94 protein-coding genes, 4 tRNA genes and 1 pseudogene (1 of these 99 running past the window's edge) are annotated in these 115,343 nt (G+C 61.7%); 50 read left to right on the forward strand and 49 right to left on the reverse strand.

Annotation, left to right across the window (positions count from 1 at the left end):
- Window positions 1–103 precede the first annotated feature (103 nt).
- Complete coding sequence (exaA, locus tag AB1462_RS12470) at window positions 104–1,996, reverse strand: quinoprotein ethanol dehydrogenase (RefSeq protein ID WP_090405995.1); 1,893 nt, start codon at window positions 1,994–1,996, stop codon at window positions 104–106.
- A gap of 254 nt (window positions 1,997–2,250) precedes the next feature.
- On the opposite strand from exaA, the gene pedF reads away from it, so the two are divergent.
- The 10 genes from pedF to AB1462_RS12520 all read left to right on the forward strand — a co-directional run bounded on the left by pedF (window position 2,251) and on the right by AB1462_RS12520 (window position 13,571).
- Window positions 2,251–2,712 (forward strand): cytochrome c-550 PedF, encoded by a 462-nt coding sequence (gene pedF / locus AB1462_RS12475; RefSeq protein WP_090405992.1) that lies wholly within the window; start codon window positions 2,251–2,253, stop codon window positions 2,710–2,712.
- Window positions 2,713–2,715: 3 nt separating this feature from the next.
- Window positions 2,716–3,591: an ABC transporter substrate-binding protein gene (locus tag AB1462_RS12480; protein ID WP_090405989.1), complete on the forward strand. Its 876-nt coding sequence runs from the start codon at window positions 2,716–2,718 to the stop codon at window positions 3,589–3,591.
- Between the two features lie 9 nt (window positions 3,592–3,600).
- Window positions 3,601–4,350, forward strand: a complete 750-nt coding sequence (locus AB1462_RS12485) for a quinoprotein dehydrogenase-associated SoxYZ-like carrier (RefSeq protein WP_367246780.1) — start codon at window positions 3,601–3,603, stop codon at window positions 4,348–4,350.
- A 16-nt stretch (window positions 4,351–4,366) separates the two neighbouring features.
- Window positions 4,367–5,299, forward strand: coding sequence for a quinoprotein relay system zinc metallohydrolase 1 (locus AB1462_RS12490; RefSeq protein WP_367246781.1), 933 nt, complete (start codon window positions 4,367–4,369; stop codon window positions 5,297–5,299).
- A 115-nt stretch (window positions 5,300–5,414) separates the two neighbouring features.
- On the forward strand, window positions 5,415–7,190 hold the full coding sequence (locus tag AB1462_RS12495) for a PQQ-dependent methanol/ethanol family dehydrogenase (protein ID WP_090405980.1): 1,776 nt from the start codon (window positions 5,415–5,417) through the stop codon (window positions 7,188–7,190).
- Between the two features lie 121 nt (window positions 7,191–7,311).
- Window positions 7,312–8,832 (forward strand): aldehyde dehydrogenase family protein, encoded by a 1,521-nt coding sequence (locus tag AB1462_RS12500; RefSeq protein WP_259193243.1) that lies wholly within the window; start codon window positions 7,312–7,314, stop codon window positions 8,830–8,832.
- 464 nt (window positions 8,833–9,296) lie between these two features.
- On the forward strand, window positions 9,297–9,368 hold the full coding sequence (pqqA, locus tag AB1462_RS12505; RefSeq protein ID WP_010209364.1) for a pyrroloquinoline quinone precursor peptide PqqA: 72 nt from the start codon (window positions 9,297–9,299) through the stop codon (window positions 9,366–9,368).
- A gap of 127 nt (window positions 9,369–9,495) precedes the next feature.
- On the forward strand, window positions 9,496–10,659 hold the full coding sequence (gene ercA, locus AB1462_RS12510; RefSeq protein WP_090405974.1) for an alcohol dehydrogenase-like regulatory protein ErcA: 1,164 nt from the start codon (window positions 9,496–9,498) through the stop codon (window positions 10,657–10,659).
- Complete coding sequence (locus AB1462_RS12515) at window positions 10,643–12,013, forward strand: hybrid sensor histidine kinase/response regulator (RefSeq protein WP_367246782.1); 1,371 nt, start codon at window positions 10,643–10,645, stop codon at window positions 12,011–12,013. Before ercA ends, AB1462_RS12515 begins: the two co-directional genes overlap by 17 nt.
- 79 nt (window positions 12,014–12,092) lie before the next feature.
- Window positions 12,093–13,571, forward strand: coding sequence for a DASS family sodium-coupled anion symporter (locus tag AB1462_RS12520; RefSeq protein WP_367246783.1), 1,479 nt, complete (start codon window positions 12,093–12,095; stop codon window positions 13,569–13,571).
- 266 nt (window positions 13,572–13,837) lie between these two features.
- On the opposite strand, the gene AB1462_RS12525 is transcribed toward AB1462_RS12520, so the two are convergent.
- Both AB1462_RS12525 and AB1462_RS12530 read right to left on the reverse strand, forming a co-directional pair.
- Complete coding sequence (locus AB1462_RS12525; RefSeq protein WP_259193246.1) at window positions 13,838–14,836, reverse strand: NADP-dependent oxidoreductase; 999 nt, start codon at window positions 14,834–14,836, stop codon at window positions 13,838–13,840.
- 29 nt (window positions 14,837–14,865) lie between these two features.
- Window positions 14,866–15,654 carry an SDR family NAD(P)-dependent oxidoreductase gene (locus AB1462_RS12530; RefSeq protein WP_367246784.1) on the reverse strand — a complete coding sequence of 263 codons (789 nt, stop codon included), beginning with the start codon at window positions 15,652–15,654 and terminating at the stop codon, window positions 14,866–14,868.
- A gap of 178 nt (window positions 15,655–15,832) precedes the next feature.
- On the opposite strand from AB1462_RS12530, the gene AB1462_RS12535 reads away from it, so the two are divergent.
- From AB1462_RS12535 to AB1462_RS12545, 3 genes are all read left to right on the forward strand, one after another.
- Window positions 15,833–16,420, forward strand: a complete 588-nt coding sequence (locus AB1462_RS12535; RefSeq protein ID WP_367246785.1) for a TetR/AcrR family transcriptional regulator — start codon at window positions 15,833–15,835, stop codon at window positions 16,418–16,420.
- A 116-nt stretch (window positions 16,421–16,536) separates the two neighbouring features.
- Window positions 16,537–18,180, forward strand: a complete 1,644-nt coding sequence (locus AB1462_RS12540) for an MFS transporter (protein ID WP_259193251.1) — start codon at window positions 16,537–16,539, stop codon at window positions 18,178–18,180.
- Window positions 18,177–19,325, forward strand: coding sequence for an HlyD family secretion protein (locus AB1462_RS12545; RefSeq protein WP_090405955.1), 1,149 nt, complete (start codon window positions 18,177–18,179; stop codon window positions 19,323–19,325). The genes AB1462_RS12540 and AB1462_RS12545 overlap by 4 nt, the downstream gene beginning before the upstream one ends.
- A 461-nt stretch (window positions 19,326–19,786) precedes the next feature.
- Here AB1462_RS12545 and AB1462_RS12550 read toward each other — a convergent pair whose 3' ends face one another.
- The 9 genes from AB1462_RS12550 to copC all read right to left on the reverse strand — a co-directional run bounded on the left by AB1462_RS12550 (window position 19,787) and on the right by copC (window position 28,209).
- Window positions 19,787–20,674, reverse strand: a complete 888-nt coding sequence (locus tag AB1462_RS12550) for an aldose 1-epimerase (protein ID WP_090409896.1) — start codon at window positions 20,672–20,674, stop codon at window positions 19,787–19,789.
- 2 nt (window positions 20,675–20,676) lie between these two features.
- Entirely contained in the window at window positions 20,677–21,957 is a 1,281-nt protein-coding gene (locus AB1462_RS12555) for a TRAP transporter large permease (protein WP_090402564.1), read from the reverse strand.
- A gap of 1 nt (window position 21,958) precedes the next feature.
- Complete coding sequence (locus AB1462_RS12560) at window positions 21,959–22,486, reverse strand: TRAP transporter small permease (RefSeq protein WP_090402566.1); 528 nt, start codon at window positions 22,484–22,486, stop codon at window positions 21,959–21,961.
- A gap of 67 nt (window positions 22,487–22,553) precedes the next feature.
- Complete coding sequence (locus tag AB1462_RS12565; protein WP_367246786.1) at window positions 22,554–23,516, reverse strand: TRAP transporter substrate-binding protein; 963 nt, start codon at window positions 23,514–23,516, stop codon at window positions 22,554–22,556.
- 51 nt (window positions 23,517–23,567) lie between these two features.
- Window positions 23,568–24,443: an SMP-30/gluconolactonase/LRE family protein gene (locus tag AB1462_RS12570; RefSeq protein ID WP_259193253.1), complete on the reverse strand. Its 876-nt coding sequence runs from the start codon at window positions 24,441–24,443 to the stop codon at window positions 23,568–23,570.
- 30 nt (window positions 24,444–24,473) lie between these two features.
- Window positions 24,474–25,292, reverse strand: a complete 819-nt coding sequence (locus AB1462_RS12575) for an NAD(P)-dependent oxidoreductase (RefSeq protein ID WP_259193254.1) — start codon at window positions 25,290–25,292, stop codon at window positions 24,474–24,476.
- A gap of 252 nt (window positions 25,293–25,544) precedes the next feature.
- Window positions 25,545–26,807, reverse strand: a complete 1,263-nt coding sequence (locus tag AB1462_RS12580) for an OprD family porin (RefSeq protein ID WP_367246787.1) — start codon at window positions 26,805–26,807, stop codon at window positions 25,545–25,547.
- Window positions 26,808–26,982: 175 nt separating this feature from the next.
- Window positions 26,983–27,840: a copper homeostasis membrane protein CopD gene (gene copD, locus AB1462_RS12585; RefSeq protein ID WP_259193256.1), complete on the reverse strand. Its 858-nt coding sequence runs from the start codon at window positions 27,838–27,840 to the stop codon at window positions 26,983–26,985.
- 3 nt (window positions 27,841–27,843) lie between these two features.
- Window positions 27,844–28,209 (reverse strand): copper homeostasis periplasmic binding protein CopC, encoded by a 366-nt coding sequence (gene copC / locus AB1462_RS12590; RefSeq protein WP_090402578.1) that lies wholly within the window; start codon window positions 28,207–28,209, stop codon window positions 27,844–27,846.
- Window positions 28,210–28,324: 115 nt separating this feature from the next.
- On the opposite strand from copC, the gene AB1462_RS12595 reads away from it, so the two are divergent.
- Window positions 28,325–28,945, forward strand: coding sequence for a TetR/AcrR family transcriptional regulator (locus AB1462_RS12595; RefSeq protein ID WP_027606227.1), 621 nt, complete (start codon window positions 28,325–28,327; stop codon window positions 28,943–28,945).
- 95 nt (window positions 28,946–29,040) lie between these two features.
- Here AB1462_RS12595 and preA read toward each other — a convergent pair whose 3' ends face one another.
- From preA to hydA, 3 genes are all read right to left on the reverse strand, one after another.
- Entirely contained in the window at window positions 29,041–30,315 is a 1,275-nt protein-coding gene (gene preA / locus AB1462_RS12600; RefSeq protein ID WP_090402580.1) for an NAD-dependent dihydropyrimidine dehydrogenase subunit PreA, read from the reverse strand.
- Complete coding sequence (locus AB1462_RS12605; protein WP_090402582.1) at window positions 30,315–31,682, reverse strand: NAD(P)-dependent oxidoreductase; 1,368 nt, start codon at window positions 31,680–31,682, stop codon at window positions 30,315–30,317. Before AB1462_RS12605 ends, preA begins: the two co-directional genes overlap by 1 nt.
- Window positions 31,683–31,837: 155 nt before the next feature.
- A complete protein-coding gene (gene hydA / locus AB1462_RS12610) occupies window positions 31,838–33,277 on the reverse strand; it encodes a dihydropyrimidinase (protein WP_367246788.1) in 1,440 nt (479 codons plus the stop codon).
- Window positions 33,278–33,868: 591 nt separating this feature from the next.
- On the opposite strand from hydA, the gene AB1462_RS12615 reads away from it, so the two are divergent.
- Together AB1462_RS12615 and AB1462_RS12620 are read left to right on the forward strand one after the other, a co-directional pair.
- Entirely contained in the window at window positions 33,869–35,356 is a 1,488-nt protein-coding gene (locus AB1462_RS12615) for an NCS1 family nucleobase:cation symporter-1 (RefSeq protein ID WP_090402586.1), read from the forward strand.
- Window positions 35,357–35,522: 166 nt separating this feature from the next.
- Entirely contained in the window at window positions 35,523–36,806 is a 1,284-nt protein-coding gene (locus tag AB1462_RS12620) for a Zn-dependent hydrolase (protein WP_090402588.1), read from the forward strand.
- Window positions 36,807–36,915: 109 nt separating this feature from the next.
- Here AB1462_RS12620 and AB1462_RS12625 read toward each other — a convergent pair whose 3' ends face one another.
- Complete coding sequence (locus AB1462_RS12625) at window positions 36,916–37,374, reverse strand: transposase (RefSeq protein ID WP_367246789.1); 459 nt, start codon at window positions 37,372–37,374, stop codon at window positions 36,916–36,918.
- 370 nt (window positions 37,375–37,744) lie between these two features.
- On the opposite strand from AB1462_RS12625, the gene AB1462_RS12630 reads away from it, so the two are divergent.
- Complete coding sequence (locus AB1462_RS12630) at window positions 37,745–38,233, forward strand: hypothetical protein (RefSeq protein ID WP_367246790.1); 489 nt, start codon at window positions 37,745–37,747, stop codon at window positions 38,231–38,233.
- Window positions 38,234–38,432: 199 nt separating this feature from the next.
- Here the strand turns inward: AB1462_RS12630 and AB1462_RS12635 are convergent, their stop codons facing one another.
- From AB1462_RS12635 to AB1462_RS12645, 3 genes are read right to left on the reverse strand one after another with little or no spacing between them, the layout of a single operon-like run.
- Window positions 38,433–39,851 (reverse strand): efflux transporter outer membrane subunit, encoded by a 1,419-nt coding sequence (locus tag AB1462_RS12635; RefSeq protein ID WP_367246791.1) that lies wholly within the window; start codon window positions 39,849–39,851, stop codon window positions 38,433–38,435.
- On the reverse strand, window positions 39,835–41,001 hold the full coding sequence (locus tag AB1462_RS12640; RefSeq protein ID WP_090402594.1) for an efflux RND transporter periplasmic adaptor subunit: 1,167 nt from the start codon (window positions 40,999–41,001) through the stop codon (window positions 39,835–39,837). The genes AB1462_RS12635 and AB1462_RS12640 overlap by 17 nt, the downstream gene beginning before the upstream one ends.
- Window positions 40,991–44,212, reverse strand: a complete 3,222-nt coding sequence (locus AB1462_RS12645; RefSeq protein ID WP_090402596.1) for an efflux RND transporter permease subunit — start codon at window positions 44,210–44,212, stop codon at window positions 40,991–40,993. The genes AB1462_RS12640 and AB1462_RS12645 overlap by 11 nt, the downstream gene beginning before the upstream one ends.
- A gap of 207 nt (window positions 44,213–44,419) precedes the next feature.
- Between AB1462_RS12645 and AB1462_RS12650 the strand changes: the two genes are divergently transcribed.
- Complete coding sequence (locus tag AB1462_RS12650) at window positions 44,420–44,830, forward strand: hypothetical protein (RefSeq protein ID WP_065927021.1); 411 nt, start codon at window positions 44,420–44,422, stop codon at window positions 44,828–44,830.
- Here AB1462_RS12650 and AB1462_RS12655 read toward each other — a convergent pair.
- Window positions 44,827–44,988, reverse strand: coding sequence for a hypothetical protein (locus AB1462_RS12655; RefSeq protein ID WP_167361105.1), 162 nt, complete (start codon window positions 44,986–44,988; stop codon window positions 44,827–44,829). The genes AB1462_RS12650 and AB1462_RS12655 overlap by 4 nt on opposite strands.
- 211 nt (window positions 44,989–45,199) lie before the next feature.
- Between AB1462_RS12655 and AB1462_RS12660 the strand changes: the two genes are divergently transcribed.
- Window positions 45,200–45,862 (forward strand): C39 family peptidase, encoded by a 663-nt coding sequence (locus AB1462_RS12660; protein WP_367246792.1) that lies wholly within the window; start codon window positions 45,200–45,202, stop codon window positions 45,860–45,862.
- Between the two features lie 39 nt (window positions 45,863–45,901).
- On the opposite strand, the gene AB1462_RS12665 is transcribed toward AB1462_RS12660, so the two are convergent.
- The 5 genes from AB1462_RS12665 to AB1462_RS12685 form a co-directional block, all read right to left on the reverse strand.
- The gene (locus AB1462_RS12665; RefSeq protein WP_259193269.1) at window positions 45,902–46,603 is read right to left on the reverse strand and encodes a VIT family protein; all 702 of its coding nucleotides are present in this window, start codon (window positions 46,601–46,603) and stop codon (window positions 45,902–45,904) included.
- Between the two features lie 13 nt (window positions 46,604–46,616).
- Window positions 46,617–47,606 (reverse strand): FAD:protein FMN transferase, encoded by a 990-nt coding sequence (locus tag AB1462_RS12670; protein ID WP_367246864.1) that lies wholly within the window; start codon window positions 47,604–47,606, stop codon window positions 46,617–46,619.
- Window positions 47,596–49,776, reverse strand: a complete 2,181-nt coding sequence (locus AB1462_RS12675; RefSeq protein WP_367246793.1) for a PepSY domain-containing protein — start codon at window positions 49,774–49,776, stop codon at window positions 47,596–47,598. The genes AB1462_RS12670 and AB1462_RS12675 overlap by 11 nt, the downstream gene beginning before the upstream one ends.
- Window positions 49,777–49,801: 25 nt before the next feature.
- Window positions 49,802–50,272 carry a DUF2271 domain-containing protein gene (locus tag AB1462_RS12680; RefSeq protein ID WP_259193271.1) on the reverse strand — a complete coding sequence of 157 codons (471 nt, stop codon included), beginning with the start codon at window positions 50,270–50,272 and terminating at the stop codon, window positions 49,802–49,804.
- A gap of 84 nt (window positions 50,273–50,356) precedes the next feature.
- Window positions 50,357–50,680 carry a PepSY domain-containing protein gene (locus tag AB1462_RS12685; protein ID WP_090402612.1) on the reverse strand — a complete coding sequence of 108 codons (324 nt, stop codon included), beginning with the start codon at window positions 50,678–50,680 and terminating at the stop codon, window positions 50,357–50,359.
- Window positions 50,681–50,811: 131 nt separating this feature from the next.
- On the opposite strand from AB1462_RS12685, the gene AB1462_RS12690 reads away from it, so the two are divergent.
- Both AB1462_RS12690 and AB1462_RS12695 read left to right on the forward strand, forming a co-directional pair.
- The gene (locus AB1462_RS12690) at window positions 50,812–51,471 is read left to right on the forward strand and encodes a response regulator transcription factor (RefSeq protein WP_090402614.1); all 660 of its coding nucleotides are present in this window, start codon (window positions 50,812–50,814) and stop codon (window positions 51,469–51,471) included.
- On the forward strand, window positions 51,468–52,808 hold the full coding sequence (locus tag AB1462_RS12695) for a sensor histidine kinase (RefSeq protein WP_367246794.1): 1,341 nt from the start codon (window positions 51,468–51,470) through the stop codon (window positions 52,806–52,808). Before AB1462_RS12690 ends, AB1462_RS12695 begins: the two co-directional genes overlap by 4 nt.
- Before the next feature lie 158 nt (window positions 52,809–52,966).
- Here the strand turns inward: AB1462_RS12695 and pbpG are convergent, their stop codons facing one another.
- Window positions 52,967–53,890: a D-alanyl-D-alanine endopeptidase gene (gene pbpG / locus AB1462_RS12700; protein WP_367246795.1), complete on the reverse strand. Its 924-nt coding sequence runs from the start codon at window positions 53,888–53,890 to the stop codon at window positions 52,967–52,969.
- A 208-nt stretch (window positions 53,891–54,098) separates the two neighbouring features.
- A complete protein-coding gene (gene folD, locus AB1462_RS12705; protein ID WP_090402619.1) occupies window positions 54,099–54,953 on the reverse strand; it encodes a bifunctional methylenetetrahydrofolate dehydrogenase/methenyltetrahydrofolate cyclohydrolase FolD in 855 nt (284 codons plus the stop codon).
- A gap of 275 nt (window positions 54,954–55,228) precedes the next feature.
- Here folD and AB1462_RS12710 point away from each other — a divergent pair.
- From AB1462_RS12710 to AB1462_RS12760, 11 genes are all read left to right on the forward strand, one after another.
- A tRNA-Arg gene (locus AB1462_RS12710) sits at window positions 55,229–55,305 on the forward strand.
- A gap of 32 nt (window positions 55,306–55,337) precedes the next feature.
- A tRNA-His gene (locus AB1462_RS12715) sits at window positions 55,338–55,413 on the forward strand.
- A 57-nt stretch (window positions 55,414–55,470) separates the two neighbouring features.
- Window positions 55,471–55,555 (forward strand) — tRNA-Leu (locus AB1462_RS12720).
- A 77-nt stretch (window positions 55,556–55,632) separates the two neighbouring features.
- A tRNA-His gene (locus AB1462_RS12725) sits at window positions 55,633–55,708 on the forward strand.
- A 399-nt stretch (window positions 55,709–56,107) separates the two neighbouring features.
- Window positions 56,108–57,418, forward strand: coding sequence for a trigger factor (gene tig, locus AB1462_RS12730; RefSeq protein WP_090402622.1), 1,311 nt, complete (start codon window positions 56,108–56,110; stop codon window positions 57,416–57,418).
- A 91-nt stretch (window positions 57,419–57,509) separates the two neighbouring features.
- Window positions 57,510–58,145: an ATP-dependent Clp endopeptidase proteolytic subunit ClpP gene (gene clpP, locus AB1462_RS12735; RefSeq protein ID WP_003174822.1), complete on the forward strand. Its 636-nt coding sequence runs from the start codon at window positions 57,510–57,512 to the stop codon at window positions 58,143–58,145.
- A 112-nt stretch (window positions 58,146–58,257) separates the two neighbouring features.
- On the forward strand, window positions 58,258–59,541 hold the full coding sequence (gene clpX / locus AB1462_RS12740; protein WP_003238279.1) for an ATP-dependent Clp protease ATP-binding subunit ClpX: 1,284 nt from the start codon (window positions 58,258–58,260) through the stop codon (window positions 59,539–59,541).
- Window positions 59,542–59,703: 162 nt separating this feature from the next.
- Window positions 59,704–62,100, forward strand: a complete 2,397-nt coding sequence (gene lon / locus AB1462_RS12745; protein WP_090402624.1) for an endopeptidase La — start codon at window positions 59,704–59,706, stop codon at window positions 62,098–62,100.
- Between the two features lie 119 nt (window positions 62,101–62,219).
- On the forward strand, window positions 62,220–62,522 hold the full coding sequence (locus AB1462_RS12750) for an HU family DNA-binding protein (protein WP_259193354.1): 303 nt from the start codon (window positions 62,220–62,222) through the stop codon (window positions 62,520–62,522).
- A 233-nt stretch (window positions 62,523–62,755) separates the two neighbouring features.
- Window positions 62,756–64,630 carry a SurA N-terminal domain-containing protein gene (locus tag AB1462_RS12755; protein ID WP_090402628.1) on the forward strand — a complete coding sequence of 625 codons (1,875 nt, stop codon included), beginning with the start codon at window positions 62,756–62,758 and terminating at the stop codon, window positions 64,628–64,630.
- Window positions 64,631–64,729: 99 nt separating this feature from the next.
- Window positions 64,730–65,254: a GNAT family N-acetyltransferase gene (locus AB1462_RS12760; protein WP_259193273.1), complete on the forward strand. Its 525-nt coding sequence runs from the start codon at window positions 64,730–64,732 to the stop codon at window positions 65,252–65,254.
- On the opposite strand, the gene AB1462_RS12765 is transcribed toward AB1462_RS12760, so the two are convergent.
- The gene (locus tag AB1462_RS12765) at window positions 65,201–66,406 is read right to left on the reverse strand and encodes an MFS transporter (RefSeq protein WP_367246796.1); all 1,206 of its coding nucleotides are present in this window, start codon (window positions 66,404–66,406) and stop codon (window positions 65,201–65,203) included. The genes AB1462_RS12760 and AB1462_RS12765 overlap by 54 nt on opposite strands.
- Window positions 66,407–66,525: 119 nt before the next feature.
- Between AB1462_RS12765 and AB1462_RS12770 the strand changes: the two genes are divergently transcribed.
- A complete protein-coding gene (locus tag AB1462_RS12770) occupies window positions 66,526–67,422 on the forward strand; it encodes a LysR family transcriptional regulator (RefSeq protein WP_259193275.1) in 897 nt (298 codons plus the stop codon).
- Window positions 67,423–67,511: 89 nt separating this feature from the next.
- A complete protein-coding gene (locus AB1462_RS12775) occupies window positions 67,512–68,288 on the forward strand; it encodes a DUF2242 domain-containing protein (protein WP_259193276.1) in 777 nt (258 codons plus the stop codon).
- Between the two features lie 108 nt (window positions 68,289–68,396).
- Here AB1462_RS12775 and AB1462_RS12780 read toward each other — a convergent pair.
- From AB1462_RS12780 to AB1462_RS12790, 3 genes and pseudogenes are all read right to left on the reverse strand, one after another.
- Window positions 68,397–68,594, reverse strand: a pseudogene (locus AB1462_RS12780) (hypothetical protein); the annotation flags it as partial.
- A 333-nt stretch (window positions 68,595–68,927) separates the two neighbouring features.
- On the reverse strand, window positions 68,928–69,962 hold the full coding sequence (locus tag AB1462_RS12785) for an AraC family transcriptional regulator (protein ID WP_315337986.1): 1,035 nt from the start codon (window positions 69,960–69,962) through the stop codon (window positions 68,928–68,930).
- A gap of 4 nt (window positions 69,963–69,966) precedes the next feature.
- Complete coding sequence (locus AB1462_RS12790) at window positions 69,967–71,097, reverse strand: carbon-nitrogen hydrolase family protein (protein WP_259193279.1); 1,131 nt, start codon at window positions 71,095–71,097, stop codon at window positions 69,967–69,969.
- A 211-nt stretch (window positions 71,098–71,308) separates the two neighbouring features.
- On the opposite strand from AB1462_RS12790, the gene AB1462_RS12795 reads away from it, so the two are divergent.
- Window positions 71,309–73,348 carry an FAD-dependent oxidoreductase gene (locus AB1462_RS12795; protein WP_367246797.1) on the forward strand — a complete coding sequence of 680 codons (2,040 nt, stop codon included), beginning with the start codon at window positions 71,309–71,311 and terminating at the stop codon, window positions 73,346–73,348.
- Window positions 73,349–73,405: 57 nt separating this feature from the next.
- Complete coding sequence (locus AB1462_RS12800) at window positions 73,406–74,296, forward strand: 1-aminocyclopropane-1-carboxylate deaminase/D-cysteine desulfhydrase (RefSeq protein WP_367246798.1); 891 nt, start codon at window positions 73,406–73,408, stop codon at window positions 74,294–74,296.
- Here AB1462_RS12800 and AB1462_RS12805 read toward each other — a convergent pair.
- From AB1462_RS12805 to AB1462_RS12815, 3 genes are all read right to left on the reverse strand, one after another.
- Window positions 74,286–74,843, reverse strand: coding sequence for a cytochrome b (locus AB1462_RS12805; protein ID WP_259193282.1), 558 nt, complete (start codon window positions 74,841–74,843; stop codon window positions 74,286–74,288). The two genes, AB1462_RS12800 and AB1462_RS12805, sit on opposite strands and share 11 nt — an antisense overlap.
- A 113-nt stretch (window positions 74,844–74,956) precedes the next feature.
- The gene (gene phnX / locus AB1462_RS12810) at window positions 74,957–75,784 is read right to left on the reverse strand and encodes a phosphonoacetaldehyde hydrolase (protein WP_367246799.1); all 828 of its coding nucleotides are present in this window, start codon (window positions 75,782–75,784) and stop codon (window positions 74,957–74,959) included.
- A gap of 27 nt (window positions 75,785–75,811) precedes the next feature.
- On the reverse strand, window positions 75,812–76,921 hold the full coding sequence (locus AB1462_RS12815) for a 2-aminoethylphosphonate--pyruvate transaminase (protein WP_315338017.1): 1,110 nt from the start codon (window positions 76,919–76,921) through the stop codon (window positions 75,812–75,814).
- A 112-nt stretch (window positions 76,922–77,033) separates the two neighbouring features.
- Between AB1462_RS12815 and AB1462_RS12820 the strand changes: the two genes are divergently transcribed.
- Both AB1462_RS12820 and AB1462_RS12825 read left to right on the forward strand, forming a co-directional pair.
- On the forward strand, window positions 77,034–77,891 hold the full coding sequence (locus tag AB1462_RS12820; RefSeq protein ID WP_090402658.1) for a LysR substrate-binding domain-containing protein: 858 nt from the start codon (window positions 77,034–77,036) through the stop codon (window positions 77,889–77,891).
- Window positions 77,892–77,991: 100 nt separating this feature from the next.
- Complete coding sequence (locus AB1462_RS12825; protein ID WP_090402660.1) at window positions 77,992–78,699, forward strand: YebC/PmpR family DNA-binding transcriptional regulator; 708 nt, start codon at window positions 77,992–77,994, stop codon at window positions 78,697–78,699.
- 76 nt (window positions 78,700–78,775) lie between these two features.
- Here the strand turns inward: AB1462_RS12825 and AB1462_RS12830 are convergent, their stop codons facing one another.
- The 4 genes from AB1462_RS12830 to AB1462_RS12845 form a co-directional block, all read right to left on the reverse strand.
- Window positions 78,776–80,080 (reverse strand): protein kinase, encoded by a 1,305-nt coding sequence (locus tag AB1462_RS12830; protein WP_367246800.1) that lies wholly within the window; start codon window positions 80,078–80,080, stop codon window positions 78,776–78,778.
- A 40-nt stretch (window positions 80,081–80,120) separates the two neighbouring features.
- On the reverse strand, window positions 80,121–81,215 hold the full coding sequence (zapE, locus tag AB1462_RS12835) for a cell division protein ZapE (RefSeq protein WP_367246801.1): 1,095 nt from the start codon (window positions 81,213–81,215) through the stop codon (window positions 80,121–80,123).
- Between the two features lie 62 nt (window positions 81,216–81,277).
- Window positions 81,278–82,015 (reverse strand): anti-sigma factor, encoded by a 738-nt coding sequence (locus tag AB1462_RS12840; protein WP_259193288.1) that lies wholly within the window; start codon window positions 82,013–82,015, stop codon window positions 81,278–81,280.
- Entirely contained in the window at window positions 82,012–82,518 is a 507-nt protein-coding gene (locus AB1462_RS12845) for an RNA polymerase sigma factor (protein WP_367246802.1), read from the reverse strand. The genes AB1462_RS12840 and AB1462_RS12845 overlap by 4 nt, the downstream gene beginning before the upstream one ends.
- 169 nt (window positions 82,519–82,687) lie before the next feature.
- Here AB1462_RS12845 and AB1462_RS12850 point away from each other — a divergent pair, with 169 nt between their 5' ends.
- Window positions 82,688–83,770 carry a catalase family peroxidase gene (locus AB1462_RS12850; RefSeq protein WP_367246803.1) on the forward strand — a complete coding sequence of 361 codons (1,083 nt, stop codon included), beginning with the start codon at window positions 82,688–82,690 and terminating at the stop codon, window positions 83,768–83,770.
- On the forward strand, window positions 83,767–84,306 hold the full coding sequence (locus tag AB1462_RS12855; protein ID WP_090402670.1) for a cytochrome b: 540 nt from the start codon (window positions 83,767–83,769) through the stop codon (window positions 84,304–84,306). The genes AB1462_RS12850 and AB1462_RS12855 overlap by 4 nt, the downstream gene beginning before the upstream one ends.
- A gap of 22 nt (window positions 84,307–84,328) precedes the next feature.
- On the opposite strand, the gene AB1462_RS12860 is transcribed toward AB1462_RS12855, so the two are convergent.
- Both AB1462_RS12860 and AB1462_RS12865 read right to left on the reverse strand, forming a co-directional pair.
- The gene (locus AB1462_RS12860; protein ID WP_259193290.1) at window positions 84,329–85,480 is read right to left on the reverse strand and encodes a M14-type cytosolic carboxypeptidase; all 1,152 of its coding nucleotides are present in this window, start codon (window positions 85,478–85,480) and stop codon (window positions 84,329–84,331) included.
- 463 nt (window positions 85,481–85,943) lie between these two features.
- Window positions 85,944–86,294 (reverse strand): DUF3077 domain-containing protein, encoded by a 351-nt coding sequence (locus AB1462_RS12865; protein ID WP_090402674.1) that lies wholly within the window; start codon window positions 86,292–86,294, stop codon window positions 85,944–85,946.
- Window positions 86,295–86,425: 131 nt separating this feature from the next.
- On the opposite strand from AB1462_RS12865, the gene AB1462_RS12870 reads away from it, so the two are divergent.
- The gene (locus AB1462_RS12870) at window positions 86,426–87,061 is read left to right on the forward strand and encodes a LexA family transcriptional regulator (protein WP_090402676.1); all 636 of its coding nucleotides are present in this window, start codon (window positions 86,426–86,428) and stop codon (window positions 87,059–87,061) included.
- Here AB1462_RS12870 and AB1462_RS12875 read toward each other — a convergent pair.
- From AB1462_RS12875 to AB1462_RS12890, 4 genes are all read right to left on the reverse strand, one after another.
- Window positions 87,058–88,983 carry a biotin carboxylase N-terminal domain-containing protein gene (locus tag AB1462_RS12875; protein ID WP_367246804.1) on the reverse strand — a complete coding sequence of 642 codons (1,926 nt, stop codon included), beginning with the start codon at window positions 88,981–88,983 and terminating at the stop codon, window positions 87,058–87,060. The genes AB1462_RS12870 and AB1462_RS12875 overlap by 4 nt on opposite strands.
- On the reverse strand, window positions 88,980–89,786 hold the full coding sequence (locus AB1462_RS12880) for a gamma-carboxygeranoyl-CoA hydratase (RefSeq protein WP_367246805.1): 807 nt from the start codon (window positions 89,784–89,786) through the stop codon (window positions 88,980–88,982). The genes AB1462_RS12875 and AB1462_RS12880 overlap by 4 nt, the downstream gene beginning before the upstream one ends.
- Before the next feature lie 15 nt (window positions 89,787–89,801).
- The gene (locus tag AB1462_RS12885) at window positions 89,802–91,406 is read right to left on the reverse strand and encodes a carboxyl transferase domain-containing protein (protein WP_259193293.1); all 1,605 of its coding nucleotides are present in this window, start codon (window positions 91,404–91,406) and stop codon (window positions 89,802–89,804) included.
- Window positions 91,407–91,511: 105 nt separating this feature from the next.
- Window positions 91,512–92,675: an isovaleryl-CoA dehydrogenase gene (locus tag AB1462_RS12890; RefSeq protein ID WP_090402686.1), complete on the reverse strand. Its 1,164-nt coding sequence runs from the start codon at window positions 92,673–92,675 to the stop codon at window positions 91,512–91,514.
- Window positions 92,676–92,825: 150 nt separating this feature from the next.
- On the opposite strand from AB1462_RS12890, the gene AB1462_RS12895 reads away from it, so the two are divergent.
- Together AB1462_RS12895 and AB1462_RS12900 are read left to right on the forward strand one after the other, a co-directional pair.
- Window positions 92,826–94,460: an AMP-binding protein gene (locus AB1462_RS12895; protein ID WP_367246806.1), complete on the forward strand. Its 1,635-nt coding sequence runs from the start codon at window positions 92,826–92,828 to the stop codon at window positions 94,458–94,460.
- Between the two features lie 80 nt (window positions 94,461–94,540).
- Entirely contained in the window at window positions 94,541–99,724 is a 5,184-nt protein-coding gene (locus AB1462_RS12900; protein WP_367246807.1) for an NEL-type E3 ubiquitin ligase domain-containing protein, read from the forward strand.
- 548 nt (window positions 99,725–100,272) lie between these two features.
- Here AB1462_RS12900 and AB1462_RS12905 read toward each other — a convergent pair.
- The 3 genes from AB1462_RS12905 to AB1462_RS12915 form a co-directional block, all read right to left on the reverse strand.
- The gene (locus AB1462_RS12905; protein WP_367246808.1) at window positions 100,273–101,172 is read right to left on the reverse strand and encodes a hydroxymethylglutaryl-CoA lyase; all 900 of its coding nucleotides are present in this window, start codon (window positions 101,170–101,172) and stop codon (window positions 100,273–100,275) included.
- 16 nt (window positions 101,173–101,188) lie between these two features.
- Entirely contained in the window at window positions 101,189–101,581 is a 393-nt protein-coding gene (locus tag AB1462_RS12910; protein ID WP_090402693.1) for a MerR family DNA-binding transcriptional regulator, read from the reverse strand.
- A gap of 115 nt (window positions 101,582–101,696) precedes the next feature.
- On the reverse strand, window positions 101,697–102,632 hold the full coding sequence (locus AB1462_RS12915; protein WP_027606275.1) for a LysR family transcriptional regulator: 936 nt from the start codon (window positions 102,630–102,632) through the stop codon (window positions 101,697–101,699).
- Between the two features lie 166 nt (window positions 102,633–102,798).
- Between AB1462_RS12915 and AB1462_RS12920 the strand changes: the two genes are divergently transcribed.
- On the forward strand, window positions 102,799–104,028 hold the full coding sequence (locus tag AB1462_RS12920) for an acyl-CoA dehydrogenase (RefSeq protein WP_259193298.1): 1,230 nt from the start codon (window positions 102,799–102,801) through the stop codon (window positions 104,026–104,028).
- Window positions 104,029–104,150: 122 nt separating this feature from the next.
- Here the strand turns inward: AB1462_RS12920 and AB1462_RS12925 are convergent, their stop codons facing one another.
- On the reverse strand, window positions 104,151–105,485 hold the full coding sequence (locus tag AB1462_RS12925; protein ID WP_367246809.1) for a substrate-binding domain-containing protein: 1,335 nt from the start codon (window positions 105,483–105,485) through the stop codon (window positions 104,151–104,153).
- Window positions 105,486–105,608: 123 nt separating this feature from the next.
- On the reverse strand, window positions 105,609–106,421 hold the full coding sequence (gene xthA / locus AB1462_RS12930; protein WP_367246810.1) for an exodeoxyribonuclease III: 813 nt from the start codon (window positions 106,419–106,421) through the stop codon (window positions 105,609–105,611).
- Between the two features lie 168 nt (window positions 106,422–106,589).
- On the opposite strand from xthA, the gene AB1462_RS12935 reads away from it, so the two are divergent.
- From AB1462_RS12935 to AB1462_RS12960, 6 genes are all read left to right on the forward strand, one after another.
- The gene (locus AB1462_RS12935) at window positions 106,590–107,234 is read left to right on the forward strand and encodes an N-acetyltransferase (RefSeq protein WP_090402699.1); all 645 of its coding nucleotides are present in this window, start codon (window positions 106,590–106,592) and stop codon (window positions 107,232–107,234) included.
- A gap of 64 nt (window positions 107,235–107,298) precedes the next feature.
- Window positions 107,299–109,026: an autotransporter assembly complex family protein gene (locus AB1462_RS12940; protein ID WP_259193300.1), complete on the forward strand. Its 1,728-nt coding sequence runs from the start codon at window positions 107,299–107,301 to the stop codon at window positions 109,024–109,026.
- Window positions 109,026–112,697, forward strand: a complete 3,672-nt coding sequence (locus tag AB1462_RS12945) for a translocation/assembly module TamB domain-containing protein (RefSeq protein ID WP_367246811.1) — start codon at window positions 109,026–109,028, stop codon at window positions 112,695–112,697. Before AB1462_RS12940 ends, AB1462_RS12945 begins: the two co-directional genes overlap by 1 nt.
- Before the next feature lie 204 nt (window positions 112,698–112,901).
- Window positions 112,902–113,375 carry a MarR family winged helix-turn-helix transcriptional regulator gene (locus tag AB1462_RS12950; RefSeq protein WP_090402705.1) on the forward strand — a complete coding sequence of 158 codons (474 nt, stop codon included), beginning with the start codon at window positions 112,902–112,904 and terminating at the stop codon, window positions 113,373–113,375.
- Complete coding sequence (locus AB1462_RS12955) at window positions 113,372–114,823, forward strand: efflux transporter outer membrane subunit (protein ID WP_367246812.1); 1,452 nt, start codon at window positions 113,372–113,374, stop codon at window positions 114,821–114,823. Before AB1462_RS12950 ends, AB1462_RS12955 begins: the two co-directional genes overlap by 4 nt.
- 15 nt (window positions 114,824–114,838) lie before the next feature.
- Window positions 114,839–115,343: the beginning of an HlyD family efflux transporter periplasmic adaptor subunit gene (locus AB1462_RS12960; RefSeq protein ID WP_367246813.1), read on the forward strand. It continues 695 nt past the right edge of the window; the window shows 505 of its 1,200 coding nt (coding positions 1–505); the start codon lies at window positions 114,839–114,841; its stop codon lies off the right edge, out of view.

Here is a 115,343-nt window from a genome sequence, read left to right on the forward strand (position 1 = left end):
GAGCGCAAGCGAGGCTGCGTCAGGCGCGCTGCCGATTCAAGCCCGAGTCGCGGCCGACGCAGCCTCGCTTGCGCTCGACAGCTGCTACGGGAGGGGATAGGGGTTATTTTTGCGCGGTCTTGTTATCCCAACTCGGGATCTTGAACACCCAGAACGACCCGCCTTGCGCCACCGGCTTGGTCAGCTCGGCCATGTCGCCGCCCCACAAAGGCACCGCGCCGCCATAGCCGACGGTCACGCCGACATACTGTTCGCCATCCTGCTCCCAGGTGATCGGCGGCGAGACGATGCCGCTGCCGGTCTGGAACTTCCACAGCTCCTTGCCGGTTTTCGCGTCGAAGGCCTTGAAGAAGCCGTCGCCGGTGCCGGTAAACACCAGGTTGCCCTTGGTTGCCAGCACGCCGGCCCACAGCGGCAACGCTTCCTTGTGCTCCCACACTACCTTGCCGGTGGTTGGGTTCATCGCGCGCAGGGTGCCGACGTGGTCGTCATACATGCGCTTGATGCGAAAGCCCATGCCCAGGTACGCCGAGCCCTTCTTGTAGTTGACCTCTTCGGTCCAGTATTCCTCTTTCCACTGGTTGCCCGGGATGTAGAACAGGCCGGTGTCCTGGCTGTAGGCCATGGGGTTCCAGTTCTTGCCACCCAGGAACGGCGGCGAGACTTCCACCGGTTTGCCTTTGGTTTCACCCGGCAATGGCTTGGCCGGACGCTGGCCTTCGTTCTCCACCGGACGCCCGGTCTTCAGGTCGATATGGCTGGCCCAGGTGATGTTGTCGACGAAGGGGAAGGCGTTCTGCAGCTTGCCGTTGTTGCGGTCCACCACATAAAAAAAGCCGTTGCGGTCGGCGTGACCGGTGGCCTTGACCACCTTGCCGTCCTTGTCCTTGTAATCGAACAGCACCAGCTCGTTGTTGCCGGAGAAGTCCCAGGCGTCGTTCGGGGTGTGCTGGTAGAACCACTTCACTTCGCCGGTGCTCGGGTCGACGCCGACCTGGCCGGAGGTGTAGAGGCTGTCGAAGTCGTGGGGGTTGCCGTCCTTGGCGGTGCGCGCCCAGGTGTTCCAAGGGCCAGGGTTGCCGGCGCCGACGATGATGGTGTTGGTCTCGGCATCGAAGCTCGCGCTCTGCCAAGGGGCGCCGCCGCCGTGGCTCCAGGCCTCGACCTTGCCGGTTTCGGTGGTCGGGTCATCCGGCCACGAAGGCGCCTTGACGTCGCCGGTGGGGCTACTGTCCTTGCCGTTGAGGCGGCCCATATGGCCTTCCACGAACGGGCGCATCCACACTTCTTCACCGGTGTCGGGGTCGCGGGCAAACAGCTGGCCGACCACGCCGAATTCATCGCCGGAGCTGCCGTGGATCAGCAGCACCTTGCCGCTGACCTTATCTTTGATCAGCACCGGTGCGCCGGTCATGGTGTAGCCGGCGGCGTGGTCGCCGAACTTCTTGTTCCACACCACTTTGCCGGTGTTTTTGTCGAGGGCGATCAGGCGTGCGTCGAGGGTGCCAAAGTAGATCTTGTCGCCGAAGATCGCCGCGCCGCGGTTGACCACGTCGCAGCACGGACGAATGTTGTCGGGCAGGCGGTGGTTGTAGGTCCACAGGCGCTTGCCGGTCTTGGCGTCGAGGGCGAATACGCGGGAATAGGAACCGGTGACATAGACCACGCCGTCGCTGACGATCGCCTGGGATTCCTGGCCGCGTTGTTTCTCATCGCCGAACGAGTAGGACCAGGCCGGGGTGAGCTTGAACACATTCTTGTCGTTGACCTGGGCCAGCGGGCTCCAGCGCTGGGCGTTGGTGCCCATGCCGTATTGCAGCACGTCCTGGGTGGTTAGGTGGTCGTTGGCGATGTCTTCCCAGGTGACGTTGCGCGTCGGCTTGGCGGGTTCGGCGGCCGCGAACGTTACGGCACTGAGGGACAGGCCGCCGACCAGCAGGAAGGCTTGCACGGCAAGGCTTAACGGTGAACGGGCGGGTAGCGATCTTATTGTCATGGTTGCAGTTCCCAGTGGAGGTTTTGGCCTGCACAGGGTGGAACGCCGTGGGCCTGGCGGATACGGAAAAAGTCCCGCTGTGGCCGGGAAGGCTTCCCGAGGCGCCACTGTTTTAGGCGTGCCCCACAAGCCCTACTACCAAGGGAGGATAAGCCGACCACCAAAGCAGCATACGGCCCATGCCCCGTGGTTTCTAAGATGGTTGCCATAGCCTCTGCAATGAGGTTTTGCGTGCAATCCTGAGGGCAAAAATAATGACAACAAAACACAATGCCTTGCTCGTCGCCGGGCTGTTGGTCGGTGTGATCGCCGGGGGCTCCGCCTGGGCCCATGGCAACGTGGTCCCGCAAGCGGTGGAAACCAAGGGCCTGACCTCGATCAAGGACGCCGGCGTGGCGGTCAACGAAGACGGCTGGGCGGCGGTCAATCCGTACCGCACCTCGCCTGAACACGACCGGGCCGTGGAAATTGGTTCGTCCGCCTATAACCAGAACTGCGCCGCCTGCCACGGCCTGGAAGCCAAGTCCGGCGGCATCGCCCCCGACCTGCGCATGCTCGACGTGGGCGAAGCCGGTGATGAGTGGTTCGTCGAGCGTGTGCGCCATGGCGCGGTGCGTGACGGCCGTGTGTACATGCCGAAAATGGCCGACTACCTGAGCCAGGAAGCCTTGTGGGCCGTGCGCACCTACCTGGACACCGTGCACGTCGAGGAGTAAGCCATGCGCCTGTTCGCTTATGTGCTTGGCCTGGCCCTGCTGTGTTGCCAGCCGGCACAGGCGCAGGTGCGCAGCTATGACCAGATGATCGCCGCCGGCGAAATCAACGTAGCGGTGTACAAAGACTTTGCCCCCTACAGTTTCGAAGACGGCGCCACCCCGCGCGGGGTCGACGTGGAACTGGCCCAGGCCCTGGCCATGGCGCTGGGGGTACGGCTCAAGTTGATCTGGGCGCCGGCCGGCGAGAAGCTCGACGACGACCTGCGCGACTACATCTGGCGCGGCAGCCCGTTGCATAACCAGCAACTGGCCGACCTGATGATGCGTGCGCCCTACGACCGTGATTACGCGCAAAAGCGCAACGACCAGGGCGAACTGGAAAACGGCCAGGTGGTGATGTTCGGGCCGTACCAGAACGAACAATGGCAGGTGGCTTATGACCGTCGGCGTCTGGACACGGTTGCCAGCGTGGCGGTGTTCGAGCAGCACCCGATTGGCGTCGAAGTCGACAGCGTGCCGTCGTTTTACCTCACCTCGGTGTTCAACGGCATGCTCGCCGGCAAGACCCGTCACTACCCCGGCGTACCCCAGGCCTTTGTGGCGATGAAAGCCGGTGAGGTTGATGCGGTGATGGCGCTGCGCGGCGAGGTCGACTGGCAGGTGCATGAAGCCCACGACCCGCAACTGGCCCTGGCCGAAAACGCCTACCCGAACATGGGCAAGCAACGCTGGGAGATCGGCATGGCGGTGCACGAGAGCAACCGTCAGTTGGCCTATGCCGTGGAAGAGGCGCTGGAAGGCCTGATCCGCGACGGCGCGGTGCAAGCCATCTATGCCCATTACGGCCTGCAGTACGAAGTGCCCGAGATGTATCAATAGGAGCAGGCGATGAACTGGCGACTGAGTTGCATCCTGGCTTGCTGGCTGCCGCTGGCGGCTCACGCCGTGGAGGTCGACCCGGTGCCGTCGGTGATGTGGGCGTTCTATCACAAGCAGTTCCTGGCCGAGGCGCCGTTCGTGTTTGACGACCGGGTCAAGCTGCTCGCGCCGCCGTTCGCCGAAGATGCGCGCCAGGTGCCGCTGGAAATTGACGCGCGCGCTTTCAACGGCCATGTGGTGAAAATCCTCGCCTGGGCCGAGCTCAACCCCTTGCCGAAAATCGTCGACTTCCAACCCAAGGCCGGCGTGCTGCCGTGGCTGTCGCTGCGGATTCGTATCGAGCAGGCCACGCCGTTGCGTGCGGCGGTGCTCACCGATGACGGCATGTGGCATGTGGGCTCGACCCTGATCGACGCAGCCGGCGGTGGCTGCACCGCGCCCAGCGTGGTACGCACCCAGCCGGGCTGGGAAGAGCACATCGGCGAAGTGCTCGGCGGGCGTTACCCGCTTGGCGAGTTCAGCCGCGTACGTGTGCAGGTGGCGCACCCGATGGATAACGGCATGGTCAGCGGCATCCCCGAGTTTTTTATCAACCATGCGCAACTGCGCGGCCAGGACGGCCGGGTGCTGGCTGATCTTGAGTTGTTCCCGGCGGTCAGCGAGAACCCCAACCTGGCCTTCGACATCGACGCGCCGGGGCCCACCCGCCTGGTGCTGCGTGACAACAGCGGCAATGAGTTCGACGCGGCTATCCCCTGACCAGAAGGAGCGCGGCATGCGCTGGATTCTATTGTTATGCCTGGGCCTGAGCCTGCCCGCCCTGGCGGACCTCGACTACGCCCTCAAGCCCCGGTGGATCGCCGATGACACCTGGCTGCTTGAAGGCAGCACCGACAATTTTGCCAAGGCCAATGGCGGCAATATCGTCAACACCGCCTTCATCGTCACCGAGGCCGGCGTGGTGGTAATCGACACCGGACCGTCACGGCGCTACGGCGAAGCCATGCGCGAGGCCATCGCCCGTGTCACCCCCAAGCCGGTGATCCAGGTGCTGATTACCCATCACCACCCCGACCATGCGCTGGGCAACCAGGCCTTCAAGGACGTGCCCATCGGCGCCCTGGCCGAGACCACGCGGCTGCTGCACGAGCAGGGCGACGGCATGGCGGAAAACCTCTATCGCATGGTCGGCGACTGGATGCGCGGCACCGAAGTGGTATTGCCCACCCAGGTGCTGGAACCCGGTGTACTGAGCGTCGGCCGCCACGACTTGCGCCTGCTCGCGCTCACCGGGCATACCGGCGCCGACCTGGCGATCTTCGACCAGAGCACCGGCGTGCTGTTCGCCGGCGACCTGGTGTTTTACCAGCGCGCGCTCACCACCCCCAACAGCCCGGGGCTGGCGGTGTGGCTGGCTGACCTCGGTACCCTGCAAGCCTTGCCCTGGACCCTGATCGTGCCCGGCCACGGCCCGGTGGCCAGCGACGCGCAACCCCTCACGCAGATGCGCGACTACCTGACCTGGCTCGATCAACTTTTGCGTGACGGCGCCAGCCATGGCATCGACATGGCCGAGATGATCCGCAGCCCCATACCGGAGCGCTTCGCCGCGATCAGCCTGAGCCGCTATGAACTGATCCGCAGCGTCAGCCACCTGTACCCGCGTTACGAGCGCGAACAGATGCAACGGGTGGACACCCGCTACTAAGGAACTAGCAAACTCGATACTGCGGTCAATTGTGACAACGGCCCCTGCGTCCAAGAATCGGCACCAGACCGGGAAAATTTCCCGGGTATAACAAAAAACCGCAGAGGTAGCCGTCATGACCCAACCCGCACGTCGCCAACCCTTCGCCTTGAGTGTGTTGCTCGGTGCCATCCTGTTATCCGGCCAGGCCATGGCCTCGGTCACCGATGAGGACATCCTCCAGGACCCGAAAAACCCCGCGCAGATCGTCACCAACGGCCTGGGCGTGCAGGGCCAGCGCTACAGCCCCCTCGACACCCTGAACGTCGACAACGTCAAGGAACTGCGCCCGGTCTGGGCGTTTTCCTTTGGTGGTGAGAAACAGCGTGGGCAACAGGCTCAGCCGATGATCAAGGACGGGGTGATGTACCTCACCGGTTCCTATTCGCGGGTGTTCGCGGTGGATGCGCGCACCGGCAAGAAGCTCTGGCAGTACGATGCGCGTCTGCCCGATGACATCCGCCCGTGCTGTGACGTGATCAACCGTGGCGTGGCGCTGTACGGCGACCTGGTGTTCTTCGGCACCCTCGACGCCAAGCTGGTGGCGCTGAACAAAGACACCGGCAAAGTGGTGTGGAGCAAAAAAGTCGCCGACCACAAGGACGGCTACTCGATCAGCGCCGCGCCCCTGGTGATCAACGGCAAGCTGATCACTGGCGTGGCCGGTGGCGAGTTCGGCGTGGTGGGCAAGATCGAAGCCTACGACCCGAAAAATGGCGAGCTGCTGTGGAGTCGCCCGACCGTCGAAGGCCATATGGGCTATGTCTACAAGGACGGCAAAGCCGTGGAAAACGGCATCTCCGGCGGCGAGGCGGGCAAGACCTGGCCGGGGGATTTGTGGAAAACCGGCGGCGCCGCACCGTGGCTGGGCGGCTACTACGACCCGGAAACCAACCTGCTGCTGTTCGGCACCGGCAACCCGGCGCCGTGGAACTCGCACTTGCGCCCTGGCGACAACCTCTACTCGTCCTCGCGCCTGGCGCTGAACCCGGACGACGGCACCATCAAGTGGCACTTCCAGAGCACGCCCCACGACGGTTGGGACTATGACGGCGTCAACGAGCTGATCTCCTTCAACTACACCGAAGGCGGCAAGGAGATCAAAGCCGCGGCCACCGCTGACCGCAACGGCTTCTTCTACGTGCTCGACCGCACCAACGGCAAGTTCATCCGTGGCTTCCCGTTTGTCGACAAGATCACCTGGGCCACCGGCCTGGATAAGGACGGTCGGCCGATCTACAACGAAGCCAGCCGCCCAGGCGCGCCGGGCAGCGAAACCAAGGGTACCTCAGTGTTTGTCGCGCCGGCCTTCCTCGGTGCGAAGAACTGGATGCCGATGGCCTATAACCGCGACACCGGGCTGTTCTATGTGCCGTCCAACGAGTGGGGCATGGACATCTGGAACGAAGGCATCGCCTACAAGAAGGGCGCGGCGTTCCTGGGGGCGGGCTTCACCATCAAGCCGCTGAACGAAGACTACATCGGCGTGCTGCGCGCCATCGACCCGAAGACCGGCAAGGAAGTCTGGCGCCACAAGAACTTTGCGCCGCTGTGGGGCGGGGTGCTGACCACCAAGGGCAACCTGGTGTTCACCGGTACGCCGGAAGGCTTCCTGCAAGCGTTTAACGCCAAGACTGGCGAGAAGGTCTGGGAATTCCAGACTGGCTCCGGCGTGCTCGGCTCGCCTGTGACCTGGGAAATGGACGGCGAACAGTACGTCTCGGTGCTCTCCGGCTGGGGCGGCGCAGTGCCGTTGTGGGGCGGTGAAGTGGCCAAGCGCATCAAGGACTTCAACCAGGGCGGCATGCTCTGGACCTTCAAGCTGCCCAAAGAGCTGGTCGCCAAGCACTGAATCTACGACCAAATGACAAGTCCCCCCCTGCCAACGGCGCATTCGCCCGGCAACGGGGGCTCTTTACTATCGGGTCATCGCCTGTTGACCGACAGGCCCGGACCCAGACAGAGGCTTTAACATGATCTACGCACAACCTGGCACCCCTGGCGCCATCGTCAGCTTCAAGCAGCGCTACGGCAATTACATCGGCGGTGAGTTCGTCGCGCCGCTCAGCGGTGAGTACTTCACCAACACCTCGCCGGTGACCGGTGAAGTGATCGCTGAATTCCCGCGCTCCAACGCCGCCGACATCGACAAAGCCCTTGACGCCGCCCATGCCGCCGCCGACGCCTGGGGCAAGACCTCGCCCCAGGATCGTTCGCTGGTGCTGCTGAAAATCGCCGACCGTATCGAGCAGAATCTCGAAGTGCTGGCCGTTGCTGAAACCTGGGACAACGGTAAGGCCGTGCGCGAAACCCTCAACGCCGACGTGCCCCTGGCCGCCGACCACTTCCGCTACTTCGCCGGCTGCATCCGCGCCCAGGAAGGCGGTGCCGCCGAGATCAACGAACACACCGCGGCCTATCACTTCCATGAGCCATTGGGCGTGGTCGGGCAAATTATTCCGTGGAACTTTCCGCTGCTGATGGCCGCCTGGAAACTCGCCCCGGCACTGGCCGCCGGCAACTGCATCGTGCTCAAGCCGGCCGAGCAGACGCCGCTGTCGATCATGGTGTTTGCCGAGCTGATCAATGACCTGCTGCCACCGGGCGTGCTCAACATCGTGCAGGGCTTTGGCCGCGAAGCCGGGGAGGCGCTGGCCACCAGCAAGCGCATCGCCAAGATCGCCTTTACCGGCTCGACCCCAATCGGCGCGCACATCATGCATGCGGCGGCCGAAAACCTGATTCCGTCCACCGTTGAGCTGGGCGGCAAGTCGCCGAACATCTTCTTCGAAGACATCATGCAGGCCGAGCCGCAATTCATCGAAAAAGCCGCCGAAGGCTTGGTGCTGGCGTTCTTCAACCAGGGCGAAGTGTGCACCTGCCCGTCGCGGGCGCTGGTGCAGGAGTCGATCTACGACGACTTCATGAAAGTGGTGATGAAGAAGATCGTCAAGATCAAGCGCGGCAACCCGTTGGACACCGAGACCATGGTCGGTGCCCAGGCGTCCGAACAGCAATACGACAAGATCCTCTCCTACCTCAAGATCGCCCAGGAGGAGGGCGCCGAGCTGCTCACCGGCGGCGCGGCCGAGCGCCTGGAGGGCGACCTGTCCAGCGGTTACTACATCCAGCCGACCCTGCTCAAGGGCCACAACAAGATGCGCGTGTTCCAGGAAGAAATCTTCGGGCCGGTGGTGGGTATCACCACCTTCAAGGACGAAGCCGAAGCCCTGGCGATTGCCAACGACAGCGAATTCGGCCTCGGCGCCGGGCTGTGGACCCGCGACATCAACCGCGCCTACCGCATGGGCCGGGCGATCAAGGCCGGCCGCGTGTGGACCAACTGTTATCACCTGTACCCGGCGCATGCGGCGTTTGGCGGCTACAAGAAGTCGGGCGTGGGGCGTGAGAACCACAAGATGATGCTCGATCACTACCAGCAGACCAAGAATTTGCTGGTGAGCTACGACATCAATCCACTGGGTTTCTTCTGATTCCAACTTGAAATGCAATCAAGTGTGGGAGGGGCGGTGCGACGATTCGACTTGCCCCCGATAGCGGTGGGTCGGTTACAGATGCATCAACTGACACTCCCTCATCGGGGCATGGGTATCTACACAACTTGAGCGAGCCTTCTGCGTAGATACCGTCTTATCCAACACCGCGCAAATCCGTAGCAGCTGCCGAGCGCAAGCGAGGCTGCGTCGGCCGCGCCTCGAGCCTGAATCGGCAGCGCGCCTGACGCAGCCTCGCCAAGGCTCGACAGCTGCGCACTATTCTATTGAAGTTGTGTAGATACTCATGCTCATCGGGGGCAAGCCCCTCCCACATTTTGCTCCCTGTACATTCGCGACTAATGCAGTGCGGCATTTACTTCGAAAGTAGCATTCGCCCCCCCATCCCCCCATGCATTAATGCCCTTACCGGAATCTTCCGGCACAACAAGAGGACTCTCCCCATGTGGACCAAACCCGCCTTCACCGACCTGCGTATCGGCTTCGAAGTGACCATGTACTTCGCCAGCCGCTGATCCATCTCCGGCCAGCCTCGCGCTGGCCGGTGCCGTATTGGGAATGACCCTTTGGTCTGATTGCATTCGCCCCCGAATGGGTTAGTGTGAAGCGCATCTCCCAAAAATAATAACAACAGGCTTTCCAATGAGCCCAAATCTGAGCCTCCTGCGTAAATTCGTCTCGCCTGAAATCATCTTCGGTGCCGGCTGCCGGCATAACGTCGGTAACTATGCCAAGACCTTCGGCGCGCGCAAGGTGCTGGTGGTCAGCGACCCCGGTGTGATCGCCGCCGGTTGGGTCGCCGATGTGGAAGCCAGCCTGCAGGCCATCGGCATCGACTACTGCCTGTACAGCGCCGTGTCGCCCAACCCGCGTGTCGAGGAAGTGATGCTCGGTGCCGAGGTGTACCGGGAAAACCATTGCGACGTGATCGTGGCCATCGGTGGCGGCAGCCCCATGGACTGCGGCAAGGCCATCGGCATTGTGGTCGCCCATGGGCGCTGCATCCTCGAGTTCGAAGGCGTGGACACCATCCGCGTGCCGAGCCCGCCGTTGATCCTGATCCCCACCACCGCCGGCACCTCGGCGGATGTCTCGCAGTTCGTGATCATTTCCAACCAGCAGGAACGCATGAAGTTTTCCATCGTCAGCAAGGCGGTGGTGCCGGATGTGTCTCTCATCGACCCGGAAACCACGGCGAGCATGGATCCGTTCCTGTCCGCTTGCACCGGTATCGACGCACTGGTGCATGCCATCGAGGCGTTCGTGTCCACCGGCCACGGCCCGCTCACCGACCCCCATGCGCTGGAAGCCATGCGCCTGATCAACGGCAACCTGGTGCAGATGATCGCCAACCCCGGTGACATTGCCCTGCGCGAGAAGATCATGCTCGGCAGCATGCAGGCGGGGTTGGCGTTTTCCAATGCGATCCTCGGCGCGGTGCATGCCATGTCCCACAGCCTCGGCGGGTTTCTCGACCTGCCCCATGGCTTGTGCAACGCGGTGCTGGTGGAACACGTGGTGGCGTTCAACTACAACTCGGCGCCGGAGCGCTTCAAGGTGATTGCCGAGACGTTCGGCATCGATTGCCGGGGCCTCAGCCATCGGCAGATTCGCGGGCGGCTGGTGGAGCATCTGATTGCGCTGAAACACGCCATCGGTTTTCACGAAACCCTCGGTTTGCATGGGGTGCGCGTGGCGGATATTCCGTTCCTGTCCCAACATGCGATGCACGACCCGTGCATCCTCACCAACCCGCGCGAGTCGAGCCAGCGTGACGTCGAGGTGGTGTATGGCGAAGCGCTCTGAAGATCAGCAACAGGCACTGGCCGGGCTGCTGGGGCTGGGCAATCACTCGGCGCGCAAGAGCCACTACCCGGAACTCACCGCGCGCCTTGACGAACTGGAGGCCGAGCGCAACCGCTACATTCGCCTCAACGATGAGCTGGAGCAGCGTGTGGCGGCGCGCACCGATGAACTGCTGGAAGCCAACCGCAATCTGCAACAGCAGATCGCCCAACGTGAGCAGGTCGAGCAGGAGCTGCGCGATGCGCGCGACGCCGCCGAGGCTGCCAATCGCAGCAAGGACAAATACCTCGCCGCCGCCAGCCATGACCTGCTGCAACCGCTGAACGCGGCGCGGTTGCTGATCTCGACCCTGCGCGAACGTAACTTGCCCAGCGTCGAACAGGTGCTGGTGGAGCGCACCCACCAGGCCCTGGAAGGCGCCGAGGATTTGCTCACCGACCTGCTGGATATTTCGCGGCTCGACCAGGCGGCGGTCAAGCCCGATGTGGCGCTGTATCGCCTGGATGAGCTGTTTGCGCCGCTGGTCTCGGAGTTCCAGTCGGTGGCGCTGGCGGCCGGGCTGAACCTGCGCGCGCGGACCGGCCATTATGCGATTCGCACCGACTTGCGACTGGTGACGCGCATCCTGCGCAACTTCCTCAGCAACGCCTGCCGCTACACCGACGAGGGCTGCATCCTGCTCGGCGCGCGCCGCCGTGGCGATCGCCTGCGCCTGGAGGTGTGGGACACCGGGCGCGGCATCGCAGCCGACCGGCTCGACGCGATCTTCCTCGAGTTCAACCAGCTCGACGTCGGCCGTGCCTCAGACCGTAAAGGCGTGGGGCTGGGCCTGGCGATTGTCGAGCGTATCGCCGAAATCCTCGGCTACCCGGTGGCGGTCCGTTCGTGGCCGGGGCGTGGCTCGATGTTCAGTATCGAGGTGCCCATCAGCGAAGAGATGCCCCAGGCGATCAGCCAACTGCCGGTGCTGCCGACCACGGGCAACCCGCTGCCGGGGCGGCGCCTGCTGGTGATCGATAATGAGGTGAGCATCCTCGACAGCATGCGCGCGCTGCTGGCGCAGTGGGGCTGTGAGGTGATCACTGCCACCGACCAGGCCGGGGCGTTGCTGGCGTTGCAGGGCCGGGCGCCGGAGTTGATCCTTGCCGACTACCACCTCGACCACGGTGTGGTGGGCTGTGCGGTGGTCAAGCACCTGCGCGAGCATTTCGCGCAGAACATCCCTGCCGTGATCATCACCGCCGACCGCACCGACCAGTGCCGCCGCGCATTAAGGCGGCTGGATGCGCCGTTGTTGAACAAACCGCTCAAGCCCGGCAAGTTGCGGGCGGTATTGAGCCAGTTATTGACCTAGGGTCTTGATACCCGTCAACACCCGTTGCGGCGCTTTGCCCCATGCTGCCCTCCTGATTCAGAGCCTGACGGAGCCCGCCATGAACGCCCCCGCAACAACCGCAACATCCTTCAAGTTGCCCCTGGGCCTGGTGATCGGTGTATTGGTGATGGTCGGCGTGCTGCTGTTGCCGCTGCCCGCCGAGCTGCCGGTGGCCGGGCAGCGCATGCTGGCGATCCTCGCGTTTGCCGTGGTGGTGTGGATCACCGAGGCGGTGTCCTATGAAGCCAGCGCGATCATGATCACCTCGCTCATGGCGTTTTTGCTCGGCACGGCACCGTCGCTGCAAGACCCCACGCACCTGATCGGCTCCAGCCCGGCCATCAGCATGGCGCTCACCGGCTTTTCCAACCCGGCACTGGCCCTGGTGGCGGGTGCGTTGTTCATCGCGGCGGCCATGACCCACACCGGCCTGGACCGGCGCATCGCCCTGGTGACCCTGACCCGCGTCGGCACCAGCACCCGCGGCATTCTGCTGGGGGCGATTGCGGTGACCATCCTGCTCAGCCTGGTGGTGCCCAGCGCCACCGCGCGCAGCGCCTGTGTGGTGCCGATCATGATGGGCGTGGTTGCCGCGTTTGGCGTGGACAAGCGCTCCAACATTGCCGCCGGCCTGATGATCGTGGTGGCCCAGGGCACCAGCATCTGGAACGTCGGCATCCAGACCGCCGCCGCGCAAAACCTGCTGACCGTGGGTTTTATGGACAAGATGCTCGGCCAGCGCGTGTCGTGGATCGACTGGCTGATCGCCGGCGCGCCGTGGGCGGTGATCATGTCGGCGGTGTTGCTGTTCCTGGTGATCAAGCTGCTGCCGCCGGAAACCGACAGCATCCCCGGTGGCAAGGAGGCCGTGGCCCAGTCCCTGGTGGACATCGGCCCGATGACCGGCCCGCAGAAACGCTTGCTGACGGTGTCGGTGCTGCTGCTGTTGGCATGGGCGACGGAAGGGCGCCTGCACCCGTTCGACACTACCTCGACCACCTACGCCGGGCTGGTGTTCCTGCTGCTGCCGGGGATTGGGGTGATGACCTGGAAGGATGTGCAGTCGCGCATTCCATGGGGCACGGTGATTGTATTTGGCGTGGGCATCAGCCTCGGTACCGCGCTGCTGACCACCCAGGCCGGGCAATGGCTGGGCTCCCAGGTGGTGGCGCACACCGGCCTTGATCAGGTCGGGCCGCTGGGGGTGTTTGCGATCCTGGGGGCGTTTTTGATTGTGATCCACCTGGGCTTTGCCAGCGCCACGGCGTTGACCTCGGCGCTGTTGCCGATCCTGATTGCGGTGTTGCAGACCTTGCCGGGTGAGTTCAACCGGTTGGGGATGACCATGCTGCTGGGGTTTGTGATGAGCTACGGGTTTATCCTGCCGATCAATGCGCCGCAGAACATGGTGTGCCTGGGGACCGGGACGTTTACGGCGCGGCAGTTTGCCAAGGTGGGGCTCCTGGTGACGTTGATCGGGTATGGGCTGATGTTGGTGTTTGCGGCGACTTATTGGAGTTGGCTCGGTTGGATCTGATTTGAAACGCGCTTCTGGATGCACATGAGATCCAATGTGGGAGGCCGCTGAATCTCCGATTCAGCGCTGTCGTTCAGCAAACTGGAACCCCTGTGGCGAGCGGGCTTGTCCCGCGTTGGGGTGCGAAGCGCCCCCAATGAAGGATGAATGCGGTGTACCCGATATTGCACAGTGGCTGGTTCTGGGGCTGCTGCGCACCCCGACGCGGGACAAGCCCGCTCGCCACAAGTCTGCATCGCCATCAGCTGAGCGTTGGGTGGGCTTAGTCATAGGATCTTGATCACCACCTTCCCCTTGGCTCTGCCCCGTTCGACGTAGCTCAATGCCTCAGCCGTTGAGTCGAAAGGGAAGGTTCGGTCGATCACCGGTGTGATGATTCCGGACTCTACCAACGCAGTGATTTTCTGCAATTGCGCACCGCTCGCACGCATGAACACGAACGCATAGTCGATGCCTTGCTTGCGGGCTTTTCTGCGTATGCCGCTGCTTAACAGGCGCATGATCCAACCCAGTCCCCAGAACAGTTTTTGCTCGCGTGCGAACTCAGCGGTCGGTGGCCCTGAGATGGAGATGAGCTGGCCTCCCGGCTTGAGAATGCGCAGGGATTTTTCCAGTTCGGCAGGGCCGAGGCTGTTCAATACGACGTCGTAGTCGCGCAACACGGTTTCGACGTTTTGCTGCGTGTAGTCGATGACGACGTCTGCGCCCAACGCCTTGACCCACTCCACGTTGCGGGTGCTGGTCGTGGTGGCAACGAAAGCGCCCAGGTGTTTTGCAAGCTGGATGGCAATGCTGCCGACGCCACCGGAGCCTGCGTGGATAAAGACTTTTTGTCCTTTCTTCAAGCGGGCTGTTTCAACCAGCACCTGCCAGGCTGTCAGTGCAACCAGGGGCAGGGCAGCGGCTTGTTCCATGCTGGTGTTTTTGGGTTTCAGAGCGAGGGCACTTTCCTCTATCGCGATCAGCTCGGCAAAGCCGCCGATGCGCGCCTGGGGCGGGCGCGCATAGACCTCGTCACCCGGCTTGAAGGTGCGCACGCCTGACCCCACGCGAACGACGACGCCGGCCAGGTCGTTACCCATGATCAGCGGGAATGTGTACGGCAGGATCAGTTTGAACTCACCTTTGCTGATCTTCGAATCCAGCAGGTTGACGCTGCTGGCATGCACCTTGACCAAGACGTCGTTGATGCCCGGTTCCGGCTCCGGGACCTCGCCAAGACGTCCAGGATTCTTGCCGTAACGGTCGATCAGGAAGGCTTTCATCGTTCAGTTCTCATGGTTTAGCGTAACTATCACGCCTTGGCTTGATAGCGCTCGGCGACGACCGATTGGCGAATTTCTGCAAGCAAACCTTGGCGGGCAGCCTGCAAGGCATCCCAACGGGCACCCTCTTGTAACGGTGGAATGGTCACCGGCTCGCGACGATCAAAACCGACCAGCGCCGCATCGACCAGCTCGTCCACGCTCATGATTTCGCTCAGCGTATTGATGTCGATGCCCGCGCGATCCCAGATTTCCGTGCGGGTTGCCGCTGGAAGAACGGCTTGCACGTAGACGCCTTTGGGCGAGAGCTCAAGGCTCAGTCCTTGGGATAGAAACAGCACAAACGCTTTGGTCGCACCGTAGACGCTCATGCCGAATTCCGGTGCCAGCCCCACCACCGAGCCAATGTTGATAATCGCGCCGTTACCGGCGTGTGCCAGGCGTGGAGCGATGGCGCTGGCAAGTCGCACCAGGGCGGTGGTGTTGAGCGCGACCAGGTTGGTAACGCTGTCGATGGATTGCTCGATGAAGCTGCCGGAGAGGGCGGCGCCCGCATTGTTTACCAGGATGCCGATACTGGCGTCATCACGCAGGCGAGCTTCGACGGTGGTCAGATCGCTGGTTTGAGTCAGGTCGGCCTGGATCACGTCAATGGATACCGCGTGTTTTTCACGCAGCCGGGAGGCCAGTGCGTCCAGCCGGTTTTTGTCGCGGGCCACCAGTACCAGGTTGTGCCCACGTTGGGCAAAACGCTCGGCGTAGGTCGCGCCAATGCCTGTTGAGGCGCCGGTAATCAGTACGGTTTCAGGGCTGCTCATAAATAGATGCTCTTGATTGTTCAGGATGATCATAGACGGCGATCTGCGCCGCACAGCCGCAGAGATATGCGCTGGTGGTTTTATGATGTCGATCATAATCAAAGGTGTCAATAGTTTTGATTGTGATCGACATCAGAGTATAGTCGGGGCCATTGTTCAGGAGTCCCAGGGGCGCGAAATGAAGATCACCAAGACGCAATCACTCGCTAACCGAGCTCATATTGTGGAGACGGCGTCAGAGCTGTTTCGTGAGCGTGGCTATGACGGTGTGGGTGTCGCAGAGCTCATGGCTACCGCGGGTTTTACCCAGGGAGGCTTCTACAAACACTTCGGCTCCAAAGCCGACTTGATGGCCGAAGCGGCCGAAAATAGCCTGGCAAAATCCCTGTCAAGTACGTGCGATCTGGACGTGCCGGGCTTTGTGAACCTGTACGTGTCCAGGGATCACAGGGACGGCAGGGGAGAGGGATGCACCATGGCAGCCCTGTGTGGTGACGCCGCCCGTCAGTCGGATGATCTGAAGGCGACCTTTGCCAGTGGCGTTGAAAACACCCTTGCAGCACTCGAGGACAAGTACACGGCGGGTGTGGATGTCACCAGGCAAGAGGCCCGCGCGAAAATGATCGACCTGCTGGCCCATGCAATCGGTGCGGTCATGCTGTCACGGGCGTGTCCGGATGACTCGGCCCTGGCGGATGAAATCCTGCAGACGTGCCGCGCTGAGATAATCGCATCCCTGCCATTGAGTGAAGAACACAGCGCATGAGTGGCAGGAGGGGCGCTAACTGATGCGCCCAAGATGGCAAGATGAACCCCGCTCAGGTTTACTACTCTGAGTAATGGTTTTACCGACGTCCCTCGTCGGGTCATCTAGGTCATCGAATGGATAAATACACTCCCCACACCTGGGAACCCCACGAGCGCCCGAGCCTGCCCGGTTCGCCGTCGACGCCGTGGCACCCCACCCACAAGCGCTGGCTGTACGCGCTGGTGGGCGTGCTGGTGGCAATCACCGGTGGCCTGGGCAACGCGCTGGTCATCGCCAATCTGCAATACCTGCAAGGCGCCCTCGGTGCGACCACCGCCGAAATGGCCTGGCTGCCCGCCGCCTATGTGATGACCAACGTGTGCATGAACCTGCTGCTGGTGAAGTTTCGCCAGCAATTCGGCCTGCGGGCGTTTACCGAGGTGTTCCTGGTGCTCTACGCGCTGGTGACCTTCGGCCACTTGTTCGTCAACGACCTCAACTCGGCCATCGCCGTACGGGCGGCCCACGGCATGGTCGGCGCGGCGCTGAGTTCGTTGGGCTTGTACTACATGATCCAGGCGTTCCCGGCCAAGTGGCGGTTGAAATCCCTGGTGCTGGGGTTGGGCACGGCGCAATTGGCCCTGCCGCTGGCGCGACTGTTCTCCGAAGACCTGCTGCAAATTGCCGAGTGGCGTGGTTTGTACCTGTTCGAACTGGGCATGGCGCTGATCTGCCTGGGCTGTGTGTTCCTGCTCAAGCTGCCACCCGGCGACCGCTTCAAGACCTTTGAAAAACTCGATTTCCTCACGTTCGCCATCCTCGCCAGCGGCGTGGCCCTGCTGTGCGCGGTCCTGTCCCTGGGGCGTATCGACTGGTGGCTGGAAGCGCCGTGGATCGGCGTGGCCTCGGCCTGTTCCCTGGTGCTGATCATGGCTGGCCTGGCCATCGAACATAATCGCGCCAACCCGCTGTTGATGACCCGCTGGCTGGGCAGCGGCACCATGATTCGCCTCGCGCTGGCGGTGATCCTGATTCGCATGGTGCTGTCGGAGCAGTCCACCGGCGCGGTCGGGTTCATGCAGATGTTGAACATGAGCTACCAGCAGATGCATACGCTGTATGTGGTGATGCTGGCCGGCGCGATCAGTGGGCTGGTGGTCAGTGCACTGACGATCAACCCGGCGCACCTGCTGATGCCGCTGGTGATTTCCCTGGCGCTGATGGCCACCGGTTCGGTGATGGACAGTTTCTCCAGCAACCTCACGCGCCCGCAGAACCTGTACATCAGCCAGTTCCTGCTAGGCTTCGGCGGTACGTTCTTTCTGGGGCCGACCATGGTGCTGGGCACCAAAAACGTGCTGGCCAACCCGCGTAACCTGGTGAGCTTTTCGGTGATGTTCGGGATTTGCCAGAACCTCGGCGGCCTGATCGGCGCGGCCTTGCTCGGCACCTTCCAGATCGTGCGCGAGAAGTATCACTCCAGCATGATCGTCGAGCACCTGACCTTGCTCGACCCGCGTGTGGCCGCGCGGGTGCAGAGCGGCGGGTCGGCCTATGGCGGTATCGTCGCCGACCCGGAACTGCGTAACCTCATGGGCATCCGCAGCCTGGCCACGGCGGCGACCCGTGAGGCCAATGTCATGGCCTACAACGATGTGTTCATGCTGATCGCGATTATCGCGATCCTGACCATGATCTGGATTTTTATCCGCAGTCTGTGGCTGATGAGCACCACTAAAGCAGCCACTCCCGTTCAACCCAGCGGCGCCACTTCATGACCGAACCGACCACCACCACGACCACCAACGCCATCGCCGCCACCCCGGAAGGCACCACGCCGCCCGGCGCCACGGTCACCGAGCCGCGCTCATTGCGCGTGCGCATCCTCTCGTCCCTGGGCTTTGCCGCGATTGCCATCGTTGGGGTGCTGATCGTGCTGTATGCCTGGCAATTGCCGCCGTTCAGCAGCGCGGTGGAAACCACCGAGAACGCCCTGGTGCGCGGCCAGGTCACCATCATCGGCCCGCAGCTCAGCGGTTATGTGTTCGAGGTGCCGGTGCAGGACTTCCAGTACGTCAAGGCCGGCGACCTGCTGGTGCGCCTGGATGACCGCATCTACAAGCAGCGCCTCGACCAGGCGCTGGCGCAACTGGCGGTGCAAAAGGCCTCGCTGGCCAATGTGGTGCAACAACGCAACAGCGCCGAAGCGACGATCAAGCTGCGTCAGGCCGCACTGGTGGACAGCCAGGCCCAGGCGCGCAAAAGCACCGCCGACCTGCGTCGCAACGAAGAGCTGATCAGCGACGGCTCGGTGTCCAGGCGCGAGCTGGACGTGACCCGTGCCGCCAATGCCCAGACCATAGCCGCCGTCGCACAAGCCCAGGCCAGCCTGGAAATTGCGCGGCAGGATTTGCAAACGGTGATCGTCAATCGCGGTTCCCTGGAAGCGGCGGTGGCGAGTGCCGAGGCGGCGGTGGAGTTGGCGCGTATCGACCTGTCCAACACGCGCATCACCGCCCCGCGTGACGGGCAGTTGGGGCAGATTGGCGTGCGGCTGGGAGCCTACGTCAACTCCGGCGCGCAGTTGATGGCGCTGGTACCGCACCAGCTGTGGGTGATCGCCAACATGAAAGAAACCCAGATGGACAATGTGCAGATCGGCCAGCCGGTGACCTTCACCGTGGATGCGCTCAACCACCGCAAGTTTCACGGCACGGTGCAGCATATTTCCCCGGCGACGGGGTCGGAGTTCAGCCTGTTGCAGGCCGACAACGCGACGGGCAACTTTGTGAAGATTGCCCAACGCGTGCCGGTGCGGATCACCGTGGACCCGGATCAGGCCGAGAGCGAGCGGTTGCGGCCGGGGTTGTCGGTTGTCGTGAGTATCGATACGGCTGGGCGGCTGAAAAACTCTCCACCCTGACATCACTGACACAACACAAATCAAAACTGTGGGAGGGGCGGTGCGACGATTCGACTTGCCCCCGATAGCTATAGGTATCTACACAACTTTGTAGCAGCCAACGGTAACCACGATGCGAAGCGAGCCGCTCTTGATCTTGCTTTGGATCTTGCTTTAGATCTTGATCTTGATCTCAGGCGCCCCGTTAAACCACGCTGGCCGGAATTCGATAGTGATTTGGGGGGTAAACCGGCAGGGATGCCGGTTTAGCCGCCCCGCGCCATGGATGGCGCGTGGCGGCGGCCCCCCAAATCACTGTCGGATTACGGGCACACCGAGCCTAGGCGAGGTGCCGAGTGGTGGGGCAAGAGCCCTTTGCTTACTTTGGGGCTTTTCCAAAGTGAGCCGCCGTAAGGGCGGAACCCATAGCCGCCGTTACCGCAGCAACGGATATGTACTCGGCCTGACATCCTGGTCGGCTGTCAGGCCGCCATCGGGGGCAAGCCCCCTCCCACATGTTGAATGTATTTCAGGTTGAAATTGAGTTGGACCGACTGATTGTGTTCCAGCAGTTTCAGGCCCGGCCGTCCCGCCAGGTGATGAGCATTCACCGGATGACTCACCGGCTCGATGCAAAAGAACCCCAGCCCCGGCGGACAGTACAGCAGGAAGTAATCGGCCCCGCTGGCCTGGCATTCCAGCGCATAGCCCAGGTCCGGCTGTTCGATCCGGCAATACCCGTCCCACTGGCAAAAACCGTTGTCCACCAAGCCTTCGGGCAGGGTCTTCAATCCCCGGAAATCCCACTCCCCCGGCACCGGCGCCAACCCTGTCGGCAGCTTGGAGGCGTCACTCATCCACACCTGCGCGGCCTTGGCCTGCAACCGGGTACCCGGTCGGCGCGGGAAGTAGGGATGCAGCCCCAGCCCATGCCACGCTGCTTTCTCACTCAGGTGGGTGACGCGCAACTCGATACTCAGCATCCCTTCGCCCAAGCGAATACGCTGCTCGGCGCGATAGGCAAACGGCGCGTCACACAGCACCTCCAGCAGTACCTCATCCGACGTCTGGCTGACCACCTGCCACGCCTGTTGCCAGGCCGAACCATGAATCGGCAGCGGATCGGTCAGGCTGTTGGGCGTGAGTGCCAGCCAACCCTCGGGGTTGTCGAAACCGCCACGGGCAATGCGGTTGGACCAGGGCACCAACGGATAGCACCCCAGCTTGCCGGGCAAACCGGTATGGATCGCCTGCTCATCGTTATGGCGCAGCAACGGCTGCCCGGTGGCGCGCACCGTCCAGTTGACGATGCTGCCGCCCACGGCCGGATTCACGGTGAGGTGAGTCAGGTGGTCTTCAAGTTCAATCATCATCACAACACCACGCTGGGCAGCCACAACGACAGCGCCGGAATGTAAGTCACTGCGATCAGCACGAGGAACAGCACCGCATAGAACGGCAGCAGCGCCTTCACGGTCTTCTCGATACTCACCTTGCCCACCGCCGCGCCCACAAACAGCACCGCACCCACCGGCGGCGTAATCAAGCCAATGCCGAGGTTGACCAGCATGATCATGCCGAAGTGCACCGGGTCGACGCCGATACCGAGCACCACCGGCAGCAAAATCGGCGTGAGGATCAGGATCAGCGGCGCCATGTCCATCACCGTGCCGAGCAACAGCAGCATGACGTTGATGCACATCAGGATCACGTAGCGGTTGTCCGACAGGGTCAGGAACAGCGTGGTGATCTTCGCCGGGATCTGCATCAGGGTCATGATGTAGCCGAAGCTGGCGGCGAAGGCGATCAGGATCATCACGATGGAAATGGTGCGCACCGTGCGGTGCATCAGCTTGGGCAGCTCGTTCCATTTGTAGTCGCGGTAGATGAACATGGTCACGAAGAACGCCCACAGCACGGCAATCGCGGCGGACTCGGTGGCAGTGAAGATGCCCGAGAGAATGCCGCCGAGAATGATCACCATGGCCATCAGGCCCCACAACGCGTCGGCGCAGATTTTCAGGGCCTGTTTCAAGGGGATGACTTCGCCCTTGGGGTAGTTGCGCTTTTTCGCGAAGATCAGGCACAGCACCATCAGGCACGCGCTCATCAACAACCCAGGCACCACGCCGGCCATGAACAGCGAGGCGATGGACACCGTGCCGCCCGCCGCCAGGGAGTAGAGCACCGAGTTATGGCTGGGCGGGGTCAACAGTGCCTGCACCGAACCGCTGACGGTGACTGCGGTGGCAAATTCCCGTGGGTAGCCACGGCGCTCCATTTCCGGGATCAGCACCGAGCCGACCGAGGCGGTGTCGGCCACCGACGAGCCGGAGATGGCGCCGAAAAACGTCGAGGCCATGATGTTCACCAGCGACAGGCCGCCGCGCACAAAGCCCACCAGCACTCCGGCAAATGCCACCAAGCGCCGCGACATGCCGCCCTCGGCCATGATCGCCCCCGCCAGCACGAAGAACGGAATCGCCATCAGCGAAAACTTGTTCACCCCGCCCGCGACCTGAATCATCAGGGCCTGGAACGGGATATCGATCCACCACGCGCCAATCAGCGCCGACAAACCCAGGGCGTAGGCCACCGGCATGCCGATCAGGATCAGGGCGATAAAGCTGCCCAGCAGAATCAATGCGTCCATATCAGGCAGCCCCTTCGCTTTCTTCCACCAGGTCAAAGCGCACCACGCGCCGGTTGCTCTGGTCACCGAGCAGGAGTTTTTCCACCACGAAGATCAGGGTCAGCAGCCCGCCAATCGGGATCGGCATATAGGTGATGCCCACGCGCAGGGTCGGGATGGCGCTCATGAACTGGTTCCAGGTGGACAGGCACAGCTTGGTGCCCCAGATGGCCATGAACAGGCAGATGGTGCCCATCAGCAGTTGCGAAAGGATGCCGACGATGCGGCGCTGGGCGGGCGGCAGGCGGTCCGTGACCATGGCCACCGACATATGTGCACCGGCGCGGTAGCTGGCGGCGGCGCCGATAAAGGTGAACACCAGCATCAGCAGGATGGCGGTGGGTTCCGGCCAACTGGAGCCGGTGCCGAGGATATAGCGGGCGAAGATGCCCCAGGGGATGATCAGTGCGACGCCGAGAACCGAGAGGCCGGCGACCCAGATGCAGGTCATGTAGATGCGGTCGTTGATGCGCAGCAGTAGATTCTTCATGGCGTTCACCGTAACCGGGCGCGTCGGTGCAGACCGCGCCGGGCCTTTTTGCGAGAGGCAGTAGAGGTTATTGAACGGCGTCGATCCGCGTGATGATGTCGGCGTAAGGCGCGCCGTACTTGGCGCGAACCGCTGCGGTGGCGTCATAGAAGGGCTTTTTGTCGACGGTGATGAACTCGACACCGGCCTTTTTGAGTTTTTCCTCACTGCTGGCGGACTTGGCATCCCACAGCGCGCGCTCATCGGCCTGGGCGGCCTTGGCGGCGTTTTTGACCATGACCTGTTGCGCCGGGGTGAGCTTGTTCCAGGTGATTTTCGACATCACGATGGGCTCGGGCAGGATCAGGTGCTCGGTGAGGGTGTAGTACTTGGCGTTCTGGAAATGGTTGTGTTCCAGCATCGTTGGCGGGTTGTTTTCCGCGCCGTCGATCACGCCGGTCTGCAGGGCGCTGAAGATCTCGCCGGTGTCCATGGCAATCCCGTTGGCGCCCATCGCGTTGAAGGCATCGATGAACAGCGGGTTGCCTTGCACACGGATCTTCATGCCCTTGAGGTCTTCGATCTTGCGCACGGGTTTCTTGGTGTAGAGGTTGCGCGTGCCGCCGTCCATCCAGGCCAAGGCCACCAGGCCGAACTCGGAGTCGGTGATCTTGGCGAGGATCTCATCGCCGATCTCGCCATCGATGACCTTGCGCATATGCGCCTGGTCGCGGAACACGAACGGCAGGTTGAACACGTTCACGTCCGGCACCACCGGCCCGACGATGCCGAGGCTGACACGGGTCATCTGCACGGCGCCGACCTGGGCCTGTTCGACCACTTCCTTCTCGGAGCCCAATACGCCGCCCGGGAAGTACTTGAAGCTCAGTTCGCCGTTGCTTTCCTTGGTCAGGGCCTTGCCCATGTTTTCTTCGGCGACGACGGTGGGGTAGCCGGCAGGGTGAATGTCGGCGAATTTGATTTCCAGCGCGTGGGCGGCGCTGCTGAGGGTAAAGACTGCGGCGGCGAGCAAGGTGCGTTTGAAGTCCATGGGAGGTCACTCCTGTGTTGTTATTGTTGTATTCAAGGCACAGCGATGCAGCTAGAGGGTAAACGTCGGTTCAGGCAGTCCTTGGACGCCGGGGTTGAGGGCGAACACGCCGCCGGAGACTGACTGGTCACTCTGGTCGTCGCGGATCGAAGTGACGAACAGGGTGTCCAGGCGGCTGCCGCCGAAGGCGCACATGGTGGGTTTTTTCACCGGCACGGTGAGGGAGCGGTCCAGGCGACCATCGGGGGTGAAGCGGTGGATCAGGCCGGCGTCGTTGGCGCAGATCCAGTAACAGCCATCGGCGTCCACGGCGGCGCCGTCGGGGCGGCCAAGGTAGTGGTGCATATCGACGAACACGCGACGGTTGGACGGTGTACCGGTGTCGATGTCGTAGTCGAAGGCCCAGATTTGCTGCACCAGCGGGTGCGAATCCGAGGCGTACATCGTGCGGCCATCGGGGCTGAAGGCCAGGCCGTTCAGAGTGATAAAACCATCCAGCTGGGCATGGGGCGCTGAACCCGAGGCATAGCGATAGAGGATGCCCTCGGCCGCATTCGCGCCCATGTTCAGCACCATGCTGCCGGCCCAGAAACGCCCCTGGCGGTCGCAGCGGCCGTCGTTCATGCGCATGTCCGGGCGTGGGTGCTCGACGCTGGCCAACGGCGTGGTGTCGAGGCTGCCATCGTTGTGCGGCGTGAGTTGGAAGAAACCGGTTTCCATCCCGGCGACCCAGTTGCCCGTCGTTGTGCGGGCAATGCAGGCAAGCATCTGCGGGGCTTTCCAGGCGGTTACGTGGCCACGGGCGGCGCTCCAGCGTTGCAGGCCGCCGTTGGGGATGTCCACCCAGTACAGGGCGTTTTCCTCGGGCACCCACACCGGGCATTCGCCCACGGCATTGCGGGCGTCGACGATCAATTCAGCAGTCATGGCAACTCATTCCCTTGGGTGGGTGTGAACTCAGTCACCGAACGGCCCAGCGGCGCAGAACGCACCACCCTGATAGACCTTGGCCGGGTCATCGGCGGCCACCGGTGGCTGGGTTTCGACCTGGGCACGGAAGACTTCGGAGCTGTCTTTCGGGGCGTAGCCCAGGTGCGCGGCGTAGCGGTTGTCCCACCAGGTGTCGAGGTTATCCGACATGCCGTAGACCACGGTGTGGCCGACATTCGGCGTATACAGCGCGCGTTCGAGCAGTTGGGTCAGGTCGTCGAAGCTCAGCCAGGTGTGCATCATCCGGCGGTTCTGCGGTTCGGGGAACGAGGAGCCGATACGGATGCTCACGGTCTCGATGCCGTAGCGGTCGAAATAGAAGCTCGCCATGTCTTCGCCGTAGGACTTGGACAGCCCGTAGTAGCTGTCGGGACGGCGTGGAGAGTGGGCGTCGAGTTTTTCGCCCTGCTTGTGGAAGCCGATCACATGGTTTGAGCTGGCGAAGATCACGCGCTTTACCCCATGGCGGCGCGCGGCTTCGTAGATATGGAAGGTGCCGCTGATATTGGCACCGAGGATTTCTTCAAACGGACGCTCCACCGATACGCCGCCGAAGTGCAGGATCGCGTCGACGCCTTCCACCAGGTGATGCACGGCTTGTTTGTCGGCAAGGTCGCAGGGCTGGACTTCTTCCGAGGCATCGACCGGCGGGGCCATGCTGGCGATGTCCGACAGGCGTAGCACCTGGGTGTACGGACGCAGGCGTTCGCGCAGGACTTTGCCGAGGCCGCCGGCGGCACCGGTGAGCAGCAGGCGGTTGAAGGGAGTGGGGGTGGTCGTGGTCATGGGGATTCCAATTTTTTTGTTGTAGGTTGTCGTATGACTATGCCGAAGTATTGTTAGGGATCCCCCAGGTTGTCAACGCGCCATTGATCGAATTAGTCCGCACGTAGATACCGTCTTAGCCAAATCCGCGCAAAACCGTAGCAGCTGCCGAGCGCAAGCGAGGCTGCGTCGGGCGCGCTGCCGATTCAAGCTCGAGTCGCGGCCGACGCAGCCTCGCCGGGGCTCGACAGCTGCTGGGGCGGCCGGTGTGAGTTACAGCAACGAGAGCGGGTAGCTGATAAAGATGCGGTTTTCGTCGAACTCGTTGGTGCTGAAATCCCGTCGCATGGTCGAGTTGCGCCACTTCACGTTGAGGTTCTTCAATGCACCGCTTTGCACGGTGTAGGCCAGCTCCGATTCACGTCCCCATTCCTTGCCATCGGTGATCGCCCCGGTGTGCACGTTACTGCCGCTGATATAGCGATTCATCAGGGTCAGCCCCGGCACGCCGAGCACCACGAAGTTGAAGTCATGCCGCACCTGCCAGGATTTTTCCTTGGCGTTGTCATAACTGGAGTTGTAGCTGTCGTTGGCCAGGGTGCCGCCGCTGGTGCCGTTGACGCGCATCCACACGCTGTCGCCGGTGAGTTTCTGCAGGCCGACGTAGAAGGTGTTGCCGCCGTATTTAGCCGAGAGCAGGGCGAAGGTGGTCTTGTTGTCGAGGTCGCCGGCCAGGGCGCTGCCGTCTTCCTTGCCGTTGAAGAACCCGAGATTGGCGCCCAGGGTCCAGTCGCCCACCGGTTGGCTGTGGGTCAGGTTGACGTACTGTTGCTGGTAGATGTCGGTGAGCTCGGAGTACCACAGGCCAACTTGCGTGCGCTTGTCGTTGAAGCTGTATTCGCCGCCGCCGAAGTTGAAGCGGTCGGAGGTGAACGCGGCTTTGCCGTTCATGAACATGTCTTCCATGCTCGCGTCGTTGCGCGGGCTGTTGCCGCGAAACTGGCCGCCGTAGAGGGTCAGGCCGTCGATTTCATTGGACGTCACCTGGCCGCCGCGAAAGGTCTGGGGCAGCGAGCGACCATCGTCGGAGCGCAGGATCGGCAGCACCGGCATCCATTCGCCGACCTTCAATTCGGTCTTCGACAGCCTGGTTTTCAGCGCCACGCCCAGGCGCCCGAAATTGTCGGCGGGGCGGCCGTCATCGTGGATCGGCAGCAACTGGGTACCGCCGGTGCCTTTGCCGCCATCGAGCTTCTGCGAATACAGCCCCAGCACATCAATGCCGAAACCCACGGTGCCCTGGGTGAAGCCGGACTTGGCGTCGAGAATAAAACTCTGCGTCCACTCTTCAGCCTTGCCCTGAGGGTTGCTCGGGTTGGTGAAGTTACGGTTGAAGTAGGCGTTGCGCAGGTTGAGCGTGGCTTTGGCGTCGTCGACGAAGCCTTCGGCGTGGGCGACGAGGGGCAGGGCGAAGGCCAGGCTGCCGAGACCGATAAGGCCGATACACGACGAGGAATTACGGGCGAATTGACTCACAGTGACGCTCCCTTTCATTTGTTGTTTTTATTATTTGTTATACGTCGTCGTACAACATTGGAGCGGATATTTGCGGGGTTTTCGTGAGGTGTCAAGCAGAAGTTATACGATGACTAGGTGGGGGTTGATCTAAAGCGGGCACAGTCAATGTGAGAGGGGCAAGCCTCTCCCACATTCAGCCAGCCAGGGCCATTGGAGGCAGGGTGCCAAGCAGGGATACGGCAGCGACTGCTGAAACACCGAGCAGCCACTCCAGCATCACACTGGCCTTCAAGCTGCCCAGCCGTTGTTCGCCGCTATCAAGGCGCAACCGGTTCAGCAGCGCCAGCGCCAACATGCCCAGCACCAGCATCACCTTGATCAACAGAATCAGCGCGAAACCACTGAACAACGGCGTGGGCCACAGCTGCCCGGTGAGTACGCGCACATTGATCAGGCCGGTCACCAGCAACCCCGCGACCAGGCCATAACCCACGCCGCTGAAACGACGCAGGACCGGCGCCAGCTCAAAACCGTTTGGCGGCTTGAGGATCAATACCAGCAGCAATAACCCACCCAACCATGCGCCGACGCACATCAGGTGCACCACCTGGTTGAGTATCAACAACTGCCCCCTCAGCCCATCAAGCATGGCGCCATGGCCGACCGGGGCCAGGGTCATCAGCAACAGCGTGATCAACGGCAGGCGCGCGGCCTTCCAGGCGGTCATCAGGGCGATGACCAACAACCCATTCAACATCAGATGCCAGGTCCACACCTGGCCAAAAAAGGTCTTGCCCAGCACCCGTTGCACGGTCGACAGTTCCAGCGCCGCCGGCCATGAACCGGCCATGCTGGCGGTAATCAACAGTAACCAGGTCACCGCCGACGCGAGGGCCGTCCATGCCAGCCCACGGGTGATGCGCAACAATTGCCGGTCCAGCACCGGCTGCGGTTCAGCGCCGAGGAGCCAGGGCCTGAATACACAGGCCCCGAACATCAACAGCACGACGATGAAATGCACGAACCGGCACAGCACCAGCAGCGTTGCCATGGGTTATTGGCCGACCTTGAAGCTGTATTCACCGTTGCTCTTGTGGGTGTCGACGGACACCGCATTCCACACCACCTTGTAGTTGCCGGCCGCGAGCGGTGCGGCAGGGGTGACCACCAGGGTTTTCTTGTCGGCGTCCGGGGTTTCCAGGCCTTTGATGGCGATTTCGGTGCCGTCCTTGCTCAGGGACACCTTGGTGAAGGTGGCTTCGACGCCTTCGCTGAAGGTCAGGCGCAGATCTTTGGGGGCCGTGACGCTGCTGTCTGCCGCAGGCGTGGCGCTTTTGAGATGAGCATGGGCAAACGCTGCGCAGGGACCCAGCAGGGAGGCGAGCAGGGCGACAGTGGTCAGGGTTTTCTTGATCAACATTGTGCAATACCCAGCAATGGTTAGGAGCGGGCAGTGTACGAAGTTTCGACTGCGCCTGTCGCCCCGATCTAGAGCGGTGGTAGTCTTTGGGTCATGTCTTTGTCAGGGAGCCCTTATGGGCAATCACAAGAGCGGAATTCGCCGGGTCAACGTCGAAAAAATCCTGCTGGCGGCGGAGAAAATCTTCGCCGAGAAGGGCTACGGCAGTACCGCCATGGCCGATATTGCTGAAGAAGTGCAACTGCCGCGCTCCAACCTGCATTACTACTTCACCACCAAGAGCGAGCTGTACAGCGCGGTGCTGTTTGACCTGCTGGAAGTGTGGAAGCAGGACGCCCTCAGCTTCGAGACCTTCGATGACCCCCGCGTGGTGCTCAGCAGTTACATCCGCGCCAAGATGCAACGCTCGCGCACGCGGCCGTATGGCTCCAAGGTCTGGGCCAACGAGATCATCCACGGCGCGCCGACACTCGGTGAGGCGCTGGATGAGAGCCTGTACGACTGGGCCAAGATGAAGGAGGCGAAAATTCGCCAGTGGGTGGAAGACAAACGCATCCTGCCGGTGGAACCGTCGAGCCTGCTGTACATGATCTGGGCGTCGACCCAGCACTATGCCGACTTTGATCATCAGGTGAAGATTCTGAATGATCACCAGCCGTTGTCGGATATGCAGTTCGAGAAGGCGATCCAGACGGTGACCAGTGTGATTTTGCGCGGGATTGGGTTGGAGCCTTGAGTGGGAGGGTGGGGCTTAGGGCCTCATCGGGGGCAAGCCCCCTCCCACATTTGATGTGTGGTGTGGGAGGGGGCCCCCGATAGCGGCCTGAAGGACTACACCGCCTCCCGATAGGGATTCCTCGGATCCTGCGTCCAATTCAAAAACGGCTTGCCCGTGTCGATAGGCACCATCTCGATGCAATCCGCCACCGGACAGGTGATCTGGCACAAGTTGCAGCCCACGCACTCATCATCGATCACTTCGTATTTATGCGTGCCGTCCGCCTGCTTCAAGCTGGCGATGGCCTGGTGCGAGGTGTCCTCACAGGCAATGTGGCAACGCCCGCAGCCAATGCACGCCGCTTGGTCGATCTTGGCGATCACCTGGTAGTTGATGTCCAGGTACTTCCAATCCGTGGTATTGCCCACCGCGCGCCCGGAAAATTCCTGCAAGCTCTGGTAACCCTGGCTGTCCATCCACCGCGACAGCCCGTCCTTCATCTCTTCAACGATGCGAAAACCATGCAGCATCGCCGCCGTGCACACCTGCACCGCGCCGCAACCGAGGGCGACGAATTCCGCAGCGTCGCGCCAGTTACCGATGCCGCCGATCCCGCAGATCGGCAGGCCCTGGGTCTGCGGGTCGCGCGCGATTTCGGCGACCATGTTCAGGGCAATCGGCTTGACCGCCGAACCGCAGTAACCGCCGTGGGTGCTCTGGGTGCCGACCATCGGCAGGGCGACCATGCGTTCCAGGTCCACGCTGGTGATGGAGTTGATGGTATTGATCAGCGACACCGCGTCCGCACCGCCGCGATACGCCGCCCGCGCCGCCACACGGATGTCGGTGATATTCGGCGTGAGCTTGACGATCACCGGCAGCGAGCAATAGGTCTTGCACCAGCGCGTCACCTGTTCCACGTACTCCGGCACCTGGCCCACCGCCGCGCCCATGCCGCGCTCGGGCATGCCGTGGGGGCAGCCGAAGTTCAGCTCAATGCCGTCGCAGCCGGTGGCTTCCACCAGGGGCAGGATGTTTTTCCAGGATTGCTCAACGCACGGCACCATCAGCGACACGATCAGCGCGCGATCAGGCCAATCCTTTTTCACCTGGGTAATTTCCCGCAGGTTGATCTCCAGGGAGCGGTCGGTGATCAGCTCGATATTGTTGATGCCCAGCACTTCACGGTTGGCGCCGTAGTGCGCCGAGTACCGCGATGACACGTTGACCGCTGCCGGGTCTTCACCCAGGGTCTTCCACACCACGCCACCCCAGCCCGCTTCAAACGCACGCACCACGTTGTAGGCCTTATCGGTGGGCGGCGCGGAGGCCAGCCAGAATGGGTTGGGGGCCTTGATACCGGCGAACACAATCGAGAGATCGGCCATTACGCAGCCTCCACATTCAGCATGAGTTGGGCGTGCATGGCTTCGGCGGCCAGCTTGCCGTGTTGCACCGCCTGCACGGTGAGGTCCTGGCCGAGGCTGACGCAGTCGCCGCCGGCGTAGACCCCAGGGATGCTGGTGCGCAGCTGTTCGTCGACGAAGATCCGCTCGCCGACGCGGTGCAGCTGTTGCGCCATGGGATCATGCAAGGCCTCGCCGTCAAAACCCTGCCCGATGGCCTTGAAGATGGCATCGGCGGCCAGTTCGAAGGTCTCTCCAGTGGGATGCAGGCGGCCGTTTTCCAGGCGGGTGCGGGCGAAGCGCATGCCGCGTACACGGCCCTGTTCATCGAGCAGCACTTCTTCGGGCTGGGCCCAGGTCAGCAGGCGCACCTGATTGGCCTTGGCGATGTCCTGCTCATGGTGGGTGGCGCCCATATCGGCGAGGCCACGGCGGTAGACGAGGTTCACATCACGGGCACCGAGCCTGGCCATTTGCACGGCCATGTCGATGGCGGTATTGCCGGCGCCGAGCACGATGCAGCGGTCGGCCAGGGGCAGCTGGGTCAGGTCATCGGCCTGGCGCAGCTCGCGGATATAGTCGGTGGCGGCAAGCAGGCCGGGTGCGTCCTCATGGGGCAAGCCGAGTTGCTTGCTGGCCGCCAGGCCCAGGCCGAGGAACACCGAGTCGAATTGCTGGTGCAGTTCGCTGAGGGTGAGGTTCTCGCCGAGGCGCTGGCCGTGGCGGATTTCGATGCCGCCGATCTGCAGGAGGAAATCCAGTTCCTTCTGGGCGAAGTCGTCCACCAGCTTGTACTTGGCGATCCCGTATTCGTTCAGACCGCCGGCTTTTTCCCGCGCTTCGAAGATCACCACGTCATGCCCGTGCAGGGCGGCGCGATGGGCGCAGGCCAGCCCAGCGGGACCTGCACCGACCACGGCGATGCGTTTTCCGGTAGAGGCGGCACGCTGGAACGGGTGTTCGCTGAAGTGGGCGTTATCCACCGCGTAGCGTTGCAACAGGCCGATCAGCACCGGCGCGCATTCTTCGGCGTTGTTACGCACGCACGCTTGCTGGCAGAGGATTTCTGTCGGGCAGACCCGTGCGCAACTGCCGCCGAGGATGTTGGCCGAGAGGATTTTCTGTGCTGCGCCCTGGACGTTGTCGGTGTGGATATTGCGGATGAACGAGGGAATGTCGATTTCGCTGGGGCACGCGTTCACGCACGGGGCGTCGTAGCAGTACAGGCAGCGCGAGGCTTCCAGTTGGGCCTGGCGGGCGTTGAGGGGCGGCGCCAGGTCGGTGAAATGGCTGGCGAGGGTGGCCCCGTCTTCATGGGGATGGGGGAGGTGGGTCAGGGTCTGGATCACGGTGTTGGCCTCACGGTTTTTTGGATTGCCTCTAAGTGGGCATTTTTGTTGCCTGTACTGGCCTCATCGGGGGCAAGCCCCCTCCCACATTCGACCGAGTTGTATCTGAATGAATGCGGTCAAGTGTGGGAGGGGGCTTGCCCCCGATAGCGGTCTCAGCGCTTCACAGCAACCGGCCTGGAATGCTCCGCCCGCTTGCTCAACTGCTCAAACACCGACGGATACGCCGGCCGCTCCACATAGCGCCCGGCCCCGCGTTCGGCGCGCAGGTCGCCATCGGCCCAGACCAGCTTGCCCTGGCTGATGGTGTGGCTCGGCACGCCGCGCACGGTCTTGCCTTCGAAGATGTTGAAGTCGACCTTCTGATGGTGGGTCTTGGCGGAAATGGTCCGCGTGCCTTCGGGGTCCCACAGCACCAGGTCGGCATCCGCACCTACGCGGATCGCGCCTTTGCGTGGGTAGAGGTTGAAGATCTTCGCGGTGTTGGTGGAGGTCAGCGCGACGAATTCCTGCATCGACAGGCGCCCGGTGTTGACCCCTTCGTGCCACAGCAGCGCCATGCGGTCTTCGATACCGGCGGTGCCGTTGGGGATCTTGCTGAAATCGTCACGCCCGGCGGCTTTTTGTTCGGCGCAGAAGCAGCAGTGGTCGGTAGCGGTTGTGTGCAGGTTGCCCGATTGCAGGCCATGCCACAGCGCTTCCTGATGCCCGCGCGGGCGAAACGGCGGGCTCATCACATAGCCGGCGGCGGTTTGCCAGTCGGGGTGCTGGTAGACGCTGTCGTTCAGCAGCAGGTGGCCGGCGAGCACCTCACCGTAGACCGCCTGGCCCTTGCCTCGGGCGTAGGTGATTTCATCCAGCGCCTCCTGGGTAGACACGTGCACAAGGTACAGCGGCGTGCCGATGGTCTCGGCGATACGGATCGCGCGGCTGGCCGCTTCACCTTCCACCTGGGACGGGCGTGACAGCGGGTGCGCTTCCGGCCCGGTGATGCCCTGGGCCATCAGCTTGCGTTGCAGGTGGTACACCAGCTCGCCGTTTTCCGCATGCACGGTGGGCACGGCGCCGAGTTCCAGGCAGCGTTCGAAGCTGGCCACCAGGGTGTCGTCGGCCGCCATGATTGCGTTCTTGTAGGCCATGAAATGCTTGAAGCTGTTGATGCCGTGGTGGCTGACCAGCTCGGCCATTTCCTCGCGCACCTGTTCGCTCCACCAGGTGATCGCCACATGAAAGCCGTAGTCGGACGCAGACTTTTCTGCCCAGCCCCGCCACTGGTGGAACGCTTCCATCAACGATTGCTGCGGGTTGGGAATCACGAAGTCGATGATCGAGGTGGTGCCCCCGGCCAAACCCGCCGCCGTGCCGCTGAAAAAATCTTCACTGGCCACGGTGCCCATGAAGGGCAGTTGCATATGGGTATGGGGGTCGATGCCGCCCGGCATCAAATATTGTCCGCTGCCGTCGAGTTGTTCAGTGCCGGCGGGAATATCCAGGTCCGTGCCAATGGCGCGAATCAGACCGCCTGCGCATAACACATCGGCGCGGTAACTTTCATCATGGGTAATAACGGTGGCGCCACGGATCAACAGCGACATGTCGAGTTCCTCACAGGCTTGACCGGCTTGTGCCAGTTCTAAGTGTTGTATTGCTACGCGCCGATGTTCGGTTAATTCCTGTCATCGGTGACAGGAATAGAAACTAGCCCGAGTTTTTCGATTGAGCAAGAAGATTTTTTATAAGCTTATATTGTGTTTAATCTATTGATTTATAAGGATAAAAATACAAAATCACCAAAATGTAGCGGTCTCTCACCATTTTGACGCACTTGACAGGTTCCCAATATGAGCAACATTTCTTATTGCAAATCAGACGCTTGAGACATGCCTCTTGACGGGGTCGGTAAATAAAAATAATTGTGGTGCACCAGATTGACTCCTGACGGTTCGGATAACGGGCGCGTTATTTAGCCTGAGTAACGCGGCAAGTACCGCAGGCGCAATCGGAAAGCTGATTAACATCAGCAAGTTATATAAGCGGTGCGGGTTAAAGGGCAGTTGTCGGCACGGTTATTGAGTGCAGTGGCGGCTGGCCGGACCCGTGATGTCATGTTGTTTACGAGGTACTCCGGCCACCCAGCGTTCAGCGCGGGGTGAGCAACAATAATTCGAAAAAACCGTGGAGCGGCCATGCAACAGAACAGATCGCAAGTCATTGAGCGCAACGGCCTGTACGAACTCGACGCCGGCCCCGACGTCCTCGACAGCCCTCGCTACAACCACGACATGGCACCGACCAAGGTGCACGAACGCACCTGGAACAAGTGGCACATCACCGCGCTGTGGGTCGGCATGTCGATCTGCGTGCCCACCTACACCCTGGGCGGTGTGCTCACCGCATATTTCGGGTTGTCGGTGGGGGAGGCGCTGATGGCGATATTGCTCGCCAATATCGTGGTGCTGATCCCGCTGACCCTTAACGCCTTCCCCGGTACCAAGTACGGCATTCCGTTTCCGGTGTTGCTGCGTTCGTCCTTCGGCATCCTCGGTTCCAACGTGCCGTGCCTGATCCGCGCGCTGGTGGCGTGTGGCTGGTTTGGTATCCAGACCATGTTTGGCGGGCTGGCGATTCACCTGTTCCTGGGCTCGATTTTCGAGGGGTGGAAGTCCCTCGGCGGCACCGGTGAGGTGATCGGCTTCATGATGTTCTGGTGCCTGAATTTGTGGGTGGTGCTGCGCGGCGCCGAGTCGATCAAGCGCCTGGAAACCCTGTCGGCGCCGTTGCTGGTGGCCGTGGGCATTGGCCTACTGGTGTGGGCGATGCCGAATGTGTCTCTCAGCGAATTGATGGCGATCCCGCCCAAGCGGCCCGAGGGCGCGAGCCTTACCGGTTACTTCATGGCAGGCCTGACCGCGATGGTGGGCTTCTGGGCCACCTTGTCGCTGAATATTCCCGACTTCAGCCGCTACGCCAAAAGCCAGAAGGACCAGATCCTCGGGCAGATTTTCGGCCTGCCGCTGACCATGTTCCTGTTCGCCGCCCTCGGCGTGATTATGACCGCCGCCTCGGTGAAACTGGTGGGCGTCAGCGTGTCCGATCCCGTGACCCTGATCGGCCATATCCAGAGCCCGGTGTGGGTGGCCGTGGCGATGGCGCTGATCATCGTCGCGACCTTGTCCACCAACACCGCCGCGAACATCGTCTCGCCCACCAACGACTTCCAGAACATCGCGCCCAAGCTGATCAACCGCACCACGGCGGTGATCCTCACCGGCCTGGTCGGGCTGGTGCTGATGGGCCATGAACTGCTGAAAAAACTCGGCTTGATCGTCTCGGATGTGAGCCTGGAAACCGTGTATTCCAACTGGTTGCTGGGCTACTCAAGCCTGCTGGGGCCGATCGCCGGGATCATGGTGGTGGACTACTTCATCACCCGCAAACAGCAACTGGACCTGGCCGGTCTGTACCGCGACGACGTGTACCCGGCGTGGAACTGGAGCGGCTTTATCGCCTTTGGCGTGCCGGTGGTGTTGACGTTGCTGTCGTTGGGCAGCGATGCGTTCAGCTGGTTCTACAGCTACGGCTGGTTTACCGGTTCGGCGTTGGGCGGGTTGCTGTATTACGGCCTGAATGCCAGGCGTGGAATCAGTCCGATGCCAGCCAAATCCCCGCTGTAACGGAAGTGGAATGCAATCTAAATGTGGGAGGGGGCTTGCTCCCGATAGCGGTCATTCAGCCAATGCATGGGTGACTGATCCACCGCAATCGGGAGCAAGCCCCCTCCCACATTGGACCGCGTTCCCCCTGCTCCTATCATAAGAAGCTCAGCCTGAGGAGATCCCCATGAACGCTGCCCTTGACGTTCTGCAATCGACCCACCAGCACATCAACCGCGACCGCTTGTGGCAGTCGCTGATGGATCTGGCCAAACTCGGTGCCACCCCCAAGGGGGGCGTGTGCCGCCTGGCCCTCACCGACCTTGACCGCAAGGCCCGCGACCTGTTTGTGCAGTGGTGCGAAGACGCCGGTTGCACCGTGACCGTCGATGGCATCGGCAATATCTTCGCGCGCCGTCCCGGTCGTAATCCCAACCTGCCGCCGGTGATGACCGGCAGCCATATCGACACTCAGCCTACGGGCGGCAAGTTCGATGGTTGCTTCGGTGTGCTGGCGGGGGTGGAAGTGTTGCGTACGCTCAATGACCTCAAGATCGAAACCGAGGCGCCCTTGGAAGTGGTGGTGTGGACCAACGAGGAAGGCTCGCGCTTCCCGCCGTGCATGATGGGTTCGGGGGTATTTGCCGAGAAGTTTACCCTGGCGGAGACCTTGGCCAAGGTCGATGCGGACGGGGTCAGCGTGGGTGATGCGCTGAACGCGATTGGCTACGCAGGAACCCGTCCTGAGCGTGGGCATAAGGTCGGTGCGTATTTCGAGGCGCATATCGAACAAGGGCCGATTCTGGAAGACGAGAAGAAGACCATCGGCGTGGTGCTCGGCGCCCTCGGGCAAAAGTGGTTCGACCTGAAACTGCGCGGCGTTGAAGCGCATGCGGGGCCGACGCCGATGCACCTGCGCAAGGACGCCCTGGTAGGCGCGGCGGCGGTGGTGGCGGCGGTCAATGCGGCGGCGCTGGGGCATCAGCCGCATGCTTGCGGGACTGTCGGTTGCCTGCAGGCGTATCCCGGCTCACGCAACGTGATTCCCGGCGAAGTGCGCATGACCCTGGACTTCCGGCACTTGGAACCGGCGCGATTGGATTCGATGATCACCGAAGTGCGTAAGGTGATTGACGAGACCTGTGCCAAGCACGGGTTGAGTTTTGAAATGGAACCCACGGCCGACTTCCCGCCGCTGTACTTCGACAAAGGCTGCGTCGACGCCGTGCGCGATGCGGCGAATGGGTTGGGCTTGTCGAACATGGACATCGTCAGCGGGGCAGGGCACGACGCGATCTTCGTCGCCGAGTTGGGCCCGGCGGGGATGATCTTTGTGCCGTGTGAGGGTGGCATCAGCCACAATGAAATCGAGAACGCCGCCCCGGATGACCTGGCCGCGGGATGTGCGGTGCTGTTGCGCGCCATGGTGGCCGCTTCGGCAGCCATCGCCAGCGGCAAACTCGCCGCCTGAAATGTGGGAGGGGGCTTGCTCCCGATAGCGGTGTATCAGTTACAGATAAGCTGACTGACCTACCGCAATCGGGAGCGAGCCCCCTCCCACATTTGAACTGTGTTTGACGTTAAACCCAGATGGCATCCCACAGTGGGTAGTCGCCAATCCGCTCGACCAGACCCGCTCGCAGTGGATTAGCCACCACATGCCGGGCTATTTTCACCAAGTCATCTTCCTTGCGCAGTGCGCGGTCATGAAAGCTTTCTTGCCAAAGCCGTCCCTTGCGACCACTCACGGCATTGACGGTCCTGGTGCTCTTTGACTTCACCTGGCACATCAAGTCCGCCAGCGAGCCTTTTTTCAGTTCAAGCAGCCAATGGAAATGGTCCGGCATGATGACCCAAGCCAGCGAGTTGGCCAGCCCTTGGTACTGGGCCAACCGAAATTGCCAGACCACCAAGCGAGCGAGATGGAAATTGTCGAATATAGGTATGCGTTCGTGGGTGTTGGTGGTGATGAGGTAGATACGGTTGGGTTCGCTGAATCGACCGATGCGCAGGCGGTGTGAAGCGGGTAAATCTGCCATTCCCTGGCCCTCTCTAGATGTGCTTAGAGAGGCTAGATTGACGAGCAGGAGGTTGATGGGCGGGCTTTTGGCAGGATGTGTCTGGAAGGACGCTATCGGGGGCAAGCCCCCTCCCACATGGGGTCCGCAGTGCTTATACATTATGTGTCTGACGCAGGATCAGTGTGGGAGGGGGCTTGCCCCCGATGAGGTCGGAACTGACGCTGCCGAAACCTCATTGCACTTGGAAATGTCTTGCTTTGAGGCTGTGGTGTAAGGCATGTCTTACTCCTTCGTACGAAGTCTCTTTTGTTCTTCTCCTCGCTCATCATCTTGGCCATCTGGTGTTAGGTTCTGCCGCGCAAAAAACCTAATGCAGAGGAAGCATGTAATGGCGAACCCTATGCCCGCGCCTGATGAATCAGCTATGCCAGGTTCAGGAACTACTAGAAAGTCGCTTTACTCAAGGGTTACAACGATTTTGCTGGCGCTTTGCTTGGTGTATATCGCTGGTGATTGGCTGCTTTCGCCGGGCCGCCCGCAATTGACGGAGGTTGTACTCCGCGTGCCGATCAGTGATGACGCTTCGATCTATGGCGTCAAGGATGATCGCGGAGGGGCCACTGTGCCGTTCAGTTACCGATATTACGTTTACCGCACCTTGGGCACCGATAGTGAAATATTGGCTGTATTGAGAGATGCCAATCCGTTTCTGGTTACGCGTGACGGGGCGGTAAAAGTTGATGTCGAGAGCCGTTCGATTACGGTTTCGGTGTCGGGGGATGTATCCGACTATCACACCAGTACCCTGTATCGGCATGCCAATGGTATTGACTACACAGTGGTGAGTGTTTTTCTTAATAGTCGGCCAGAGGGCTGAAATGTGCGGTGGATCAGTCAGTGATGATTGACTGAACCACCGCTATCGGGGGCAAGCCCCCTCCCACATTGGCTCAGTGGTGTTCATACATTGTGCGTCTGACGCAGGACCCGTGTGGGAGGGGGCTTGCCCCCGATGGCGGTGGCTCAGCTACGGATAAACTGGCTGTTCCACCGCCATCACTGTGCCTGGGGTGATGTCAGGCGCCAGGTTGCCAGCCGCCGCCGAGTGCGGTCATGAGTCCTACACTGGCCTGCAACTGCCGCGTCTGCACCGCCTGCAATGTCCGCTGCGCCTGCAACGCTGCGGTCTGCGCGGTCACCACATCCAGGTAACTCACCGCCCCCGCCTGATAGCTGTTCATCGCCAATGATTGCGTATGCTGCGCCGCATCCGCCGCCGCTTGTTCGTCCTGCGCCTCCTGCTGCAAATCCCTTAACTGCGCGAGGTTATCTTCCACCTCCCGTACAGCCTTCAACACCTGGCTGCGATACTGCGCCGACGCCTCTTCAAACTCGGCCTTGGCCTGGCGTTCATTGGCGCTCAGGCGCCCACCGTCAAAGATCGGCACATTCACCAACGGCCCCAGCGCCCAATACCGATTACCTGCCGAGAGTAGATTGCCCACGCCTTGCGTCTGCCCGCCGATCAGCCCGGTCAAGCTGAAGTCCGGATACCACGCCGCCTTGGCCACGCCGATATTCGCGTTGGCCGCAAACACCCGTCGCTCTGCCGCCACAATATCCGGGCGACGTTGCAGCAGGTGGCTTGGCAGCTGCGAAGGAATCCCCGGCAGGGCGATCAGTTGCTGACCGGGCAGCAAGGTAAAGTCGCTGGCTGTCACACCCACCAACTCACCGATGGCGTGCTCAGTGAGGTTGCGTTGCCCGCGTACCTCATCCAATTGCGCCTTGGCCTGCGCCAGTTGGTTTTGCGCCCGTGTCAGGTCCAGTTCCGAGGCAATCTGGCCCTCGTACCGGCTGCGGGTCAGTTGCAGTGCCTGGCTGAAATCCTCCAGCGAGCCAGTGAGAATCCGACTCTGCGCATCCAGCCCATTGAGCTGCACGTACAAGGTCGCCAACTGACGCTGCAAACTGAGGCGCGCCACCGCCAGGTCATCTCCTGACGCTTGCGCCTGGGCGTCGCCGGCTGCGACCTGGTTGCGGATTTTGCCCCACAGGTCCAGGTCGTAACTCAACGAAAAACCGGCGGTGTTGCCGTTGTACACCGACGGCTGCGTCTCTCCCCGCAACGGCCGCGAGTCAGATTGGCGCTGGCGCAACGGCTGTGCGCTGGCGGTGATCTGCGGGAACAGCCCGGCATGTAGCTGACTGGCATAGGCCTGGGACGCATCGAAGTGCGCCAGCGCCGCCGCCAAGTCCGGGTTGGCCTTGAGCAGTTGCTGCTGCAGGTCATTCAGGCGCGAATCGTTGTAGAGCTTCCACCATTCGGGGGCCAGTTGGTCGGACGGCTGCGCGCTGTGCCAGGGGCCGTCGCTGGTCTGTTCGCGGTAGTTGGCCGGCAGGTCAATCGCCGGCACCTTGTAGGTCGGCGCCATCGAGCAGCCTTGCAAGACCAGCAGCATCAATGCCGCGAGCGGTTTAAGCCCTGCGCGCATGTGCACCTCCGGCGTCGGCCAGTTGCACCGGGTCGCCTTCGCGCAAGGCATCGGGCGGGTTGTCGACGATGCGGTCGGCGGGTTTCAAGCCTTGATCGATCACCAGGCGTTCGCCCAGGTCGAGGCCGATGTGGATGGCTTGCAGGTGCACATGGTTCTGCCCATCCAGCACCGCCACCTGGGTGCCCTGGGCGCGGAAGATCAACGCGCTGGCCGGGATGCTCACACCATGGGTATCGGCCGGAATCGGCAGAGTGGCTTCGGCGTAGTCACCGGGCAGTAATTCGCCGTTCGGGTTGTCGGCGACGAATTGGGCGAGCAGGGTGCCGGAGCGGCGGTCGATGGCGGTGGAATCGCCGATCAGGCGCGCCTTGAAGTGCTTGCCGGGATGCTCGGGCACGGTCAGCTCGGCTTCAAGGCCGGGATGGATGACCGCCGCGTAGTTTTGCGGCACCGGCACATAGAGGCGCAATTGGTGGGTGTCGGCGATGTTGAAGAGTTCCGGATCGCTGTCGGTGTCGGCCTTGATCAACTGGCCGATATCGGTGTTGCGCGCGGTGATGGTGCCGGTGAACGGGGCGCGAAGGGTCTTGTAGCTTTCCAGCGCCGACAGCCGTGCATAGTCGGCAGCGGCCGCCTCGGCGTTGGCCTTTGCGGCAGCGGCGTTGGAGGTTTTTTCATCGGCCTCCTGGCGCGAGACCGAATGGCTGGCCAACAGGTTTTGCCAACGGGTGGCGGTGGTTTCGGCCAAGCGTGCGTTGGCCTGCTCCTGCACCAGGCGTGCATGGGTTTGCGCCAGTTGCTGGTCGAGGTCGGGGCTGTCGATTTCGGCGAGGACTTGCCCGGCCTTGACCTGGCTGCCGATGTCGACTTTCCAGTCCTTCAAATAGCCGCTGACCCGGGCGTGGATCGGCGCCTTGCTCCAGGCCTCCAGGTGCGCCGGCAGGCGCAAGGTATCGCCGGCCACATTCTGCTTGGGCTGGAACACCATCACTTGCGGGATGGCCGCGGTCTCGGTCCAGGCGGTGACCGATTGTTCGTGCAGCGTGCGGGCATGCAGGCCGTTGGCGACCAACAGGGCGGCCAGGGTCAGGCCGCCGACACCCATGAGCATCAGACGCTTGCGCGAGGGTTTGTGATCAGACGACATGTGGGGTTTCTCCTGCAACTGCGCGAGTAGGGTGACGACCGTGGACCAGGCTGAAGACCACGGGAACAAACAACAACGTGGCGAGGGTGGCGAAGATCAAGCCGCCGATAACGGCGCGCCCGAGCGGGGCGTTCTGCTCTTCGGAAATCGCCAGGGGCAACATGCCGATGATCATCGCCAGGGCAGTCATGCACACCGGGCGGAAGCGCGTGTAACCGGCCTCCATGGCGGCCTTCAACGCATCACCATGTTCGGCCAGGCGCTCGCGGCAGAAGCTCACCACCAAGATCGAGTTGGCCGTGGCGACGCCCATGCACAAGATCGCTCCAGTGAGCGCCGGCACCGACAATGAAGTGCCGCTGAGGAACAGCATCCATACGATCCCCGCAAGTGCTGCCGGCAAGGCCGTAATGATCACAAACGGGTCGGCCCACGACTGGAAGTTGACCACGATCAGCAGGTAGATCAGCACCACCGCACCCAGCAGGCCAAAGCTCAAGCCGCTGAAGGCTTCATGCAACGCATCGATCTGCCCATGTAGGCTGATCACCGCGCCTTTGGGACGCAGGGACGCGGTGTCATCCAGCACTTTTTGCACGTCGCGGGCCACGCCGCCGAGGTCGCGGCCCTGTACGTTGGCGTACAGGTCCAGGGTCGGTTCGATGTTGTAGTGGGTCACCACCGCCGGGCTTTGCACGCGAGAAATGGTTGCCACGCCGCCGAGGATCTGCGACTGCCCGTCGGCACCGGTCACCGGCAGCGCTTCCAGTGACGGCAGGCTGTCGAGGCGGTATTGCGGGGTGGCGGCGACGATGGAATAGGACACGCCGTTGGCCGGGTTGAGCCAGAAGGTCGGCGCGGTTTGCGAACTGCCGGCGAGGGAGGCAACCATGCTGTTGGTCACGTCCCGCTCGGTAATGCCCAGTCCGTTGGCGCGCATGCGGTCGACATTCACCTGCAGCGACGGGTAGCCGGTGGACTGCTGGATGCGCAGGTCGGCGATGCCGGGCACATGTTGCAGGCGACGTTCCAACTCGACGGCGTAGGCGCGGTTTTCTGCATCGCTGCGCCCGGAGATTTTCACGTCCAGCGGCGCCGGCGCGCCGAAGTTGAGGATCTGGCTGCTGATGTCCGCCGGCAGGAACGCGAAGTGGCTGCCAGGAAAACTTTGCGGCAGCGCCTCACGCAGTTTTTTCACGTAGTCGGCGGTGGGCGCATGGTCTTTTTTCAGGCTGACCTGAATGTCGCCGTCCTGCGGACCGATGGTGCCACTGCTGCTGTAGGCCATGTCGATGCCGCTGAGCGGGATGCCAATGTTATCGACGATGGTGTCCAGCTCAGCGGCGGGAATCACTTCACGGATCCGCGCTTCGATGCGGTCGAAGGCGGCGGCGCTTTCTTCGATACGCGTGCCCAGCGGCAGGCGCACATGCAGGGCCAACGCACCGGCATCCGTCGCCGGGAAAAAGTCCTGGCCCAGGCTGGGCAATAGCAGGAATGAGGCGAGCACACAGGCCAGAAAGCCCACGACAAAACGCTTGCGATGCCCCAGGGCCAACGTCAGCAAGCCATGGTAAGTGTCGCGGATATTCGAGAAGTGGCGCTCGAAACCTTGCTGGAAATTCAGCACGGCTTGCAGCGCGGCATTGCGCGGTTGCTTGTGCTGCTCGCCTTCATGGTGGTTGATGAATGCATCTTCGGGATGATGTCCCACGCCTTGCTCCGGCGTGTGCGGCTTGAGCAGGAACATCGCCAGCGTCGGCACCAGGGTACGCGAGAGAATGAATGAGCTGGCCATGGCAAAGATCACCGCCAGCGCCATCGGCCGGAACAGATAACCGGCGATGCCTTGCAGCAGGAACATCGGCACAAACACGATGCAGATGCACAGCAGCGAGACGAACGCCGGGCCGACAATTTGCGCGGCGCCGTCGAGGATCGCGGTCTTCACCGCCTTGCCTTGTTCCAGGTGCCAGTTGATGTTTTCGATGGTCACCGTGGCGTCGTCCACCAGGATCCCCACCGCCAACGCCAGCCCGCCAAGGGTCATGACGTTGAGGGTTTGCCCGCTGACGGCCAGCAGCGCAATGGCCGACAGCACCGCCAGGGGGATCGACGCCGCAATAATGATCGTGGAGCGCCAACTGCCGAGGAACAGCAGGATCATCGCGCTGGTCAGCAGCGCGGCTATGATGCCTTCCTGGGCCACGCTGCCCACCGATTGCTTGACGAACACCGACGCGTCGCCCAGCAACGAGGTCTTCAGTGACGGTGGCAGGGTTTCGTTGATGCGCGGCAGCATCTGGCGGATACCGTCGATGATCGACAGGGTGGAAATGCTGCCGTTTTTCAACGCCGGCATCAGCACCGCGCGATGGCCGTCGACGCGCACGATGTTGGTCTGTGGCGGCGAGCCATCGCGCACGTGGGCGACCTGGCCGATGGTGATCAACGCGCCGTCGACGGTCTTGATCGGCAGGTCGTTGAGCTCATCGATGGCCTTGGGGCTGTTGTTGAGCAGGATCGTGTATTCGTTGGGGCCGAGTTTGGCGGTGCCCACCGGGATGATCTGGTTCTGCAGCGCCAGGGCGTTGCCCACATCCTGGGCCGACAAGCCCTTGGCAGCCAGTGCCTGGGGGTCGAGGTCGAGGGTGATCTGCCGCTGCTTGCCGCCCATTGGCGTGGGCATGGCCAGGCCGGGCAGGGCGCTGAGGGGCAGGCGGATATTGTTCTGCACCAGGTCGCGGATCCTGGCTTCCGACAGCGTCGGGCTGGAGAACGCCATTTGCAGGATCGGCACCGTGGAGGCGCTGTAGTTGAGGATCAGCGGCGGCGTGATACCCGGTGGCATCTGCTTGAGTACGGTTTGTGACACAGCGGTCACTTGGGCATTGGCGGTGCGGATGTCGACGCCGGGCTGGAAGAAAATTTTCACGATGCCCATGCCGGGCAGCGATTGCGATTCGATATGTTCGATGTCGTTGACGGTGGTGCTCAGGGAGCGTTCGTAGGTGTAGATCACCCGACCGGCCATGGCGTCCGGCGACAGGCCGTTGTACTGCCAGACCACGGCGACCACGGGGATGCCGATATCGGGGAACACGTCGGTGGGGGTTCGCAGGGCCGCCATCGGCCCGATGATGCAGATGAATATGGCCAACACGATAAACGTGTACGGCTTTTGCAGTGCGGTCTTTACCAGCCCGAGCATGCGTGAACCTCCGAGGGAGCAGGATTGCAAACCCCGGCAGTCTTGCCCGACCCACCTAACACGCGCCTTTCAGCCAGGTGAAGGAACATTTAGGTAACGGCTGAAGATCGTTTCATACGTCTTCATTTGTTCTACAAAGCCTGGCTGCCCAAGCTTGCACCCCATCGGACGACTTGTCTTTTTACTGATGTTCTTTGGAGCCCTGCCATGTCACTCAAACCTTTATTGCTGATCCCCGCCCTGGGCGCTGTTTTGTTGTTGTCGGCCTGTGCCGGCCCGATCCCCAAGGCGGACCCCAGCGAAGCCTGGATTGGCTTGAAAGAAGAGGCGCCGAACGATCTGATGGCTGAACGTGTGGACGGCAAGCGTGTAGATGACGGGCGCTTTTTCGAGGTGACCCCAGGGGATCACCGCCTGGACGTGACGTTATTCGAGGAGGAGGCAGGCGACGACAACCAGCAGGACTGCCAGGGCCGTGTCGAGTACAAGGATTTCAAGGCGGGTGAGCATTACACCCTGGTGGAGTCGAGCCTGGGCACCACCGTGCGCGCATCCCTGATGGACGGGCACGGCAAGGAAGTCGCAGCAACTCAGGATTTCAATTGCATGCCTGGCTAGGCGTGGTGCACTGCCGCCTTGTGGGGCTTGGCAGGTGCAGCGGGTTTGACGTGGGGGTGATGGTGCCGGCGGGTAATGCGCAACACCCCCCACAACATGGCGCTGGCTACCGCCAGCCAACCGCAGATCAACAGGAAAATCGTTGTTGCAAGGCTCATTTGGGCCTCCTTTCGCCCCGCAGGGGGCACACACAGTCTTCTCAATGGACAGTCTAGCTACCCGGCGGTTGCCTGCTATTGACCAATGGTCGTGTTCGTCCAACTTGTTTGCTCTATCCGCGACGCTTTACTGAGCCTATGGGCTATACCCGCGTGGCAGAGCGTCCTATGATCAGGGCCCTCACCGGCAGTTGATCAAGAGAGTAAAAAATTGCGGTTACGGTCGAACCTTAAAACATCCTTGTTGCTGGCCTGTGCCATAGGGCTCGCGGCCTGTTCCGGGCACCCGTCGAAACTTCCAGGCCTGCCGGAACGTGTCGAACTCAATGGTGTGCCGACCTTTCGCGGTGAGGCTTATCAGAGTGGTCCTACAGCGTTAGCCAGCATGCTGTCGCAACAAGGCATTGTGATGACACCGGGATTGCTGGATAAGCCGTTGCATTTGCCGGGCGGTGAAGCGGACCTGGAGCGCAATATGCAGGTGCTGGCCCGTGAGTACGGGCTGATGGTGTACCCGCTGGATACCAAGCTGACCGCGGTACTGGCGCAGGTGGCGGCGGGTTACCCGGTGATGGCGCGGATTGGCGGCGGCCTGTTGTCTGACGCGCACTACGTGGTCGTGGTGGGTTTCAACCAGCGGAAAAGCACGGTGCTGTTGCGCTCAGGCATGGATCGACGCCTGCTGATGAGCTTCAGCGACTTTGAGTCGAAGTGGAATAGCGCCGGGAATTGGGCAATCCTCACCCAGCGCCCGAGCCAATTACCGGCCAATGTGGATGCGCAGCGCTGGCGGGATTCGGCTAATGCGACGGCCCAGGCCGGGCAGGAGCGGGCGGCGGCGCAGGCGCTCAAAGTGTTGGCCGAAAGAAAGTAAAACCAACTGCGCCCACCCCATGGGCGCGCGGGTTTTACACTAGACCACCGCACCGAACAACGCTCCGACGGTGGCCGTAATGCCCATGGCCAGCACCCCCCACAGGGTCACGCGCCAAGCGCCGACGAGGACTTTCGCCCCTCCGGCCCTGGCTGCCACGGCGCCAAGGCTGGCAAGAAACAGCAGGGACATGCCGGACACCCACGGCACAACGCTGTGCGCCGGGGCGACGACCGTCACCGCCAGCGGCAACGCGGCACCCACCACGAAACTGGCAGCCGAGGCCAACGCCGCTTGCAGCGGTTTGGCGGTGAGGGTTTCGCTGATTCCCAATTCGTCCCGCGCATGGGCACCCAATGCGTCGTGTGCCATCAATTGATCGGCGACCTGATGGGCCAGTTCGGGTGATACGCCACGCTGCATATAAATGTGGGCAAGCTCGCTGTGCTCGGCTTTCGGGTTGCTGGCCAGCTCCGCCCGTTCCCGGGCCAGGTCGGCGCGTTCGGTATCGGCCTGGGAATGCACGGAAACGTATTCACCGGCGGCCATGGACATTGCCCCCGCCACCAGCCCGGCCATGCCAGTGACGATCAGCGAGGCATGGCTGGCGTTGGCGGCGGCTACGCCGATCAGCAGGCTGGCGGTTGAAACGATACCGTCATTGGCCCCCAGGACTGCCGCGCGCAGCCAGCCGATACGGTCACTGCGGTGGGATTCGGTGTGCCGGTGCATGAATTTCATAGCGTTGCGGGACTCACGGTCGTGGGTAGGCTTGGGGCGGGCGGCTTTCAATCTGCGCCTGCAGAATGCCGCCGACAATGGATATTTCTTTGAGCTGGTCACCCTCGCGCAGCACGAATAGTGCGTCCAGCCCGCGTGCCTGGGCCAGGCGGGGGCCTTCGATCTCGCCCAGCACCATCAACGCCGTGGCCCAGGCATCGGCGAGCATGCACGAGGTTGCCACCACCGTGACGGCCGCGACTGTATTGCACAACGGTGCGCCAGTGGCCGGGTTCATGGTGTGGGCATAATGTTGTCCATTGACGTCAATCCAGTGCCGGTAGTCGCCGGAAGTGGCGATGGCCGCATCGCTGAGTTCCATGACCCCCATCACGTCACGCTGGCCCCGGCACGGTTTTTCAACGGCCACGACCCAGGGTTGAGCGTCCGGCTTGACGCCGCGCGCGCGCATCTCGCCATCGATGCCGACCAGGTAACGGGTCAGCCCGAAGCCGTCCAGGCAGCGTGCCAGTTCGTCCACGCCAAAGCCTTTGGCGATACCGTTGAGGTTGAGCTTGAGCGGTGCGCGTTTACGCACCCGGTGGCGTTGCGTGTCCACCGTCAACGCCGCATTGCTCGACAGACCGTAGCGTGGCGGCGGAGCGTCGATGGTCTGCTCGGTGACTGATGGTGCGCCGGGCCCGAAGCCCCAGGCGTCCACCAGATCACCGACGGCAATGTCGAAAGCCCCGCCGGATTGCGCGCTGACCCGCAGCGCGGCGGCCAGCACCGTGACCAGCTCTTTGGGCACCGGTACCCATGCCTGCTCGGAAGCGGCGTTGAGGCGATTGAGGTCGGAGTCGGGTTTCCAGATAGACATCTGCTGGTCCACCCGACTCACGGCCTGGGCCAGGCTGCGGTTGATCACGTCGGTGTCGATGCCGGGTTCGGCATAGAACACGGCGGTGTAGCGGCTGCCCATGGTCTCGCCGTTCAGGCTGTAGCGTTGGGGCTCAGTACACATCTTCACGGTAGCGTCCTTGTGCCTTTAGGGCTTGCACACTCAGGTTAAGCGGCATGAGCACTTCATCCAGAGCGTGCATCACACCTTTGGCCATGTCGCGGCTGCCACACACCAGCACCTGGGCGCCTTTTTCAATTAATCGGCGCAACGCCAGGGCATCGCTGATCAATCGGTCTTGCACATAGCTGCTGTCTTGCACTTGGGAAAACGCGGCACGCAACGTGGTCAGGCGACGGTCGGCCAGGTAGCGCTTGAGTTCCGGTTCATAGAGAAAATCCGAAGCCGGATTACGCCCGCCCCAATACAGGTGCATCGGGTGTCGGGCTTTGTTGTTGCGAATAAAACCGGCCAGGGGGCCAATGCCGGTGCCCGCACCAATCAGGATCACCGGGTGCGCGCCCGATGCCGGACGAAATTGCGGGTTGGGCTGGATAAAGGCATCGATCGGCGCGCCGATCGCCAAGTCATGCAGGAAGCCCGAGCACAGGCCGTCCTCGTGTTTGCGCACGCAAATCTCCAATACCCCGTCGTCGCTGCTGCTGGCCAGCGAGTAAAAGCGTGGCAGCGGACTCCCCGGCGGGTAGATGCCGACCAGGTCGCCGGCCTGGAAGCGCGGCAGTTTGCCGCGCGCCTTGAACCGCAGGACGTGGGTCGGGGCCTGCACTTGCTCGCCGTAGACGGTGCGCTCCGCCAGCACCAGTTGATGGGTGTGCGGCCGCTCGGGACTGTGGACCAGTTTCAACGGCTGCCCCAGGACTTCGCCCAGGTCCACGCCCCAGCGCGCGAACGCTTGAGAAGACTGGCGGTTGATGGTTTCCAGCGGCAACAACGCCACGCCACCGGCCTGCTCCATGGCGGCCTGCACCGTTTGGGCGTACTGACAGAATTGCGTGAACTGTCGATCGCCAAAACCCAAGACGGCAAAGGGCAGGCCGGGTTTGATCCCGCAGTGCGCCAGCCGCTTCAGGAACTGTGCGGCTGAGGCCGGCGCGTCGCCGTCGCCGTGGGTTGCCGTGAGGATGACAACCCGCTGCGCGCTGCGGTAATCCCCCTGCCATTCATTCATCGCTGCGCTGTGCACCTGATGACCGGCCTGGTGCAGCGCGTCATGCAAGGTACTGGCAAAGCCCCAGGTGGAGTTGTTTTCACTGCCCACCAGAATCACGCTGTCGGCGCAGTGGGCGGGGCTGTTATGGCGAAGGTGCGGGCCGGCCTTGCGGCGATGCCACCACAGCAGAACACCGGTCACGCTCATCAACGGTACGCTCAGGGCGCTGAGTCCAAGGAGCAAACCCAGCCACCATAGGCCTTCGCCGGTGTGCAACTGATAGATCAATTGATAAAGGTTGTGCAGCGGGTCGTGGGCTTGATACGACAACAGCGCGCCGCTGACCGGGTCCACGTAGCCGTCGCCCTGGGCCGTGCGCAGGGAAAACACATCCTGGGGGTTGCCGGGGCTCGGGTACACCAGCTCGCGCAAGTCATTCAGGTCGGTGGCCTGCAATGCTTGCAGATTGGCCACTGGCTGTGCCGTGCCGGCGCTGACGCCGGCCGGGAAGGCCGGTTCAGTCTGACTGCCGTCGGCGATCAAACCAAAGGTCGTGGCCGACATGTAGAGCCCACTCAAGGCCGAGAGCAGCAGCCCGAGCAAGGCCAGGCGCCCGATTTCGGCATGCCAGCGCTGGCTGAATGTGCCTCGCAGCGGTCGTGACAGGTTGCGCAGGCCGCCCAGGCGGCGCACCAGCAACAGTGCGCCGGACACTGAAAGCATCAACATGACGAGTGCGCCGACACCGGTGACCCCATGACCTGCGGTGCCCATGAACAGCGAACGGTGCAGGTCTTTTACCCAGCGCGAAAAGGCGTATGGCTCATAGGGGCCGAGCCCTTGCCCGGTGAGTGGGTCGACTGTCTGCGCACCGGCCTGGCCTTCCTGGTTGTAGTAGATGATCAGCGTCCCGGAGGGGCTGCGCTGGATCTGCTCCACCCCCGGGAAGTGCGTGGCAATGCGTCCTGCCAACTGCCCGACATTGAGCTGTCCGGTCGCGGTCGATGTGTTGTGCAGGCGTTCCAAAGCCGGGTTGACGGACAAAACCGCACCGCTGATGGCCAATATCATGACCAGCAGGGCGGCGATCAGACCGGGCAGTGAATGGAACTGGCGAAGCATGTTCAGCCTCCAGAAAGCACAATGGCTACAGGTCGTAGGTAAAGGACTCGACATAGATGCTGCCGCTGACCGGTTTGCCCGAGCCGCTCGATGTCAGGGGAACACTGACGTCGGCGCGGCTATCGCGCTTGTCTTCCACGGCGCTGTCGATACGGATCTGATACCCGGCATCGATCAAGGTGTCGGCCAGTTCCACGCTGACGTTGAGGGTGCGGCCACTGCCCACACTGGCGCCGCTGAGCCCGTCGAACTCACTCGGGTTCATGCCACTGCCGCGCGCCCAGTCGCTCAGGTGCCGGTAGTACTTGGCCTTCTTGCCGGCGACCCACAGGGTTTTCTGGTATTGGCCGTTGGCGTCGGTGACATAAATCGCCAGGTATGCACCGTTGCCGCTGTAGTCCTTGAGCTGGGTGGTCAGGGTCACTTCGCGGGCCTGGGCCAACCCCGGTAGGGCTATGGCGCCGGCGAGGCAGGTTGCGACGATAAGCTTTTTCATAAGAGTCTCCTGATTGAGCGGTGTGGAGAGAGCCTGGACCTGCTGGCTGACAGCAACCTGAAGGCCTCGGGACAAGGTGATGAATCAGTGCGCTTCAGGGCGGTTGAGGTAGTCCTGGGGGTTGCCCTTGTCGCCAAAACGGATTTCCAGTTTGCGCAGGCGAAGGGAAGCCGGTGTGTAGCTGGCTTTGATGGCATTGCCCTTGCGGTCGCTGCCCTTGAGCTCGTAACAGCCGTCGTCGACCTTGATGCGCTGCACGCTCCAGCCATATTGCTGCTCCACTTGCTGACGCAGGTTTTCGCGCGGTTGCCAGTCGCTGACCGGCTCGCTGCAATCATCATCGGCCAAGGCGTATCCACCGAGCAGGACGCTCAACAATGCAGTGCTGGCAATAAAAGCTGATTTCATGATCTGTCTCCGACCGAGTTGGCATGTACGGCATACGCTAAGGCGCATTCCTGACAACCAGCTGAATCTTCAGATTCACGTCAGGTAAGGCCGTTAGGGTGCTGCACGACAACCATCAGAGGAGGTGACAGATGCGGGTTTTATTGGTGGAGGACGCGCCAGGATTGGGGGAGGCGGTGCGCGAACAGATTGCCGATGACGGCCACGCGGTCGACTGGGTGCAGCGACTGGACCATGCCAGAGCCAGCGTGCGCACCACGCCGTATGACCTGATCCTGCTGGACCTGATGCTGCCCGACGGTCGCGGGCTGGACTTTTTGCGCGAACAGCGTTCGGCCGGCAATGTGACCCCGGTGATCATCCTCACCGCCCAGGACCAGATATCCGATCGCATTGCCGGCCTCAATGTCGGTGCCGACGATTACCTGGTCAAACCATTCGACCTGTTTGAACTCTCGGCCCGGGTGGCCGCCGTGGCCCGACGTTACAGCGGCAACCCTAACCCGCAGATCAAGCTCGGAGAGCTGCAGATTGATCTGGGCGCGCGCACCGTACAGCGCGCCGGCGTGACCATCGACCTGACGGCGCGCGAGTGGGCGCTGTTCGAGGCGTTTGTGCAACGCCCTACGGCGTTGCTGTCGAAGGCCCAGCTCGAAGATCGCTTGTATGCCTTTGGCGCGGAAATCGAGAGTAATACCATTGAGGTCTATATCAGTCGCCTGCGTAAAAAGCTGGGGCGCGAACTGGTGGAAACCGTGCGTGGCATGGGGTATCGGTTGATGGCCGTATGAAGTCGTCGGTCAGTCTGCAAAAGCGTCTTGGCCTGGGACTGACCCTGGGTATGACCGTGCTCTGGCTGGGGGCGACCGCCGTGGCTTGGCAGGTGGTGCAACATGAGCTCAACGAGACGTTCGACAGCGCCCTGGAAGAGACTGCGCAACGGATCCTGCCCTTGGCCGTGCTGGAAATCAGCAATCGTGAAGAGCCCCGCACCGCGCAGCATGTCGCCACCCTGAAAATGCACAAGGAATACCTGACGTACGTGGTGCGTGACGCCCAGGGCCAGATTCTGATGCAATCCCATGACGCCAACCCGAAGATCTTCAACGAACACCCGCGCGAGGGGTTCTCCACCACGCGAAAATACCGGCTGTATGGCGCGAGTGCACAGCGCAGTAGCCTGTTCATCGAAATCGCCGAGCCGCTGAAACATCGTCGTGAGGCCGCGCGGGAAGCCTTGTTGGCGTTGTTGGTGCCGTTACTGGCGCTGATCCCCATCAGCCTGCTGGGCACTTGGTTGTTTGTACGCCTCAGCCTGCGCAGCGTATTGGCCTATCGCCGTGCCGTAGAAGCTCGTGGTGCGGGGGATTTGTCGCCGATCCGCGTGGCGCGCCTGCCCGCTGAAATCGACCCGTTGGCCGATGCGGTCAACCGCCTGCTGGAGCGCTTGCGCAAGGCGTTGGAGGCCGAGCGCAGTTTTACCGCCAACAGCGCCCACGAGTTGCGCACGCCGCTGGCGGCGACATTGGCGCAGATTCAGCGCTTGCGCCAGGAGGCGCCGGAAGGCCCTTTGCGGGAGCGAGCGGTAAAGATAGAACACTCCCTGCGCGAGCTGGCGCGGCTATCGGAGAAGCTTATGCAGTTGGCCAAGGCTGAGGGCGGCGGGCTGCTGTCCGAGGCGCCCCAGGATCTGATTCCCTTACTGGCCCATGGCGTCGATGAGTGGAATCGCAGCAGCGGGCAGCGCATTCGCTTGCACCTGCCCACTGAGTGCAGCGTTTATTGTGCTATCGACCCGGACGCGTTCGGGATTCTGTTGCGCAACTTGATCGAGAATGCGTTGAAGTACGGCGCTACTGACCAACCCGTCGAAGTCAGCCTCACGGACCAAGCGTTGTTGCGTGTGGTCAATGGCGGACCGGCCATCCCGGAAGCGGTGTTGCAGCGTCTGACCGAACGCTTTGTGCGCGGCAGCAGCGAAGCCAGAGGTACAGGACTGGGTTTGGCGATTGCCCAGGCGATCGTGCAAGGGGTCAAGGCGCGTATGACCCTGGCGTCGCCGGCGACAGACCGGGAGGACGGATTTGAGGTGAGTATTCAGTTTGTGCGCCTGCCCACTGGTGAATGACGTGCGGTGACGCTCCTGAGAGGAGATCGAACGGGAGGGAGAGTCGCCTGCAGCGCTTATCCAGGGTGTCAATTGAGGGGCAAAACCTGCGTTTGGTGGTGCGTATCCATAAAAATGCCCCGGGCAAATCGAGGCCGGGGCATTTTAGGCGGACGTGTTTAACGACGTACTTCTGCGGCGTTCGGACGGTTCTTCAGGTTCTTGTCAGCCTTGTAGCGCAATGCGACGTCCGGCACCGAGCCGCCCTTGCCGGTCTCGACCCAGCTACGGATACGGCTGGCATCGGCGAAGTGGGTGAACTTGCCGAAAGCATCCAGGATCACCAGCGACACCGGACGGTTGCCCATGCTGGTGACCAGCACCAGGCAATGACCGGCCTGATTAGTGAAGCCGGTCTTGGTCAGCTTGATATCCCAGTTGGCGCGGTTGATCAGGTGGTCGGTGTTGGAGAAACCCAAGGTGTAGTTGGGCTTGCGGAACGCCACGGTCTTTTCCTTGGTGGTGCTCAACTGGCTCAGCATCGGAAATTTGTGCGCGTAGGCCAGCAGCTTGCTCAAGTCGCGGGCGGTGGACACGTTGTGGATCGACAGGCCGGTAGGTTCGACGTAGTGGGTGCTGGTCATGCCCAGGGCCTTGGCCTTGGCGTTCATCGCGGCAATAAAGGCCGCGTAGCCGCCCGGATAGTGGTGCGCCAGGCTCGCCGCGGCGCGGTTTTCCGAGGACATCAGGGCGATCAGCAACATCTCCTTGCGCGGCATCTGGCTGCCGATCTTCACGCGCGAGAACACGCCTTTCATCTCCGGCGTGTCGGTGATGTTGATGTCGATGTACTCGTCCATGTTCTGCTTGGCTTCAAGCACGATCAGGCCGGTCATCAGCTTGCTCACCGAGGCGATAGGGACCACCACGTCGGGGTTGCTGGCGTAGATGACCTTGTTGGTTTGCAGGTCCACCAGCATGGCGCTGCCGGAAGCGATCTGCAGTTTGGACGGATCGCGCGGCGCCAGGGTGGATTCGGCGGCGTGCGCAAAGGGGCCCGTGAAAGCAAAAAATAGGCTGACAATGGAAAGACGAATTTTCACGCGGATGAACTCGCTAAAAAAGTAAGAAATACCGTTGGGAAACGGGTTTTGTGACAAATGGCGTTACATTTTAGGAGTATGGACGAGAGACTGTCGAATGTTCTTCTAAAACCAGACGAAAGTGCTTAAAAACTAAGAAAAAACAGGCTTTCTTCCGGGCAATAAAAAGCCCTGCGATAAGGCAGGGCTTTTTCAGTACGGTTGGTTATTAACCGTGCAGGGTTTCTGCGGCGTACAGGGTGTTTTCCAGCAGGCAGGCACGGGTCATCGGGCCAACGCCACCCGGCACCGGGGTGATCCAGCCGGCGCGGGGCAGGGCGGTTTCATACACTACGTCGCCGACCAGCTTGCCGTCTTCCTGGCGGTTGATGCCCACGTCGATAACGATGGCGCCTTCCTTGATCCATTCACCCTTGACCAGGCCCGGCTTGCCGGCGGCCACGACGACCAGGTCGGCACGGCCAACGTGGCCTGCGAGGTCCTTGGTGAAGCGGTGGGTCACGGTGACGGTGCAACCGGCCAGCAGCAACTCCATGGCCATGGGGCGGCCAACGATGTTGGACGCGCCGACGATGACGGCATCGAGGCCGTACAAGTCGACGCCGGTGCTTTCCAGCAGGGTCATGATGCCTTTGGGCGTGCACGGGCGCAGCAGCGGGATACGCTGGGCCAGGCGGCCGACGTTATAAGGATGGAAACCGTCGACATCCTTGTCCGGGCGGATGCGCTCCAGCAACTTGGATGCGTCCAGGTGCGCGGGCAATGGCAATTGCAGGAGGATGCCGTCCATCGCCGGGTCGTCGTTGAGGCTGTCGATCAGGTCGGTCAGGGCTTGCTGGGTGGTGTCGGCAGGCAGGTCGTAGGCCTTGGAAATAAAGCCGACCTCTTCACAGTCTTTACGCTTGTGCGAGACATAAACCTGAGAGGCAGGATCGCTGCCGACCAGGATCACCGCGAGGCCAGGCGTGCGCAGGCCTTGCTGGCTGCGCTCGGTGACTCGTTTGGCGATCTGCTGGCGCAGGCTGGCGGCGATTGATTTGCCGTCGATAAGTTGTGCAGTCATTACGCGTGATTAACCATCGAGAGGGGGAGGAAAAGTGCGCGCATTCTCGCACGCCACGGCGTGAGGGCAAAGGCGCTTGGTCTGCAAATTGGCCTAACCCCTTAAATAAAATGAATTTTTTTCAAAAAAGATTTGACGGGTTTCCAGGCCCTCTATACTATTCGTCGCACTTGTCGGGCACAGCCTAGCACTGGTTAAGAAGGTCGAGCAGAATCGTTGTTCTGTAAGGCTGGAAGCACTTAGTTTGTAATCCTCCAAGAGTACAGATTAATAAGGCGCCCGTAGCTCAGCTGGATAGAGCATCCGCCTTCTAAGCGGATGGTCGCAGGTTCGAGTCCTGCCGGGTGCGCCATTAGGCAGCTTTGGCACAAGTAGCGCTATATGGTGGGCGTAGCTCAGTTGGTAGAGCACGGGATTGTGACTCCCGTTGTCGAGGGTTCGATCCCCTTCGTCCACCCCATATTTTGAAAAGGCGCCAGATTAATCGTCTGGCGCCTTTGCTTTAAGAGCTTCAAGCGCGGATGTGGTGGAATTGGTAGACACACTGGATTTAGGTTCCAGCGCCGCGAGGCGTAAGAGTTCGAGTCTCTTCATCCGCACCAAATAAAGCTTTACTCGGTCTACATGCAGGGTAGGGTTCGACAAAGAAGTAGTTTGGTTTCTTTGTTAACGCAATATGGTGGGCGTAGCTCAGTTGGTAGAGCACGGGATTGTGACTCCCGTTGTCGAGGGTTCGATCCCCTTCGTCCACCCCATATTCGAAAGGCGCCAGATTTAACAGTCTGGCGCCTTTTTTGGTTTTGGCGGTTCGGATTTTCGCGGCTGCAGGTTCTGGGTCGCGTTGGCGGTGCGTTTCATCGTATTTATGTGTCTCGATGATGCTGCGTTGTCTATCTGCCCTCTTTGCAGGGTGGGACGTCAGGGAGATGAGTGACGACCCCTTCTATATATAGAAGGGGCGGCGCAGAGCCTTGGCGTGATTGGCTTTATTTGTCACCGGGGCGGGGCGCGACAGTGCCTTCGTACCGATAAATTGCCGGCTGTTTACGGGCGTATTTCCAGTAGGGTGACTTCTTGAGTTTGACCCACTAGAATGCATGCCCTTGATTGGGGTCGGAAATGGCCGGCTAACGTCTGTGCAACGAGGAATATCCATGCAAGTTTCTGTTGAAAATACTACTGCTCTCGAGCGCCGCATGAGCATCACCGTGCCGGCTGAGCGCATCGAGACTGCGGTCAACAAGCGTCTGCAGCAGACTGCCCAAAAGGCCAAGATCGCTGGTTTCCGTCCAGGCAAAGTGCCAATGAGCGAAATCAAGCGCCGTTTTGGTGCTGATGCGCGCAATGAAGCCGTAGGTGACGTGATCCAGGCTTCTTTCTACGAAGCAGTGGTTGAGCAAAAGCTGAACCCGGCTGGTTCGCCTTCGATCGAGCCTAAGTCCCTGGAAGCGGGCAAGGACCTGGAATACGTTGCCGTATTCGAAGTGTTCCCTGAATTCGAAGTGGCCGGATTCGACGGTATCGCTATCGAGCGCCTGAGCGCCGAAGTGGCTGATTCGGACCTGGACAACATGCTGGAAATCCTGCGCAAGCAGAACACCCGTTTCGAAGTGGCCGACCGTGCTGCCCAGAACGAAGACCAGCTGAACATCGATTTCGTTGGCAAGGTTGACGGCGAAGTATTCGCTGGCGGTTCCGCCAAGGGTACTCAGTTGGTGCTGGGCTCCAACCGCATGATCCCTGGTTTCGAAGACGGCCTGGTCGGCGCCAAGGCTGGTGAAGAGCGCGTTCTGAACCTGACTTTCCCTGCTGACTACCAGAACCTGGACCTGGCCGGCAAAGCCGCCGAGTTCACCGTGACGGTCAACAGCGTTTCCGAGCCTAAGCTGCCGGAGCTGAACGAAGAATTCTTCAATCAGTTCGGCATCAAGGAAACCGGTATCGAAGGCTTCCGCACCGAAGTTCGCAAGAACATGGAGCGCGAGCTTCGCCAGGCCATCAAATCCAAGGTCAAGAACCAGGTCATGGACGGTCTGCTGGCCGCCAACCCGATCGAAGTGCCTAAGGCCCTGCTGTCAAACGAAGTGGATCGCCTGCGCGTACAAGCTGTTCAGCAGTTCGGCGGCAATATCAAGCCAGACCAACTGCCGGCCGAGCTGTTCGAAGAGCAAGCCAAGCGTCGCGTTGTGCTGGGCCTGGTCGTGGCTGAAGTGGTCAAGCAGTTCGACCTCAAGCCTGACGAAGACCGCGTTCGCGAAATGATCCAGGAAATGGCTTCGGCCTACCAGGAGCCTGAGCAGGTCGTGGCTTGGTACTACAAGAACGACCAGCAGCTGAACGAGGTACGTTCGGTTGTGCTGGAAGAACAAGTTGTGGATACTGTTCTGCAGAAGGCTAAGGTGACCGATAAAGCGGTCTCTTACGAAGAAGCAGTCAAGCCGGCGGAAGCAGCACAAGCCGACTGATTGTCCAACTCGTTGGAAATTCAACCATAAGCCAGCCTCGCGCTGGCTTATGCGTTTTCAAGACATGACTATTTGGGAGTAACTGCAGAGCATGTTCCGTAATTCCTATATTCAGCAGAACTCTGATATCCAGGCCGCAGGCGGCCTGGTCCCGATGGTTGTCGAGCAGTCCGCTCGTGGCGAACGCGCCTACGACATCTACTCGCGCCTGCTCAAGGAGCGAGTGATCTTTCTGGTGGGCCCGGTAGAGGACTACATGGCCAACCTGATCTGTGCGCAACTGCTGTTCCTTGAAGCGGAAAACCCGGACAAGGACATCCATCTCTACATCAACTCGCCGGGCGGTTCGGTGACGGCGGGCATGTCGATCTACGACACCATGCAGTTCATCAAGCCGAACGTATCGACTACCTGCATTGGCCAGGCCTGCAGCATGGGCGCGTTCCTGCTAACCGCGGGTGCCGAGGGCAAGCGTTACTGCCTGCCTAACTCGCGCGTGATGATTCACCAGCCACTGGGCGGTTTCCAGGGCCAGGCGTCGGACATCGAAATCCACGCCAAGGAAATCCTCTTCATCCGCGAACGTCTCAACACGCTGATGGCCAAGCACAGCGGGCACACCCTGGAAGAAATCGAGCGCGACACCAACCGCGATAACTTCATGAGCGCCGAAGCCGCACGTGAATACGGGTTGATCGACGCAGTGATCGAAAAGCGCCCCGCTTAATATAAGCCGCTCAAAATAGGGCTGGTCGGGTTTTCCGATCACCTGCGGGCTTGAAAAAGCCCGCATAAGCCTTCATCTTGTGTTGCAAGCCTATCGGATTTGGATCGAACGAATGACTGACACCCGCAACGGCGAGGACAACGGCAAGCTGCTCTATTGCTCCTTCTGTGGCAAAAGCCAGCATGAAGTGCGCAAATTGATTGCCGGCCCCTCGGTCTTTATCTGCGACGAGTGCGTCGACCTGTGCAATGACATCATCCGTGAGGAGGTGCAGGAAGCCCAGGCCGAAAGCAGCGCGCATAAATTGCCTTCGCCTAAAGAAATCAGCGGCATCCTTGATCAGTATGTGATTGGTCAAGAGCGTGCAAAGAAGGTTCTGGCCGTAGCGGTATACAACCACTACAAGCGTCTGAACCAGCGTGACAAGAAAGGCGACGAAGTCGAACTCGGCAAGAGCAACATCCTGCTGATCGGTCCAACAGGCTCGGGTAAGACCCTGCTTGCAGAAACCCTCGCTCGCCTGCTGAACGTTCCGTTTACCATCGCCGACGCCACCACCCTCACCGAGGCTGGCTACGTGGGTGAGGACGTCGAGAACATCATTCAGAAACTGCTGCAGAAGTGTGACTACGACGTAGAGAAGGCCCAGATGGGTATTGTCTACATCGACGAAATCGACAAGATCTCGCGCAAGTCCGACAACCCGTCGATCACCCGGGACGTTTCCGGTGAAGGCGTGCAGCAAGCCCTGTTGAAACTGATCGAAGGCACGGTTGCTTCCGTACCGCCACAAGGCGGCCGCAAGCACCCGCAGCAGGAATTCCTTCAGGTTGATACGCGCAACATCCTGTTTATCTGTGGCGGTGCATTCTCCGGCCTGGAGAAGGTTATTCAGCAACGGTCTACCCGTGGCGGCATCGGTTTCAGTGCAGAAGTGCGCAGCAAGGAAGAAGGCAAGAAGGTGGGCGAGTCCCTGCGTGAAGTCGAGCCTGACGATCTGGTCAAGTTCGGTCTGATCCCTGAGTTCGTTGGCCGTCTGCCGGTCCTGGCGACGTTGGACGAGTTGGATGAGGCGGCTCTGATTCAGATCCTCACCGAACCGAAAAACGCCCTGACCAAGCAATATGCCAAGCTGTTTGAGATGGAAGGTGTGGACCTTGAGTTCCGTACTGACGCACTCAAGTCGGTAGCCAAGCGGGCATTGGAGCGCAAGACCGGTGCACGTGGCCTGCGTTCTATCCTCGAAGGCGTGTTGCTCGACACCATGTATGAAATCCCCTCGCAGTCCGAGGTGAGTAAAGTGGTGATCGACGAAAGCGTTATAGAAGGCAAGTCCAAGCCCCTGTATATCTACGAAAACAGTGAGCCGACTGCCAAGGCTGCGCCAGACGCGTAAGCGTTTCGCAGTTTCGGTACAAATGAAGGGGCCTCTAGGGGCCCCTTTGTTTTTCATAAGGATTTTTACTGCGTGTAACTGCCAGCATTGAGCTTGTTTTTTTTACACGCAGCCCCCATCTTGGTTTCAAGCTTATTTTTCAACTGTCATAGAGGCGAAATCATGAAGACAACCATCGAATTGCCTCTCCTGCCGTTGCGTGATGTCGTCGTCTATCCGCACATGGTTATCCCGCTGTTCGTGGGGCGCGAGAAGTCTATCGAAGCCCTTGAGGCTGCGATGACGGGCGACAAGCAGATACTGCTATTGGCCCAGAGAAATCCTGCCGATGATGATCCAGGCGAAGACGCCCTGTATCGCGTCGGCACCATTGCCACTGTCCTGCAACTGCTCAAGCTGCCCGATGGAACCGTCAAGGTGTTGGTGGAAGGCGAGCAGCGCGGTTCGGTAGAGCGTTTCATGGAGGTGGACGGCCACCTACGCGCTGAAGTGGTGCTGATCGACGAAGTCGAGGCCCCTGAGCGCGAGTCCGAAGTCTTTGTGCGCAGCCTGCTCTCGCAGTTTGAGCAGTATGTGCAGTTGGGCAAGAAGGTCCCGGCTGAAGTCCTGTCTTCCCTCAATAGCATCGATGAGCCAAGCCGCCTGGTCGACACCATGGCCGCGCATATGGCGCTGAAGATCGAGCAGAAGCAAGACATCCTCGAAATCATTGACCTGTCGGCCCGTGTCGAACACGTGCTGGCATTGCTGGATGCCGAAATCGATCTGCTCCAGGTCGAGAAGCGCATCCGGGGTCGCGTCAAAAAGCAAATGGAGCGCAGCCAGCGCGAGTACTACCTGAATGAGCAGATGAAGGCCATTCAAAAGGAACTCGGCGACAGCGAGGAAGGCCACAATGAAATCGAAGAGCTGAAAAAGCGCATCGATGCTGCAGGCCTGCCGAAAGACGCCCTGACCAAAGCCACCGCCGAGTTGAACAAGCTCAAGCAGATGTCGCCGATGTCCGCCGAGGCCACCGTGGTGCGCTCGTACATCGACTGGCTGGTGCAGGTGCCGTGGAAGGCTCAGACCAAGGTACGCCTGGACCTGGCCCGCGCTGAAGACATTCTCGATGCCGACCACTATGGCCTTGAAGAAGTCAAAGAACGCATCCTCGAATACCTTGCCGTGCAAAAGCGCGTGAAGAAGATTCGTGGCCCGGTGTTGTGCCTGGTTGGCCCGCCTGGCGTGGGTAAAACCTCCCTGGCCGAGTCCATCGCCAATGCCACCAACCGTAAATTCGTGCGCATGGCCCTCGGTGGTGTGCGAGATGAAGCGGAAATTCGTGGTCATCGGCGGACTTACATCGGTTCGATGCCAGGAAGATTGATTCAAAAAATGACAAAGGTGGGTGTGCGCAACCCGCTGTTCCTGCTCGATGAAATCGACAAAATGGGCAGCGACATGCGTGGCGATCCGGCGTCGGCCTTGCTGGAAGTGCTCGACCCTGAGCAGAACCACAATTTCAACGACCATTACCTGGAGGTCGACTACGACCTGTCCGACGTAATGTTCCTGTGCACCTCCAACTCCATGAACATTCCGCCAGCGTTGCTGGACCGGATGGAAGTGATTCGCCTGCCGGGTTACACCGAAGACGAGAAGATCAACATCGCCGTCAAATACCTCGCGCCCAAGCAGATTTCGGCCAATGGCCTGAAGAAGGGTGAGATCGAATTTGACGTCGAGTCGATTCGCGACATCGTGCGCTACTACACTCGCGAGGCCGGTGTACGGGGCCTTGAGCGCCAGATCGCGAAGATTTGCCGCAAGGCGGTCAAGGAGCACGCGCTGGAAAAACGCTTCTCGGTGAAGGTCACTGCCGACGCTCTTGAGCACTTCCTGGGCGTGCGTAAATTCCGTTACGGCCTGGCTGAGCAACAGGATCAGGTAGGGCAGGTGACTGGCCTGGCGTGGACCCAGGTGGGCGGCGAATTGCTGACCATCGAAGCGGCGGTGATTCCCGGTAAGGGCCAGTTGATCAAGACCGGCTCCCTCGGTGACGTGATGGTCGAATCCATTACCGCCGCGCAGACCGTGGTGCGCAGCCGCGCCCGGAGCCTGGGGATCCCCTTGGACTTCCACGAGAAGCACGACACCCACATCCACATGCCGGAAGGGGCTACACCGAAGGATGGCCCTAGCGCCGGCGTAGGCATGTGCACGGCCCTGGTATCGGCATTGACCGGCATACCGGTGCGCGCCGACGTGGCCATGACCGGGGAAATCACCCTGCGTGGCCAGGTATTGGCCATCGGTGGTCTGAAAGAGAAATTGCTCGCTGCACACCGGGGTGGTATCAAGACCGTGATCATTCCTGAAGAGAATGTTCGCGACTTGAAGGAAATTCCTGACAATATCAAGCAAGATCTTCAGATTAAACCGGTTAAATGGATTGACGAGGTCCTGCAAATTGCGCTGCAATACGCGCCGGAGCCCTTGCCGGATGTGGCTCCGGAGATAGTTGCAAAGGATGAAAAGCGAGAGTCTGATTCCAAGGAAAGAATTAGCACGCATTAATGTGAATAAGCCTGGAGGCTTCCTTGACAGCTTTTTAGAGCCCTTGTTATAAAGCGGCTCTTAAGTGTCTGTAGGCCATTCAGCACTGGTTTTTGCTGTTTACCAAAAAACTTAGAATCATACTCAATAGATATGTAAGGGGACTTAGAGTGAACAAGTCGGAACTGATTGATGCTATCGCTGCATCCGCTGATATCCCGAAAGCTGCTGCTGGCCGTGCGCTGGATGCAGTAATCGAATCCGTCACTGGCGCTCTGAAGGCCGGCGACTCCGTGGTACTGGTAGGCTTCGGTACTTTCTCTGTGACTGATCGCCCAGCTCGCGTTGGCCGTAACCCACAGACTGGCGACGCTCTGCAAATCGCGGCTGCCAAGAAACCAGGTTTCAAAGCCGGTAAAGCCCTGAAAGAAGCCGTTAACTAAGTTTCGATCAAGCCTTTACCTACTACCCGGGTCGGACGCTGGTCTGGCCTGGCAGTGGAGCGGTAGCTGACCCACGTATCCATCGGGTCGCCACGCCGGGGTGTCGGTTCAAACCTCCGCCCGCTCCGCCAGTTACGAGAAGGCGCATCCTCGGATGCGCCTTTCTTCTATCCGGACTCTACCCACGCTCCACGGTTGCCAATTTTTGAAGTTCAACCGTTTCTGGGGGACGCATGCTGCAAAATATCAGGGACAATTCACAAGGCTGGATTGCCAAGACCATTATCGGGATCATCGTCGCATTGATGGCGTTCACCGGTATCGAGGCCATTTTCCAGGCCTCGACCAACACCAAGCAGGACGTGGCCAAGGTCAACGGTGAAGAAATCACCCAGACTGAACTCAGCCAGGCCGTCGACATGCAACGTCGCCAGCTGATGCAACAGCTGGGTAAGGATTTCGATGCTTCGCTGCTGGACGAAAAACTGCTGCGCGATGCGGCGCTCAAGGGCCTGATCGATCGTAAGCTGCTGCTGCAAGGCGCCGCCGACTCCAAGTTTGGCTTCTCTGAAGCGGCACTGGACCAGGTAATCCTGCAGACGCCGGAATTCCAGGTGGACGGCAAGTTCAACGCCGAACGCTTTGACCAGGTGATCCGTCAACTGGGCTACAGCCGTATGCAGTTCCGTCAGATGCTGACTCAGGAAATGCTGATCGGCCAGGTTCGCGCAGGCATCGCCGGCAGCGGTTTCGTAACCGACGCCGAGGTGCTGGCATTCGCCCGTCTGGAAAAACAGACCCGCGATTTCGCTACCGTCAATATCAAGGCCAACCCCGCAGCGGTGAAACTCACCGACGACGAGGTCAAGGCTTACTATGACCAGCACGCCAAGGAGTTCATGACTCCGGACCAGGTGGTCATCGACTACCTGGAACTGAAGAAGTCTTCCTTCTTCGACCAGGTCAGCGTGAAGGACGATGAACTGCAGGCTGCCTATCAGAAAGAAACCGCCAACCTCGCTGAACAGCGTCGCGCGGCGCACATCCTGATTGAAGTCAACGATAAGGTCACCGACGCGCAAGCGAAGGCCAAGATCGAAGAAATCCAGGCACGCCTGGCCAAGGGCGAGAAGTTCGAAACCCTGGCCAAGGAGTTCTCCCAGGATCCAGGTTCGGCCAACAGTGGCGGCGACCTCGGCTTTGCCGGCCCGGGCGTCTACGACCCGGACTTCGAAGCAGCCTTGTACGCATTGAACAAAGACCAGGTCTCGGCGCCGGTTCGCAGCACCTTCGGTTGGCACTTGATCAAGCTGTTGGGCGTTGAGGCACCGCAAGTGCCGACGTTTGCCAGCCTGAAAGACAAGCTGACCCGCGAGCTCAAGACCCAACAGGTCGAGCAGCGTTTTGTCGAAGCGACCAAGCAATTGGAAGATGCGGCATTCGAAGCCTCCGATCTGGCCCAACCGGCGTCTGACCTGAAGCTGACCGTACACACCTCCGCGCCGTTTGGCCGTGAAGGTGGTGACGGTGTTGCGGCCAACCGTGCCGTGGTCACCGCTGCGTTCAGCCCGGAAGTGCTGGATGAGGGTGCCAACAGCAGCGCCATTGAACTGGACCCGGAAACCATCATCGTGCTGCGTGCCAAAGAGCACCGCAAACCTGCGCAACTGCCGCTGGAAAGCGTTGCTGCGGCGATCCGCACGCAGATGGCCAAGGAGCGCGCCAGCGCGGCTGCCAAGACTCACGCTGATGAGCTGATCGCCAGCCTGCGTGATGGCAAGACCCCGCTGAACCAGCCGGTCGACGGCCAGGCCTGGAAAGTCACTGAAGCGGCTACCCGTAGCCAGGAAGCGATTGACCCGGCCGTGCTGCAAGCCCTGTTCCGCATGCCCAAGCCTGCGGCCAAGGACAAACCGACCTTTACCACCGTTACCCTGGCTGATGGCAGCCTGGTGATCGTGCGCTTGAACGGTGTCAACGAAGCGGCTGCCCCAACGGACGAAGAAAAGGCGCAATACCGCCGCTTCCTCGCTTCCCGTGTTGGCCAGCAGGACTTCGCGGCATACCGCAAGCAGTTGGAAACCAAGGCTGATATCAAGAAGTACTGATGTTGGTTTGAACAAGAAGCCCCCGGCCTGAAAAGACCGGGGGCTTTTTTATGTGCGCTAGACTGGGTACTCGGTATCGTCGACCCAGGAGTTTCAAGCGTGTTGATTCAAGGAATGGATGGCTGGGTGATCCGCCGCGCCAAGGTGGCGGATGTTCCTGCCGTGCTGCAGGTGTTCGACGAGGTGATCGCCTGGTTCGTTGGCATGGGCAATAACGATCAATGGGGCACTGAGCCCTGGTCGGCGTCGCCCCGGCGAGTAGTGCAAGTGACTGAAGCCTGCGCGTCGCCCGGGGCCTGGGTTGTCGAGGACCCCGAAGGGCATCTTCGGGGAGCGCTGGTGTTGGGCGATCCCATGCCTTATGTGCCGTCGGAGGCAGAGCCGCAGGTGTATGTGCGCCTGTTGATTGCCGCGCGTGATCCGCGAGTTCGCGGCCTTGGGCGGCGCATGATGGCCTTTGCCGATGACCAGGCCCGCGCAGCAGGAGTGACACGCTTGCGTGTGGACTGCTACGGCGGCGGCACAGGGGATCTGGTGCGTTTTTATGAGTCCTGTGGCTACGAACGCATTTCAACGTTCGACTTGGCGGGGTGGCCGGGCCAACTGTTGGGGCGCCGTCTGTGATGCGCCGGCCCAGGCCAGTAGCATCAGTAGTATAACGGCCCATGGAAAGCCCGAGACGCCCCAGCCCTGAAGTAACACGCCACCCGCCAACCCGCCACCGGCGATCCCCAGGTTCCACACGGTCACCAGCATTGATTGCGCTGCATCCGCCGACTTGCCCGCCGATTGGGCCAGTGCGGTTTGCAGCAATGCCGGCAAGCCGCCGAACGCCAGGCCCCATAACGCCACGGCGGTATAGATGACTGCTGGCACATTGATCCAGAACGCCAGTGCCAGGGCGATCAGGCCAAACAGCGCACAGCTGATCAACACCAAGGCGCGCAGCCAATGGTCAATCAACATACCTGCCAGCCAGATGCTCAGTACCGCCGCGACGCCAAACACCAGCAGCACTCGGTCAACGTCCGCCTCAATACCCGCTGGCACCAGCAACGGGGCGATGTAGGTGTACAGAATGTTGTGGGCCAGCACGTAGGTAAACGTCACCCACAGCACCGGACGAATGCCTGGCAGGTTCAGCACCTGGCGCAGCTCCAAGCGTTTATCCGCCCGTTCGCCGGCAAAATCCGGCAGTTGCCAGCGCGCCCAGACCAGTAGCACCAAGGTCAGCCCGGTCATGATCGCAAAGCTCAGGCGCCAGCCAACGGCGGTGCCGAGGAAGGTGCCTGCGGGCACACCCAGTGACAGCGCCAACGGTGCACCCAGCATCGCTACGGCAATTGCGCGACCTTGCAGGTGCGGCGCTACCATTCGGCTCGCATAACCCGCCAGCAACGCCCAGAGCAGACCGGCGAAGACCCCGGCAAAAAAGCGCGCCACCAGGGTCAGCTCGTAGTGGCTGGACAGTGCGGTCACGCTGTTGACCAAGGCAAAGCCGCCAATGGCCAGCAGCAGCAACGGCCGCCTGCGCCAGCCGCGGGTCAGCAGCGTCAGGGGGATGGCGGCCAGCAACGAGCCAAGGGCGTAGAGGGTGACCAATTGACCGACCAAGGCGGGCGACACACCCAGGCCTTCGCCCATCTGCGGCAGAAGCCCGGCAGGCATGGCTTCGGTGAGGATGGTGATAAAGCCGGCGCTGGCCAAGGCCAGTAGACCGCCCAGCGGTAATGAATCCCGCTGGGCTGATGCGGTGAACGAAGGGCTGCTGCTCATGAGGTTTTATCCGGGTGAAAGGGCGAGCGGGCAGAGTAGGGGGCTGTGGCTGGCGGAAAAACAGGCTAAAGTTCCGAACTTATCGGACGCTGGTGTCCGCAATCGCTAAAGGCGGGATCATGGACAGCTTGGGCAGCCTTTCGGTATTTGTGCAGGTGGCGCAGACGCTCAGCTTCACCGCCGCCGGCCGCGTGCTGGGGGTATCGTCGTCGGCCGTGGGCAAAAGCATTGCGCGGATGGAAGAGCGCCTGGGCGTGCGGCTGTTCCACCGCAGCACGCGCAGTATCACCTTGACCAGTGAAGGCTCGTTGTTCCTTGAACGGTCGCGGCGGATTCTCGCTGAAGTGGAAGCGGCAGAGCAGGAGCTGACAGACGCCGGTGCAATGCCACGGGGCAAGTTGCGCATCAGTGTGCCGCAGGTGCGGGGCTTATTGATGCCGGTACTCAGCGACTTTATGCGCGCCTACCCGGAGATCGAGTTGGATGTGGATTTTTCCGACCGAATGGTGGACGTGATCGAAGAAGGTTTCGATGCGGTGATTCGCACCGGCAAGCCGGAGGATTCGCGGTTGATGGCGCGCCACTTGGGCCACTACCAGTTGGTTCTCGTCGCCACACCGGGCTACTTCGCCCAACACGGCACCCCGCAGCAGCCGCAGGATCTGAATGGTCATGCCTGCCTGCGCCACAAGTTCTGCGCCACGGGCAAGCTCGAGCCCTGGCCGTTGCGTCTTGCCCCAGGCGCAGCCGAACCGCTGTTGCGCACGCCGTTGGTCAGCACCACCATCGAGTCCCTCAACCATGTGGTGCTCGAGGGATTGGGCATTGCCTGCCTGCCGGACTACATGGTCCACCAGGCCGTGGGCGAGCGGCGCTTGCAACGGGTGCTGGATGATTACCTGGAACACCGGGGCAGTTTCTGGATGTTGTGGCCCGGCCGCCATACCTCGGCCAAGTTACGCGTGTTTATTGACCATATGTGCGCCGGGCTTTTTCCCGCAGGCCCCGGTGCGTAGGTCTGTGACGTTTTACCGACAGGAATGCGCGCGCCAAGGCCCCGTTCTGTTGCACAATACCGCCCAGACCGTTTTCCTCAGGATTTTCAATGTCGACATCATTCCACTTGCGTAGCCTCGGGCTGGCGCTGGTGCTGGCGGGCGCCGCGGGCTGCTCGTCACCCAAGACCGCTATTTATGAACATGAGAACTTCGACGACTCCGGTACATTTTCCCGGGATTACCCGGTTAGTGATGTAGCGGCGTGCGAGGCCGCGCGGCGTGCCTTGCTGAGCCAGGGCTACATCATTACCAGCAGCGACCCGAAACTGGTCGTGGGTAACAAGAGCTTCCAGCAGACCGGCGAAACTCACCTGCAGATCAGCTTCAACGTGGTGTGTGCCGATGATGGCAAAGGCAAAAAACACTCGACGATGTTTGCCAACGCCCTTCAGGATCGCTATGCGCTGAAGAAGGTCAACAACTCCGCGAGCCTGGGTGTAGGCGTGCTGGGGTCGGTGTCGATGCCGATCGGCTCCACCGATGACTCGATGGTGAAGGTGGCCAGTGAGACGGTATCCGCGCCGAAGTTCTACGAGCGCTACTTTGCGCTGGTGGACGTCTTCCTGCCCCAGGAAGTGAAGAAGGCTGAGCATATCCCCGAGCAGCCAAAGGCCGACCTCGGTGTACCGGAGCCGAAGGCCGCACCGGCTGCGGAGAAAGTCGAGGCGCCGAAGGAAGAGCCTGCCGCACCCGCTGCCTCGGAGCCGGTTGTGCCCGCGCCTGAGGCTGCACCGATTGCGCCGCAGGCCGAGCCCGCCACGACCACGCCGGCCCTGCCGGCCCCGACCGAAGCCATTCCACCCCTGCCGACGCCTGCGCAGTAAATCAGACCGCTACGGGGTCGGCCTTGTCGACGTTGATCCCGTAGCGTTTGATTGCTTCACTGACCTTGTCGCGCCTGATCAGTGGTCATCGGCCAATGCCTTCAAGGTTTCGTTGAGCAGGGTGATGTAGTAGTAAATGTTATCTTGCTCGACGTACATACCCCGCATGCCCTCTCGGATAATCACCGCCAGTTCGTAGGCAAAGGTTGGGTCATAGGAGATGCCGCACGGAATCACCGACGAGAGGATATGGCTATGGCCATCGTCATGCTGCAAGCGTTCGCCCATCAGCGTGGTGCGCCCGGCGGCGGCATAGGCGTTGTAGACCTTGTCCGCGTCATGGCCACCCCGTTCATTTCAGTGCGTACCTGATTGCAATCGCGCCTCAGAACCCCAGTGCTAAATCCATGTAACGCTGCTACGTTTAATCCTGGAGTGCAGGAACGTCATGACGTCGACATTTTTTTGTCATCACGGCACTTTAGGCTGGCTGTGCAGGTCATTTATCTGCAGCCGCTTTTAATTCAAAAACAAGGAGCCCACCATGGACGAATATCAGGAAGAACTGCTGGAGTACCAGGCCTTTGAACTGGATCCTCTGGATCCGGCCGATGACGCCACCGAGCTGTAAGACCGACTTCAGGCGGAATGCCGCTGACTGCGGCGAAATTCCCCTGGGGTCTGGTTGTTCCACCGCCTGAATGCCCGTTGAAACGCTTGGGCCGAGGCAAAACCGAGCAAGTAGGCGATTTCGCCGAACGCCAGTTCCGTATCGCGAATGTAGGTCATGGCCAGGTCGCGGCGGGTATCGTTGAGAATTGCGCGAAACTGAGTGCCTTCTTCGGCCAGTTTGCGGCGCAGTGTCCAGGTCGGCAGCTTCAAGCGTGCCGCCACTTCTTCCAGGTCGGGTTCCCGGCCGCCATTGAGCATCGGCCCGAGCAAGCGGGTAATGCGCTCGCGGAGGCTGCGGGTGCGGGTCAACTGCTCCAACTCATGTTCACAGAGCTTCAACAACAGCTGCCAGGTGCTCGGGCAATGCTGCGGGTTGCGCATGGCCAGTGTTTGCTGGCTCAGGCGCAGTTGATTGACCTCGGCGCCGAACTGTATCGGGCCATCGCCCAGCAGCGCGTACTGTTCGCTGTAGTCCGGCGTTTCAAATTCGATTTCAATCCGCTGCGCCTGCACCGTTTGCTGGGCCAGGCTCGACAGTTGCTGAAGCCAGCCGGCGATGATCGAGTCCACCACAAAACGGTTGTAGGCGTTATAGGGGCTGATGGAATAGAACCGCAGCCAGGCGCCTTCGGCGTCCTCGTGAAAACTCGATTGCCCACGATAGTTGGAGCCGTATAGCGCTTCGAAGCGGGTCAGCGTGCGCGCCGCCTCGCGCACGTTGGGCGCCTGGGCGGCGGTGACTCCAGCCAGCCCGGCCTGGCTCAGGCGGCTGAGCTGGCCCATGCGCAGGCCCAGGCCGGGGTCGCCGGTGAGTTGGATGGCCGCATGGCCCAGGCGCATATAACGCGGGATCGACAAACGTGCGCCAGCCTCGGCGAGGCGCGCCGGGTCCAGGCCGTATTGCAGCAGCAGCGGTTGCGGGTCCAGGCCGTGGCTGTGGATCGCGTCGGCCAGGGTATGCACGAAGCCCACCGACAGATCCCCCAGGCGCACCGGCTTCATCGTGTTACAGCCAGATATTCAGCAGGCGCGCACCACGGGCGTCGCCGTCGGCGTTGATCTGCCCGTTGTGGCTCAGGAAGCTCTGCCCGGCGGTGCCCAGGTCCCAGAACTGCCCACGCAGGAATACGCTCATGCCTGCGCTGGCCTGGCTGATCGGTGTCTGGCTGATCAAGGTCAGGCGACGCCACGCTTCGCCCTCGCTGAGTTCTTCTGGCTTGAGGCTGATTTCCTGCGGCGTGGAGACGCTTTTGAAACCGCGCCATGGCCGCTCCCAGGTACCGCGGCCGAGCACAAACGCCGGCACTGCGATCAACTGTGCACCTTGTTCATTGAGTTTGCGGTAGTTGTCCGGGTACCAGCTGTCACTGCCTACCAGTACGCCCAGGCGCCCGGCCGGGGTGTCGACCACGCTGACGACATTCTCGTCACCGGGTTCGATAAAACCGCGTTCATCGTAGATCGGATAGAGCTGGCGCTGTGGGTCGCCGATGGGCAGGCCGTCTGCGGCGAACACCACGCTGGCGTTGTACAGGGCACCATGGCCGACCTGCAGTTGGCCCTGGCTGACACTGGGGTTTGGCAGGGCGATGGAACCGGCCACCAGCGTGACGCCAAACTCCTTGGCCAAGCCGCCGAACAGCACCTGATAGTCCCGCGCCATGCCGGAGGCTTTCATACGCAGGTAGGCGTCATCGGTGCGGTTATCGCCGGTGGCGCTGATCCAGGCACGGGCAAAGAGCAGCGGGTTGCTGACCGATAGCCAGTTCATCGCATCCTTGACGTGCAGCGCCTGGTACACCTCATTTTTTTCACCGGTCAGCATCAGCCAGGTACCGATGTGTTCGGGCAGCACCACAATGGTTTTGTCGTTGATCAGGCCCTGGTCCCGGGCCTTTTGCAGATAGGCCGAGAGCTTCAGGTGCAGGCGTTCCAGGCTCTGGTAATCAGCCGGAAACAGCTCTGGCTGGATGCCCAGCAGGTTGCCTCGATCAGCGGGCAGGCCTTCATTCACGGCCAGGGTGATACGCAGGTCCGACAGGTAATGCGCCACGGGGCGCTCCTGGGTCCAGACCAGATACGCGGCGACGGCGGCAACCAGGGCCATGGAGACGGTAAAAGCTAGAAGTTTACGCATGGGGCAACAGACAACAGACCGTGTGCAGGGTTCGCGACTAGGGTAGGGCCCATGCAGCCGCTTGCCAAGGGGCGCTGTACATTTGGATCAATAACTTGTCAGTTTCAGTCATTGAGCCGTGGTCCACCGCCTCTTAGTCTGTGGGACATAAACCGATGGGGTGCCATTCGAGCCCCCCACGTCCCGTGATGATCCGTTGTGGAGCTGTACCATGACCGCTGCTACCTACCCGCACCTGCTGGCCCCGTTGGACCTGGGTTTTACCACCTTGCGCAACCGCACCCTGATGGGCTCGATGCACACGGGCCTGGAAGAAAAGCCCGGTGGTTTCGAGCGCATGGCGGCCTACTTTGCCGAGCGTGCCCGTGGCGGCGTGGGGCTGATGGTCACCGGCGGCATAGGGCCGAATGATGAAGGCGGGGTGTACTCTGGCGCGGCCAAGCTCACCACCGAAGAAGAAGCGCAGAAGCACAAGATCGTCACGAAGGCCGTGCATGAGGCGGGCGGCAAGATCTGCATGCAGATCCTCCACGCCGGGCGTTATGCCTACAGTCCGAAACAGGTCGCGCCGAGTGCGATCCAGGCGCCGATCAACCCGTTCAAGCCCAAGGAACTGGACGAGGAAGGCATCGAGAAGCAGATCCAGGATTTCGTCACCTGTTCGCTGCTGGCCCAGCTCGCCGAGTACGACGGCGTGGAAATCATGGGGTCCGAAGGCTACTTCATTAATCAGTTCCTCGCCGCCCACACCAACCACCGTACCGACCGTTGGGGCGGCAGCTACGAAAACCGCATGCGCCTGGCGGTGGAAATCGTGCGCCGCGTGCGTGAAGCGGTGGGCCCGAACTTCATCATTATCTTCCGCCTGTCGATGCTCGACCTGGTGGACGGCGGCAGCGTCTGGGAAGAAATCGTGCAACTGGCCAAGGCCATCGAGCAGGCTGGCGCGACCCTTATCAACACCGGCATCGGCTGGCACGAAGCCCGTATCCCGACCATCGCCACCAAAGTACCGCGTGGCGCGTTCAGCAAAGTCACCGCTAAATTGCGCGGTGCGGTGCAGATCCCGCTGATCACCACCAACCGCATCAACACACCGGAAATTGCCGAGCAAATCCTCGCCGAAGGCGATGCCGATATGGTCTCGATGGCGCGGCCGTTCCTCGCCGACCCCGAGTTCGTCAACAAGGCCGCCGCCGGCCGTGCCGATGAAATCAACACCTGCATCGGCTGCAACCAGGCCTGCCTGGACCACACCTTCGGCGGCAAGTTGACCACCTGCCTGGTCAACCCGCGCGCGTGCTACGAAACCGAACTCAACTACCTGCCGGTCAAGCAGATCAAGAAAATCGCCGTGGTCGGTGCCGGCCCCGCAGGCCTGGCCGCCGCGACCGTGGCGGCTGAGCGTGGCCACCAGGTGACCTTGTTCGATTCGGCCAGTGAGATCGGCGGCCAATTCAATATCGCCAAGCGCGTACCGGGCAAAGAAGAGTTTTTCGAGACCCTGCGCTACTTCAATCGCAAGTTGCAGACCACCCACGTCGAGCTGTGCCTCAACACCCGTGTCGACACCGCACAACTGGTGGCGGGCGGTTACGACGAGATCATCCTGGCCACCGGCATTGCGCCGCGTACGCCGGCGATTCCGGGGGTTGAAAACGCCAAGGTGCTGAGCTACCTGGACGTGATCCTTGAGCGCAAGCCGGTCGGCAAGCGTGTGGCGGTGATCGGCGCCGGCGGCATTGGTTTTGACGTGTCGGAGTTCCTCGTGCATGCAGGCGTATCCACCAGCCTCGACCGTGAAGCATTCTGGAAAGAGTGGGGCATCGACACCCAGTTGCAAGCCCGTGGCGGCGTGGCCGGGATCAAGCCGCAACCCCATGCACCGGCGCGTGAGGTGTTCCTGCTGCAACGCAAGGCTTCCAAGGTCGGCGACGGCCTGGGCAAGACCACCGGCTGGATCCACCGTACCGGCTTGAAGAACAAGCGCGTGCAGATGCTTAACAGCGTCGAGTACCTGAAGATCGACGATGACGGCCTGCATATCCGCATCGGCGCCGAGGGGGAGCCGCAGCTGCTGGCCGTGGACAATATCGTCATCTGCGCCGGGCAAGACCCGCTGCGCGAGTTGCAGGACGGCCTGGTTGCAGCGGGGCAGAACGTGCACCTGATCGGCGGCGCCGATGTGGCGGCCGAGCTGGATGCCAAGCGCGCCATCAACCAAGGCTCGCGCCTCGCCGCCGAGCTGTAAGACGACGCAAGGGGCGGTGTTAGACTACCGTCCCTTTTTTCAGGCAGATGCCGCCCGATGGGTCCTTTCGATTGGCTTCCCCATGCTCCGCTTGCACCGTTAGCGCTGGAGTGGCTCAACGGCGTCGAGCTGGCCGTGCTGCGCCTGGACCGCATCGACCCGCTGATCAGCGGCAACAAGTGGTTCAAGCTCACCGAACATCTGGCCCAGGCACGACAAGCCGGTGCCAGCGGCATCATCAGCCTCGGCGGGGCTTACTCCAACCATCTGCACGCGCTGGCAGCGGCGGGCAAACGCTTTGGTTTCCCTACCGTCGGCCTGCTGCGTGGCCATCCCCAAGACACCCCCACCGTCCTCGACCTGAAAACCTTTGGCATGCACCTGCATTGGTTGGGGTATGGCGGCTATCGCGCGCGCCACGCGCCGGACTTCTGGTTGCCGTGGCGTGAGCAATACCCGCACTTGTATCCCGTGCCCGAAGGCGGCGGCGGGATGGCCGGGGCGCGGGGATGCGGGGTCTTGGTCGAACAGACACGCGGGCAATTGAACAACCTGGGTTGGGCCGATTACGACGCCTGGTGGTTGGCGGCAGGGACCGGTACAACCCTGGCGGGTTTGGTCCTGGCAGAGGCGGGCGCGCATCCGGTGTACGGTGCAATGGCGGTACCGGATGATCATGGCGTGGCGCAGAACGTGAGCGCCCTGGTGCAGGGTGGTTATGAATTGCTGGACGCCAGTCGGGGTGGCTTCGCCAAGGTCGATCCGCTGTTGCTCGAATTTATCGAGACTACCGAACAGGCCTGCGGTATACCGCTTGAGCCGATCTATACCGGCAAGGCGTTGCTGGCGTTGAAGCAGCAGATCGAGGCCGGGCGGTTTGCACCCGGCACTCGCCTGATCTTCGTGCATACCGGTGGCTTGCAGGGCCGCCGAGGGTTTACAGCCTAGCGCGCTTACCCGGCATCATCCGCAGCGCCGTGTTATCACGCATCACATAATGATGAAAGATCCCCGCCAACGCATGCAGGCCGATCAGCCAGTAGCCGATCTGGCCGAACAGCACGTGCCAGCCTTCAATCTCTTTGGCCAGTGCCTTGTTTTCAGCGATCAGCGGCGGCAACTCGATCCCATAGAACATCACCGAATGCCCCTCGGCACTGACGATCAGCCAACCGGCAATCGGCATGCCGATCATCAAGGCGTACAGCGCGAAGTGCATCAGCGTGGCGAGCAGGCTTTGCCATTGCGGCGGGGTGGGGACGATCTTCGGTGCAACCCCCAGGCTGCGCGCGAACAGGCGCAGCCACACCAGCACAAACACGGTGAGGCCGAACATGAAGTGCATCTCGACGATCAACGTGCGTGCGCCGCTGCCTTTGGGAAACTGTCCGCGTAACTCAATGCAGGCGTAGACCACCGCCAGTAGCACCACCATCAACCAGTGCAGCGCAATCGACATGGTGCTGTAGCGCGTATCGGAATTTTTCCACGGCATCGCTGGGTTCCTCACTCATCAGGGCAAATCTCCGTTCTTTGGCGACGAAGTCCTTTTACTGTAAGCCTGTTTTGCACGGTTTGCCCGACGCGATGCCGTTGTCTTGACCTCTATCAGTAGCTTTGCGGCATTTCACCGCGGGCCAGGCGCTGGTTGATGTCGGTGATGATGGCCGGCAGGTCGGTAATGGTGTCGATCAGGTAGTGGGGGCGCGAGCCTGCGAACATCGCTTCGATACGCGTGCGTTCGCTGGCCAACGTGGCGCTGTCCAGGGCGCGGAACTGCGCGTAGGTCAGGCCCAGCGCGTTGCCGGAGCAGGTCAGGGCCACGGTCCACATCCCGGCGCGACGGCCTTCGAGGATGCCCGGCGCAGTGTCGTCGACCTTGACGCACGCCGCCACATCGTCAATGCCCAACGCGATCACGTTGGCGAGGGCCTGGGCCGGCCATGGGCGGCCATTGGGCACTTCGTCGGTGGCGACCACGTGGTCGGCGACGTAGCCGTTGGTGGTGGCCAGCGCGACGACCTTGTCCATGACTTGCTTGGGGTAGCCGGAGCAAGAGCCGATCTTGATGCCTTGCACACGCAGCCGGGCGATGGTGTCGAGGGCGCCGGGGATCAGCGCCGAGTGTTCGGCGATCTTCTCGATCTGCAAGGGCATGAAACGCTGGTAGATGGCCGTCACGTCGTCATCGGTAGGCGTGCGCCCGAATGCCTGGCGATAGCGCTCGGCGACTTGCGGCTGATCGCACAGGGTACGGATATGGTCCCACTTGCCCATGCCCATCGGGCCACGGGCTTCTTCGATGGAAACCTGCACGCCGAACTCGGCGAAGGCCTCGACAAAAATCTGCGTGGGGGCGAAGGAGCCGAAGTCGACCACGGTGCCGGCCCAGTCGAGGATAACGGCCTGGAGGGTGTTGGGGTTTTGATAGTTCATGGTTCAGATCCTGTGGGTTAGGGGCAATCAGATGTCCGACACTTCCATTTCTTGCAGCACCTCGGCGATCGCCTTGACCGCAGCGCGCATGCCGGCTGCGTCGACATGGCCGATGCAGCCCACGCGGAACGTCTCCACCTGGGTCAATTTGCCGGGGTACAGAATGAAACCCTTGGCCTTGACCCGTTCGTAGAAATCCTTGAACTGGTAGCGCGGGTTTGTCGGTGCATGAAAGGTCACGATGATCGGTGCCTGGATCGCCGCCGGCAGGAAGCTGCGCAGGCCCAGCGCGGCCATGCCGTCGAGCAATGCCTGGCAGTTGTCGGCATAGCGTCGGTGGCGCGCGGGCAGGCCGCCTTCTTCCTGGTATTGCAGCAACGCTTCGTGCAGGGCAGCGACCACATGGGTCGGCGGGGTAAAGCGCCATTGGCCGGTCTTGGCCATGTAGTTGTGCTGGTCGAACAGGTCCATCGCCAGGGAATGGCAGTTGCCCTGGGCAGCGGCCAGCGCCTGTTTGTTCGCGAAGACGAAGCCCATGCCCGGCACGCCTTCCAGGCACTTGCCCGACGCGGCGATCAGCGCGTCGAAGGGCACCTCGCGGGCATCGATCGGCAGCGCGCCGAAGGCGCTCATGGCGTCGATGATCAGGCGCTTGCCGTGGTGTTTGACGACCTGTGCGATCTGCGGCAGCGGGTTGAGAATGCCGGTGCTGGTTTCGCAGTGGATCAACGCAACGTGGGTGATGGCGCTGTCTGCTGCCAGCAGGCGCTCCACATCGGCGGCGGTGGTGGGCTCGTCCTCGGCGGTTTCAAAGATGCTGAAATCACGGCCGAGCACTTCGCAGATCTTGGCCAGGCGCTTGCCGTAGGCGCCGTTGATCAGCACCAGTACCTTGCCGTTACGCGGGACCAGGGTGCCGATGGCGGCTTCGACCGCAAAGGTGCCGCTGCCTTGCAACGGTACGCAATGGTGGCTGCCTTCGCCGTGGAGGATCGCCAGCAATTGCTCGCAGACGCTGGCGGTGAGCTGGTTGAAGCGGTCATCCCATGAACCCCAGTCCACCATCATGGCCCGGCGGGTGCGGTTGGATGTGGTCAGGGGGCCAGGGGTCAGCAGGATCGGCGCGGCAGTGGTCATCTCAAGTCCTTGCAAGGCATCGGGGTTGAAGCTACGGCGCCTAAATTGCAGTTTGGCTTGCCATCAATCAAATTGTTTGTTGTTATGCGAGCTATCAGTGAGGCCGATAGCTATGAATCTGTTCCAACTGCGCGCATTCGATGCCGTGGCCCGCGAGGGCAGTTTTACCCGGGCTGCCGCGCGGCTGTTTATCAGCCAGCCGGCGGTGACCGGGCATATCAAGGCCCTGGAGGAGCACTACCAGATCCCGTTGCTGCGCCGCACCGCCCGACGCGTGGAGTTGACCGAAGAGGGCGCGCGGCTGGCGGCGATCACACGGGCGATCTTTGGCCTGGTGGACGAAGCCCAGACGATGCTGGAGGCCAACCGCCAACTGCTGACCGGGCGCCTGGAAGTCGCGGCGGACGGCCCGCACCTGGTGATGCCGATGATTGCCAGCCTGCGCGCGCGCTACCCCGGGATTACCGTCAACCTGCGCCTGGGCAATGCCCAGGAAACCCTCGCCGCGCTGCTGTCCGAACATGCGGATGTGGCGGTGCTCACCGAAGTGGAGCCGCGCAATGGCCTGCACCTGCAACCGTTGAATGAGTCGCGGATTTGCGCACTAGTGCCGGCCAGCCATCCGTGGGCGCAGCAACCCGAGGGTATCCGCCTTGAGCAACTCAACGACGTGATCATGGTGCTGCGCGAGCCCAGCTCCATCACCCGGCGTACCTTCGATGACGCCTGCATGGCCGCGAATGTGCAGCCCAAGGTGCTGCTGGAACTGGACAGCCGCGAGGCGGTGACCGAAGCCGTCGCCGCTGAGTTGGGGGTGGGCGTGGTCTCGTCCATGGAAGTCAGCCCGGACCCGCGGGTGCGGGCCGTGGCGGTCCAAGGCGATGGGCTGGTCAACCGGCATACGCTCGGTTGCATGGAGCGGCGCCGCTCGTTGCGCCTGATTCAGGCGTTTTTCGAGTTGGCGCCCTGAGGGTTTTTTGGTGGAACGATGCGTTCTCGCGCTATAAACTCTGCCCCCAAAGCGCCGGCCAGTAGACGTTTCGGCGCGATGGACGAAAAGAGAGTGAGTCATGGGCGCACAGTGGAAAGTCAAACATAAAGAAGCGGCATCCAATGCCAAGGGCAAGATTTTTGGCAAGCTGGTGAAAGAAATCACTATCGCCGCCCGCAACGGGGCCGACACCGCGACCAACGCCCACCTGCGTCTGGTCGTGGAACAGGCCAAAAAGGCCTCGATGCCCAAGGAAACCCTGGAACGCGCGATCAAGAAGGGTGCCGGTCTGCTCGGTGAAACCGTGCAATACCACCGCGTGACCTATGAAGGGTTCGCCCCGCACCAGGTGCCGTTGATCGTTGAGTGCGTGACCGACAACATCAACCGCACCGTGGCGGAAATCCGCGTGGCGTTCCGCAAGGGTCAGCTGGGTGCTTCCGGCTCCGTGGCCTGGGACTTCAACCATGTCGGCCTGATCGAAGCCTCGCCGGACACCCCGGATGCAGATCCGGAAATGGCAGCCATCGAAGCCGGTGCGCAGGACTTTGAAGACGGCGAAGAAGAGGGCACCACCCTGTTCATCACCGAGACCACTGACCTGGACGCCGTGCAAAAAGCCCTGCCGGAACAGGGTTTCACCGTGCTGTCGGCCAAGCTGGGCTACATCTCGAAAAACCCGGTAAGCGGCCTGACCGATGAGCAGATGGCTGAAGTCGAAGCCTTCCTCGAAGGCTTGGACAACCACGACGACGTGCAGGATATGTTCGTGGGCCTGGCGGGCTGATTTATCAACTGAAGAAACGCGATCCACATGTGGGAGGGGCGGTGCGACGATTCGACTTGCCCCCTCCCACAGTTGTTTAGCAGTGTTGGATGGATTGCAGCAAGGCGTTGATTTCTTCGAAGCTCGGCCGTGCCAACACATCGGGCTGGCAGCAGCTTTTCTGCAACTCTACCAGCGCCTCGTCAAGCGACCCCGCCTCAACCCGCTCCAGCAATTCCCCCAGCAACACCCCGAACGCGCGCACTTCAATGCGTTGCAATGCCCGCGTTTCCAAGGTGTCTGCCTTGGCATGAAACGACGCCGCGCCAAAGTCTCCGAGCAAACACTCTCCCGCTTCATTCCACAGGATATTGTGGCCGTACAGGTCGCCATGGGTGATACCGTGCCGGTGCAAATGCGCGGCCACGGAGGCGATGCCTCGGGCCATGCGCAAAGCTACGTCGACGCTGAAGCGGGTGGCGGGGTCGTAGACGTCGCGGGTGCACGAGGCCAGGCTCGGCAGGGCGGCGAGGTTGCGGTAGCTCGGGTCGATCAGGTCCATGACCAACGCGGCCTGGTGCTCAGGGGCACCCACCACGCGGCCTTGCACCTTGATCAGGTTGGGGTGCAAGCCGGCGGCGATGCAGGCTTGCATTTCGTGCAGCGGCGAGCCGTCGCTGGTGATCGTGCCTTTGTACAGCTTGACGGCGACGGGCTTGGCCGTGGGGGTCCACAGGGCCTTGCGAATGACCCCCGAGGCACCTTCGCCCAGCACGTCGGCCAGTTCCAGTTCCGTCCAGGGAATATCCGGTGTTGCGTCGTCCGCCGCCCTATCCACGGCCATTTCCACCGGGTTGCCCGCATAGGCCAGCCAGGTCAGGCTCGGCAGTGCCAACAGCCACTCGGGCAGGCGCGTGAGGCGGTTGGAGGCGATGCGGATCAGCTCCAGGTTGCTGCAGTTGGTCAGGCTCTCAGGCAACTGCGTCAGTTGGTTACCGGCGAGCATCAGTTTTTGCAGCAGCGGCCGCTCGCCCAACTCGCTGGGTAACTGGCTGATGCGGTTGTCGGTGAGGATCAGCCAGCGCAGCAACGGTGGCAGCGCGGCGGCGGGCACGTGGCTGATCTGGTTGGCCTTGAAGCCGATCATGCTCAATTTGGCGCACTGGCCGAGGCTCGCGGGCAGCTCGGTAAAGGCGTTGTCCGAGCAGAACAGCACGCGCAGGTGCGGCAGGCGGTGCAGGTCGTCGGGCAGGCGGCTCAGGGCGTTGCCGCTGAGGTTAAGGATTTCCAGGGAGTCGGCCAGCCCGAAGATTTCCTCCGGGAATTCGGTGAGCCCGCAGGACAGGTCCAGGCGCGTAATGCCGGCCAAGTGGCCGGCCTTGAGTTGGGCGAGGGTATTCATGAACGGCGCGGTCACTCGGCAAGGGGGGTGTAAATGGCGCTCATGATACCGGGTCGCGTACCGGTTGCGGGGTGGCCTGTTGCAATTGGTTCAGGCGGCTGGCGGTGCGCGCCAGGTCGATGGCCTGGCCGCTCATGGCCTGTGCCAGCGGTTGTTCGCCGATCAGGATCAGGTGCTTGTCCTTGTCGTAAAGCACGTCCACCAAGTTGATAAAACGCTGCTGCACGGCGATCGGGCACTCTGCCAGGTGGGGCAGGCCGTCGATGACCCAGTGATCGAATGCCTCGCACAGCAACAGGTAGTCCATCACCGCCGTCAGTTGTTCGCACAGGTCGTTGAAGGTGAATACGATGGTGCGGGCTTGATGCTGGCGACAGATCAACGTCCGGTTGCCCACCGTCAGCGTCTGCGTCGGGCCGCCGCTGACAGGCAGGCCGAGCGCCGCACGCTGGGCCTGCGTGCCCGGCCACAGGTAATAGCCGGTGGTAAAGCGCTGCACGGCATGGGCCTGGGGCAGGCTGCGAAAGTCTTCGGGCGAACTGACTTCCAGCACGTCCATACGCGCGGCAATCAAGTCGATCACCGGCTTGAAACGCTCGTGGTACAGCGGGTTGGGCAGCAGCCCTTCGGGTGGATAGTTGGAGGTGACCAGCACCCACACGCCACGCTGGAACAAGGCCTTGAACAGCCGGGTAATCAGCATGGCATCGCCGATGTCGTGCACGTGGAACTCGTCGAAACACAACACGCGGCAGCCGTCGAGCAGCTCGTCCAGGGCGATGGCCAATGCATCGTCCGTCGCCTGGTGCGTGAACATACCGCGGTGCAGTTGGGCGAAAAACTCATGGAAATGCACGCGTTGCCTTTCGGCGATAGGCAGTGCCTGGAAGAAACCGTCCAGCAGCCAGCTTTTGCCGCGTCCCACCGGGCCGTGCAGGTACAGGCTGCGGGTAGGCTGGCCGGCGAGCAGGTACTGGGTCTGGCGCGCCATCGCGGCGATGGCCTGGGCTTGGCCACCACTGAGGGTGTAACCCAGTTGCCGGGCTTTGTCCTGAAAGAACGTCTGGATGGGCGTGTCGTCCAGTGTGTCGGTTTTTTTACCGAACAAACGACGGATAAGGGGGAGCACGGCCAATGCGAGTCACTCTGTAGTGCGGTGGTCGCTTACTTTAGGGCGCCGGTGGCGATTTGACCAATCTAGAACGGCTGTAGGGCTGGCGTCGGCTGGTCCGTTGGACTGACCACCGCATAGTTGTAGCCGCCGCCGGACCAGTATTGCGCTTGCAACCCATCCGCCGTGCGCTCGCCACGGGGCAGGAAACCGTTGTCCGGGCCAGGTGGGCGGATGTAGAAGCTGATGCGCCGACCTTGTGCGTCCTGGTACAGCACCATGGCGGCGGCGCCTTGATCGGTGGTGAGCAGTCGCCCGCTGACGGGCGTGAAGCCTGCTTGGCTCAAGTCCGGCAGGCGATGGGCTTGATTGAAGTAGCGGTCGAGCCACGCCTGCATCGTGCCGCGGTCCTGGCCGTTGTAGTCGGCGGGCATGATGCCCTCCTGGGCAAACAGGCGGAACGCTTGCATCGCATCGGCCATCGGTAACAGCGGCGGTTGCGTGGCTTCACGGGCATGCCAACCGCCGAGGCCGCCGAGGCTGACGGCAATCAGCAACACCGCCGCCGTGGCAAAGTGGCGGCGCGATTGATGCTTGATGCGTTGGCGAATCAGCGCCGGGTCCAGCGCCGGGTTGGCCGGCTGTTGCAGGACGCCGCTCAATGACGCACGCAGCCATTGTGCGTCCTGCTGCCAGGCCTGCACTTGGGCCGCGAGCTCTGGGTGGGCGGCCAAATAGGTTTCGAGCACACGGCGATCACTGTCCAGGAGTTGGTGATCGACGTAGGCATGCAGGTCGCGTTCGCTGGGGGGCAGGCTGATCATTTGAGTATCCGCAGGGAAGGGCTGGCAATGTCGCCATCGCTGAGTTGACGCAGTGCTTGGCGCGCACGGGACAGGCGCGACATCACGGTGCCGATCGGCACCTCGAGTATTTGCGCGACTTCCTTGTAGCTCAAGCCCTCCACCGACACCCACAACAGCAGCGCGCGTTGTTCGGTGTTGAGTTGATCGAAGGCTTGCAGGGTCGCTTGGGCGATGACGGTGCGCTCCACCGACGGCTGCGCATCATCGCGGCCGGTAAAGAGTTCCAGCATGCGTGCATAGCGCCGGGTGCGGCGGTGGGCATCGAGGAACTGCCGGTAGAGGATCGAGAACAGCCAGGCGCGCAGATCGCCTTCGATGCGTTTGTCGGCCCAACGGGTGATCGCCCGCTCCAGGGTCGCCTGCACCAGGTCGTCGGCACTGCTGGCGTTACGGGTCAGGGACACAGCGAAACGCCGCAGCCTGGGGATGAGTTCACGTAACGGTTCGTCGAGTTCATGCATGGGTGTCTGGCTGGTCACTTCGCTGGGACTAGAGAGACGTCCGGCGTGAACGGTTATTCCCGACCGTTGAAAATAAATCCAGGGCCTGGGAATAGAGCGGATCGGCGTTCGTCTTAATGCTCCGACCTTATGTTTACCCCCAAAGGCCTTCAGGCCCTGGAGTTTGTTCATGGTAGATCACTCATCACCGCCACGTCCCCCGTTAAGCACGGCGAGCCTGATCGCACGACTCGCGGGAATTGGTGCCGTGGTTGCGGTTATGGCCGGGGCATTTGCCTACGTCAATGGCAGCCTCGACCCACAACGCCTGCGCCCGAAAACCCTGGTCAATGCCCTGGAAACCAACAACGGCGTACACCCTGGATTCCGGCGTAACCACGCCAAGGGCGTGTGCGTGGCCGGGTACTTCGAAAGCAGTGCCGAGGCCCGTGCCTACTCCAGCGCTCAAGTGTTCAGTGAGGCCAGGACCCCGTTGATCGGCCGCTTCGCCTTGCCCAGCGGCAACCCCTATGCGCCGGACAGCAGTGTGCCGATCCGCAGCTTTGCCGTGCAGTTCAGCCTGGCCAACGGCCAGCAATGGCGTACCGGCATGAACAGCATGCCGGTGTTCCCGGTGGGCACGCCCGAGGCGTTCTACCAGATGCTCAAGGCCGGTGCGCCGGACCCGGCCACCGGCAAGCCGAACCCGGCGAATATGCCGGCGTTTTTTGCCGCACACCCTGAGGCGGCGCCATTCCTGGCGTGGGTCAAGACGGCCAAACCATCGGCCAGTTATGCGACCGAAACCTATAACGGCATCAACGCGTTTTACTTGGTGAGTGCCGAGGGCAAGCGCCAGGCCGTGCGCTGGGGCGTAGTGCCCGAGCGTCAGGATGCGGCGGGGGAGACCGCACCGGCCGGGGGCGATTTTCTTGAGAAAGACCTGGTGCAACGCCTGGCCTCAGGGCCTTTGCGTTGGCAGTTGAACATGACCCTGGCCAACCCCGGCGACCCGCTGGATGACGCGAGCAAACCCTGGACCGGTGAGCACAAGGTGTTGAATGCCGGCACCCTGGTGCTGCAAAGCAGCCAACCCCAGGCCGACGGTGATTGTCGCGACATTAATTTCGATCCATTGATTTTGCCCAGCGGCATCGAAGCCTCCAATGACCCGCTGCTGGCTGCACGTTCGGCGGCGTATGCCAGTTCGTACCTGCGCCGTGCCGGTGAAGTCAGCCCCTTGCACAGTGCCCCTGCGGAGTCGAAGCCATGAATGCCCAACCCCGGTTTTTTGCGCCCCTGGCGCGCCTGCTGCACTGGTTGATGGCGCTGATGGTCATCGCCATGTTGTTTATCGGCGCAGGTCTGGCGGCGTCGGTGTCGGAGCGGCATGAGTGGTTGATCCACCTGCACAAGCCGCTGGGGATCGCGATCCTGGTGCTGGTGATCGTGCGTTTGGCGGTGCGCTTCTCCACCCGCCAGCCGCCGTTGCCGTCTGACTTGCCGCTGTGGCAAGTGCTGGCGGCCAAGGCGTCCCATCTGGTCTTGTATGGGTTGATGCTGGTGTTGCCGCTGCTGGGCTGGGCGATGATCTCGGCGGCGGGTGATCCGGTGATGCTCAGCAGTTCAGTGCAGTTGCCGGCACTGGTCGGGGCGAATGCGCCGTTGTTTGCGGTGCTGCGCAAGGCCCATGGGTATCTGGCCTACCTGCTGTTCCTGACGGTGCTGTTACACCTGGCGGCGGCGTTGTTCCATGGCTTGATTCGGCGCGATGGCGTGTTGCAGAGCATGACCGGCACCAAGGACTGACGCCGGGGGGAGTGGGCAGGGGTTAGCGCAGTGCCGTGACGAGATCGGCCACGGTACTTAACACAGTCTTGCCCAGTTGCCTTGAGCGCTCACCTGACCAACCGGTCTTCGGGTTGGGGGCGTCATCGTTGTCCTTGAACGGCATTTCCAGGGTCAGGGACAGGCAGTCGTATTTCTCGCCAACGGCATTGCAGGCCAGGGTCATATTGGCTTCGCCCGGCAAGTCGCGGGTATAGCCGTGAGTGGTTTGGAAGTCACGGGTCAGCGAACTCAAATGGCTGCGGAAGCGTTTTTCCAGCGCTTTGATACGCGGGGTGTAGCCGGGGTTGCCTTCGCAGGCAGCGGTGAACACGTAGGGGATTTCTTCGTCGCCGTGGATGTCGAGGAACAGATCGACACCGTACTGTTCCATTTGCTGTTGCACGAACAGCACTTCCGGGCTGATCTCCTGGCTGGCGCTTTGCCAGGCGCGATTGAGGTCCTGGCCCATGGCGTTGGTGCGCAGGTGACCGTGGAAGGCGCCGTCGGGGTTCATGTTTGGCACCAGGTACAGGTCGGCAACGGCCAGGAGTTTTTTCATCTCGGCATCGCCATCCTGTTGCAGGCGTTCGATGATGCCCTCCATGAACCATTCGGCCATGTGCTCGCCGGGGTGCTGCTGGGCGATGATCCAGATATTGCGCCGGCCTTCGCCGCCTTTGCCTCGCCGCAATAGTTGAATGTCGCGGCCCTCGACACTTTTGCCGGTGGCCAGCAGTTTGGTGCCGGCGTACTTCAGGGCCTGGTCAATCAGCCAGTCGTGGCGTTCGCGACTGTAGGGCTCGAAGTAGGCCAGCCAGGCATGTTTCTCACGGGTTTCGAGGCTGATGTGCAGGATCTCGCCGTCAAAGCGCGTAGGGACTCGGAACCAGTTGACGTGATCATAAGACGCGACAGCGTTGTAGCCGCTCCAAGCGTGCCTATACGAAGAGCCACCGGCGTTGCTCAGGCGAAAATTATGGGTGTGGCCCACGTGCATGCCTTCGGCTTTGAAGTGAAACCATTGGTAATGGTGGCTGCGGGTATCGGGTTGGATGGCCAGCAACAACTGGTAGGCATCGCTGGCGTCGAGCACTTGGATATTGCCACTGTCGAAGTCGGTACTGATCTTGATGGAGGTCAAGGCCACGGTCATAGTCTGGTTGCCTGAATATGAGTGTTGTGGCGGCTATATTACACAGGAGTCTGGTAAAGCCTGGATGCAAAATTGTTGCAGGGAGGGGGGCGTCGTCCATGACGCCGCCGCAGCTTAGAATCTATGAGATTGATTCTCAAGCGCTATTTCGCAGAGATGTGCGCCAGAGCGCTCGACCGGCTTTCTTTGGGCGATGGTCTTTTGCTACTATGCGCGCCATCAAGCAATACACAGTCTTCATTAGCCTGAAGCCATGCCAGGGAAACTGGCAAAAAAAAGACCCGGCCAAAGAGCCGGGTCAAAAACCGTGATTAGCCTGATGAGGAGATATTCCAAGAGTCCGACCTAAGGTCCCTTGGTCTATCGACTGATCTCGCGATCAGCTGAGTCCAATAATAATCATTATCATTTGCAAGTCAAATGTTTTTATCCGTGGGATAGAAATATTTTTCCTTCGCGCCTGTTATCCGTTCGCCCGAACCTCCGGTGCCTGCAACGACTGCTCTACCATCGCCTTCGCCATATCAATCAAATACACCACCGAAAATGCCAGGTCGCGCTGGCTGCCCTGATGGCTGCTCGCTGATTCGTAGGCCGTGGCGGCGGCACTGCGCAACAGGTCCGAGGCGTGCACCAGGGCTTCCTCCTGGCTGATGCCAGGCTTGATGGTGAACAGGCCCATATCCGGGATGGGTGCTGACATATTCTCTTTCAAGTAAAAGTCCAGCGCACGCTGGGCAGCACCGCTGCTGCGCAGGCCTAGCATGTCATCGCTTTGAGGGGGTTCAGGCAGGAGATACGGGCTCGTCGTCATAAGGGGCGGTACTCTGGGTGGGTGTCGAAAACCTTATGTTCGATGATAGTACGTATCGTATTTATGTCGTTTTATGGATTACTACAAACTGTTTATTGCCCTGGAAAATACCTGACGTATTGTCGGCCCCCATGGATAAATGGATAGCGTTGGTCAAGGCCAATATGAAAGACCGCAAGGTCACCCAGGGTGAGTTGGCTGAACGCTTGGGCATGTCCCAGGGCGGCGTCGGCCATTGGCTCAACAAGCGCCGCGTGCCGAGCCTGGCGGATATGAACCGGGTGCTGGCAGAGCTGGGGCTGGGCTACCTGGAAGTGGTGCAGGAGCTGCGTGAGAAGGCCGACGAGGTTCGTGGCCCGACAAAACAGTACACGTCGTATTTTCGCTACCCGGTCAGCGAGTGGAAAGGCCTGTGCGAAATCCGCGAAGAGCGCCCGGCCTATGGCGCTGCGCGCTTCGAACTGACGGACTACCACGCCCAGGGAGACGCCTTCTGGCTGCCGGTGACAGGTGACGCCATGACTGCGCTCAGCGGCCCGAGCATCGCTGCGGGGATGATGATCCTGGTGGATCCGGCCATCGCCGTCGAACCCGGCAAACTGGTAGTCGCCCAACGGGCCGACAGTCCCCAGGCGACCTTCCGCCAGTTGTTGGAGGAAAGCGGCCAGCTCTACCTGGTGCCGCTCAACCCCACCTACCCGAAACTGCTGTTCACCGTTGATTGTCGAATCCTCGGCGTTGTCGTGCAGGCTACGGCGAAGTTCTAGTCCGCCGTTTCGAGCTCAACCAGCGCGCACCCTTCGGCAACCATTTCGCCTTCCAGGCAGAACAGCGCCTTGACCACCCCGGCCTGTGGCGCGCGGATGCTATGCTCCATCTTCATCGCTTCAAGCACCACCAGTTGCGCGCCGGCCTCGACCGTTTGGCCGACGTCCACCAGCACCCGCACAATGCTGCCGTTCATCGGTGCCGTCAGGCCGCCCTGGTGAGACTGGTTGGCTTCGACGGCCGCAATTGGATCGAACAGGCCGACGCCATGCATCTCGCCGTCCCAACGCAGGAACACCGTGTGCCCGTTGCGCACTGCCAGATGTGAACGACGGACGCCCTGATATTCGATCACTAACTGCTCGCCCTGCAGTTTCGCGGCGTCTGCGACCAGTGTCACCAGGCGGTCCTGGCCATTGCAGCTCAAATGCAGCGAGACCTCGGCGGGCAATCCAGCACGGAATCCACCGGTGTCCGCCCATGGCCCGTCACCCGCAGGCAAGCTCTGCATGAAGGCCGAACCGGCCGCCTGCCAGAACGCGTCGCTCAACGTTCCGGCCACCGGCAGCAGCTCGTCCTGATAGCGCGGAATGAACCCGGTGTCCAACTCAGCTGCGGCAAATGCCGGATGGCCAATGATGCGCCGCAGGAAGCCCAGGTTGGTCTTCAGCCCACCCACGGCAAACTCATCGAGCATGCTCAGCAACCGCAGGCGCGCCTGTTCACGGTCTTCGCCCCAGGCAATCAGCTTGCCGAGCATCGGGTCGTAGAACGGCGACACGGTGTCTCCTTGCTCAACGCCACTGTCCACGCGGCGCCCCGGGCCCGGCGCGGACTCGCGATACAACGCCAGGTGCCCGGTGGCGGGCAGGAAGTCGTTGGCGGGGTCTTCGGCGTACAAACGCACTTCAATTGCATGGCCGATCAGCGGCACCTGCTCCTGGGTGATCGGAAGCGCCTCGCCCTGGGCGACGCGAATCTGCCAGGCCACCAGGTCCAGGCCGGTAATCGCTTCGGTGACCGGGTGTTCGACCTGCAGCCGCGTGTTCATCTCCATAAAGAAAAACTCGCCGCGCGCATCCAGCAAGAACTCGACCGTGCCCGCACCCACATAACCAATAGCCTGGGCCGCACGCACCGCCGCTTCGCCCATGGCCTTGCGCTGTTCAACGCTCAGCCCCGGTGCCGGCGCTTCCTCGACGACCTTTTGGTGGCGACGTTGGATCGAGCAATCCCGCTCATTGAGGTACAGGCAATGCCCATGTTGATCGGCAAACACCTGAATCTCTACGTGGCGTGGCTTGAGCAGGTATTTCTCCACCAGCATCTGCCCGTTGCCGAAGGACGACAGCGCCTCACGCTGGGCGGAGGCCAGGGCTTCGGCGAGTTGGCTGACGTCCTCCACCACTTTCATACCCTTGCCGCCACCACCGGCGGTGGCCTTGAGCAGCACCGGATAGCCGATGCGCGCGCAGGCGGCGCGGAAGGTTTCCAGGTCCTGGTCTGTGCCGTGATAACCCGGCACCAGAGGCACGCCGGCGGTTTCCATCAGGGCCTTGGCGGCGGACTTACTGCCCATCGCGTCGATGGCCGAGGCGGGCGGCCCCAGGAAAATCAGGCCTGCCGCTTCAATCGCACGGGCAAACCCGGCGTTTTCCGACAGGAAACCGTAGCCTGGATGAATGGCCTGGGCGCCGCTGGCCTGGGCGGCGGCGATCAGTTTGTCGATTTGCAGGTAGCTCTCGGAGGCCTTGCTGCCCCCCAGGTCGACACGAATATCCGCCTCGCGGCTGTGTCGCGCATCACGGTCGACGGCGCTGTGTACCGCCACGGTGGTCAGGCCCATGGCCTTGGCGGTACGCATCACCCGACAGGCAATCTCGCCGCGGTTGGCCACCAGTACGGTGGTCAATGTGCTCATGAACGTGGCTCCTGGGACTGCCAACTCGGTGGGCGTTTTTGCAGGAACGCGCGCAAACCTTCCTGGCCCTCGGCGCTGACACGGATGCGCGCAATGGCATTTTCGCAATAGCGGCGCAGGGCAGGGGTGAGCGCGCCGTTACCGACTTCGCGCAACAGGTCCTTGCTGGCGCGCATCGCCGCCGGGCTGTTTTGCAGCAGATTGGTGATCCACTGTTCCACCTGCTGCTCCAGTTCGCCAATCGGGTAGCTTTCCGCCAACAGGCCGATCTCCCGTGCACGCTGGCCGCCAAAACGCTCGGCGGTCAGGGCATAGCGCCGCGCCGCACGTTCGCCGATGGCCTGTACCACGAACGGGCTGATCACCGCCGGGGCCAGGCCGATGCGCACTTCCGACAGGCAGAACTGCGCATCATCGACGCCGATGGCCATGTCGCAGCAACTGATCAGGCCCAGCGCGCCACCGTAGGCAGCGCCTTGCACCACCGCCAGGGTCGGGATTTTCAGCTTGGCCAGGTTGTACATCAGCTCCGCCAGTTCGCGGGCGTCGTCCAGGTTGGTGTGGTAATCCAGCTCGGCCGACTGCTGCATCCAGGCCAGGTCGGCACCGGCGCTGAAATGCCTGCCGCGCCCACGCAGGACCAGGAAACGCAGGGACGCATCACTCTGCACATGGTCGAGGGCGATGATCAGTTCGCGGATCATCTCGGCGTTGAACGCGTTGTTCTTGGCTTCACGACTGAGCCACAGCGTGGCAAAGCCACGGCTGTCGGTGATCAGTTCGAGGGTGTTGAAATCGCTCATGGGGGACGGCTCCATTTACATGCGGAACACGCCGAAGCGGCTCGGCTCGATGGGGGCATTCAGCGCGGCGGACAAGGCCAGGGCCAGCACGTCGCGGGTCTGCAACGGGTCGATGACGCCGTCGTCCCACAGGCGTGCGCTGGAGTAATAAGGGTGACCCTGGGTTTCATACTGGTCGAGGATCGGTTGCTTGATCGCCGCTTCCTCTTGCGCGCTGAACCCGACGCCTGCGCGTTCGGCCTGCTCACGCTTGACCTGCACCAGCACGCCCGCCGCCTGTTCGGCGCCCATCACGCCAATCCGCGCGTTGGGCCACATCCACAAAAAGCGCGGGTCATAGGCGCGCCCGCACATGCCGTAATTGCCGGCGCCGAAGCTGCCGCCGATGATCACCGTGAATTTCGGCACTTTGGCGCACGCCACCGCCGTCACCAGCTTGGCGCCGTGCTTGGCGATGCCACCGGCTTCGTATTTCTGGCCGACCATAAACCCGGTAATGTTCTGCAGGAACAGCAGGGGTATCCCGCGTTGGCAGGCCAGTTCGATAAAGTGCGCGCCTTTTTGCGCGGCCTCGGCGAACAGAATCCCGTTGTTCGCCAGGATCGCAATCGGGTAGCCGTGCAGGTGCGCGAAGCCGCACACCAGGGTGGTGCCGAACAGCGCCTTGAACTCATCGAACACCGAGCCATCCACCAGCCGTGCGATGACTTCGCGCACATCGAAGGGCTGCTTGGCATCGGCCGGGATCACGCCATAAAGCTCTTCGCTGCTGTACAGCGGCGCCACTGGCGTGCGTTGCAGCAGCTGGCCCTGCTTGCGCCAGTTGAGGTTGGCCACGCTGCGTCGGGCCAGGGCCAGGGCGTGTTCGTCACTGTCGGCATAATGGTCGGCCACGCCGGAGATCTTGCAGTGCACATCGGCACCGCCGAGGTCTTCGGCGCTCACCACTTCACCGGTAGCCGCCTTGACCAGCGGCGGGCCGGCCAGGAAGATCGTCGCTTGGTTGCGCACCATGATCGCTTCGTCGGCCATGGCCGGCACGTAGGCGCCGCCAGCGGTGCACGAGCCCATCACCACGGCGATCTGCGGGATGCCCTGGGCGCTCATGTTGGCCTGGTTGAAGAAGATCCGCCCGAAGTGCTCGCGGTCCGGAAATACTTCGTCCTGGCGCGGCAGGTTGGCGCCGCCGGAATCCACCAGGTAGATGCACGGCAGGCGGTTTTGCTCGGCGATGGTCTGGGCGCGCAGGTGTTTTTTCACCGTGAGCGGGTAGTAGGAGCCGCCTTTCACCGTGGCGTCGTTGGCGACGATCATGCATTCCACGCCTTCCACGCGGCCGATGCCGGCAATCACGCCGGCGGCGGGTACATCTTCGCCATACACCTGATGGGCGGCCAGTTGGCTGAGTTCAAGGAACGGCGAGCCCGGGTCCAGCAGGCGGTTGATACGCTCACGGGGCAGCAATTTGCCGCGCGAGGTGTGGCGCTCCTGGGCCTTGGCGCCGCCGCCTTGCTGCACGTGGGCGAGCAGGGTGTGCAGGGCATCGACCTGTTGGCGCATCGCCGCGCTGTTGCTGGCGAACTCCGCTGAGCGTGGGTTGAGCTGGGTGTGTAGAAGCATGGGCTACTCCGTAGCAGCTTTGAGTTTCGAGCGACAAGCTACAAGTTAGAAGCAAGAGCACCGTCCTCTTGCCGCTTGAAGCTTGTCACTTGCCGCTGACGAAATTCATTTTGTCTCGTTAAAGAGTTCGCGACCGATCAGCATCCGCCGAATCTCACTGGTACCGGCGCCGATTTCATACAGCTTGGCGTCACGCAGCAGGCGCCCGGCGGGGAATTCATTGATATAGCCATTGCCGCCGAGAATCTGGATCGCGTCGAGGGCCATTTGCGTGGCGCGTTCGGCGCTGTAGAGGATCACCCCGGCCGCGTCCTTGCGCGTGGTCTCGCCACGCTCGCAGGCCTGGGCCACCGCGTAGAGGTAGGCGCGGCTGGCGTTGAGTTGGGTGTACATGTCGGCGACCTTGCCCTGGATCAGCTGGAATTCGCCGATGCTTTGGCCGAACTGCTTGCGGTCGTGGATGTACGGCACGATCAGGTCCATGCACGCCTGCATGATCCCGGTGGGGCCGCCGGACAGCACCACGCGCTCGTAATCGAGGCCGCTCATCAGTACTTTCACACCGCCGTTGAGCACGCCGAGGATGTTTTCCTCCGGCACTTGCACGTCATCGAAGAACAGCTCGCAAGTGTTGGAGCCGCGCATGCCCAGCTTGTCGAACTTGTTGCTGCGGCTGAAGCCTTTCCAGTCGCGCTCGACGATAAATGCGGTGATGCCGTGGGCGCCTTTCTCAAGGTCGGTCTTGGCGTAGATCACATAGGTGCTGGCGTCGGGACCGTTGGTGATCCAGGTCTTGCTGCCGTTGAGCACGTAGTGGTCGCCGTGTTTGTCGGCGCGCAGTTTCATCGAGACCACATCGGAACCGGCGTTGGGTTCGCTCATGGCCAGGGCGCCGACGTGTTCGCCGCTGATCAGTTTGGGCAGGTACTTGAGCTTCTGCTCGTGGCTGCCGTTGCGGTTGATCTGGTTCACACACAGGTTGGAATGGGCGCCGTAGGACAGCGCCACCGAAGCCGAGCCACGGCTGATTTCTTCCATGCTCACCACGTGGGCCAGGTAACCGAGGCCGGCGCCGCCGTATTCTTCCGGCACGGTGATGCCCAGCAGGCCCATGTCCCCGAACTTGCGCCACAGGTCGGCGGGGAACAGGTTGTCGATGTCGATCTGTGCCGCGCGGGGCGCGATTTCCTTGGCCACGAAGGACTGCACCTGGTCGCGCAGCATGTCGATGGTTTCACCGAGGGCGAAGTTCAGGGACGGGTAACTCATGGACAGGCACCTTAATGTGGACTTTGTTGTTGTGTGGAAGGTGTGCCAGGGAAGGACGCTCACCTTTACGTTAACGTAAGCTTGCGTTATGGCGCTGTCAATCGTAGTTTACGTATACGTCAACCTACAAAAAAGACAACAGGGGTCGTTATGGATCAACCGCATCCGAGCTACAGCCGTGGCTCCCAGGACAAGAGCTTGCTGGCCATGACCATTGGCCAGGCCTTCGATCACACCGTGGCGCAATACCCCGATGGCGAAGCCCTTGTGGTGCGCCATCAGCAACGTCGCTACACCTGGCGGCAGCTGGCCGAGGCCGTCGATGTGCACGCCCGTGCATTCATGGCGCTGGGCATGCAAACCGGTGATCGCCTGGGCATCTGGGCGCCCAATTGCGCCGAGTGGTGCATCAGCCAAATCGCCAGCGCCAAGATCGGCGTGATCCTGGTCAACATCAACCCGGCTTACCGCAGCAGTGAACTGGACTACGTGCTCAAGCAGTCCGGTTGCGAGTGGTTGGTGTGCGCCGGGGCGTTCAAGACCTCTGACTATCACACGATGCTGCAGGAGCTGCAGCCTGAGCTGCGCGGCATGATCAGCCTCCACCCCAACCCGCCCCCGGGATTCCTGCCCTGGTCGCAGCTGGCGGCCCTCGGTGCAGCCCTCCCACCCGAGCAGTTGCACAGCCGCCAGGCCAGCCTGCACTTCGACCAAGCCGTCAATATCCAGTACACCTCCGGCACCACCGGTTTCCCCAAGGGCGCCACCCTCAGTCATCACAACATCCTCAACAACGGCTATATGGTCGGCGAAAGCCTGGGCCTCACCGCGCAGGACCGCCTGGTGATCCCGGTGCCGCTGTACCACTGCTTCGCCATGGTGATGGGCAACCTGGGCTGCATCACCCACGGCACCACCATGATCTATCCGAATGACGGCTTCGACCCGCTGCTGACCCTCACCGCCGTGGCCGAAGAGCGCGCCACCGGCCTGTACGGCGTGCCCACCATGTTCATCGCCCTGCTCGATCACCCGCGCCGGGGCGAGTTCGAGCTGTCCACCCTGCGCACCGGCATCATGGCCGGCGCCACGTGCCCCATCGAGGTGATGCGCCGGGTCATCGGCGAATTGCACATGGGTGAGGTGCAGATCGCCTACGGCATGACCGAGACCAGTCCTGTGTCCCTGCAAACCGGTGCGGATGATGACCTGGAACGCCGCGTGACCACCGTCGGCCGCACCCAGCCGCAACTGGAAAGCAAGATCATCGATGAAGCCGGTAACACGCTGCCCCGTGGCCAGGTCGGCGAACTGTGCACGCGTGGCTACAGCGTGATGCTCGGCTACTGGAACAACCCCGACGGCACCCGCGACGCCATCGACGCTGAGGGCTGGATGCACACCGGTGACCTGGCCAGCATGGATGAGCACGGCTATGTGTGCATCGCCGGGCGCAACAAGGACATGATCATTCGCGGTGGCGAGAACGTGTACCCACGCGAGGTGGAAGAGTTTTTCTTCACCCACCCGGCGGTGGCTGACGTGCAGATCATCGGCATTCCCGATGAGCGCTATGGCGAAGAGATTGTCGCCTGGATCAAATTCCACCCCGGTCATGTCGCCACTGCGCTGGAGCTGCAAAGCTGGTGCAAGGGTCGCATCGCGCATTTCAAGACGCCCCGGTACTTCAAGTTTGTGGAGGAGTTCCCGATGACGGTGACCGGCAAGATCCAGAAGTTCCGCATGCGCGAGATCAGTATCGAAGAGCTGCACCACGCGAGCTGAAACGCGGTGCATGGCTACCGCCGCGGGCTGGACCGCGTTGCCTAGAGTGGCGGGATATTTCGCCATTGAAGGCCATGCGCATGACAGTCCCGATTATAGACCCACCCGCACCTGACACTGATGAAGAGCAAAGCCCTCATGTCACGGTGATCCGAGACAACACGCCGGCGTGGTACACCGCCGCCGCAGACGTGCGTAAAACCGAGTTGGCCGCGCTGAGCCTGCGTATACCGGATTGGTTCAAGCAGGCTTCAGCGTCATCCAAGGCCACGCTCAAGGAGGTTCACGACCGCAGCCGGCGCGCCTTGAATAACCTGGACCAGTTGCTCAGCCAATTGCAAAGCCCGGTTGACTACGCCGAACCGTTGCTGGTGGCCGCCATCGAACAAACCTTTGGCCAGCGCCTGGATGTGCGCACCGTGTTCTATGCACGCAAGATGGAGGAAAACGAATGCAACCCCGGCCCCGTTGAGGTGGACGCCAGCAGCGCTCATGCATTGGCGCCCCGGTACTATTTCTACAAAGGCCTGAGCCTGCTTGAGGCGGCGCTGAATAATTTCACTGCCGATGAGGCCGAAAAACCGGTATGCGGCGATTGCCACCTGATCACGCGGTACAACTTTCACCACTACCGCGCCGACAGGAAGCATTCCGTGACGAGTGTCCAGGCACAGACGCTGGACATCGATGCCCACGCGTTTGCCGGCCTGTGCCGGGAGCTGGATCTGGGCAAGTCGTATTTCGAACACGCGCGCGCCGCGCTCAATGCGCATATCAGCTCAACGCCAGGCGCGCCCCCCGGCAAGCTCTATGGCACGCTGATCACCAGTCATCGAAATCAATTGGCACTGGCTGCTGAAATCGCCTTGATGAAGGGCGATATTCAACCGCCGCAGCACGCCTTGATCAACGCGATCCTGCTCAATCAAACCAAACACCAATGGGCCGGGGATGACGTCGCGTTCTGCCCGTACCGGCTGTTGAACGTGCAATTGGAGGGCATCCTGATCATCGGGCCGCGAGTCTGGCAGGAGTACCTTGTCAACGCCGAGATCCTGCCGCGCCCGTGCATGGTGTACATCCCCGGCGACCCCCTTTACCCGCTCAAGACTTACGACACCCTCGTCGCGTTTACCGAGCACTTGACCACGCGCCTGTGCAGCGTCGAGTACCGCACGTTCTTCAGTCAATGTGTGCCGCTGTCCGAGCAGGATGGTTTTTTTTCCAGGCTCAAGATGTTGCTTGATCCAAAGGCTGTGTACACGTTCGACCAGGATTTCGATGCGTCCAACAAACGCTCGATCAACCGTCAGGGCCATTACGGCACGGCCTGGGACGACGTGTGGATGGACTACGCGCAGCAGCGCGTGCAGGCAATCATGCACAACGCCAGCGCCAGTGCGGTGGCCACGGCGGATATCACCCAGCGTGCCTATAACGCCTGGCTGTGGTCGTGGGGCAGCAAGGCCTTGAACATTCTTAACCTGGCGGCGTTCGTGGTACCGGGCCTCGGCGAAGTGATGCTGGTGGTCGGCGCGGTACAAATGGCCTATGAAGTGTGCGAGGGGATCGAGTCGTGGTCCAACGGCGATGTGCGCGAAAGCTGGGCACATTTCTCGGGCGTGGCGCTCAACTTGGCGGGCCTGGCGGTGCCCAAGGCACTGATGGTGTTCAAGGACACGGCATTGGTCAGACGGCTGGTGCATGTGCAGTTCGGCGGGCGCCCGCGTCTGTATGACTTCACCCCAGGCGCCTACCGGCATCAGGTCGCATTGCCGGCCGATCTTGTCGCGCAGGCCGACGGCCTCTATGCCCATCAGGGCCGACTGTACCTGCCGGCCGAAGAGGGCGGGCATTATCAGGTGCAGGCCACGCCAACCCGCAATCACTTCAAGCTGGTGCACCCCGAGGGCGAGGCGCGCTATGCGCCGAGTATTCGTCATAACGGCGAAGGCGCCTGGGTGCATGAGTTCGAACAACCGCTGAAGTGGGATCGCAGAACCCTGCTGCGGCGTATCGGCCCGCATGTCGAGCGTTTCAGCGATGACCAACTGGAGCAGATCCGGCGGATCAGCGGGGTGTCCGATGATGCATTGCGGCGCATCTATGTTGACCAGCAACTGCCCCCGCCGTTATTCCAGGAAACCCTCAGGCGCTTTGAGTGTGGAGCCAGGCACCAGGCGTTTATCGATCAGTTGAGCAACGCCGACCCGCAGGTCTTCGGTCGGGTCGATGCGTCATTGCAACTGAAGCTACTGCTGGACAACGGCCTGTGGCCCAAGTCCCGGGTACTGGTGATGTTTGATGCGCAAGGCAATCTGGTCTGGCGTTCTGCCGAGGTCCGGGCACTCAGCCAGGTGGTCAAGGTTGAGGCCGAGCAGGCTGAAAGTGGTCTGCTGCTACCGGCGTTTCTCGAGCAACTGAGTGAGCCTGAAATCCGCCAGTTGCTGGATGAGGACAGCCTGTTGCGCGATGTCCGGTTTCGCCTGATTCTGGGCGGGGAAGTGGATGCAGAGGGCAACTCTATCCCCAGGGCGGCGGATGACGAGGCGCTCAATGCCCAGGCGCAACAGATGATGCAGTCGCTGCGTACGCCGCAGGCGAGGGCGCTCCGGTACCGTGATCGGTTGCTCGAAGTGGCCACGAAGACCCAGGGCAAGCTCTACAGGGACGAGGTCCTGGCCGGGGATGTCTCCAGCGATACCCACGCGCAACTGATCCAGCGTACATTCCCCGGCTTGCCCAAGCTCGCCGCCGAGGAACTGGCAAGCCATGCCAGCTCTCAGGAAGTGGCGCAAATGGACACCACCTCACGGCTACCCCTGCGGATGGCCGAAGAAGCCCGTTATTACCTGCAAAAAGCGCGGATCATGCGCGCGCATACCGCGCTGCTGTTCGACAGTGAACTGACGATGGACGGCGTACACCTGGCGCTGCACAAGCTCGCAGCGATAGCCGGTCGCCTCGAGGGTATCGGGATCGAGTTGCGGGCGGACAGCTACGATGGCGCGGTGTTGGATCGTATTGGCGCCATGGATGCCCCTCGGCAGATTCGCCTGGTACGGGTCAGCATGAAAGAGTGGGCGGTTTACAGCGAGTCGCACAGGCTGACGTACCGGCGGGCAGACAAAGATGCGTTCTATAGCGCGCTCCTGGTGGCCACTGAAGATCAATTCCTCGACATGCCGCGAATCCGTGCATCGACCCCGGGCTTGAAGGCGCAGATCGTGCAGCAGGCCCTGAGTGAACAGACGAGCCGCGAGGCGCTGGGCCTGCAAGCGATCAAACCGGGGTTCAAGTCGCCCATGCGCTTGGCCGACGGGCGTGTCGGCTACCCGCTGAGTCCGGTGGGTGGCGCCACGCCGTGGCCCTCGGTGTGTGTCATGAAGGCGATGATGTTGTACCCGTCAAAATCCATTGACGCCGTTGTCGAGATGCTTGGGCTGCAAGGCCGCAGCAGTGCCACGCTGCTGGCAAGGCTGAACCAGCTTGAACAGGAATTCGCGCAGCTCGACCGCGACTTGGTCGCCTGGCAGCAGGCCGGCGAGTCGGGTTACCGGAGCGCCAGGCGTCGGGCCAGCGCGGACCTGCGAAACGCCTGGCAGCGCAAAACGGCCATAGCGTTCGCGGCGGATGGGACGCCTATTGGGCATGAACTGGATCTTTCCGATGAGGTGATCCACGAGCTTCCTGCGCTCAGCGCCAATATGGACCACGTGGGCAGGCTGAATCTACGCCGCATGGGGTTGTCGGACAGTTCCTTGCCGTTTTTTCGGGCATTCGGCGGGTTGCGCTGGCTGGATCTGCGCGAGAATAACCTCACCCAACTGCCGGAATTTGCCAACGCGGGCGCCGGGCTGACCAAGCTCAACCTGAGCCGCAATGATATCCGCCTGAGCGAGCAAGGCCGGGTGCGCCTGGAAGGCATGCGGGCTCTGAAAATTCTCAACCTCTCCGATAATCCCCACCTCGGCTGGACCGCCGACGTGCGCGGCATGCGCAGCCTGAACCAGCTGTATCTGAGTAACACCGGCAGTACCCACTTCCCGACAGGCGTCGAGCAACTGACTCAGCTGGCGCGGATAGACCTGCACACCAACCGGCTCACCACGCTGCCGGAGTACGCGTTCGAGCATCTGGAACGCATCATTGTGCACGACAATCCGTTATCGGCAGACACCTTGGCGCGTCTTGCTGCTGAGTTGCCGGCGCATCAGGCGGTGTGGACGGACCATGTCGATACCGTCGATGCCCGGGATTTATGGCTGGTTGATACGCCGCAGGTGCAGCGCGCCCAGCGTAGCAACCTGTGGGATGACCTGCGTGCCAGTGCAGACTCGCAACAGTTCTTCACGGTGCTGGCCGACACCACCCGCGGTGCCGAATATGCTTCCGGTAACACCCGTGCGGCCCTGGCAGCACGGGTGTGGGACATGCTTGAAGCGGCGCAGCAAAGCCAGGACATCCGCGAGATCTTATTCAGCACGGCAGATGATCGAGTCACCTGTGGCGACGGGAGCACCGTGGAGTTCATGAACCTCGAAAGGGAGTTGATCGGCGCCAGAGCGTTGCTGCTGGCAGGGGATGTGCACGCCGAGAGCATGCTGATCAGTACCGCGAAAAAACTGTTTCGCCAGCATCTGGTGGATGTCATCGCGCAGCGCGACGTCGAGGCGCGGGGGCCTGGCTTCGCCGAGCAGGTCGAAGTCATCCTGGCCTATCGGGTCGGTCTGGCGGACCGATTGGACCTGCCGGTGAAATCCCGAGGCATGCTGTTTCCCCAACAAGCGAATGTCAGCCAGGCAGCACTCGACCAGGCCTATACGCAGGTGCTTGCGGCTGAACAGGTCACCGCCGATGAAACGGCGTTTTTTGCCGAGCGGCGCTTCTGGCAACAGCACTTGCGCACCCAGTACCCGCAACAACTTGAAGCCTTGATGGGGCCCGGCGACGCGCTGAATCGAGCCAGGGTCGACGCGCTCGATGAGCTCGCGCAGTGGGAGGCGCAGGAGAATACTGCTGCGGATCAGGCGAGCAAAGATCAGTGGCAGGCACGACACACTGAGCTGGTGGATAATCTGGTAAACATGCTGGGTAAGCCCAGGACAGAAATCCTGGTCGATGGCGCGATGCAAAGCGCGTTCTATCTCGAGCAGTTGAACGTGCTGGGCGTGCTGCATTTGCAACAGGAAGAACAGGCCATGCGCACACTGACGCGGTCAGTGCTCAACAACGCCGCCGCCGAGCAGGGGACGCCGGTCTGAAAAGGCCAGGTGCAGACAGCACAAAGGGGACCCGAGGGTCCCCTTTAATTTGTCGTTGCGTGCTCTTTTTTATTATTGAGGGGCGGCCTGTTGTTGTTTTTGGCAGCCGTGGCCCTTTACCGCTGTTTTGGCGACCCCCATTCGGGGTCAAGAGCAAACGTATTTTTTTGAGCGCTGATCTGCTTCTTCGTTAACGATCCAACCAGTGGGTAGCTACCTGAGGTAGTTTTATTTTTCTCTAACCGGTTGCGGGTTTCGGCATGCCGGACCCTGCGAAGCACATCTTCTCCAAAAAAATCTGTTAGCTGCGTCTCTGCCGTGTTGTTTTTGTTATGTCAGAGTCGTTTCGTCTTATTTTTATTAGGTTTGGCGCTTTTTATTCTTGTTATGCCATAGAGATAGCAGAAGGCGTGCCAACTTTTAAAATTGCTTTAAAATCAATAAGTTAATTTTTTGGTAGGATTTTTCCTGCGGCAAATGCGACTAAATATGTTCCCGTGTTACTCGATGTGTAGTCGCGCGGTAACACATTGTCACGGCTACGCTACTCAACTGGCGTTACGCGCCTTGGCCACGCGCGAACCCGTGGGGCGGCCCAGCACGTGGCTGATTTGCAGGCCCGCACGAATCAATGCGTCCAGGTCGATACCGGTGTCGATTCTCAGGCCATTGAGCAGGTACAGCACATCTTCGGTGGCGACGTTACCGCTGGCGCCCTTGGCATAAGGGCAGCCGCCGAGGCCCGCAATAGAGCTGTCGAATACCGTGATACCTTCCAGCAGGCTGGCATAGATATTGGCGATGGCCTGGCCATAGGTGTCGTGGAAGTGGCCCGCGAGTTTGTCCCGTGGTACCTGCGCACCGACCACGTCGAACAGCCGCCGCGTGGTACTCGCCGTGCCGGTGCCGATGGTGTCGCCCAGGGACACCTCGTAGCAGCCCATGGCATACAGCTCCCGCGCGACCGCCGCCACTTGCTCTGGCGCGATCTCACCTTCGTAAGGGCAACCCAACACACACGACACATAGCCGCGCACGCTGATGCCGTGCTGCCTGGCTGCGGCCATGATCGGCGCAAAGCGTTCCAGGCTGGCGCTGATGGAACAGTTGATATTGCGCTGGGAAAACGCTTCGGAGGCCGCTGCAAACACCGCCACTTCCTTTACGCCCGCCGCCAGCGCGTCCTCAAAACCACGCAGGTTTGGCGCCAGCGCGCCGTAGGTCACGCCGGGCTTGCGCTGGATCTGCGCAAACACTTCGGCGGAACCGGCCATTTGCGGCACCCACTTGGGCGAGACAAAACTGCCGACTTCGATATAGCTCAAGCCCGCCGCGCTGAGGGCATCCACCAATTGGACCTTGTCGGCCACGCTGATGGGTTGGGCTTCGTTCTGCAAACCGTCGCGCGGGCCGACTTCCACCAGGCGTACATGGGAGGGGAGGGACATGGCAGCTACCTTCTGATCAATGGCCAACCTGGCCCATGGTGTGGGCCAGGGCCTGGGTGCAACGCTCTTCAGCGGTGTCCAGTTCCAGCTTCATTTGTTCGATGTCCAACAGTTGCTGTTCCAACTGCTCACGACGCTCGGCGATCTTGGCCAGCATGCTGTTGAGTTGGATCTGGTTGCCGCCGGTGGGGTCGTAGAGTTCGATCAGCTCACGGCACTCGGCCAGGGAAAAACCGATGCGCTTGCCCCGCAGGATCAGCTTGAGGCTGACCTTGTCCCGTGCCGAATAAATGCGCTCCTGGCCCCGGCGTTCCGGAGCCAGCAGGCCTTGTTCTTCATAGAAGCGAATGGCGCGGGTGGTGATGTCGAGCTCGCGGGCTAGGTCGGAGATGCTGTAGGTCGTGCTCATGGGGGCGCTCAAGAAGGTCTTGGCGCTAAGCTAATGGCAGGTTGACGTGAACGTCAAGGTCCGCTGCGCAGCCCATCGCGGGCAAGCCCCCTCCCACAGGGGGCGTTCTTCAACCTCAGGCCTGTTGTTTATCCAGCTTCTTTTCGTGGGCGGTGACTTGCTGGCACAACTCGATCATCTGCTCGCGCATCCAGCGGTTGGCCGGGTCCTGGTCGGTGCTTTCGTGCCAGTACAGGTGGGTCTCCACCGGTGGCACGTCATTGACCGGCAGGTTGAACCAGTGCAGTTCATGGCGGCGGGCGAAGCGTTCCGGCACGGTCATGACCATGTCGGTCTGCTGCAACACTTGCGAGGCCATCAGGTAATGCTGGGAGCGCAGGGCGATCTTGCGCTGGATGCCCATCTTGCCCAACGCCAGGTCGACGTGGCCCAAACCGTTGCGGCGGCTGGAGATATGGATATGGGTCAGCGACAGGTAGTCATCCAGGGTGAATTTGTCCTTGCCCGCCATGGGATGACCCTTGCGCATGGCGCACACGTAGCGGTCTTCCATCAGCTTGACGTGGCGCACCTGCGGGTCGGTGTTGAGCGGCGCATCCACGGCAAAGTCCAGGCGCCCGGCCGCCAGTTCCTTGGTGGTCTCGCGGCGTTTGGACAGGAAGCTCTCGATCACCACGGTGGGCGCCAGGCGGCGCAGGCGTTGGAACAGCAGCGGCAGAATCACCGCTTCGGTGAGGTCGGTCATGCTGATGCGGTAGGTCTTGGCCGCCTGCTGTGGGTTGAAGATGCGGCTTTCCTGCACCGACACGCGCAGCAACGACAACGCATTGCGCACCGGGCCGATGATGTTCTGCGCCATCGGCGTGGGCACCATGCCTTGGGCGGTGCGCACGAACAGCGGGTCGTTGAACGTCTCGCGCAGGCGGGCCAGAGCGTTGGACACCGCCGGTTGGGTGATGCCGACAATCTGCCCGGCGCGGGTCAGGTTGGCTTCGGTGTAGATCGCGTCGAAGACGATAAAGAGGTTGAGGTCGACCTTGCTCAGATTCATTGGGTTGCGCTCTTATTATTAGGTGGCGATTTGTTACGTGCTCATACGTCAATCATATATCGGTGATGAATGTTAATACACGCCGAGAATAGGCTAGGTAAATTATCAACGCTGTTCTAGCATCGATTGCATGACCTAAACAACCTCTCAAAGAAGGGAGCTGCTCATGGATTTCGCCTATTCGCCCAAGGTTCAGGAACTGCGTGAACGCGTCACCGCGTTCATGGACGCTTACGTTTACCCGGCCGAGCCGGTGTTCGAACGCCAGGTCAGCGAAGGCGACCGCTGGCAGCCCACCGCCATCATGGAAGAGCTGAAAGCCAAGGCTAAAGCCGAGGGCCTGTGGAACCTGTTCCTGCCCGAATCCGAACTGGGCGCCGGCCTGACCAACCTTGAATACGCGCCACTGGCCGAGATCATGGGCCGCTCGCTGCTGGGCCCGGAGCCGTTCAACTGCTCCGCCCCCGACACCGGCAACATGGAAGTGCTGGTGCGCTATGCCAACGAAGAGCAGAAACAACGCTGGCTCGAGCCGTTGCTACGCGGTGAGATCCGCTCAGCCTTCGCCATGACCGAGCCCGATGTGGCGTCCTCGGACGCCACCAACATGGCCGCCCGCGCCGAGCGCCAGGGCGACGAGTGGGTGATCAACGGCAAGAAGTGGTGGACGTCCGGCGCCTGCGACCCGCGCTGCAAGATCCTGATCTTCATGGGCCTGAGCAACCCGGATGCACCGCGCCACCAGCAGCACTCGATGATCCTGGTGCCGGTGGATGCCCCCGGGGTGAAAATCGTACGCCCGCTGCCGGTGTTCGGCTACGACGACGCGCCCCACGGTCACGCCGAAGTGCTGTTCGACAATGTCCGTGTACCCTATGAAAACGTACTGCTCGGTGAAGGCCGTGGCTTTGAGATTGCCCAGGGTCGCCTTGGCCCAGGCCGTATCCACCACTGCATGCGCTCCATCGGCATGGCCGAGCGCGCACTGGAATTGATGTGCAAACGCTCGGTCAGCCGCACCGCATTCGGCAAGCCTTTGGCGCGCCTGGGCGGCAATATCGACAAAATCGCCGATTCGCGCATGGAAATCGACATGGCGCGCCTGCTGACGCTGAAAGCGGCGTACATGATGGACACCGTGGGCAATAAAGTGGCGAAAAGTGAAATCGCCCAGATCAAGGTGGTGGCGCCGAACGTGGCGTTGAAGGTGATCGACCGCGCGATCCAGATCCACGGCGGAGCCGGCGTCTCCAACGATTTCCCGCTGGCCTACATGTACGCCATGCAACGCACCCTGCGCCTGGCCGACGGCCCGGACGAAGTGCACCGCGCGGCAATCGGCAAGTTCGAGATCGGCAAGTATGTGCCTAAAGAGTTGATGCGCGGCGGGCAGTAAGACTGCGTTGCCTGCATCGGGGGCAAGCCCCCTCCCACACTTTGAATGTATTCCCAAATCAAAATGTGGGAGGGGGCTTGCCCCCGATGAGGCCGGATCAGGCCCTGAAGATCCAGCAGCCCTCAGTACACCCAAACCTCCACCCGCCGATTCTTGATCCGCCCTTCATCCGCCGTATTTGCCGCCACCGGCATCTGTGCGCCGAAGCCGCGAATATCGCGCAATACCACGCCGCTCTTGACCAATTCCCGGCGCACCGCCATCGCCCGCAGCTTCGACAGCAGCGCGGCGCGTTGCGGGTCATTCTTGGCGTCGCCGAACCCGACCAGTGATACCTGCTTGTCGAGTTGGTTGTGGCTCTTTATATAGGCCACGACGCGCTGCACATCCTGGCGCGCCTTGTTGTCCAGGCTGGCGCTGCCTTCCGCGAAGCGAAAATTCACGGTCAAACGCTGGGCGTCACGGGCAATCGCTTGGTAGTCGTCAGGCATCGAGGGACGCGGTTGCACCGTCATCGCCTGCACCTGCTGCGCGATAAACCCGTTGGCCGCCACAATCGCCTGGCCTTTGCTGCTCTGGGTAAAGTCCACCAACGCCTTGGCCCACGGGTTGCGGGAGGACGGCGGCAGGTAGAAGAACAGTCGGCGTGACAGCGGATAATCCTCGGTGGCAATCAGGCTGTTCAACGGCAACATTGGTTGCGAATCACCATCGACAATTGCCACCGCCTTGGCCTGGCGTACGTAAGGCAAGCCGATAAAACCGATGCCCTGGGGATCCTGGCTGACCGCATCGGACAACGCTTCGCTGGACTCGAAGCGCTTGGCGGAGGCGGCCAGGGGCTTGCCGCGCAGGCGCAGCACCAACTCCTTGAAGGTGTCATAGGTGCCGGATTGGTCATCCCGCGCGTACAAGTGAATGGCGCCGCCGACACCGCCCAATGCTTCCCAGGTGTTGATTTCGCCATTGAAGATCTGCGCCAGTTGCTCAGTGTTCAACGTATTCAGTGGGTTGTGCGGGTTGAGGATAATGGCCAGGCCGTCGATGGCGATCACCTGTTCGGCCTCGGGGCTTTTCAGGTCGCCCAGGGGTTCGAGGTCCACCCGTTCGCTGTCCTTGATCGGACGCGAAGACGCGGCGAGGTCGGCGCTGGTTTTTTTCAATGCGACAAACCCGGTGCTGGAACCATGGGCCGCGACTTCTATGGTCACCGTCTTGCCCTGGCGCGTCTTGCCGACCACGCGCTGTTCATTGGCGCCCTCGGCGGGTTCGCTGTGCACCGCCTGCAGGCCCTGATGCTCCATCAACCCCTTGACCAACGCCGGCCCCAACGCCGCGCCAATGGTGTTGGAACCTTGGATGCGCAAGGCAGGCCCTTGGTCGGGAACGGGTAGGGGAGCAGCCACAACGGGGAGGGAAAGCACGCAACACAACAGGAACAGAACGCGCAGCGTCATGCCGGCACCTTCTCAAGCCAAAGGGAGTGCCGCGAGATTAAGTCAGTTGGGTTTCAATAATGTGACCGACACTCAAGCGATTAAAAAAGTGGGAGAGGGCAAGCCCCCTCCCACATTTGATCGTCAGCTCAGTTCAAGCCAGATCGGCGCATGGTCAGACGGCTTCTCCAAACCACGCAGGTCGTAATCCACACCCGCATCCTTGACCCGCGGCACCAGGCCGGTAGACGCCATGATCACGTCAATGCGCAGCCCACGCTTGGGCTCATCCTCGAACCCGCGGCTGCGGTAGTCGAACCAGCTGAAACGGTCGGCCACATCGGGGTTCAGGTGACGGAAGCTGTCCACCAGGCCCCAGTTCTTCAGGCGCGCCATCCACTCGCGTTCTTCCGGCAGGAAGCTGCACTTGCCGGTTTTCAGCCAGCGTTTGGCGTTGTCGGCGCCGATGCCGATGTCGCAGTCTTCCGGGGAGATATTCACGTCGCCCATCACCACCAGGGCCTGGTCGTTGCTGAACTGGCTTTCCAGCAGTCGCTGCAAGTCTTCGTAGAAGCGCTGCTTGGCCGGGAACTTGGTCGGGTGGTCGCGGCTTTCACCTTGTGGGAAATAGCCGTTCATGATGGTAACCGGATGGCCGTTTTCATCGGCGAAGGTGCCCCAGATAAAGCGGCGCTGGGCATCCTCTTCATCACTGGCAAAGCCCTTGTGTACGCTCAACGCTTCTTTGCGCGAGAGCAGTGCCACGCCGTAGTGGCCTTTTTGGCCGTGGTAGTACACGTGATAGCCCAGTGCCTGCACTTCGGCCAGGGGGAACTGGTCGTCGTGGACCTTGGTTTCCTGCAGGCCGATGACATCGGGTTGGTGTTTTTCAATCAGTGCCGCCAGCTGATGAGGGCGGGCGCGCAGCCCGTTGATATTGAAGGAGACGATTTTCATGGTCGGCGGTCCAGTCTGGCAAAAGGGCGATGCTAGCGGACAAGTCGGATGGGGGCCAGCGTGGCGGTAGGACAGATGCACTGCTAATGTCTGGGAACGACTGGTGCTGCGTAGGTTCGTACCCATAAGAACGCCATCTATTGAGTGGCGCCCAGGGAGATTGACTGTATGACTGACACTGCCATTGGCGAAGTTCGCCTGCTCAACAGCGGCTATTCCCGCGAAGCTCGCTCCCTGCTGTACCAGGCCTATCGGCATGAGCCGACGTTTGCCTACATCTTTGAAGCTGAACGCGCAGGCTATGAACAGCGGGTACGCGCCACCGTGCGCGAACTGGTCAAGCAGCATTTCTTCCAGAAACTTCCCGCCATCGGTCTGTTCGTCAACGACCGCCTGATCGGCATCGCGCTGATCGCGCCACCCCAGCGGCGCCTGGGGATTACCGAAAGCTGGGCCTGGCAATTGCGCATGTGGCTGAGCACCGGCGTGCGTGGTACCCGTCGCTACCTGGACTACCACTATGCGGTGATGGCCTGCTTGCCCAACGAGTCGGTGCATGTGCTGCCGCTGATGGGCATTCACCCGCAATTCCAGGGCAAGCACTACGGTGAACAACTGCTGGGAGCGGTGCACAACTGGTGCGCGGAAGACCCGCACTCATCCGGCGTGGTGTTGGACACGGGGAATTCGCGCTATCTGGAGTTCTACAAACGCCAGGGTTATGAGGAGATCGGTGAAGTCGCTGTAGGACCGATTCTGGAACACGTATTTTTCCACCCCAATCCGCAGGTGTTACATGCTGCAACGGCTTAGCGCAGAATTTTTCAGAATCGTCTGAGTTCTAAGTTTCTCCCCAGCTCGTGTAGCATCCGCGCCTATGAAGTTTCCAGGAAGATTTACCAGCGGCTTGGTTCTGCTGTTCACAAGCTGCGGCGCATTTGCGCAAAGCGAATTGGACGTGCGGATCAAGCCTTCAAACGACGCGTTGAAAGCCAACATCGAAGGCTATATCGGCGGGGTGGGCGAGCGTGATGAAGAGGCCTTGCTGCGGTTCAGCCGTGGTGCCGAAGAGCAGGCGCGCAAAGCTGCCCAGGCACTCGGTTTCTATCAGCCCCGGATCGAAAGCGATGTGAAGGGCGGCAAGAACCCGCGCCTGATCCTCACCATCGACCCCGGCGAACCGGTGCATTTGCGCAACGTGACCATTCGGGTCGACGGCCCTGCCGCGAACCTCAAGGCCTTTCGCGTGCCCGCCAGCGACGACCTCAAATCCGGCGCCGTGCTCAACCACGGCCACTACGAAGACGCCAAGCGTCTGATCCAGAACCAGGCCTCGCGCTACGGCTTTTTCAGCGGGCGCTTCACCCGCCAGAAACTCTCGGTAGACCCGCAGGCCGGCGTCGCCGATATTGAACTCATCTACGACAGCGGCCCGCGCTACACCTTGGGCAAGGTCAGCTTTGCCGGCGACACGCCGTTTGACGAGGAGCTGCTGCAACGCATGGTGCCGTTTAAAAGTGGCGCGCCCTACGATTCCGAACTGATCGCCGAACTCAACCAGAACCTGCAAGCCAGCGGCTTTTTCGAAGGCGTGCGGGTGGACGCGGCACCCGCGGCTTCGGCCAACGACGTGATCCCGGTCGCCGTCAATCTGGAAACCCGCAAGCCGCGCACCATGGGCCTGGGCCTGGGTTTCTCCACCGACGTCGGCCCGCGTGGCAAGGCCAACTGGACCCGCCACTGGGTCAATCCCCAAGGCCACAGCTATGGCTGGGAAGCCGAGTTGTCGGCACCCCGGCAGAACGTTGGGCTGTGGTACGACATCCCGCTCGACCCGCCGCTTACCGATAAGCTGCGTTTCGCCGGCGGTTACCAGAATGAAGAAATCGCCAACACCGACACCTTGAGCAAATTGCTCACCCTAGGCCCCGAATGGCACAGCAAGTTGCCCAGTGGCTGGACCCGGGTGATCTCGCTCAAATACCAGCGCGAAGAATATCGCCTGGGCAATGACTCCGGCCTGAGTAACCTGCTGATGCCAGGTGTGAGCTATTCCTACCTGCGCAGCGATAACCGCATCGACCCCCATAATGGCTACCGCCTGCAATTCGACAGCAAGGTGGCCAAGGAGGGGTTGGGGTCCGACACCAACCTGCTTTATGGCACGGCGATGATCAAGGGCCTGACCACCCTGTGGGACAACCACCGCTTCCTGGCGCGGGCGCAGGTCGGCGGCAGCGCCACCAACGGCTACAAGTCGGTGCCACCGTCGCTGCGCTTCTTCGCCGGTGGCGACCAGAGCGTGCGCGGTTACGAATACCAGACGCTCTCACCGGAAAACGACCGGGGTGATCGTATCGGTGGCCGCTATATGGTGGCCCTGAGCGCCGAGTATCAATATTCCATCGCCGAAAAATGGCGGATCGCAACCTTTATCGACCAGGGCAACTCCTTCAATACCCTGGACTTGCCCAGCCTGAAAACCGGCGTCGGCGTCGGCATTCGCTGGGTCTCGCCGGTCGGGCCGATCCGCCTGGACCTGGCCCATGCCCTGGAAGACCCGGGCGGCGTTCGATTGCACTTTTCCATGGGGCCTGAGCTGTGATGCGTGGTGTGAAAATAGCGGGGCTGGCTGTGTTGGCCATCCTTGCGGTGCTGTTGCTGGCACTGTGGGCGGTGCTCGGCACCCAGGCGGGCAGTCGCTGGGCGCTGGGGCGTGTACCGGGCTTGAGCGTGGAGCATTTCCAGGGCCGCCTCGGCGGCCAGTGGAGCGCCGATCATCTGTTGTGGGCGCAAGACGGCAGTCGCGTGGAACTGGATGCGCCGGCGTTTGACTGGTCACCGGCATGCCTGCTGCGCATGACCCTGTGCATCAATCGCCTGGACGTGGAGCAAGTCCGCCTGGACGTTGCGCCGAGCACCGAAGAGAGCAGCGGGCCGATTCAATTGCCGGACCTGAAGCTGCCCGTTTCCATTCAGTTGGGCGACGTTCGTGTCGGCAGCCTGCTGTTTAACGGCAGCGAACAACTCAAGGGGCTGCAACTGGCGGCGCACTGGACCGCCGCCGGTATGCAGATTGACGCGGTGCACCTGCAACGGGACGGCCTGGTGCTGGACCTGAACGGCCTGTTGCAACCCAGCGGCGACTGGCCGCTGACCGCCAACGGCAACCTGAGCCTGCCCTATGCGCCGGGCGGTGCACCGTGGACGGTGACGCTCAAGGTCGAGGGCGATCTGCTCAAGACCCTCAAGCTCGACGCCGACAGCAGCGGCTACCTGCCCGCCAAGCTCATGGGTGAGCTGCAACCCCTGGCGGACGACCTGCCCGCACAGGTGCACATCACCGCCGATGGTTTCAAACCCAGCGCCGATCTGCCCGACACCCTGCAACTCAATCAACTGGACCTGACCGCCAAGGGCGATTTGCGCAGCGGCTACCAACTGCTGGGCAAGGCTGTGCTGCCGGCGGAGAAAGGCCCGGTGGACCTGTTGCTGCAAGGCAAGGTCGACGCCAAGGGCGCGCAGATCGCCGGCCTGGACCTGAACGCCGGCGAGCAGCAGAGCCTCAAACTCACGGCCCAGTTGGACTGGCAACAGGGCTTCAGCGCCGACGCCAAGATCGATTGGCTGGATTTTCCCTGGCACCGCCTCTATCCGCTGATCGACCAGCCGCAGGTGGTAGTGCGCACCTTCAACGGTGAGGTTTCCTACAAAGACGGCAACTACCTCGGCAACCTCAAGGCCGACCTCGACGGCCCGGCCGGCAAATTCAATGTGGTCACGCCGTTCAGTGGCGACCTCACGCAAATATTCCTGCCGGAGCTGAAACTGACCGCCGGCCAAGGCAAGGCCGAAGGGCATTTGAACCTGAAATTCGCCGATGGCATTGCCTGGGATACCGCATTGGACCTGTCGGCGCTGAACCCGGCGTACTGGGTGGCGCAATTGCCGGGCACGTTGGCTGGCCCCTTGCGCAGCCAAGGTGAGTTTAAAAGCGAACAGCTCAAACTCAACGCCGACCTCGACCTCAAGGGCCGCCTGCGTGGGCAAACCGCCGTGCTGGCGGCCAAGGCCGAAGGCGCGGGGGAGCAATGGACCCTGGCCAACCTGGATGTTCGCCTGGGCGACAACCGCATCAACGGCAGCGGCAGCCTGCAGCAACGCCTGGCCGGGCAGATCGACATCAAGCTGGCGCGCCTGGCCCAGCTGTGGCCACAGTTGCGTGGGCAGGTGAATGGCCGACTCGACGTGGCCGGCAGCCTCAAGGCGCCCCAAGGCAAACTCGAGCTCAAGGGCCAGCAACTGGCGTTCGCCGATAATCGCCTGCAAAGCCTGAGTTTGGACGCGAACCTGGACAGTGCCCAGCGCGCGAAAATCGACCTCAAGGGCAACGGCATTCAAAGCGGCGACACCCAGGTCGGCACGCTCACCGCCAGCGCCCAGGGCGACATCAGGAACCAGAAGGTCCAACTCGACCTGGCCGGCCCCTTGGTCAAACTCGCCCTGGCCCTCGACGGCAACCTCGACCAAGGCAACTGGCGCGGGCGCCTGGCCAGTGGTGATGTGCAGACGGGTGGCCAAGACTGGAGGCTGCAAGCACCGGCAAAAATCGAGCGCATGGCCGACAGCAAGCTGACCTTCGCGGCCCATTGCTGGGTCTCCGGCGCGGCCAGCCTGTGCGGTGAAGACCAGCGCCTCATGCCCGAACCCAAATTGCGCTACCACCTCAAGCAATTCCCCATCGGCAGCCTGGCGGCGTTTTTGCCCAAGGACTTCGCCTGGCAGGGCAATCTCAACGCCGACATACAACTCGACTTGCCCGCCAGCGGCCCCAAAGGCGTGGTCTCGGTGGATGCCAGCGGCGGCACCCTGCGGGTCAAGGACAAGGACCAGTGGCTGGATTTCCCCTACGACACCCTCAAGCTGGAAACCACCCTCAACCCCAAGCGTATCGACACCCAGCTGAACTTCCGTGGCGGCCAGCTCGGCGAGTTGCTGTTGCAGGCGCAGATCAACCCGTTACCGAAAAACAAGCCGATCAGCGGCAATTTCAGCCTCACCGGACTCGATCTCGCCGTGGCGCGGCCGTTTGTGCCAATGGTCGAGAAACTCAATGGCAGGCTCAACGGCAGCGGCCGCATCTCCGGTGGCCTGCTGGCGCCGCAGGTCAACGGCAACGTCAACCTGGTGGGGGGTGAAGTGTCCGGACCGGAGCTGCCCATCAGCCTTGAAGGGCTGAACGTGCAGGCGTTGATTGCCGGTGAAAGCGTGCAGCTCAATGGCGCGTGGCGCAGCGGTAAGGCCGGGCAGGGCAGCCTCAAGGGCCGGATCGACTGGGGCCAGGCGCTGGCGGTGGACCTGAGCCTGCAAGGCTCGCAATTGCCGGTCACGGTGGAGCCTTACGCCGAGCTGGAAGTGGCGCCAGACCTGAAGATCAGCTTGAAGAATGACAAGCTCGCTATTGCCGGCAAGGTGCGGATCCCGCGCGGCGACATCACCGTGCGCGAACTGCCGCCCTCCACCGTCAAGGTCTCGGATGACACCGTGATCGTCGGCAGCCAGACCGAAGAAGGCAAGCCGCCGATGGCCATGGCCATGGATATCGACGTGGCGGTGGGCGAAGACCAGCTCAACTTCTCGGGCTTCGGCCTCACCGCCAAGGTGCAGGGCCATGTGCATATCGGCGACAACATGGACACCCGTGGCGAGTTGTGGCTCAACGACGGCCGCTACCGTGCGTACGGGCAGCGCCTTGATGTGCGTCGTGCGCGGCTGCTGTTCGCCGGGCCGCTCGACCAGCCCTATCTGGATATTGAAGCGATCCGCAAGACCGATGATGTGGTCGCCGGCATCCGCCTGAGCGGCAGCGCCGAGCAGCCCACCACGCAAATCTTCTCGGAACCGGCCATGAGCCAGGAACAGGCGCTGTCCTACCTGGTGCTGGGGCGCCCGTTGAGCTCCACCGGCGAAGACAACAACATGCTCGCCCAAGCGGCCCTGGGCCTGGGCCTGATGGGCAGTGCCGGGGTCACCTCGGATCTTGCCAACAAACTGGGTATCCAGGACTTCGACCTCGACACCCAGGGCAGCGGCACCACCACGGCGGTGGTGGCCAGCGGCAAGATCACCGAGAAACTCAGCCTGCGTTACGGGGTAGGGGTGTTCGAACCGGCCAGCACCATCGCCTTGCGCTACCTGCTGAGCAAGAAGGTGTACCTGGAGGTGGCGAGTGGCGTGGCCAGTTCCCTCGATATCTTCTACAAGCGCGATTTCTAGATCCTTTCGCGGTACAAAATGTGGCAGGGGGCTTGCCCCGATAGCAGTCGTTCAGTCAACACATCAGTGACTGACCCAACGCTCTCGGGGGTAAGCTCCCTGCCACATTAGCAAGCAAGCTAATTATTCCATTTGACTTTCGCTGCCTAGGCAGTAACATCTGGTCATACATTCACTGCCTAGGCAGTAATAAGGTGACTTCCGATGCCTCACTTCACCCCTGAAAACTTCCACAACTGCCACCTCGGGCTGTTGCTGGGCCGCGCAGCGCTCCTCAAGGACCGCATCATCGACACCCATATGGAACCCCACGGCGTTACGGCCGCGCAGTTCAAGGTGTTGATCATCATGGCGCAGTTCGGCGTCGACACCCCGGCGGAGTTGTGCCGCAACCTGTCCCTGGACAGCGGTTCGATGACCCGCATGCTCGACCGCCTCGAGCAGAAAGGCCTGCTGGATCGCAAGCGCTCCGAGCAGGACCGTCGCCAAGTGCGGTTGGTCCTAACCCCGGACGGCCAGCGCCTGGCGGACATGCTCCCGTACATCGGCGCGCAAGCCTTGAACCAGCTGGCCGGGGCGTTGGAGCCCGGCGAGTTGCAAACCCTGGAACGGATCCTCAAGAAAATTCTGATAGCTGCCGGTGACCCCATCACCCTGCAGCGGGTAGGTAAAGAATGAACACACGTGCCCTTTGCCTGGTGCTCGTGGCCATGAGTGTGGCCGGTTGCGCCAACTTCAGCGGCCTCGACACCCAGGGCAAGCGCCTCGACGCCAACACCCTGCAAACCGGCAAATCCCTGAGCGGTGTGACCCTGTCGAGTGCCGCCTGGCCCAGCGCCGACTGGTGGAAAAGCCTCGGCGACCCGCAGCTCGACGGCCTGATCCAGGAAGCCCTGCAAAACAGTCCCGACATGCAAGTCGCCAGCGCCCGTGCCCATCAGGCCGAAGCCGCCGCCTATGCCGCGAATGCCGCGCGCATGCCGACCCTGGATGCCAGCGCCGGCGTGAGCCGTTCACGCCTGGCCAAGGACCAAGACCCGCGCGGCGAGGGCGACGCCTATTCGACCGTGCGTAATATCGGTGCCAGCTTCAACTACAACTTCGACCTCTGGGGTGGCCAGCGTGCCGCCTGGGAAGCCGCGTTGGGCCAGGCCCGCGCCGCCGAAGTCGACCAGCAGGCCGCGCGCCTGACCCTCGCCGCCGATGTGGCCAAGGCCTACAGCGACCTGGGCCAGGCGCATATCGTGCGCGACCTGGCCGGCGATGACCTCAAGCGCACCCGGCAAATGCTCGACCTGGGCAAACGCCGCCTGGCCGCGGGCATCGACAGCCAGTACCAGTACCAGCAAACCGAAAGCCTGGAAGCCAGTTCCCAGTCGCAATTGATCGATGCCGACAAACAACTGCAGAGCGCCAAGATCGCCCTCGCGGTATTGCTCGGCAAAGGTCCGGACCGAGGTAACGAACTGGCCCGCCCGAATGTGCTCAAACCCGCCGCTGTCGCCGTGCCTTCGGTGTTGCCCGCCGAGTTGCTGGGCCGGCGCCCGGACCTGATCGCCGCGCGCTGGAGAGTCGAGGCCGCCAGTAAGGACATCGCCGCCAGCAAGACGCGTTTCTACCCGAACCTCAACCTCAGCGCCAGCGCCGGGGCCGAGTCGTTGCTGGGCGATGCGATGTTCGGCTCGGCCAGCCGCTTCTTCAATATTGCGCCGACGATCTCACTGCCGATCTTCGATGGCGGCCGCCTGCGCGCCGACCTCGATGCGCGCGATGCCGACTACGACCTGGCGGTGGCCCAGTACAACAAAACCCTGGTGCAAGCCTTGGGCGATATCGGCAACACCCTTTCGCAACTGCGCGAAACCGGTCGGCAGATCCAGGCCCAGCAACACGCCACGGACATTGCCCAGCAGTCTTACGACACCGTGGTTCAGCGTTACGGATCAGGGGTCGGTAACTACCTGGACGTGCTCAGCATCGAGCAGCAATTGCTGCAGGCCCAGCGTCAGCTGGCGACCCTGAATGCCGGGCAAATCGATCTGTCGATTCAATTGATGCAGGCCCTGGGTGGCGGATACAACGCCGACAACGTGGCGTCGACCACCCCAGCCACACGCACGGAATAATTTGAGGTATTTGTCATGGCCACTGCCGAAAACACTAACGCTACAGAACAACCCAAAGACAACAACCCGCGCAAACGCAAAGTCATGCTGATTGGCCTGGCGCTGATCGTCATCCTCTGCGTCGTGGGCGTATGGGCCTGGCACGAATTCTACGGGCGCTTCAACGAAAGCACCGATGACGCCTATGTGAACGGCAACGTGGTGGAAATCACTCCGTTGGTCACCGGCACCGTGGTCAGCATCGGCGCCGACGACGGCGACCTGGTCCACGAAGGCCAGGTGCTGATCAACTTCGACCCCAACGACGCCGCCGTCGGCCTGCAAAGTGCCCAGGCCAACCTGGCCCGCACCGTGCGCCAGGTGCGTGGCTTGTACAGCAACGTCGATGGCATGAAAGCCCAGGTCAACGCACAGAAAGCCGACGTGCAAACCGCCCAGGACAATTTCAATCGTCGTAAGACCCTGGCCCAGGGCGGCGCGATTTCCCAGGAAGAACTGTCCCACGCCCGTGACGGCCTGA

Source organism: Pseudomonas sp. SB113, assembly GCF_040754745.1.
GTDB classification, from domain to species: Bacteria; Pseudomonadota; Gammaproteobacteria; order Pseudomonadales; family Pseudomonadaceae; genus Aquipseudomonas; species Aquipseudomonas grimontii.

Coding starts and splice junctions, on each gene's coding strand:
- exaA (WP_090405995.1), bottom strand. CDS start 1,996: ATGACAATAAGATCGCTACCCGCCCGTTCACCGTTAAGCCTTGCCGTG.
- pedF (WP_090405992.1), top strand. CDS start 2,251: ATGACAACAAAACACAATGCCTTGCTCGTCGCCGGGCTGTTGGTCGGT.
- AB1462_RS12480 (WP_090405989.1), top strand. CDS start 2,716: ATGCGCCTGTTCGCTTATGTGCTTGGCCTGGCCCTGCTGTGTTGCCAG.
- AB1462_RS12485 (WP_367246780.1), top strand. CDS start 3,601: ATGAACTGGCGACTGAGTTGCATCCTGGCTTGCTGGCTGCCGCTGGCG.
- AB1462_RS12490 (WP_367246781.1), top strand. CDS start 4,367: ATGCGCTGGATTCTATTGTTATGCCTGGGCCTGAGCCTGCCCGCCCTG.
- AB1462_RS12495 (WP_090405980.1), top strand. CDS start 5,415: ATGACCCAACCCGCACGTCGCCAACCCTTCGCCTTGAGTGTGTTGCTC.
- AB1462_RS12500 (WP_259193243.1), top strand. CDS start 7,312: ATGATCTACGCACAACCTGGCACCCCTGGCGCCATCGTCAGCTTCAAG.
- ercA (WP_090405974.1), top strand. CDS start 9,496: ATGAGCCCAAATCTGAGCCTCCTGCGTAAATTCGTCTCGCCTGAAATC.
- AB1462_RS12515 (WP_367246782.1), top strand. CDS start 10,643: ATGGCGAAGCGCTCTGAAGATCAGCAACAGGCACTGGCCGGGCTGCTG.
- AB1462_RS12520 (WP_367246783.1), top strand. CDS start 12,093: ATGAACGCCCCCGCAACAACCGCAACATCCTTCAAGTTGCCCCTGGGC.
- AB1462_RS12525 (WP_259193246.1), bottom strand. CDS start 14,836: ATGAAAGCCTTCCTGATCGACCGTTACGGCAAGAATCCTGGACGTCTT.
- AB1462_RS12530 (WP_367246784.1), bottom strand. CDS start 15,654: ATGAGCAGCCCTGAAACCGTACTGATTACCGGCGCCTCAACAGGCATT.
- AB1462_RS12535 (WP_367246785.1), top strand. CDS start 15,833: ATGAAGATCACCAAGACGCAATCACTCGCTAACCGAGCTCATATTGTG.
- AB1462_RS12540 (WP_259193251.1), top strand. CDS start 16,537: ATGGATAAATACACTCCCCACACCTGGGAACCCCACGAGCGCCCGAGC.
- AB1462_RS12545 (WP_090405955.1), top strand. CDS start 18,177: ATGACCGAACCGACCACCACCACGACCACCAACGCCATCGCCGCCACC.
- AB1462_RS12550 (WP_090409896.1), bottom strand. CDS start 20,674: ATGATTGAACTTGAAGACCACCTGACTCACCTCACCGTGAATCCGGCC.
- AB1462_RS12555 (WP_090402564.1), bottom strand. CDS start 21,957: ATGGACGCATTGATTCTGCTGGGCAGCTTTATCGCCCTGATCCTGATC.
- AB1462_RS12560 (WP_090402566.1), bottom strand. CDS start 22,486: ATGAAGAATCTACTGCTGCGCATCAACGACCGCATCTACATGACCTGC.
- AB1462_RS12565 (WP_367246786.1), bottom strand. CDS start 23,516: ATGGACTTCAAACGCACCTTGCTCGCCGCCGCAGTCTTTACCCTCAGC.
- AB1462_RS12570 (WP_259193253.1), bottom strand. CDS start 24,443: ATGACTGCTGAATTGATCGTCGACGCCCGCAATGCCGTGGGCGAATGC.
- AB1462_RS12575 (WP_259193254.1), bottom strand. CDS start 25,292: ATGACCACGACCACCCCCACTCCCTTCAACCGCCTGCTGCTCACCGGT.
- copD (WP_259193256.1), bottom strand. CDS start 27,840: ATGGCAACGCTGCTGGTGCTGTGCCGGTTCGTGCATTTCATCGTCGTG.
- copC (WP_090402578.1), bottom strand. CDS start 28,209: ATGTTGATCAAGAAAACCCTGACCACTGTCGCCCTGCTCGCCTCCCTG.
- AB1462_RS12595 (WP_027606227.1), top strand. CDS start 28,325: ATGGGCAATCACAAGAGCGGAATTCGCCGGGTCAACGTCGAAAAAATC.
- preA (WP_090402580.1), bottom strand. CDS start 30,315: ATGGCCGATCTCTCGATTGTGTTCGCCGGTATCAAGGCCCCCAACCCA.
- hydA (WP_367246788.1), bottom strand. CDS start 33,277: ATGTCGCTGTTGATCCGTGGCGCCACCGTTATTACCCATGATGAAAGT.
- AB1462_RS12615 (WP_090402586.1), top strand. CDS start 33,869: ATGCAACAGAACAGATCGCAAGTCATTGAGCGCAACGGCCTGTACGAA.
- AB1462_RS12620 (WP_090402588.1), top strand. CDS start 35,523: ATGAACGCTGCCCTTGACGTTCTGCAATCGACCCACCAGCACATCAAC.
- AB1462_RS12625 (WP_367246789.1), bottom strand. CDS start 37,374: ATGGCAGATTTACCCGCTTCACACCGCCTGCGCATCGGTCGATTCAGC.
- AB1462_RS12630 (WP_367246790.1), top strand. CDS start 37,745: ATGGCGAACCCTATGCCCGCGCCTGATGAATCAGCTATGCCAGGTTCA.
- AB1462_RS12635 (WP_367246791.1), bottom strand. CDS start 39,851: ATGCGCGCAGGGCTTAAACCGCTCGCGGCATTGATGCTGCTGGTCTTG.
- AB1462_RS12640 (WP_090402594.1), bottom strand. CDS start 41,001: ATGTCGTCTGATCACAAACCCTCGCGCAAGCGTCTGATGCTCATGGGT.
- AB1462_RS12645 (WP_090402596.1), bottom strand. CDS start 44,212: ATGCTCGGGCTGGTAAAGACCGCACTGCAAAAGCCGTACACGTTTATC.
- AB1462_RS12650 (WP_065927021.1), top strand. CDS start 44,420: ATGTCACTCAAACCTTTATTGCTGATCCCCGCCCTGGGCGCTGTTTTG.
- AB1462_RS12655 (WP_167361105.1), bottom strand. CDS start 44,988: ATGAGCCTTGCAACAACGATTTTCCTGTTGATCTGCGGTTGGCTGGCG.
- AB1462_RS12665 (WP_259193269.1), bottom strand. CDS start 46,603: ATGAAATTCATGCACCGGCACACCGAATCCCACCGCAGTGACCGTATC.
- AB1462_RS12670 (WP_367246864.1), bottom strand. CDS start 47,606: ATGTGTACTGAGCCCCAACGCTACAGCCTGAACGGCGAGACCATGGGC.
- AB1462_RS12675 (WP_367246793.1), bottom strand. CDS start 49,776: ATGCTTCGCCAGTTCCATTCACTGCCCGGTCTGATCGCCGCCCTGCTG.
- AB1462_RS12680 (WP_259193271.1), bottom strand. CDS start 50,272: ATGAAAAAGCTTATCGTCGCAACCTGCCTCGCCGGCGCCATAGCCCTA.
- AB1462_RS12685 (WP_090402612.1), bottom strand. CDS start 50,680: ATGAAATCAGCTTTTATTGCCAGCACTGCATTGTTGAGCGTCCTGCTC.
- AB1462_RS12690 (WP_090402614.1), top strand. CDS start 50,812: ATGCGGGTTTTATTGGTGGAGGACGCGCCAGGATTGGGGGAGGCGGTG.
- AB1462_RS12695 (WP_367246794.1), top strand. CDS start 51,468: ATGAAGTCGTCGGTCAGTCTGCAAAAGCGTCTTGGCCTGGGACTGACC.
- folD (WP_090402619.1), bottom strand. CDS start 54,953: ATGACTGCACAACTTATCGACGGCAAATCAATCGCCGCCAGCCTGCGC.
- tig (WP_090402622.1), top strand. CDS start 56,108: ATGCAAGTTTCTGTTGAAAATACTACTGCTCTCGAGCGCCGCATGAGC.
- clpP (WP_003174822.1), top strand. CDS start 57,510: ATGTTCCGTAATTCCTATATTCAGCAGAACTCTGATATCCAGGCCGCA.
- clpX (WP_003238279.1), top strand. CDS start 58,258: ATGACTGACACCCGCAACGGCGAGGACAACGGCAAGCTGCTCTATTGC.
- lon (WP_090402624.1), top strand. CDS start 59,704: ATGAAGACAACCATCGAATTGCCTCTCCTGCCGTTGCGTGATGTCGTC.
- AB1462_RS12755 (WP_090402628.1), top strand. CDS start 62,756: ATGCTGCAAAATATCAGGGACAATTCACAAGGCTGGATTGCCAAGACC.
- AB1462_RS12765 (WP_367246796.1), bottom strand. CDS start 66,406: ATGAGCAGCAGCCCTTCGTTCACCGCATCAGCCCAGCGGGATTCATTA.
- AB1462_RS12770 (WP_259193275.1), top strand. CDS start 66,526: ATGGACAGCTTGGGCAGCCTTTCGGTATTTGTGCAGGTGGCGCAGACG.
- AB1462_RS12775 (WP_259193276.1), top strand. CDS start 67,512: ATGTCGACATCATTCCACTTGCGTAGCCTCGGGCTGGCGCTGGTGCTG.
- AB1462_RS12785 (WP_315337986.1), bottom strand. CDS start 69,962: ATGAAGCCGGTGCGCCTGGGGGATCTGTCGGTGGGCTTCGTGCATACC.
- AB1462_RS12790 (WP_259193279.1), bottom strand. CDS start 71,097: ATGCGTAAACTTCTAGCTTTTACCGTCTCCATGGCCCTGGTTGCCGCC.
- AB1462_RS12795 (WP_367246797.1), top strand. CDS start 71,309: ATGACCGCTGCTACCTACCCGCACCTGCTGGCCCCGTTGGACCTGGGT.
- AB1462_RS12800 (WP_367246798.1), top strand. CDS start 73,406: ATGGGTCCTTTCGATTGGCTTCCCCATGCTCCGCTTGCACCGTTAGCG.
- AB1462_RS12805 (WP_259193282.1), bottom strand. CDS start 74,843: ATGCCGTGGAAAAATTCCGATACGCGCTACAGCACCATGTCGATTGCG.
- phnX (WP_367246799.1), bottom strand. CDS start 75,784: ATGAACTATCAAAACCCCAACACCCTCCAGGCCGTTATCCTCGACTGG.
- AB1462_RS12815 (WP_315338017.1), bottom strand. CDS start 76,921: ATGACCACTGCCGCGCCGATCCTGCTGACCCCTGGCCCCCTGACCACA.
- AB1462_RS12820 (WP_090402658.1), top strand. CDS start 77,034: ATGAATCTGTTCCAACTGCGCGCATTCGATGCCGTGGCCCGCGAGGGC.
- AB1462_RS12825 (WP_090402660.1), top strand. CDS start 77,992: ATGGGCGCACAGTGGAAAGTCAAACATAAAGAAGCGGCATCCAATGCC.
- AB1462_RS12830 (WP_367246800.1), bottom strand. CDS start 80,080: ATGAATACCCTCGCCCAACTCAAGGCCGGCCACTTGGCCGGCATTACG.
- AB1462_RS12840 (WP_259193288.1), bottom strand. CDS start 82,015: ATGATCAGCCTGCCCCCCAGCGAACGCGACCTGCATGCCTACGTCGAT.
- AB1462_RS12845 (WP_367246802.1), bottom strand. CDS start 82,518: ATGCATGAACTCGACGAACCGTTACGTGAACTCATCCCCAGGCTGCGG.
- AB1462_RS12850 (WP_367246803.1), top strand. CDS start 82,688: ATGGTAGATCACTCATCACCGCCACGTCCCCCGTTAAGCACGGCGAGC.
- AB1462_RS12855 (WP_090402670.1), top strand. CDS start 83,767: ATGAATGCCCAACCCCGGTTTTTTGCGCCCCTGGCGCGCCTGCTGCAC.
- AB1462_RS12860 (WP_259193290.1), bottom strand. CDS start 85,480: ATGACCGTGGCCTTGACCTCCATCAAGATCAGTACCGACTTCGACAGT.
- AB1462_RS12865 (WP_090402674.1), bottom strand. CDS start 86,294: ATGACGACGAGCCCGTATCTCCTGCCTGAACCCCCTCAAAGCGATGAC.
- AB1462_RS12870 (WP_090402676.1), top strand. CDS start 86,426: ATGGATAAATGGATAGCGTTGGTCAAGGCCAATATGAAAGACCGCAAG.
- AB1462_RS12875 (WP_367246804.1), bottom strand. CDS start 88,983: ATGAGCACATTGACCACCGTACTGGTGGCCAACCGCGGCGAGATTGCC.
- AB1462_RS12880 (WP_367246805.1), bottom strand. CDS start 89,786: ATGAGCGATTTCAACACCCTCGAACTGATCACCGACAGCCGTGGCTTT.
- AB1462_RS12885 (WP_259193293.1), bottom strand. CDS start 91,406: ATGCTTCTACACACCCAGCTCAACCCACGCTCAGCGGAGTTCGCCAGC.
- AB1462_RS12890 (WP_090402686.1), bottom strand. CDS start 92,675: ATGAGTTACCCGTCCCTGAACTTCGCCCTCGGTGAAACCATCGACATG.
- AB1462_RS12895 (WP_367246806.1), top strand. CDS start 92,826: ATGGATCAACCGCATCCGAGCTACAGCCGTGGCTCCCAGGACAAGAGC.
- AB1462_RS12900 (WP_367246807.1), top strand. CDS start 94,541: ATGACAGTCCCGATTATAGACCCACCCGCACCTGACACTGATGAAGAG.
- AB1462_RS12905 (WP_367246808.1), bottom strand. CDS start 101,172: ATGTCCCTCCCCTCCCATGTACGCCTGGTGGAAGTCGGCCCGCGCGAC.
- AB1462_RS12910 (WP_090402693.1), bottom strand. CDS start 101,581: ATGAGCACGACCTACAGCATCTCCGACCTAGCCCGCGAGCTCGACATC.
- AB1462_RS12915 (WP_027606275.1), bottom strand. CDS start 102,632: ATGAATCTGAGCAAGGTCGACCTCAACCTCTTTATCGTCTTCGACGCG.
- AB1462_RS12920 (WP_259193298.1), top strand. CDS start 102,799: ATGGATTTCGCCTATTCGCCCAAGGTTCAGGAACTGCGTGAACGCGTC.
- AB1462_RS12925 (WP_367246809.1), bottom strand. CDS start 105,485: ATGACGCTGCGCGTTCTGTTCCTGTTGTGTTGCGTGCTTTCCCTCCCC.
- xthA (WP_367246810.1), bottom strand. CDS start 106,421: ATGAAAATCGTCTCCTTCAATATCAACGGGCTGCGCGCCCGCCCTCAT.
- AB1462_RS12935 (WP_090402699.1), top strand. CDS start 106,590: ATGACTGACACTGCCATTGGCGAAGTTCGCCTGCTCAACAGCGGCTAT.
- AB1462_RS12940 (WP_259193300.1), top strand. CDS start 107,299: ATGAAGTTTCCAGGAAGATTTACCAGCGGCTTGGTTCTGCTGTTCACA.
- AB1462_RS12945 (WP_367246811.1), top strand. CDS start 109,026: ATGCGTGGTGTGAAAATAGCGGGGCTGGCTGTGTTGGCCATCCTTGCG.
- AB1462_RS12950 (WP_090402705.1), top strand. CDS start 112,902: ATGCCTCACTTCACCCCTGAAAACTTCCACAACTGCCACCTCGGGCTG.
- AB1462_RS12955 (WP_367246812.1), top strand. CDS start 113,372: ATGAACACACGTGCCCTTTGCCTGGTGCTCGTGGCCATGAGTGTGGCC.